The organism is Piscibacillus salipiscarius, assembly GCF_042685285.1.
Taxonomy (GTDB): domain Bacteria; phylum Bacillota; class Bacilli; order Bacillales; family Alkalibacillaceae; genus Piscibacillus; species Piscibacillus salipiscarius.
Map to the genome: position 1 here is coordinate 1 of NZ_JBHUMZ010000021.1, position 115,343 is coordinate 115,343.

Here is a 115,343-nt window from a genome sequence, read left to right on the forward strand (position 1 = left end):
GGCTAAACAGCACGCAATCAGAGGCTCAATGTCAAGTTGCGATGGTTGATCATCTCATCAAAAAAATTTTGAGTAATTGTGTCCACTTTCTTTACAGAACACCATTTTTTCGCTACTTTGTCAGTTTTATTCTCTAGTTTGATCGTTTATTCCCTACTCATGTTCTGGTAGCTCCCCAGTAAACTCTGAAATATCACAATGTGTTAAACGATGAATAATGTGTAAGGCAGCATCGTTATAAAATGTGTCTTCAGATGCCATACAGTTTTGCGGTACCCACAAAGAACACCCTTCAAGATAAGCATCTTTTGCCGTAAATAACACGCACATATCACCGGCGATCCCCGTTAAAATAAGGTGATTCACATCTAAATCTTCTAACAATAATTTAAGCTGTGTACCGTAGAAACCAGAATGTTTTGGTTTGAAAATAAAAAAGTCATCATCTTCAGGATGTAACTTCTTAATCCATTCTTGACCCATGCCTTCCAAACAATAATCAATCAACTCGTCATGGTTTTCCTTCCACATTCCGAAATTATCATTAACATAAATCACGGGCAGATCATGTTGTTTAGCTAAATGCTTAAGTTCTAACATTGGATCAATAATGTCAATTGTATTGTTATAAAGATCCTCTGCCCCTTCAAAATCCATTCGATTAATCATATCTATAATTAGAAGAGCTGTTTTCTTATGGTTTCCCATTGAACTTCACCCTTTATATGGTTTAGGACTTGGAGCAATATTCCGTTTATGCTCCGTTTGTTTGTGTAGCTGCTCAATCACATCCATTGAATCTTTAGGGATTTCTTCACCTTTTAAATACGAGTCTATATGTGCATATGAGACACCCATTTCTTGCTCGTCCGTTTGTCCTTCCCAAAGCTCGGCGCTTGGCTTTTTATTTAATATCGCATTAGGCACGCCAAGATATTCTGACATGTCAAAGACCTCACCTTTTGTTAAGTTCTTAAGAGGCTCTAAATCTGATGCGCCGTCTCCGTATTTAGTAAAATATCCAGTATACGTTTCTGCTTTATTTCCAGTACCAATTACTAAATAACCAAAATTTTGAGCTATTGCATACAGGGTGCTCATACGAATTCTTGCTTTTAAGTTCGCACTCACCATTTGTTCTGTATCTTTACTCCACTGGTCAGCTAAAGCTTCCTTAATTAAAATTAGTTGTGCATCGTATGCTTTCGTTAACTCAATACCATAATAGGTAAGGTCTTTTTTCTTAACCAGCTCTAAAGCATCTGGCTGCTCGTCAACTGGTTTTCCAATCGGCATAATCACACCCAAAGAATTTTCAGGGAAACCTCGTTTTATGAGTGCTGCAGCTAAAGCAGAGTCAATCCCGCCACTTACACCAACGATGACTCCATTAGCTCCTGCTTTATCCACGTAATCTTGCATCCAGTTCACAAGATAATTCACACGATCTTCCACGAAAACCCCTCCTTTTTTGGTCTTTATAATTATTTACCTTATAGGAATATCTATAAACATTTTCTCCTTTCTAAATATAAAGTTGAAATTCACCTTGTTTGGTTACAAATATTGGAAATTATCCAACACCAGAGAAATGAATTGACAATGAACGACTTGAATTAAAGGTAATTTAATACAAAATACATATGATACAATTAGGTGATCAAAGTTTACTGTATAAAAGTAATTTCATTATTCTAGTAATGGTGCCGTAATATTTAATATGCAACCTAACAAATGTAAGGTGGGAAATTTATGTATCGTATACAGTTTAAAATCGTATAATGTAAGGATATTTTTGGGTGTATGGACCAATACATTTTAACAAAAGGAGACATTATTATGAGAAAATTATCGTACCGTGGATTAGGAATTGTTCTTGGTGTAGCGGTTGGCACAAGCGTAGGAGTAGCTATTAATCAAGTAGCGATTAGTATTCCTGTCGGTATCGTGTTGGGTTTAGTCTTCGGTTCCATTTTAGACAATCGGAGTAATAGGTAGGAAATTGTCTTATTAGACTTAATGGGGGAATAAAAATGGAGACTATTAATGAACTGACATCACTTGAAGATTGGCGAAATGCATGGAATTATTCGATGAATTCTCCAATATTGGTCTATAAACATAGCACATCTTGTTTAATCAGTGCTAGAGCTTTTAAGCACCTAAAGTCTTTCCAAAGGGCAGAGGAAGATAAAATAGATTGCTATATGGTGAAGATTATTGAAAACAGAAGAATATCCAATGAGATTGCAGATGACACAAACATTCCTCATAAATCCCCTCAAATCCTCCTCATTGATAAACAACAAATTTTATGGAATACATCACATTGGAAGATAACAGAACATCATATACGGAAAGCAGTTGGTTAATTATCGTAATAGGGTGTGCAGGTAGGTTGTTAGAAGATTAAAAAAGACAATTTACGAAAAAGAACTCCCATACTTATGGAAGTTCTTTTTTACCTAATATCAACAATAAACATTAAGATGGAGGTTATTTGTTTATTATTTATCTTATCCTGTACATATCATGATTATATTTTCATCTGGATCACTGACTGTAAAATATGAAAAATCTTGAAATCTTATGATGCTAGATAGATTTTTAAAACCCAGGCTATTCACGTATTCATATGATTCATCAATATTATCAGTATGGAAATTAAACAACGGATACGGTGAGGGCGCTACTGTTTTTATTTCTCCTGATGGTCCTGCATCTAATGTCAAACCTGTATAATCGTTAATTCGCACATTATACACCGGCTTCGAAACTGTAGAAAGGTTATAATCTTGGTTAAGTAATTGGCAATACCATTTAACCGACCTTTCTAAATCACTTACATGGACAAAGATTGTGTTTATTTGGTTTTTAATTGGGCTAATCATTATTTTCCCACTCTCCTTTTATATGCTCCCTTTCAAAGGGTTCACTATATAAAACGAGATTGGGTTTGAAAACCTTACATGTATTTTAAAAAATATTGTAGAAATATTTTGCATTTAATTTAACTTCTAATTCATTAGCGGCCAATTTCATCAAGTCCCAAGCGAAACAATAAAACTTCCAATAAGTTACTTTCCCCTCACTGAATTCAACGTAATGAACATTGTTTAAATATAGTTGATTATCTAACTTCCTTTCTAACTCAACAATAACTGGACGACCCCATAGCATTTTATACTCGGCCACGATTGTCTCTTGGTTGTGAACAATTTCCTTCCAATCGCTTAAAGAATTTTTCTTAGTTTCTTCAATTCCAAATTCTATTCCAGAATGTGTTATATCTGTAACTATATTTTCATCTAATATTGAGGATATTAAAGTGGTATCCTTATTTCTGAAACCTTCGAGCATTATATTTATAGTGTGGTCAGGTTTAACTTTCTCAACGTGAGATCTTTGAGTAGTTATATCTGTAATTTTGGCATTATACTTTTCTAGCTTACTTCTGGTTCTACTTAAATTAGTATGTATAGCACCTTCTGTAGTACCTATAATTTCTGCCACTTCTTTCCCCTTATAACCAAACGCTTCAGTAAGAATTAGGCTGACATATTGAGTAGGAGATAAAATATTCATCAAAACTTCTAAGTTTTCAATTAAATGAAGATCATTTTCGGATGACTCATCAATTACATTCTGTTCATCTAAAGGGTTATAAGTCAGCTTATTCTTTCTTATTTGGTCAATCCATAAGTTGGTGGCGATTCTAAATAAATAAGATTTCGACTTAACAGGTTGATAAAGTTTAGCAAGTACAGAGAGGGATTTTAGTAGAGTATCTTGTACTAAGTCCTCCGCATCCCAGGGAGATTTGGTAAGGTTATAACAATATCCCCATAAATCTGAACGATGAGGTTCAATTTTCGCTTTAAACTCTCTCTCGATTTCCCTTAAATCCCGACTCAGACTACTAAGATTATCTATTGGCATTAATCCATAACCCCTTCTATTAAAGCGATAGTATTTATATTAAATATTAACATAACACCTAATCTTTTTTATTGGCTCTATATAAAAAAGACATTAAAACACCAGCCAACAAAGTTGACTGGTGCCTGTTTTAAATATTTCCCTGATAAGCTTCTTCTAATTTTTCAATATCAAATTTCTTCATCTGAAGAAACGTTTTGGTTAATCGTTCTTTTTGTTCACCTTCTGCCTTAGACAACATTTCACCCATCACTTCGGGCCATATTTGCCAAGAGACCCCGTAAGAATCCTTTAACCAACCGCATTGTTCTGCTGAAGGGTCCGTAGAAAGCTTCCCCCAATAGTAATCTATTTCTTCCTGTTGCTCACATTTAACTAAAAGTGAAATAGCTTCATTAAATTTAAAGTCATGTTCTTGTACGCTGTCCATAGCTGCAAACCATTGATTTTCAAGCATAAAATCAGTAAACATCACTGTTCCCTCTTGATCTGGTTCCATACCTTTTGGATAACGAGCGATTAATCCTCTCTTTGTATCGTTAAATACTGAAAGATAAAAGTCGCTCGCTTCTTCTGCTCTGCCAGCCATATCTTGAACAAACATCATTGATGGAATGATAAATGGACGTTCTTCACCTTCTGGATTAGTTAAAATAAATTGCCATGACAGACCATATTTATCCTGAATCCAACCATAAAGCTTACTAAATGGATATTCTTGCAATTCCATAAGTGGAGTTCCGCCTTCTGCAAGCTGATCCCATAGCCACTTTAAATTTTTTTCAGCATTAGCATCTTTAGAAGGATCAAAATTAACCATAAACGAAATGGAGGGGTTAAATTTAAAATGCGGCCCACCATTTATAGCCATAAACGAAAAACCCGCTAAATCAAAGGAAACTATACTGCTATCTCCAGATGGCGTATCGTTAACGGTAGATAAACTAGTAATTTCTGAATCCGGAAAGATATTCGTATAGAACTCTGCCGCATCGATTGCTTGGTCATCAAACCATAAGTGCGGTACAATCTTTTGATTCATCATAAATTAATGCCTCCTAAGATTTTACTTTCGCTAGGCGTTCTTCGAGACGATCCCAAGTTTGCGCGATACCTTCAAGCATACCCATATCCATGACCGTATTGAGTCCTTCTGCAGACGCATATTCTACGCGGTTAACCAGTTTCGTTTCATCCCCTAAGTCAATAAATTCCACTACGACCTCAGAAGCCGGTAATTCCTCATCGATATTCCCATCAACGTCTGAAAAATAATCTGTATATGCAATCATTTCTGGCTCTATGATGTCTTTGTAAATGGCTTTGCCGCAAGATTCCATGCCGTAATAGTCTCCTTGATTTCGATCAACACACTTCATACAATAATGCCAGGTCCCACCTGGTCGAAAATCAATCTCACAATAAGGTAACTCCCAGCCAACAGGGCCCCACCAATGCTTAAGGTGTTCAGGTTCTTTAAACATTTTAAATACAAGATCACGCGGTGCCCCAAATGTACGCTCGAGTATTAAGACTCGATCTCCTTCTACTCTTGAACTAACATCTTGAATTGACATCATAACGCCTCCATTAATAAATTAATTCAAAGGTTTTTTCCCTTGTAATACATCTAGATAATCATCCAACCGATCCATACGTGCTTCCCACATCTTACGGTAAGAGTCGAGCCATCGATCTATTTCCTGAAACGATTCTGCTTTTAATTTATAAATTCGACGATTGGCCTCAGGTTGAACTTCAACAAGCCCCGCTTCATTTAATACTTTAAGGTGCTTTGATGTCTGAGGTTGGTTGAGTTCAAGTTTCTCTGCGATTTCTCCGACTGATTGTGGCTCTTTTAGTAATAAATCAATAATATCCAATCGATTAGAATCTGCTAGTGCACTAAATGTTTGTTCGTTCATGTTGATCAGCTCCTACTCAAAGTTTTTTACATCCAAATATTCAACAATCACTCAGCACTTTATTGGCCACCTCCAAATCAAAGGATGATTAAAGTGTATTCTAGTAGTTAATTATATTATTCCTTATAAGGAATATTCTTGTCAAGGAATATTTAATAATTATATTTAAATGCCATTTTCGATACAATATTAACTAGTTCAGTTTTATTCGATAAAAAATTCTTAAAACCGTTAGAATCAATCCAAATATAAAACCTACTACCAGTAGAATCATAGCTGCTGGGAATAGTCCAAATGCATCCAGTGTAGTTGAGCTGTTGTTCTGAAGTGTCGGAACTATAAAAAGTAACCAACCTATTAACACTACTGGTAAAGCTTGAGGTATTAAGCGAAAACCATATCTCCAAATAGGGTGCTTTAACCGTTTAACAGTCCACTTTTTACTTCGAAAGATGCCTCTAATACCTAATACCAAATAAAGTATTGTTAAAAAACCGAGTGAAAAATCAGCGACCTTAGGTAAAGACGTCCCTACTTCTGGTTGGTTTCCTTCAGTTATATTAATAATGCCAGAGCTAATCTCATAAGCATGCTCGAACGTTGGAGTGAAGCTATTAAGTAAGACGGCGACAGCATAGCCACTACTTGGAACGATATCTTGTTGTGATTGAAATGTAGAGATAGAACCACTATGAGAAATTCGTGGTGGTTTTGTACCTGACGTACTTAGTGACCAACCTAATCCATAGCGATTATTTTTTGTTTGTGATGCATATGATTCTTCGAGTAAACTTTGTGATAATAATGGGTCCCCACCAGCCGCTTTGCCACTATTCGTGTGCATGGCTAACCATTTGCCCATATCATGAGCGGTTGTAAAAATACTTCCCGAACCACTAAACATTTTCTCAAGCTCTGTCCATGGCATCGCCGTACCATATAGCGTGACATAACCTTGAGGAATACTAGTTTCATGATAAATATCACCTGAGTTTACTAACGATATGGAGTCTCTCATCTCAAGTGGTGAGAAAATATTTTCAGTTAAATAATCATTAAATGACACTCCGCTAACTTGCTCGACCAAATAAGCTAAAACCCAGTAATTTGCATTACTATAAAAATAATTTTCACCAGGATCCGTTTTTAATTCCCAGTTTTGCAAACGTTCAACGCCCTCTTTAAGTGTAAAAGCCGGCCCAACAATGGTGGGATTAGGCAAACCAGATGTATGACTTAAAAGGTGCCTTACTGTCACCTGGTCCCACCGATTATCTGAAATGGTTAGATTTGATAGATAACTGGTTATAGGTTCATCTAATTCAACCTTACCTTCATCGACTAGTTGTAATACCGCGAATGCAGTAAACGGTTTCGTTCCTGAAGCCAAACCAATTTTAGTATTAGCGGTCAGTTGGTTACCTTCAGAATCATGACCATAACCTTTTTCATAAATTAACTCACCGTCTTTGACAATGACAACGGCAGCGCCAGGTAACCCATTTTGATCCAGATATTGTTTAACGTATTCGTCAACATCAGTTGTAGTAATTGAATCTGCTGCGTGAGCTAATGGTGCAGACCATAGATTGACTAATAATAAGGTGAATAAAAACCAAACACTTATTTTTTTAAACATGATTATTCCCCAAATTCTTTTGTTTAGTTTATAGACGATTATTAGACATAAATGTTACATGTTATTTTCGGCCACTGTTATAACCTTCTTCTTATATCAATTAGTTATTTAGAATGGAGGTTCAGTCTTATTAATGTGATGCTTCGACATTTCCATTTCTAAGATTGGGGCGATCTGTTTCGGGGGATTTGCTACTTTACGAAATGCTTGTAGTGCTTCTTCTGATGCCCATGATTCAAAATTGTTGATTCGTGCAGGGTCAACCAGGTCAGCAGTTATAGCTAGATCAAGACATCCAGGAGTTTGCCTTGCACGGTTCATTAAATCTTCATGCGCCTTAACAACTTCGTCACGTTTACTCGGTTCGACTGTATACCATCCAGCTATAATAATTTTTGGTGTACTCAAATAAAGACCTCCTTATTATATTGACTTTGTTGACATATAATTTTCTAACTGGGTAAAGGTTCCTGAAAACCCCTCTTTAAACATTTTTTGTGATAGTTTGAAGGTTTTAATCTCTTCTTCAGTTGCAGAAACTGGAGTTCCTGTCATCATAAGGATCGTTTTTCCATCAAGCTCCTGGAACGTATAGGTATTCTTAATTTTAAGTGGCCAGTTTTCATTAAAAGGTGCCCGAACAACATTACCTTCTTCATCAGAAAAATAACTCGTATAAATGAGTTTTTCTGGTACAATCATTTCATTGTATTCAAATTTCACCCACATTACATCACCGTCAACAGGTTTCTGACTGTAATGAAAGACACCGCCTGGACGGAAATCCGCTTTAGCAACTTGAAACACCCATCCCTCTGGTCCCCACCAATTTTGTAGATGTTCTGATTCGGTGAATGCCTTAAACACCAGTTCACGTGGAGCATTGAAAGTATGAGTTAATTCAACCTGAGTTCCCATTTTAATTCCTCCTAGATTTTTATTGAGAATCCTTAAGATAATCTTGTAGATACCACAAAAAATTTCACCTACTACGTTAAGATTAATATTTCACAAAAGGAATATACGATTATAGCAATATTCCTGCCAAGGAATACTTTATTAATATTAGGATTCTTATAAACTATAAAATAATAGTTTGAAGTTTTTAGACCTAGATTTTTTGAGGTTCTAATTTATTTGATTTCCTCAGTTAATTCTAAGATAATTCCTTCTGGCCCACGAATGTAGCAAAGTTTATAAGAGTTCTTATAATTTTGTATTTCACCTATGAGAGTTGCACCTTCACTCTCAATTTTAGAAACAATAGCTTCAATATTCTCAACTGCAAAAGCAATATGCCTGATGCCTAACGTATTGGCCAAAGGCTTCTGGATGCCATTTTCATCCTTAGGGTTATAAAATTTTACTAGTTCGATATTCGCTTCTCCATCTGGTGTCCTTAGCATAACAACTTCTTCTTTAACATCTTGAATACCGATGATTCGCTCCACCCATTCACCTTCCACTTCGCCTTCACCCATTAACTCAAGACCAAAGTTAAGGAAGAATTTTTTCATTACAGGAAGGTCATTAACAATGATACCCACATGATCAATTCGTGTTACTTTCATATTCAATGTACCTCCTTTCAAAATAATGTTGGATAATTTTATCTATTTACAACGAGTTTATAGACTATCATTCAGTTTAATTATTGAGACTTTTACTTCTACTTTATCTATTATAAGTACACATCAATAATACCTTTAAAAATAGTAGTTTTTTACGATAAATTATAGTTTTGGATTTATTTGATCATGAAAAAACCATTAATTTAATAAATTATATGATTCAGTATCACAAACAAAAAAATAGCCTAAATTCTCTATTCTATAAAGAACTTAGGCTATTCATTAGGTTTTATTTTACGCCCTCGGAGGGAATCGAACCCCCATCGTAAGAACCGGAATCTTATGTGTTATCCGTTACACCACGAGGGCAAAGTCAATTTGAAATGCATTTGTAATTATACTTCTACTTTGGTTATAATTCAAGCATACTTTCAAGTACATATAAATAAAATATGACACGTTTATTTCCTTATTTTAATGGGAAAATTGTTTGTGTATATCTACGATTTATTTTGTTTGACCTTTATTGACCAAAAGGGTAAGATAAAAGTGTAGAAATAATTAAGGTTGTAGAAGGAGGAAATGAGAATGAATTTAATTCCTACAGTTATTGAACAAACGAACCGCGGAGAACGTGCTTATGATATTTACTCTCGTTTACTTAAAGACCGCATTATTATGCTAGGTGGTCCAGTTGATGACAACGTTGCAAATTCAATTGTTGCGCAAATGTTATTCTTAGCAGCTGAAGATCCAGAGAAGGATATTTCCTTATACATTAACTCACCTGGTGGTTCTATCACCGCAGGTATGGCAATCTACGATACGATGCAGTTCATCAAGCCAAACGTATCAACTATCTGTGTAGGTATGGCAGCATCTATGGGTGCTTTCCTACTTGCAGCTGGTGAGCCTGGAAAACGTTATGGTCTGCCTAACAGTGAAGTAATGATTCACCAACCATTAGGTGGAACTCAAGGTCAAGCTGCTGATATCCAAATCCACGCAAAACGTATTGTTGAAATGCGTGAGAAACTAAACCAGATTCTTTCTGAACGTACTGGTCAGCCATTAGAAGTTGTTGAACGCGATACAGATCGTGATAACTTCATGTCAGCTGAAAAAGCTAAAGAATACGGTTTAATCGATGAAGTTATGCAAAAATAATTGATTGAAAGTCAGACCCGCGAGCGAATCGCGGGTTTTTTCATGTTCAAATGTCTCATATTTTGAGGGCAATGTCCTATAAACGGACCTCATTGTCTCATAAATGAAGCCCGATACCCCGTTTCGACAAAATTCGATTCCTAATCAAAGGCGATTATGTCCCAAAACGCATACAAAGTGTCCCAAAAAGCGAAAAACTTTTGCGTTACAACGCAAAAGTTCTCCTAATTAAATCGCATTAACTGGATTAACGCGATGTTTGGTTATTAAACTAACTAAAACGAATGCTATTAACGAAATAAAAACAGGTAGTGTCACCGTGTGAACGCCTAATAAGTTGCCATAGGCTTCATTATAAAAATGAATACCCATATACGAACTTATACCTGCGATCATTGAGGCAATTGCTCCGTACTTATTTCCCCTCTTCCAATAAAGCCCTAACACGACTGGCCAAATAAAGGCCGCTTCAAGTCCGCCAAACGCAAATAAATTTAAGAAAATAATAAAGTCAGGCGGCTGGATGGCCATTAGAAACACGATGATACCGATCACAGCTGTCACTCCAAAACTTACTTTCTCAACGTGCTTTCGAGTCGCTTCAGGTTTGACGTAATTAATATACACGTCCTTCACCACGGAAGAACTTACCAAGAGTAACAGTGAATCAACCGTCGACATAATCGCTGCGAGTGGTGCAGCTAGAACGATTCCAGCCAACCATCCAGGCAGGACCTCAAGTGCAATCAGCGGGATGACTTGATCGGCTACTTCAATCCCTGGTAGAACAGGCCTTGCGAATACACCGATTAAGTGCATGTTTAACATAATAAACCCAACAACAATCGTCCCAATTATTAACGCTCTGTGCATGGAACGCGAATCTTTATATGACATCGCACGGACAGCAACTTGCGGAAGTCCGACAACTCCAACTCCCACTAATATCCAAAATGAGGACACATAGAGAGCTGATAAATTCCCGTCATGACCATAAGGCGTCACTAAATTAGGGTTTTCCGTTCTTAAATCAGTGAATATTTGATCGAGGCCTCCGCCAGCAATCACAACACCAATTAATAACAACAACGTTCCGAAAAACATCACGATCCCTTGTAGCGTATCGGTAATGGATACGGCACGGAAGCCTCCAATAATCACGTAAATAAGTACCGCAACTGCAAATATAAATAACGCACCTATGTAGCTCAAACCGGTGATTGATTGAATTAAATAAGCCCCACCAATCCACTGCGCTGCCATAGCTGAAAACAGAAAGATCATAATACTTGCAGCAGCAAGAATCACAACTGTTTTACTTTCATATCGTCCTTTTAAAAAGTCCGTTAACGTAACGGCATTATAGCGTCTTGTGACGATAGCAAATTTTTTACCTAAAATAAGTAAAACAAAATACCCTGTTGCAACCTGCGTCATCGCAAGGAGCACCCAGCCAAGTCCAATACTATAAGCTGCCCCTGGACCTCCTAAGAAGCTCGAAGCACTTCCGTATGTAGCCACCATGGTCATGGCGAGTACGAGCCCTCCGAGTTCACGGCTTCCAATAAAGTAATCGCTTAAAAATGACTTCGACTCTTTTAACTTTCTATTCGACCAAACTCCAATAAGAAAAATAAGAACTAAGAAAGCTAATAAAGGTATTAAAACATCCCAATTCATTCTGTCTGTTCCTCCTCCCCGTCATCTAGAGGAACATCTGTTAATAAAAATTTAACCGTTAAGATGACAAGTACAACCATTACGAGAAAACCAACGATGCAACTCCAGAAGAACCATGCTGGAAATCCCAATATATATGTATATTCTTCAGGAGACTTACTACCTAATCCATATGCAAAGCCGTACCACCAGAGGATATTAATCAAGGCCAGCACGACACCTATGAGCGCTTCACGATGAGCAATCCGAAAGCGCAGGTCCTTTCTCATATCCATTCCTCCCCTTTTGTCTGACTACATTATATCACGGAAACCGAAGTAATAAAGTGTAAGATTTCGCCTGAAGCACCATTGTATAGTACAATTCGGGTAGACTGACGTACAGGAGTGAGAGAAGTCGATATGGATATTACTAAAGATTTACCACAGAACATAACAAAATTGATTGATCAATATAAGCTAACGAATGAAACGGACTTTGACCACCTGGTTGGAAATGGCGGCTATATCCCGCAAAATCAAGATGTGCTCATTGACTTAATTGTCGCCATCGCTCAAGGAAAAAACATCTTACTCAAGGGACCAACTGGATCAGGTAAAACAAAGCTTGCTGAGACCTTATCAGCCCTCTTCAACCAACCACTATTTAGCGTGAACTGCTCAGTGGATTTAGATGTTGAAAGTTTTGTCGGGTTTAAAACGATTGACTATAAAGATGGCAAACAGGTGATTGATTTTGTGCCTGGTCCCCTCGTTCAAGCGATGAAAAATGGTCACTTTTTATATATTGATGAAATTAATATGGCGAAGCCTGAGACTCTTCCCGTGATTAATGGCGTGCTCGATTACCGCCGCCAGATAACCAACCCACTCACAAACGAAGTGATTAAAGCTAAAGAAGGCTTTAATGTCATTGCCGCGATAAACGAAGGATATATCGGAACGACACGTTTAAACGAAGCTCTTAAAAACCGCTTCATTGTTATTGATGTCTCGTACCTTCAAGGTGAACAACTTAAAAGTCTCATTAAAGATCATACGAATTTAAACGACGACAAACTCATTAACCAGTTTGCTCAGTTATCACAAGATCTGATTTCGGCAACTGAGCAAGGCAAAGTTTCAGAGGATGCGGCTAGTATTCGTGCGTTACTTGATGCTTGTGATTTAAGCGAAATGATTCCACCTAAGCGCGCGATTAAACGCGCCATTACAGATAAATTAGAAGATGATCGAGAAAAAGATGTTGTTCGAAACTTAGCTGATATGTTGTTTGGATCATAGGAGGTTCTTATGAAGTTTGATAAATCGATTGTCGATGCGAAACGTTTTACTGAGCTACAGGACTTAGCCTCTGTTTTATCAAAAGTTCCTGACCTGGAGTTTGATTACCAATATGGTCACTATATTAATGTTAAAGACCGAAAGATTTCAGCAAGCCACTTTTGGGATTATTTTAGTGAGGAAGAACGACATGCGGGGTATAAAACCGACGTTTGGCTTAGAGCCCTAGGGACAATGACACAAACTAATTTGAAGGATGTTAATGAGTTTAACAAATTTATTGAAGAGTCATCCATTCCTAATTTCGCAACAGAGCTTTTTACGTTATTAGAAGATTTGAGATTAGAAGAATTTATTCGAAAAACGCGTGTTGGCACAGTTTCATTTTTCCAAACACGACATCAGGCCTACAGACGTTATTTTAAAACACAATTGCAAACAAATGTCACGCGTAATTACCCGACAGACGAATTGTTTTGTATGATTTATCTAAAGTTAACGTCAAATTCACCTTTCGAGTCGTTTCCAAATGCGAATCAAAAGCAAAGAAATACTTTAGAGCAACTACAGCCCTACCTTTTTCAGTCATTTGAAGCGAAATCGACACGTGATATTGTAAATTTAACGATGAAAATGATTACGATGATTCAAGCGGATTATCAGGATGCTGTGAACCGTTATTTTGTTATGCCAATTAAACATGAAGCCGATTTTCAAAATAATTTATTGTTTGATGAACTAACGAGAACGGATTCACTTTCAAATGATGACCAAGAGGATGTTAATGACCAAGACGAAGTCATAGATGAGAAGTTTTCTACTTGGCATCGTGAAAATGAAAATAGCGATAGGTCGCAAAGCTTCCTAAGATATGAGCTTGATCAAGGGACGAAATCGAATATATTAGGTGACGGGGCACGCGAAACTGAAGAAGGCGATCAAGCCATGGCGATTGTGCAAGGCTTCTCGTCTGAAAGCCAAGAATATGATTATTCTGATTTAGAAAACTTAGATGAAAAGAAACAGCAAAAGTCTGGAGAAACGGGGCGTTATGGAAAGGATCATCTCAAAGCCACGAAGCAAGACGTAGACCCTTCTACGCCATCCGTTGATGACGTTCATCAATACGAAGAGATTGTCAAAGAGATTCAAGCAGAAAAACTAAAGCTAAAGCGAACGATTGACCAGGCGCTTGAGCATAAGCAAAATGCAGCGAGAAACCACCTCATATCGGGCAGGTTATCTAAAAAACAATTACTGCCATTAATCATTGATGATGACCCAAGAGTTTTTTATAAGAAAGATCAGAAGTCGAAAGACATTGATGCCGTGTTCACGTTACTAATTGACTGCTCTGCCTCCATGATGAACAAAATGGCAGAAACTAAAAAAGCCACTGTTTTATTCCATGAAGTTTTAAAAGAGCTAAAAATCCCTCATAGCATTATTGGATTTTGGGAAGACGGATTTGAATCAGACGATGCACAGCAGCCTAATTATTTTCATAAAGTCATTCATCAACATGACTCTCTCAATCCTAAGTCAGGACCTGAAATATTGCAACTAGAGCCGCAAGAAGATAACCGGGATGGGTTCAGTATTAGGGTGGCAGCTGAAGAACTCATGCAGTATCAAGCAGAGCATCAAGTGCTATTAGTCTTCTCAGATGGTGAACCATCCGCTTACAACTACAGTGAGAATGGTATCATCGACACACACGATGCCGTACTTAATGCGCGCAAGAAAGGTCTCGATGTCATTGGAGTTTTCTTATCTGAAGATCCGATAACGGAAGTCGAAGAATTACTCATGAAGAATATTTATGGTCGTGAGCATTTGTTAGTCCAAGGGCTAGAAGAGTTGCCAGATGCCTTATCTTTTTTATTGAGGAAAATTTTAATTTCTGCTATTAAATAATTTAAGCACGGAACACTCGATGACGAAGTGATCCGTGCTTTTTTTGCAAACTTGACGTTAATCACTCAAAACTTGCCGTAAGCACCCTCTTACGATACATTCTGAGCAGCGTCAGTTTCCTCTTTCTCATCTGGCATAAGGTAACTGAACAAAATCCCGAATATTGCTGCAATGAAGAACGTTGTAAAACGGGATGTCATCATTTCTTCTAGTGGCGTGCTGATCCAAACAATCGTTGAAATTAGACCGGCTAAAATCGTTGCGATCACGCCTGCACTCGAGTACTTTTTCCAGAAGAAGGTCATCAATATGGCTGGTGAAAGTGTACATCCGACGCCGGCCCACGCCCAGCTAACAACAAGGTATAATAACGAATCAGAAACTAACGCAATGACCATTCCAATAATACCGAACACTAAAACTGAAAAACGTGATAGCCATAGAAGTTGTTTTTCTGTTAGCTTAAAGCCTAATGCTTTATGAATAATGTCTTCACTAACCGACCCTGTGACAACTAATAGCTGCGAGTTGGCTGTTGTGATAATGGCGGCCAAAATCCCGGCTAATAGTAACCCAGCAATCCAGTTAGGCGTTAACTGAAGAATCATAGTAGGAAGTATTGTTTCAACATCGGCAAAAGACCCTTGCTGATACATTGCGATAGCGGTAATCCCAATCATAAAGGCACCACCATAAGCGAGGATTGTCCAGACAATCGCAACGATGGTCCCCTGTCGTACTTCCTTTTCATTCTTTAGTGCCATAAAACGAGCGCTCAACTGCGGCTGCCCACCTAAAAAACCAAAGAACCAGGCAAAATTACTAAAGAATAAAACACCTAAAGAAAAGCCAGTTAATCCGCCAAACCACGAATCAAATGAGCTTCCTGCTGTTTGTAATGATTGTGAAATCGATAAATCATTGGCATTAATATAAAATAAAGCCAGAATCGGTAAAACGACTAACGTGATGACCATCATGACACTTTGAATCATATCTGTCCATACGACTGAAATGAATCCTCCACCGAAAGCAATTAAAATGATAATGACCGTTGCAATGACGATTCCAACAGTCGGAGGTAAATCAAACGTGATTAAGAACATTTTCCCGGCCCCGGCCATCTGCGCTCCTACATAGAACATTAAGAAACCTGCAATTAAGGTACCAGCTAGCCAGCGAATTAATTTTGCCTTCTGACCAAATCGTTTCGCTAAGTAATCGGGAAGCGTGAGTGCGTTATACTTGTCTGTTTCTTCCATAAATTTTTTCGCTAAAAATAACCAAGCAAAGATAATACCAAGTGCAATTCCGACAGCTACCCAGACTCCTGAAAGTCCTGAAGCAAATACGAATCCTGTAAATCCTAAAAGCAACCATGCAGACTCCCCAGTTGCACGTTCAGAAAAGGCAAGTGCCCAGCCAGGAAGTTTTTTACCACCAAGCAGGAAATCATTTTGCGTCTTACTTTGTTTACTATAGATGTAACCAATCCCCAGTATAATCAAACAATAAATAATAAACTCGGTTATTATAATCCCCATCGTATCCCTCCAATTTTATAATTCCGTACCAACGTTTAATTCTTTAGCACGCTCATATATATCTGACGCGCATACGACATCAAACAATGCCATACCAGTGGACTTAAAGATCACACTCCCTTCTTCGTAATTCAGTTGATTGGATTGAATACCGTTTTTAATAACTGCGGAAAAATTTTGGATCTGGGATTCATGAATGGTGCCATGTTTAATTGGATTAATGACATCCCCTGATTCTTTTTTTGCATCGTGAGAATCTATATAATAAGCTTGTGCTGACCTAAATAAGCTATTTGGAAACTCTTGCATCGCCGGCTGGAATGATCCTACACCTATGACCAACTTGCCATAGTACAGTGATTCATCTTCTGGTAAGACGGGTGTTTTAGAAGTTGTCGCCGTAATGATGACATCTGAGTCACGAACGGCATTTTCAACTGTCGAACAAATATGAAGTCGAGTTTCTGGATTTAAATGAGGCCTGAGTTGTTCAATGAAATCAGGGACTTTATGTAATGATCGATTATAAAAATAAATATCCGTAAAATCCCGTTCTGAGCATGCTGCTAGAGTTTGATAATATCCTTGTACACCTGTTCCAACCACAGCTAGTGTTTTAACAACTGGTTTAGCTAAGTGACGAACAGCAGAACCACCAATCGCACCCGTTCTTAGTCCAGTCAAAAAAGCCCCGTCCATCATCGCTTGTATAGACCCATTATCTTTATCATTTAAAATGACTAAACTATGAAGTGTTGGATGAGTTTGATTGTGAGGAAACGATGTCACTAATTTTGTTCCAATACTTGCACTCGAAATGCAAGGCATTAAAATCAACGTATTGTCACCATCAGGAATTTGAGATCTTGTGGGCATCTTAAAGTTCCCTTCCTCATATTGCCAATACGCTTCATCAATCGAATCAATCACATCCGTCATCGTGACGCACTTCCAAATATCCGTTTCATTTAAATACTTCATTGGACATCCTCCTTTAAACAACGGCTCCTTCAATGACCAATTCATTCGTCTTAAATCTCTCAAACTTAAGAGGTGATAGATTAATGGTTTCATATCGGCCGTTTATAATTAACTCCGCGAGCCCCTGCCCGACTGCTGGTGCTTGCTGCATCCCGTGTCCACTAAATCCGCAAGCAAGATAATAACCTTTCAATTCAGGATGCTCTCCAATAATGGCATTCTGGTCTTTAGTATTATGACTGTACATCCCAGCCCAGCCGCTTATAATTTTAGCTCGTTCAAAATTAGGAACGCGGTTTGCTAGAATCGGCCACAACGTTTCTTCGAAGAATGACCGCTTCCACGTAAAGTCGATACCAGGTTTTACTTTTTCAGAATAACCTGTAATCAAACTGTCTCCTTCATGCCTAAAGTAAACACCTGTAGGGTCTACGGTTAATGGCAATGGTTTCTCTAATGGTTCAGCAATATCATACTGAATGATTTGCCTTTTTAATGGAACGATCGGAAGTGGGTATCCACTGTTTTCACTAATGATTTGAGCCCACGCCCCAGCGCTGTTAATCACGATTGGTGCAGAGTAAATCATACCGTCTTTAGTTACGACGCCTGTTACATGGCCTTTCTCTTTGTTTACGGAATAAATCTCATCTTGTACATATTGACCACCTAATTCTTTAACTTTTTTCACATAACCCTGCATCACAGAATAAGGGTCCAGGTAGCCATCTTCAGCGCAGTATAAACCACCTGTTAGGTCATGCGTGTTCACTTCTGGAATAATGTTTTTAAGTTCCTCAGGGGTTAATAGCTCCGAAGGCACGCCGTATTTCTGCTGAAGCTTGGCTTGCTTTTCTAATTCACTAAGAGTTTCATGTTCAGCTAAAAATAAATAACCTCTTTGTTTAAAATCTATTTTGGCTTTTTCTCCACCTACTGCCATATCTTCGGGGAACGTTTTATATTTTTGTAGACTATAGCGGCTAATTTTGACATTAATCTCGGTTGTGAAAAGCTGCCTAATTCCACCTGCACTTCTTGGTGTGGCTGCGAATTCATAGACAGGATCTTTTTCAAAAATCGTGATGTCACCTTGAAAACCATCTTTTAATAAATGATAAGCAATGCTTGACCCAATAACGCCGCCACCTATAATAATAAGATCACTCTTCTGATTCATCGTAAGCCCCCTTGCGTTAAACTGAATTTTCTGATTATATTAAACTTACACGTTAATTATTTTGATTTCTATGTTGATTTTTAACAGAAAATGAGCTCGAATTTTTGCGATGACAAGTTAATAGAATGTTATAGATTGAGAAAGAGACCATATAAGTGAGGTGGTTATGATCGAAGGCTTAGTGCAGTCTGCACAAAAGATTGTGAAAGCGATTTCAAAACAATCTCCATTTCCTATTAGTCTAACGGACGAACACGGTAAAATTATCGGAGATTCAAATCAAGAACGAATTGGTACCATCCACTCACCTTCAAAGAAAGTCATTTCGCTTAAAAAACCCGTTAAATTCGATGAAGAGACGGTTAAACAGTATGACAATGTCCTGCCTGGTATTGCCGTGCCGTTAACGTTCGGCTATAAAACAGTTGGAGTATTAGGTATTATCGGTGACCCTGAAGAAGTTGAACCTTATGCTCTGTTACTCAAAAACTATGTCGAAATGCTTTGGAAAGAAATCTATCAATCACAACAAGATTCATTATACTCCCATACAATTGAACGATTTGCCCAGTATGTTCTATTAAATAATGAGCTAGACACAGAACAGACAAGGCAATACGCTAGTGATTTAAAGATTTCGATCGAGCAAAAGCGTATCGTCGTCATCATCACGCTGAATCGTCCGATTATCTATTATGCTGAACAAACTCTTACCCCAATTGAACAAAAAAAGCTCGAGATTACGTCTATCGTTAGAGATTTCTTTCATGCCAAACATGATCTTTGTACATTTATTAGTTATGAAAAGCTAGTCTTATGGAAATCAGTTGTTTCAGACAAACATATAGACCAATTTGCGAGCACCTTCCATTATCAAGCATCTAAATGTCAGCAGTGCTTAAGTGATTTACAAATTCCCACCTGTTTTTCTGCAGGAACAGTAAGTCATTCACTTTATACACTACATCAATCATACCAACGAGCTGAAAAGTTGTTTCGACTCGCTCATCGATACAACGTTTCAGGAGAAATTTATCATTACCACAACTGGGAGGTACTGTCCAAGCTTATACCAGAAGATATTAATCTAGAAACATGGGATTACTTCGAGAACTTTTTTTCAAATTTTATCAATCGAGAGGATTTTGTAGAGCTTGCGAAATGCTTCGTCCAATACTGTGACCACCAGATGAATGTGAGCCGGGCTGCTAAAAGTTTATATATTCACCGTAATACACTCACTTATAGACTTAAAAAAATTGAGCAGCTTACTTCTCTAGATATCAACGATTTTTATGATTGTTCGATTTTGTATATGTTTATAAATTTCTATTTAACATTTACAAAATATTCGGAATAATCTATAATTATATATGTAGAGGAGATCCCTTCCTCTGAACACTTTTAGCATAATTGCATCTGGCACTGACCTGCATGGTTTGATGCAACAGATGAGATGCCAGTTTTTACTCCTTTTCCCGGGTAAAGACTGGCTTTTTTAACGAAGGAGGAATGACGGATGAATTTTGATTTTACCGATGAACAAATCATGTTACGCCAAACGACGAAACAATTTGTTGACAAAGAGATTAATCCTTTTATTCAAAAATGGGACCGGGAAGGTGCTTTTGATCCAGCCATTTGGACTAGACTTTCGGAACTGGGCCTTATGGGAGTGTGCATCCCAGAAGAATATGGTGGAAGCGGAATGGACTACAATTCTCTTGCAATTGTCTGTGAAGAGTTAGAACGTGGGGACACGACCTTTAGAACAGCTGTTTCGGTACATACAGGGCTGAATAGCTTAACGCTTTTGCAATGGGGAACTGAAGAGCAGAAGCAAAAGTATTTAACGCCTCAAGCGAAAGGTGAAAAAATAGGAGCTTATGGCTTAACCGAACCAGGAGCAGGCTCGGATGTCGCATCCATGCAAACAACCGCTGTTAAAGAAGGCAGCTACTATGTTTTAAACGGACAAAAGACATGGATTTCCCTATGCGATCAGGCCGACCACTTTTTAGTGTTTGCATATACAGATAAAAGTAAAAAGCATAAAGGAATCTCAGCATTTATCGTTGAACGTACGATGCCAGGCTTTTCCTCTAAAGCCATTAAAGGCAAACACGGAATACGTGCCGGTAATACGGGTGAAATTTTCTTCGATCACTTATATGTTCCGGAAGAAAACCTACTTGGAGAAGAAGGTGAAGGCTTTAAAATTGCGATGTCTGCTCTTGATAATGGCCGTTTTACAGTGGCAGCTGGAGCGTGTGGTTTAATTGAGGCTTGTTTAGAAGCTAGCGTGAAGTATTGTCATGAACGAAAAACGTTTGGAAAAGAAATTGGACAACATCAGTTAGTTCAGCAAATGCTTGCTAAAATGGAAGCAGGCCTTCAAATGAGCCGTCTGCTTGTTTACCGAGTTGGTGAGCTTAAAAATCAAGGCAAGCGAAATACACGCGAAGTATCGCTGGCTAAATGGCAAGCCTGTGATTTTGCGAATCAAGCAGCTGATGATGCTGTACAAATTCATGGAGCTTACGGCTTTTCTGATGAGTATCCAGTTGAACGTTATTTACGTAACTCGAAGGCACCTGTTATTTATGAGGGCACACGCGAGATTCATACGGTCATGCAGGCTAATTATGTGTTAGGTGAGCGTGAGGATAAACCATTAAACAAAATGCTTCCGGCCTGGCCGTTTGAATTAGAAGAGGTTAAATAGATGACTAACAGGACTCCCATTATGGAGTTCTGTTTTTTGGGGGGGAATTTACTGTAATTTATAAAATAAAATTGATACATGGGTGAGACAAAATGTAGCTGATTGATTTTAAGATCAATTATAAGTTGATCCTAAGCAGTCAAAATGCTGAGACTCCAGCAGAAACAACACGAGCTGAAAATCACGCCAAACGAACAGGAGTGAGTTTGGTGAAGTTAAAGCCGTGTCTGCGGAAAGCGAAGCATTTTGACACAGCTAAAAAATGGAGGAACTTTGTATATAGCATCATCTTTGCACCACACTTGGCGAGTAGCCTAAACACCGCGAAATTTCTTCTGAGGCTTGCTTCATTTGTAACTTAATCCACTCAAGATTTTCACCTTCAAAATGACTTGAAAGGCCGCTTACCGTCAAGGCAGCTACCACTTCTCTTTTATGGTCATAGAGTGGATAGGACAAACCCGTTGTATCAACATCTTGTTCACCCTCACTTTGGGCATAGCCTTGCAGCCTAATGGAGGCCAGCTCCTCAATTAGGGATTTTTTATGATGATTGTTCAGCTCATTTAGCCGAGTAAGTTGTTCATCTTTACTCATAAAAGCAAGAAGCAGCTTGGGGCCTGAACCGATATAAAGCGGGGAACTTTTACCTACTTTCGTATAAAGGCGTAGTGCTCTATTGCTATCGACCTTTTCAATGTACGTCGCGTGATTACCGTGAACAACAACTAAATGAACCGCTTCGTTAATTTCTTCTGCTAAACGTTTCATGAGCGGTTTGGCAATTTGCCGTAAATCCAATTGATGTGACACTAAATGACCAAGCTCTAAAAACTTCAGCCCAAGCTGATAACGCTGGTCATAAGCTTCCGTCCGCATCACATAGCCCATGGATTCCAGTGATTGAAGCATGCGGTAGGCAGTCGGTTTAGGCAGACCTGTCCTAACCGATATCTCTTTTAAGGATAGTTCAGAAGTCGTCTCGTTAAACAAATCGATAATCTTTAAAGCTTTTACGACGCTTTGATTCATGGTCAATCCCCTCAATCATGATATGTATAGATGAGGATGAGACTATATTGCCTCACCCCCATTGCCATTACGCTTTCGTCATTAACGGTGTTTCACTTCGGCTCTCTTTAATCGTAACTCCTCTAGCTCCCATTTCATCAATATAAGCACGACCTGGGACGATGCGTTCTGGTGGATAGACGCCTCGCTTCGTAATCGTACCGTTTCCGATCATTTGTGCGACAACAGAAATCGTGTTAGCTGTTGCTTGAGCCATGGCTGTGACATTTTTAACCCGATCTTTAAATGTCGTCATTTCATATTTGTACTCAACTGGCACGCCATGTTCCGTTCCACCGACAACAACTCTTAATAGTACCGCATCATCACGATCCTTTAATTCAACAATTGGTTCAATGACTTTTAAAAAGACATCCCTCGGCTTCACCTTTTGCCCATGAACATCAACTTCAAAGTCTTGACGAGTTAAGCCTAAATCAACGAGTAATTTAAACTTCTCTGCATGACCCCGGTAACGAATCGTCTTATACTCAAGCGTTTTAACGTTCGGGAATGAGTGAGGCAACGTCGAAGTCCCGCCTGACGTATGAAATGCTTCAAGTGGTCCGAACCTCTCAATGTGAAGCGTTTCAACTTCAGATAATGCCGGAACTTCTGTCTTTTCTCCATTTCGAATGATGAGCGCTGGGTCCGTGTAATGATCCATAAGCCCTTCCATTGAAAAAACATGATTGTACTCTAGCGGTGGTTCAGGCTGCACTGGAATACCGCCAACGAAAAGGCGAATTGACTCCAACTGACCGAGCTTACTAGAACCGTAGCCAGATAAAATATTAATCATTCCCGGTGCAACACCTAAATCTGGTATCACCGTCACATTTTTTGCTTGAGCTTCTTCATTTAAATCTAAAACTTTATCTGTAATATGGCCGATGTGACCCCCTAAATCAACCACGTGAGTCCCTACTTCAATTCCTGTCTTAGCAACGATTTCATTAAAACTATAAAATAACGCATTAATCGTAACGTCGTATTGTTTCATGAAATTGCCAAGCTCATCAGGATTACTCGCATCAACTTGAAATGCTTCTAGCTTATCTGAGTTTAATGTATCACATACTTGATTGGCTCTTGCCAAATCAATATCCGCTAACCCGACTTCAAATACTCCATCACTATTCACTAAATCCCTTGCCGCTTCTTTTCCCATTAATCCAGAACCTAATACAGCTACCTTCACGTACAAACTCCCCCTTTGGCTTAATGTTTATTCCACGTCTATTTGCGCGCGTTGTAATTTTCCACTAAAGTCAACGTATACAGCTTTCCATTCTGTAAAGACATCAAGTGCAGCTTGGCCAGAGTCGCGATGACCATTACCCGTACCTTTTGTTCCACCGAATGGTAAATGGATCTCAGCTCCAGTCGTACCAGCATTGACGTAGACAATTCCAGTGTCTAAATCGCGCTGCGCTTTAAATACCTTGTTGATGTCCTGAGTAAAAATCGAACTTGATAAGCCATACGCCACATCGTTATTGACTTCAATCGCTTCGTCTAAATCCTTAACAGGTATAATCGATAGTACTGGGCCGAAGATTTCTTCCTTAGCAATGCGCATATCTGCTTTTACATCCGTAAATAGCGTTGGTGCAAAATAATAACCTTTACTTAACTCACCATCATTAAGCACCATGCCACCTGTTACCATGTTCGCTCCTTCTTCTTTACCAATTTGAATATATTTTTCGATTTTTCTTAAGCCCGCTTCATTAATAATGGGCCCGACTTTATTTTGTTCATCAAGACCATCACCAATGGTTAACTTCTGCATCTCAACTAGTAATCGCTCTTCAAGCTGATCTTTCACACTTTCATGCACGATGACCCTGCTACAAGCTGTACAGCGCTGGCCACTCGTACCATACGCACTCCAAATAATTCCTTGAACCGCTAAGTCTAAGTCAGCATCATCCATAACGATGACTGCGTTCTTACCACCCATTTCAAGCGATACTTTTTTAAGAAGCTGACCACACTTACCTGCAATCATTCGGCCAGTATCATTAGATCCAGTAAACGAAATGACGCGGATGTCTGAGTGTTCCACCATCGCATCGCCCACTTCTGAACCTGCACCAAACACGACGTTCACAACGCCTTTAGGTAGTCCTGCTTCTTCAAAAATTTTCGCCATTTCATAAGCCATCATAGGAGTTTCTGTTGCCGGCTTCCAAATGACCGCATTACCTGCCACAATAGCTGGGAATGACTTCCACGTAGCAATCGCAATCGGGAAGTTCCACGGTGTAATGATTCCGACGACTCCAACAGGGGCCCTTTGACTCATTGCAAATTTATCTTTTAGTTCTGCAGGTGTTGTATGTCCAAACAAACGTCTGCCTTCCCCTGCCATGTAAAACGCCATATCGATACCTTCCTGCACTTCCCCGCGCGCTTCTTCAATGACTTTTCCATTTTCCATCGTTAAGAGCTGAGAAAGATGCTCTTTACGCTCCTTCATCATATATCCGACTTTATATAAAACCTCTGCACGCTGAGGTGCCGGAACGAGGGCCCACTCCTTTTGAGCTTTCTTCGCCGCCTTTACAGCCTGATCTACATCCTCCTTACTCGATAACGGAACATCGATTAATTTTTCACCATTAGCTGGGTTGATAACTGGCGTAAACTGTTCTTGCTTCGACTCAACCCATTCTCCGTTAATAAAATTAGACAACTTTTTTTCTGTAACGAGTGCGTTAGACATACTTGATTCCCTCCATTTTTATTAATATTAATTGAGGTAGGACCTCAATTATTGACCACTATTATCGATGTATATTTCATACTTCCATCAATAATTCGTTCATTCGTCTGACTGCCTCTAATAATCGGTCTTTGGGATGAGAAAGGGAGATTCTAAAATACCCCTCTCCACTTGTTCCAAATACATTGCCAGGCGTTACGATCACACCTGTCTTTTCCATTAATTCTTCTGAAAAACCCATCGATGTAAAACCTTCAGGCACTTCAGCCCAAACATAAAAAGTACCTCTTGGCTTTTGGACTTTGATTCCCATATCATCTAAAGCACTAATGACATGATTCAATCGCTCTTCATAGATCGCATTATTTTCGTGAACGGCCTGTAAATCACTTCTAAGAGCTTTAGCTCCGGCCTTTTGAATCGGTAAAAATTGACTCGTGTCTGTATTGCTTTTAACAGTTGCTAGAGCATCAATCAAATCTTGATTTCCAACGACATAGCCAATACGCCAGCCTGTCATATTAAAGCTCTTTGATAATGAGCCAAATTCAACACCGACATCTTTTGCACCATTAACTTGAAGTAAACTTGGTGCCCGGTAATCTTCGAACGTCATCAAGTCATAGGCCGCATCTTGAGCAATCACAAAATCATGTTGTTTCGCAAGTGAAACCGCTTTCTTAAATGTATTTAATTCACACGTCCCCGCTGTCGGGTTGTTCGGATAGTTTAATAACATTAGTTTTATGGATTGATAATGTTCATCTGGGATTAGTTCAAAATTAGGCTGAAAATAGTTTGAAGCATCTAAGGGTAGATATAGTGACTTGCCACCAGCTAAATGGATGGCCGATTCATATACTGGATAACCTGGATCTGGAACCATAACAGTATCGGAAGGGTTGAGAACTGCTGAGATGAGATTGGCGATTCCTTCTTTGGATCCAATGAGTGTTAAAACTTCTTTGTCAGGGTCAAGCGTGACGCCGTATCGTTTCTGATAAAACTCGGCGACTGCCTCACGAAATTCCTGACATCCACCATAAGGTGAATAACGATGATTACTAGGATTTTTAGCTTCTTTGATCAATTCGTCAATGATAAACTCTGGAGTTGGAAAGTCAGGCGCACCGATTCCTAAATCGATCATGTCCATTCCTTCTTGTTGGAGTTCTTTTTTGCGTTTATTAATCCGTGAAAAAATATAAGGTGGTAACGATTGAACACGTTCCGAGCGAATGTTCAAATAATCAATCCCCCCATCATTTCAATAATTGAAATCGTGTTTCAAAATAACATCTATCTTGAGTATATGTGAGAAGTCTAATTTTTACAATACTCAGAATAAACAAAAATTACGACAAATTTCTCTGCTCATTTGATTTTAGATCATATCAGTTGACATACACTTCGCTTTCCGCGGGCGGTCTGAGAACCTCCTCGATCTCCACTTTGTTTTGATCTGCGGGGTCTCGCTAGCCTCGCTCTTCCTGCTGGAGTCTACGTGTATGTCAACTATCATTGATACTATGAAGTAGTAGATTATTTAATATTCATTTAATTCCGCACATAAAAAAACGCTTGGAATTAATCCAAGCGCCTTGTCTTACTCTTCAGTTTCAATAAAATTAATTAATGATTCCATCGCTTCTTCTTCATCAGGGCCTTCTGCTTGAATCTTAACGACCTCGTTTGATCCAATCGCAAGACTCATAACACCCATAATACTTTTCGCATTAACTCGCTTACCGTCCTTCTCTAAAAATACATCTGATGAAAAACGGTTTGCCTCTTGAACAAATTTAGCAGCCGGCCTTGCTTGTAAGCCAGTCTCTAACTGAACTGATAATTCCTTTTCAACCAAATTCAGCTACTCCTCTCTATATATAATCTGTATAAAAGCGCTTCAATGAAATTTCATATATTATAGCATGAAAAATTAGAAATAAAAAGTCAACTTACCTTAGTTTTCTAATAATTCCCCTTTACGGAGTTTTTCTGCATACTCATCAATCTTTCTAAGACGGTGATTGATCCCTGATTTACTAATTTTACCATGTTTAGATAATTCGCCAAGTTCTTTTAGCGTCACGTCTTGATGAGCAACCCTAAGTTCAGCGACTTCACGGAGTTTTTCAGGTAATGCTTCTAGCCCAACTGTTTTTTCAATATAACGGATGTTCTCGACTTGCCTGAATGCCGCACCAATCGTTTTATTAAGGTTGGCTGTTTCGCAGTTCACTAAGCGGTTTACTGAATTACGCATATCGCGCATTATCCGAACATCTTCAAATTTCAATAACGCTTGATGCGCACCGATTAATATTAAAAACTCGGTAATCTTCTCAGCCTCTTTAATATAACAAATAAAGCCTTTTTTACGCTCGTGCGTCTTCGCATTCAAATCAAAATAATTTAATAGTCTACAAAGCGTATCATTATGCTCTTCATAAAACGAATAAATTTCTAAGTGGTAAGATGACGTTTCAGGGTTATTAACCGAACCACCCGCTAAAAATGCTCCTCTTAAATAAGCTTTTTTACAACATTCCTTTTGAATAAACGAATTAGATACTTCACGATTAATTGAAAATGTGCCCTCTAATATTTCAAGGTTAGTAAGCAAGTTTTTAACTTCTTCATACATTCTTACAATGTAAATGTTGTTCTTTTTAAGACGCATTTTTTTACGTACCAATAGCTCAATTGGAACGTCGTACATATGTTTAATAAGCGAGTAAATTCGTCTTGCGATCGCAGCATTTTCAGTTTGGACATCTAAAATATACTGCCTGTTTGAGAAGGATAAGGATCCGTTCATCCGTATTAACGCAGCTAATTCTGCCCATTTACAACAGTCATCGCTCTCGATGTTGGTTAATTCTTTTTTGGTATCTGATGCGAATGACATGGTATTCCCCTCATTTCTAACTTCAACTGTTCTTAGCTTACTCTCTATTATAACAAGTTATAAAGAAGTTTTGCGATCTTTTGCTCATCATGTTTTAACGTGCCATCTTCATGGAGACTTGCAATATCTCCTTTTAGCACCTGTACGCCAAGCTCGTTAAGTGGTTTTTCGTCACAGATGACAGGTTCTGCCTTTTCTTTAGCATACCCTTCTTTTATAACAGGCGAAATGCTTTCACCGTGAACCACTACTTCATCAATAAAAGACTCACCAACATGATCGTGAAGTGCCTTAATATGATGAGAAGCCGTGTAGCCCTCTGTCTCACCAAACTGCGTCATGATGTTACATATATAATATTTCTTGGCTTTTGCTTTTAGAAGTGCCTGTTTGATTTCAGGTGCAATTAAATTAGGAATAATACTCGTATAAAGACTTCCGGGTGCAACCACAATCATCTCAGCACGCTGAATTGCCTGGACAGCTTCTGGTAAAGGTTCAATTTTGGGTGGGTCATAAAACACACGCTTAATCCGCTTTCCAGCCTTAGGAATATTAGACTCTCCGCGAATGACTGTACCATCTTCAAATTCAGCCTTCAAGTACATATTCTCATTCGCGATTGGGTAAATACGGCCTTTAACATTAAACACCCTGGAAATCTCTTTAATTCCTTTATAGAAATCACCAGTAATTGATGTCATACCTGCTAAAATTAGGTTCCCCAAAGAATGACCAGAAATACCATTTCCATTTTCAAAACGGTGTTGAAATAACTCTAACAACGTAGGTTCCACATCTGACATCGAGGCGATCACTTTACGAATATCCCCTGGAGCAGGAATCGATAAATCTTCACGCAACCTACCCGTGCTTCCGCCATCATCAAACACCGTTACAATCGCGGATAAATTGATAGGATACTTTCTTAATCCCCTTAATAATACAGGTAGTCCGGTTCCTCCACCGATGACGACCACCTTAGGTCCATTTACATTCGTCATATTACTTTTTCTTCCCCTTTTTATCTATATCTCGGTGATAGACATGCGCTGTATACTGATGATTAATAATCTCTCCAAGTTTCTCAGCGATTGCTACTGAGCGGTGTTGACCTCCAGTACAACCAATGGCAATAACAAGCTGACTTTTACCTTCCCTGTGATAATGAGGTAGCATAAACTCGAGTAAATCTTGAAGTTTTCTAACAAATTGCCTTGTCTCTTTCCATTTAAATACATACGCATTAACCTCTTGATTTAACCCAGTGAGGTCTCTCATGGATTCGACATAATGCGGGTTTGGTAAAAAGCGAACATCAAACATGATATCAGCATCAATCGGTACGCCATGCTTAAACCCAAAGGAAACAACTTGAACCGAGAAGATTTGTTGTTTTTTCTCTGAATAGTTCTTTAAAATTTTTTCACGAAGCTCGCGAGCTGATAGTCCCGTTGTATCAATGATCTTCTGCGCCCTGCCTTTGAGCTCATCTAAAATTTGCCTCTCCTGTTCAATTCCTGAAAGCGGAAGACCATCTGGCGCTAATGGATGCGATCGTCTTGACTCTTTATAACGTTTAACGAGCTGTTCATTTAAAGCATCTAAAAATAACACATGCTCTTGAATCCACGTCTCAGTCGCTAGTTGATCTAACGTTTCATACAAACTATCAAAAAATTCACGACCACGCAAATCCATAACGACAGCAAGCTTTTTGTTTTCCTCTGGATGCTCTTTCATCAGTTCTAAAAACTTAGGCAGTAATGTCGGAGGCAAATTATCGACACAGAAATACCCCATATCTTCAAAGCTTTGAATTGCGACCGTTTTTCCTGCCCCAGACATGCCTGTTATAATGACAAGCTCTACTTTACTTTGCTCTTGCATGACGCCACCCCTCTCGCTTTTTACACTAGTAAATCTTTTTGGTCATCTATAATTTGTTTTTGTAAATTAAAATCGTCTGTATAATAAAACGTACCTGTTAAAACATATTCAGGATGATTAATGGCATGCTTAATAATTGTCCGGTCACCTTCTGCCATTGGTAATCTAAGCACGTCGTTAACTGAAATCCACTCAAGCACACCCTCTGGTGTATGATCTAGCACATTACCATCGGCTTGATGAGATACATAAGTGAACATCATCCATTCCTCTTTCTCATCCATCACAAATGTAAATACGCTTGATAACCGTGGATTTAAAAGACTTAGACCCGTCTCCTCTTTATATTCACGTTTAACCGCACGTGTGATACTTTCACCTAGCTCCATCTTGCCTCCAGGAGCTACATACCAGTTACGTCTTGGCTTTTTTAACATTAGGATCTTACTATCATGAATATACACAGCATTGGTAACACGTTGCATCACGTTCACTCCCTTAAGATCTCTAAGTTTATTATACATCTTTAAGGCTTGTAAAAACAGAGAACGGAATCCAATGGCTTGTATATTTTTTGCACAAAAAAAACACACAGGCCAATTCCAACCTGTGCGCTAACTAATCTATAGTTAATAAAGGGGGTCAATTAATTAACCCTATTGTAACGTATCATTGTTTCATCCGTGTTACACATGAATTAAAAAGCTATTACGATTACTGTTCAACCTTTAATTCTTCTAATAAGTTCTCAATATAATGCTGTGCAGACTGAGCTGCGATACTGCCATCGCCTGTTGCTGTTACAATTTGGCGAAGCTCTTTATCACGAATATCTCCAGCTGCAAAAATGCCAGGAACTTCTGTTTCCATATTTTCATTCGTTTTTACATAGCCTTCTTCAGTTGTAATTCCAAGGTCGGTGAAGGCTTGATTTAAAGGAATCATACCAATATAAATGAAGACACCTTCAATATCTTCCTCATACGTCTCGTCTGATTCGTTGTTATAAAGAACTGCACTTCCGACTTTTCCGTCTTTTTCTTTAATTTCTTTAAGTTCAGTGTTCCATTTAAAATCAATTTTATCGTTGTCAAACGCACGTTGCTGTAGGATTTTCTGAGCGCGAAGTTCATCGCGGCGGTGTATAATCGTCACTTTACTTGCAAAGCGAGTTAAATAAACACCTTCTTCTACTGCAGAGTCGCCTCCACCAACAACGAATAAGTCTTTACCTCGGAAGAATGCACCGTCACATACCGCACAATAAGAAACGCCTCGGCCACTGTATTCTTCCTCACCTGGAACACCTAATTTTTTGTATTCGGCACCAGTTGCTAAAATAACCGCACGAGCTTTATATTCTTTATTTCCAGCAATCACGGTTTTATATTCTTTTCCGTCCTTAATTTCTTTAATATCACCAAAGGCATATTCAGCACCAAATTTTTGCGCATGCTCAAACATTTTATTTGATAAATCCGGGCCAAGAATATGATCATAGCCAGGATAGTTCTCGACATCTTCAGTGTTGACCATCTGTCCGCCTGGAACACCGCGCTCTAACATTAATGTATCTAAGTCGGCACGTGATGTGTAAACGGCAGCCGTTAATCCAGCAGGACCTGCGCCTGCAATGATGACATCATAAATTCGTTCTTCCGTCATGACCTCAACTCCTTTTCTACTTCTTTCTATATCATATTAAAACTGTTAGCCTTCGACAAACGTTTTGCTTATACCCTTAACCGTATTTAGCTAAAAGACTGCAAAGACGGATGTTTATTAATTCCCTCTTTCCAAATCTGTTCACTTTTCTCGCACATGCCATTAGCATCTAAAACTTTCGCATACCAATAATAATAGCTTAAATAATTTGAAACGTGATGCCTGCTCACTTGCTGAAAACGTCTTAGTGATTCTTCATTCTCATTAACACGAGCAAACGTCATAGCTACTTTTAATTTCTGCGGTTCATACGCTGGATATACGTTAAATAATGTTGGTAACAATTCATTAAATTCGCTAATTTTTCCATATTCATAATAAAAATAAACAAGATTAAGCCGGCTATGAAGATTTGAAGGATCTTGATTGAACCACGCTTCTTCTAGGGTGATTGCTTCTTCCTGATCACCTTTTCTAAAAAGAGCATAAGCATATTCATGTTTAGCCGAAAAATACTCAGGATAAACCGTCATCATTTCTTCTAAGATTTCAATCGCTTCATCCCACTCTTCATGCTCTAGGTGATAAAAAGCTGTCTCCTGGTGAATCATAATCTCGTCCATCGAATCGATATCAAAATCATCTTCCTCATACTCCTCAGCCGAAAGCTGATCAAGCATCCCTAATAAACGAACGACCTCATCTTTGAAGTCACCGTCTTCCTCGAGCTCTAAGTACTGATTTCCATACTTTTTCGCTTCATAGAACAGACCTAAATGCGCGTAATTATTAGCTAACAAATAAAAACAGTCCGGATAAGCTTGTCCATGATGATTCACCAATTCTTGAAGTAAATCATTCGCTTGATGGTACTGACCAATCTCAGTATATAGCACCGACAACTGAGATAAATAAAGTGGATGCTTTGGCTTAAGCTCTAACGCCTTCTTGAACCACTTCTCAGCCTTATCGAATCGTTTTTGCTGAAACGCTTTAACCCCATATGAAAAATAAAAATCACCTTCATGACGATAAGGTAAGACTTTCGAATCTGTAATTTGCATAAAGGCCTCCCGAACAAAGTTTGCATAACAAGTATAGCATAATTGTAGAAGTTTGACGTATTTTGCGGAATTTTCTGTAATATGATGAATAAAATCGCAGTTGAAATACACTTCGCTTTCCGCGGGCTGTCTACGAGCCTCCTCGAACTTCATTTTCATTCCGTTCTGTGCGGTCTCGTTAGCCTCGCTATTCCCACTAAAGTCTTCGTTGTATTTCAACTACTAACTATAATTACAGTCCCAAACTTATCAGGGAAGAAAAAACCCACAGGCTTATGCCTGTGGGACAGCTTTTTTAGCTTGTTGGAGTGCGGTCACCAGTTCACTTGAATACTCTTTAACTTTTTGATCTGACCAACCAAAATAAGTCTTCATGAAATTAATCACTTCTTTTTGATGTGCCTCAACCCATCCAATATTAAAAAACAGAGCTCCTGTACGACGTACGAAAAAGTCGACCGGTTTATACACTTGCTCATATTCAAGCGAGTACATGAGCTCAGCGTAAACCTCTTTAGTTAGCTTTAAATCACTAGGTGCCTGTTCGTAATAGTAAAACACCTTCTGAACATTCGAACCGTAACGGTGGACGAGCATTTTAGCATCCGCTTCATTTAGTCCTAATTTCTGCCCTTCATAAATGGAAAGTAGGGCATACGATTCAAAACCTTTAGACCCGTTCACATCACCGCCGCTAATTGGAAGATGCTTCGTTTGTGATTTTGGAGCATCTACTTCTAGTTGGTTCACCACTAAGTCAACGATCTCTTCCGCCATTTTGCGATAGCCTGTTAGTTTCCCTCCTGCAATTGACATTAATCCAGAGTCTGAGATGAATATTTCATCCTTACGCGAAATTTCAGAAGGGTTCTTGCCTTCCTCATGAATAAGCGGCCGAACACCTGACCAGGTTGATTCAATATCTTCCTCAAGTAATTTTAAATTCGGGAACATCTCGTGAATGGTTTCTAACAGGTAGATTCGGTCATCCTTATTCACAGTTGGATTGGTCAGGTCACCTTCAAAAGGTGTGTCCGTAGTTCCCACGTAGGTTTTTCCATCGCGCGGAATCGCAAAAACCATCCGGCCATCAGGTGTATCAAAATAAACCGCTTGCTGTAGTGGAAATTTGGTATGGTCAAATACTAAATGAACGCCTTTTGTATGAAATAAATATTTATCCTTTTCAACATGATCCATGGATCTGATTTGGTCAACCCATGGCCCCGTCGCGTTAACGACTTTCTTACCGTATACATGATGCACTTCGCCATCAGTTAAATCGTGCGCCTTAACGCCAATCACTTGACCATCATTGTATAAAAGCTGCTCTACTTTCATGTAATTAAAAGCTTTCGCACCTTTTTCAACCGCTTTTTTTAAAACTTCTAATGTCAAACGTGCATCGCCCGTTTTATATTCAACGTAGTAACCACTACCTTTAAGGCCCTCTCGTTTTAATAAAGGTTCGCGATCTATCGTCTCTTCGGTAGATAACATCTGGCGGCGCTCATCTTTTTTCACGCCTGCTAAAAAGTCATAGACACGAAGACCAACATTCGTCGTAAATGGTCCAAACGTTCCTTTTTCATAAAACGGGAGCATCATCCACTCTGGCGTTGTCACGTGCGGGCCATTCTCATAGACAATCTCACGTTCTTTCCCGACTTCTGCGACCATTTTCACTTCAAAGTTTTTTAAATAGCGCAGACCACCGTGTACAAGCTTCGTCGACCGGCTAGACGTACCAGCAGCGTAATCCTGCATTTCTAACACGATAACTGACAGCCCGCGGGTAATCGCATCAAGTGCAATCCCTGCACCCGTGATCCCGCCTCCAATCACGATTAGATCATATTCTTTTTGCAACGCTTCTTTGTTGTTTTGACGAAATTTATTCGACATTGAAGTCAATTTTAAACACCCTTTCTACGATGTAAATGCCTGTGTCGCTTTCACCGCTCGCTTCCAGCCATCATATTTCTCCTGCCGATCTTCTTCGCTCATCTTAGGTTCAAATACTCGGTCTGTCTTCCACTGGTTGGCAATCTCATCTTTATTTTCCCAAAAGCCAACCGCAAGTCCTGCCAAATAAGCTGCGCCTAGTGCCGTCGTTTCATTTACAACTGGGCGTTCGACATTAGCATTTAAAATGTCACTTTGAAATTGCATAAGAAAATCGTTTTGTACAGCCCCTCCGTCAACGCGTAATGTTTTCAGTTTCAGTCCCGCATCTTCAATCATCGCATTGACGACATCTTTTGTTTGATAAGCAAGAGATTCTAATGTGGCACGAATGAAGTGTTCTTTTTCCGTTCCACGAGTAAGTCCAAACACAGATCCTCGAGCATGGCTATCCCAATAAGGCGTACCTAAACCAACAAAAGCTGGCACCACATAAACACCGTCAGTGGATTCAACACGCTTCGCATACATTTCGCTATCTTTTGCCGATTTAAACATCCGAAGGCCATCACGTAGCCACTGAATAGCAGAGCCCGCAACAAAAATACTTCCTTCTAGCGCGTAGTGTATCTCACCATCGACTCCCCATGCTAATGTTGTCAGTAAGCCATGCTCTGACTTAACCGCTTCTTTACCCGTGTTCATCAGCATGAAGCAGCCAGTGCCATAAGTATTTTTAGCCATACCTTTTTCAAAACATGCTTGCCCAAATAAAGCTGACTGCTGGTCGCCACAAGCTCCCGCAATCGGCACCTCATAACCCTGAAACTGATATTCCGCTGTTTGTCCATACACTTCAGATGATGGACGTACCTCAGGCAGCATGCTTTTTGGGACACCCAAAATGTCTAACAGTTCATCATCCCATTTAAGCTCATGAATGTTATACATAAGTGTACGCGAGGCGTTTGAATAATCAGTGACGTGAACCTTTCCGCCTGTTAATTTATAAATTAACCATGTATCAATCGTGCCAAACAGAAGGTCGCCATTTTCTGCTTTCTCTCTTGCACCCTCAACATGATCTAATATCCATTTCACCTTTGTACCAGAAAAATACGGATCTAATAACAATCCTGTTTTCTCTCTAAAAAGAGCTTCGTGACCTTCTTTTTTAAGTGATTCACAAATATCTTCCGTTTGTCTTGATTGCCAGACAACCGCTTTATGTATCGGGCGTCCTGTGTGACGATCCCAAACGACGGTTGTTTCGCGCTGATTGGTAATCCCTATTCCGGCAATTTGACCAGGTTCAAGGTCTGCCTTTCTTAAAACCTCTGACATACAAAACTGAGTCGATGTCCAGATCTCGTTCGCATCATGTTCCACCCAACCTGGCTTCGGAAAATATTGTTTAAATTCCTGCTGAGCAACTTTCATCATTTCTCCATCTTTGTTAAATAAAATCGCCCTTGAACTTGTGGTTCCTTGATCAAGCGATAAAATATACTGCTCCATCCCGATTCCTCCCTTGAGCTATTAGTTATATTTTTCCCTTTTATAAATATGAAAAAACGTATACTCCAAAAGCCCTTCTTCTAGGAAGTATACGTCATCCGTCATTAAATTATTTCTGTTGTAATTGCCGCTTGTCCATCTCTTCTTTCGTATAAATGAGTTTCATTGGATTTCCGCCAACAAAACACCCTGCAGGCACGTCTTCATGAACTAAAGTGCCAGCTGACACAATAGCCCCATCACCAATCGTGACACCTGGTAAAATAGTAGAATTAGCCCCAATCATTGCTTCATCACCAATTACGACATCACCTAAGCGGTATTCTTCTATTAAATACTCATGAGCTAATATCGTCGTATTATAACCAACGATTGAATTGCGGCCAATCGAGATTTTTTCAGGAAACATGACATCAGGCATCACCATTAAAGCAAGCGCTGTCGATTCACCAATTTTCATGCGCAAGAACGTTCGATAGAGCCAGTTTTTCAGCTTAAGCGACGGCGAATAACGGCCTAGCTGAATGACGATAAAGTTTTTACAAACCTTAAAAAACGGAACCGTTTTATAGATTTGCCAAAGTGAATTACTTTCCGTTACTCTATAACGATTCGTCTTGCGCATGTATGTCACTCCTCAACAATCTTAAGTAAATCTGAAATATGGTCTAACACATAATCAGGATTCAATGATTCTATAAAATCTTTCCCCTTTGCAGACCAGGCCACACCTGCTGTTTTCGTTCCAGCGTTTTGCCCAGCATGAATGTCATGGGAATTATCACCGATCATAATAGTTGACTCTGGATTTCCTTCTAAAGCCTTCATCCCTTTTAAAACAGGTTCAGGATCAGGCTTTGCGTTTTCAACATCATCTAAGCCAATAACCACATCGAAAAATTGATCCAAATGCGTTAACTCAAGACCCTTTAACGCTGTCTCACGAATTTTCGTTGTGACAATCGCCATCTGGTATCCCTTTTCGTGTAATGCTTGTATGGTTTCAAACACACCGTCATAGCTTTTTACATACAGATCGTGGTTCGATAAATTATGTTTGCGATAGGTTGTCACCATTTCTTCCACTTCATCGGGCTTTACTTTTTCAAACGAATCACGAAGCGGTGGGCCAATAAACTGAAGAATATCCTCTCTAGAGTAATCCTTATTTAAATGCTCTTTAAATGTATGTTTAAATGATTCAACAATCAGCTCGTTCGTATCAATTAAAGTCCCATCTAAATCAAATAGAATCGTACGTATGCTCATGTGTGACTGCATCCTTTCTGGTGTCTTTTTTCTTATTCTTTTCAGCTTTGTTCCAAATATAAGCAATGGTTGCGGTTAAAATAACGGCTGTCGTTAGACGTATAATTAATAACGGTAAAACCGGTATTCCTAATGGGACAAAGACCAACGTATCTTCGACAACGGAGTGACATGTGACTAAGAAAATTAAGACTAACGTCATATCTTTTCTAGACACACCATCCTCTTTAACGGCTTGAATCATAAGCCCTGCACCATACGCAAGACCGATAGTTAGACCGGCAACGAGAGTCATGGATGCGTTTTCTTTGACGCCTAACATTTTTGTAAATGGAGCCATCTTTTGCGACATCCAGTCCATCCATTTATGTTCTCTTAAATATTGCATAACAATCATTAACGGAATGACAATAGCAGCCAACTGAACGATGGATAACGCAGCGGTTTCAAGACCGGTTAGCACAATCTCACCCCAGCCTGTCGGTTCAGGGCCTTCATTTGAGATCAGACCGTACTGAGCCATCTCCTTCCCGCCTTGCCAAAATAAATTCACAAGTACTGCTGAAACAACAGCTAGACCAACTCTGACCGCAATAATAATCCAAAATTTCACACCGACTTTAGATGCAACAGCAGATTCAATAAATAAATTATGTGAAAACGATAGCATGAGCGCTAAAATAAACACTTCTTTTACCGTAAAATCAAAACTGACGATCGCTCCAATTCCAGCATACAAGTTGAGTGCATTACCTAACACTAACGGGACGGCCGCTTCCCCTGGCAGTCCAAGTAATGTCATAAGCGGCGCAATCCAGTCAATAATCCACGGAAGAACAGGTGTGTACTGCAGGATTGTGACGATCAGAGTAATTGGAAATATGATTTTACCTAAAGTCCACGTTAATGACAGACCACTTTGAATTCCCCTTTTTAATATACCCTTCACGTTCTCGTCTCCCTTGTGTTATTTTTTCTTTTTCTTCCTATTAGAACCTTGTTTCTTTAGAGAAGTTCCATCATACAGCACGTCATCATAACCTTTTTTGTGGCGGTAATAGAGCACTGCTAAACTACCTAAGATGAGTACAATTGAAATAACCTGTGCTGTACGTAAACCAGGTACAATATATAAACTATCTGTTCTCATGGCTTCAATAAAGAAACGTCCAAATGAATACCACATCACATATGATAAGAAAATCACACCACGGCGCGGGTTCACTTTATATCTTAAAACAAGTAATAAAATGATGCCTAACATACTCCAAACCGACTCATATAAAAACGTCGGGTGATGATATACGCCATCGACACACATCTGATTCATGATGAAATCAGGCAAGTATTGATGGAAGCTTTGATAAGTTGACTCAGAAATGGGGCCTCCATAGGCTTCCTGATTCATGAAGTTCCCCCAGCGACCTAACATCTGACCAATTAAAAGGCTAGGCGCTGCAATGTCTACCACTTTCCAAAATGACACATTTTTCTTCTTCGTATAAAGATACGCAACTAATACTGATGCAATTAATGCACCATGAATCGCTAGGCCACCTTCGCGGATATCAATCATCTCTAAAAGCGAATCGTAATGCTCAAACTGAAAAATGACATAATACATTCTTGCCCCAATAATAGCAGCAGGAATCGCAAAAACTAATAAATCAATAAAGAAATCTTTATGTAAGCCTAAACGTTTAGCTTCACGCTGTGCAACAATCAGCCCGGTTAATGCACCTAACATAATTAAAAAACCATACCAGTATACAGGGAATGGGCCTAAATTAATAAATACGCGATCATATGGTTCTGCTGAACAGTACATCATTTACTCCCCTTTATTCAATTTCTTTCTTATCAACATCATCTTCAATCACAGCATTTAAACGGTTTGAAAACTCCTCAGCTGTGTTAACTCCCATCCGTTTCAATCGGAAGTTCATCGCAGCTACCTCTATAATAACCGATACATTACGTCCAGGTCTAACCGGAATCGTTGCTTTCGGTAACTCAACATCCATAATCTTGAGTTTATCCTCATCTAAACCAAGACGATCATATTGTTTATTCGCTTCCCAAGTTTCGAGATAGACCACTAACGATATGCGTTTATAATTTCGTACTGCACCTGCCCCAAATAACGTCATCACATTAATAATGCCAAGTCCACGTATTTCGAGTAAATGCTCAATTAAGTTCGGCGGATTACCGATTAACGTATCATAATCCTCCTGGCGAATTTCTACATTATCATCGGCAACTAAACGATGACCACGCTTCACTAGCTCAAGCGCTGTTTCGCTTTTACCGATACCACTTTTGCCTGTAATTAACACGCCAACACCATACACATCCACCAACACTCCATGAAGAGCTGTTGATGGTGCGAATTTTGTCTCTAAAAACGTCGTTAAACGACTAATAACACGAGTCGTTTTATAAGGTGATCGCATCACAGGAACGCCAGCTTGGTTGGCTGCTTCTATCAATGCCTTGGGCACATCAAGTCCTCGTGTAATGACAATACCTGGAGTTACATCAGTACATAAACGCTCCATTCTGTCTGCAATTTCTTCAGGTTTTAAGTCATAAAGAAATAAAAGCTCCGTTCTTCCCATTAACTGAAGCCGTTCTTTTGGATAATGCGTAAAATAACCAGCCATCTCCATACCTGGCCTTGAAATATCACTGCTGAAAATTTCTCTATGTACGCCATCTTCACCAGCGACAAGTTCTAAATCAAATCGTTCAATTAAATCCTTCGTACGGACCTTTATCATCCGTCTCTCTCCTTCTATATCACATTATTCATAACTATATCATATCGTAAAAACCTATATCATGAAAAAGGTTTAATTGATATATTTTAATAGTATATTCGCTTCGTCAAAATACTTCTTTGCAGTCTTGCACGAGGAACCTAAAAAAGCCCAATTAGAAAACGCAGGTGCAAACTATGTTGATCTTCAGCTAGTGCTGTTCCCGTCGAACAAGACGTTATAGGCGCACTTTTTGGGGTTTATCGGTCATTTTTCCGGATTTATCGACCAGTTTTTCGGATTTATCGGCCACTTTTTCGGATTTATCGGCCAGTTTTAGCCGACCTGGAGTCGCCACCTTCGCTTATCACTTTACAAAACACAGATTCGAGGTATTATTCCTCGGGTCAAGGGTTCAAGGAAGCTAATTCAAAGTAGCACCCTCGTGTCTTGCCCGCCGAAAGGGAAGGCCTAACCTGGAAAGTCAACCTTTTTTACCCTAATTAATAAAATACAGAGTCACTAAAAAATCCCCCTCATTTGAGGAGGATCAATCATCAATCTAATACTTCCTTTAAGATCTTTTGAAGTATAGTGTTTAGAATGGTAATAATTATGGCGGCGAGAATTGCGGTTCCCCAGCCATTAATAACAAAGTCCGTACCTAACAATCCTTGAGTAATCATGAGTGTAATAGCATTGATGACAAACAAGAAAAGTCCTAAAGATATAATCGTAATCGGTAGAGTGAGTACGACTAAAATCGGTTTGACGATGGCATTTAAGATTCCGAGAATGATGGCGGCGATTACTGCCGTCGTGACACCATCAATTTCTACGTCTTGAAACAATTCATTTACCGCAAGTAATGCTATTGTATTAACGACAATAGAGATGATCCAATTTTTGATCATAACCTAACTCCTTTAACTAAAACCGTTTATTTTAATACTTCCTGTTTTAGCTTCTATATCAACATCTACATAAGATTCATCTTCATCTGAGGTGTTATAAAACTGAACCGTCTTCTTAACAATCTGATCTTCTACTTTTTGAACAACGACATTCGGTATATTGACATCCACACTACCTACACTCGTATTGGCATGGCCCCTTACCTTGATAGACTTAGGTAAATATAATTGTGCTGAACCTGTCGTCGTTTTAAGGTCCACCCGTTTAACATTTGAATTTCGTAGATATGTGCGCAGGCTGCCCGTTGTAATATCTGCATCTAAATGCTCGATCTGACCATCATAATAAATTGAGCCTGTTGTGGTCTCTAATTTTGCCTTAGACAATTTCACTTGATCTAACCGAATCGACCCATGTCTTGTTTCAACGTAAACTGAATCTCCTTGATAGCCATCTAAACGCACACTACCGTTAATGGTAGATAGACGTGCGATGTGAATCGTCAAATCTCTGGATTTAATCGACCCATTAATCGTTTTAATATAAGCTTGTTCATATTCCTTTTTAGGTAAATGTATGATAATTTCGGCTGAAACATTCTTTTGACCCTGACTGATTTGTAGAGCATCATTGGTCACGCCTACTGAAAACGTCTCATCAAAGGTTTGTTCCGCTTTATACTGATCATCTTCTTTATAGACTTTACCTTTTAGTTCAACTAAGATTTGGTCTTGATCGGATGTAATGAACTCAACTGAACTATTTACTAAATCAAAATCGAACTGCTTAATACCTTCTGAAGAGAAATCAAAGCTCCGATTAACATTCACATGATTAAACGTAAATTCAAATGGACCTTCCTTAATTCTCTGAATCGTATCGTCTATAAAACTTAAGAAACCGTCCTTAAAACTTCTAAATTCTTTTTTAAACTCTTTAAATGAATCCTCATCTGTATCTGTTTTACTATTAGACTCTTTGACGTGTTGACCTTTATCAACCGCGTCTAACAGTTTTTCGGCTTCATCTGATGTAATATGACCTTCTTCTAATAGCTTTAAAATTTTATTTCGCTCTTCACTCATTTACATACTCCTCTCAAGAACATCCTACATTAATTGTATGAAATACTAAGATGTTCGCCATCAACCAGAGGACTGAAATGTTTAAACTTATTTTCAGACCTGAGTCGGAGATTAGTAGTTCACTTGATCTATATCCACTTCATAGAAGCCTTCAAAACGGAATCTCTCGAGAGCTGCCTCGTATTCATTATCTGACTCGCTATTTGCTAATAACTGACTAAGCATTCCCTCTGCTTGAGAGCGGTGGGCTTTAATTGCATCTAACTTCTGATCAAATGAATCTATGAGGTCAATAACGACGTTAGGCTTACCTAGCTTTTCGACATGGTCATTCGAAAAAGCTGTCGCCCAAACAGTCGGTCTTTGATCAGGGTCCATCATTTTAACCGCTTCAAAAGCTGCTGCACCCATCGCATTATGGTCTGGATGCACAGCGAACCCAGGATAAAATGTGATGACAAGTGTTGCCCCTAAATTCTCTAAATAATTTTTAAACCGTTCTGCCATCTCATCTCTCGGTTCAAACTCAATCGTCTTATCGCGATAACCAAGCATTTCTAAGTTCATATCGAGGACTTTACAAGCATCCTGTAATTCCTTTTTACGAATTTGAGGAAGCGTCTCACGATTAGCGAAAAATGGACTTCCCATGTTCCGTCCCATTTCCCCTAATGTTCCGCATAGATACGTTACCGGAACACCCGCTTTGCGGAATTTCGTAATGGTGCCTGCTGCCCCAAAGGATTCGTCGTCTGGGTGTGGATATATGACCACTACATGATTATGTTCTTCAAAATTCATTACGGTTCCTCCTTAGTACGAAAATGGCTCTGGACTGATTTGAAGCGCGACCATTAATCGTCCTTCTTTGTCATGTCCTGCAATAAGTAGTTGATTGTTTTCGTTAAATTCAAAATCTGTAAGGCCTTCTGCGTAAATCCAGCCAATCTCATGCTTTAATCCAACTCGATAAGAACCTTCGTGCTCAACGATTTTACCTTGACTATAAGTTAATCTCGCATTTCGAATATAAGCACCAACATTGTAGGCATTTGCATTAAAGTGACTAGCATACGCCCCGTTAGTTGTTTCAAGGTGAACATATACGGGTTGGTTGGCAAATTGATTAATATAATCTTGAACGATTTCAAGTTTAATAGCTTCCATCATGCTTCCCCTTTCATTTCGCTGTGCTTTCTAAAATTCTTTCTTCCATTCGTTTTCGGTCACGTTCTAATACTGGCCCTAAATATTGCCCTGTAAACGACTCTTTTACTTCAGAGACCTCTTCTGGCGTCCCAGTTGCGATAATTTGACCTCCACCTTCTCCGCCTTCAGGTCCTAAATCAATAATATGATCGGCCGTTTTAATGACATCTAAATTATGCTCAATAATTAATACGGTATCACCGTTTTCAACTAATCTTTGAAGCACGTTAAGCAATCTCGAAATGTCATGAACATGGAGTCCTGTAGTTGGTTCATCTAATATATAAAAAGATTTACCATTTGAACGGCGGTGTAATTCACTCGCAAGCTTGACCCGCTGAGCTTCACCACCAGATAATGTTGTTGCTGGTTGCCCAAGACGAATATATCCAAGACCAACATCTGCAACGGTTTGAATTTTTCGCTTAATTTTAGGTATGTTTTCAAAGAACTCAAGTGCTTCTTCTACTCTCATCTCTAATACATCTGCAATGTTCTTACCTTTGTATTTCACTTCAAGCGTCTCTCTATTATATCGTTTACCATGGCAAACTTCACATGGTACGTATACATCAGGTAGAAAGTGCATCTCAATTTTAATGATTCCATCACCTTTACAAGCTTCACAGCGTCCGCCTTTTACATTGAAGCTAAAACGGCCTTTATTATAGCCTCTAATTTTGGCTTCACTTGTTTGCGCAAAAACGTCACGAATATCATCGAAGACACCTGTATACGTAGCAGGATTCGACCTAGGTGTACGCCCAATTGGTGATTGGTCAATATCAATTACCTTCTCAAGCTGATCAATGCCTCTGATTTCTTTGTGTTTACCTGGTTTCTTTTTTGAACGATGGAGTTTCTGTGACAATGATTTATATAAAATTTCATTGATGAGTGTACTTTTACCTGATCCAGATACGCCGGTTACAACAGACATAACACCTAAAGGTACTGTCACATCGACATTTTTCAAGTTATTTTCTTCTGCTTTCTTAATCTTTAAAGTGCGTTTCTTAATAACTTTACGTCGTTTAATTGGAAGTGGGATAAATTGTTTCCCGCTTAAGTATTGCCCTGTTAATGATTGTTCATGCTCCATTACTTGTTGTGGTGTCCCACTAGCCACAATTTCTCCGCCTTGAGCCCCTGCTCCAGGACCAATGTCAACAAGGTAATCGGCAGCTAACATCGTATCTTCATCATGCTCAACGACAATGAGCGTATTATCTAAATCTCTCATTCGTTTTAACGTAGAGATTAACCGGTCATTATCACGTTGGTGTAAGCCAATTGAAGGCTCATCTAATACATAAAGCACGCCTGTTAAAGCTGAGCCAATTTGAGTAGCGAGCCTGATTCGCTGAGCTTCCCCACCTGATAACGTACCGGCAGAGCGAGAAAGTGTTAAATAATTTAGACCCACATTAACTAAAAAGGTTAATCGGTCATTAATTTCTTTGACAATCATTCTAGCAATTTGTTGTTCTTTTTCACTTAATTGAATCGATTCAATCCAATCCAATGCATGTGCAACTGATTTTTCAGTTAGCTGACCAATATGAATGCCGTTGACCTTAACGGATAACGCTTCTTCAGATAAGCGATAGCCTTCACACGTCGGACATTCTTTTTGTGCCATATATTTCTCCATTTGTTCACGCACATAGCTAGATACGGTTTCATGGTAACGTCTAGACACATTAGAAACGACGCCTTCAAAGTATATCTCGTTTTCACGAACCTGACCTCTTCTGCCCTCATATTTGAATAAAATACGGTCTTTTCCGCTTCCGTAAAGAATTTTATCTAACTGTTTCTTAGGTAGATTTTTTATAGGTGTATCCATATCAATCCCGTAATGATCACAAACACTCTTAAGGAGTGATGGATAATAATTGGACGACACGGGCTTCCAAGGCGCAATAGCATGTTGATTTAGTGTTAAGTCCCAATCGGGAATGACTAAATCTAAGTCAACCTCTAAGTGTGAACCAAGTCCGTCACAGGTTGGACAAGCACCAAAAGGACTATTAAACGAAAATAGTCTTGGTTCTAACTCGCCAATTGTAAATCCACACTTCGGACATGCAAAGTTTTCGTTAAATAATAGTTCATCACCATCAATAATATCAACGATCGCCTGACCATCACTTAATTTTAAAGCCGTTTCAAAGGAATCACTTAAACGGGCTTCCACACCCTCTTTGACAATAATGCGGTCCACTACAACTTCAATGGTATGTTTTTTATTTTTATCTAAGTTAATTTCTTCACTAATCTCACGCATTTCGCCATCTACGCGTAGACGAATATAACCTTCTTTTTTAAGGTCCTCTAGAACTTTCGCATGCTCACCTTTTCTTCCTGAAATAACTGGAGATAAAACTTGAAGTTTTGTACGTTCTTCAAGTTCCATCACACGATCAACCATTTGCTCAACCGTTTGAGCTGAAATTTCCTCACCATGAATTGGACAGATTGGATGACCAACCCTTGCGTACAATAGACGAAGATAATCATAAATTTCGGTAACCGTACCAACCGTTGACCTTGGATTGCGACTCGTAGTCTTCTGATCAATCGAGATTGCTGGGGATAAGCCTTCTATGGCATCGACATCAGGCTTATCCATCTGCCCTAAAAACTGACGAGCATATGCAGATAACGATTCGACATAACGGCGCTGACCTTCCGCGTATATCGTATCAAAGGCAAGGGATGATTTACCTGAACCAGAAAGACCCGTCATCACCACTAATTTATTTTTAGGAATTTCAATATCAATATCTTTTAAATTATGGGCGCGTGCCCCCTGAATCTTAATGGACTTCATTTGAATAAATCATCCTTCCACTTTTAGCTCTGTAATGATGTCTCTTAGCTCCATTGCTTTTTCAAAATCTAACTCTTTAGCGGCTTGTTTCATTTCTGCTTCTAAACGTTCAATCATTTCTGCTTTTTCATCTTTAGATAACTTACTGTATTCGGCTAGCTTATCTTCCTCATCCGAATCATAAGTTGCTTTGATTACGTCGCGAATTTCTTTATTAATCGTCTTAGGTGTTATGCCGTGTTTTTCGTTGTAAGCCTTTTGAATCTCCCGACGACGATCTGTCTCGTCCATGGCGAATTGCATAGACTTTGTAATGCGGTCGGCATACATGATGACTTCACCGTTTTCATTACGTGCAGCACGCCCAATTGTCTGAACTAGCGATCTGTCAGAACGTAAAAATCCTTCCTTGTCAGCATCTAAAATCGCAACTAATGACACTTCAGGAATATCGAGTCCCTCACGTAGTAGGTTAATCCCAACTAATACATCATAAACGCCAAGACGTAAATCACGAATAATCTCAATACGTTCTAAAGTTTTTATTTCAGAATGAAGGTAAGCAACTTTAATGCCCATTTCCTGCAAGTAATTCGTTAAGTCCTCAGCCATTTTGATCGTAAGCGTGGTTACAAGGACGCGTTCATTGTGCTCTTTTCGTTTATTTACTTCACCAATTAAATCGTCAATTTGGCCTTTGATTGGGCGAACATCAATTTTCGGATCTAACAAGCCTGTCGGACGAATAATCTGTTCAATAACCCCTGGAGAGTGCTCGAGTTCATAATCACCAGGTGTTGCCGATACATATAAAATATTATCAATATGCTTTTCAAACTCTTCAAATTTAAGCGGACGGTTGTCTAGCGCAGATGGTAATCTGAAACCGTGATCCACTAACGTCATTTTACGTGCTTGGTCTCCGTTATACATCGCACGAACCTGAGGTAGTGTGACGTGTGACTCATCAATGACAATGAGTGAGTCATCTGGAAAATAATCTAATAATGTGTAAGGAGTTGATCCAGGTTCACGAAATGATAAATGCCTTGAGTAGTTCTCAATCCCAGAACAAAAGCCCATTTCGTTCATCATTTCTAAATCATAATTTGTACGCTGCTCTAAGCGTTGTGCTTCTAACAGCTTATCTTCCTGTCTAAACTTCTCTAACTGCTCTTGAAGCTCCTGTTCGATATTTTTAATCGCGCGCTTCATTTTTTCTTCACGCGTGACGAAGTGGGATGCTGGGAAAATAGCAACGTGTTCACGGTCACCTATAATTTCTCCTGTTAAAGCATCCACTTCACGAATTCGGTCAATTTCATCTCCAAAAAACTCTATACGAATACAGTGCTCTTCCCTCGACGCCGGGATGACTTCAACTGAGTCACCTCGCACCCTAAATGTACCACGCTGAAAGTCAATATCGTTACGTGCATATTGAATATCGACAAGATCTCTTAGCACTTGATCGCGTTCTTTTTCCATTCCAACACGAAGTGATAAGACGAGCTCCTTATACTCATGAGGCGAACCTAAACCATAAATACACGACACACTTGCAACGATTAGTACATCATTACGTTCAAATAATGAAGACGTCGCGGAGTGTCTTAGCTTATCAATCTCATCATTAATACTAGCGTCTTTTTCAATATACGTATCTGTATGCGGGACATAAGCTTCAGGCTGGTAGTAATCGTAATAACTGACGAAATACTCAACCGCATTATTTGGAAAAAACTCTTTAAACTCACTATACAGCTGTCCTGCTAGCGTTTTGTTATGTGCAATCACTAACGTTGGGCGATTTATTTCCTTAACCACGTTTGAAACCGTAAACGTTTTCCCTGTACCCGTTGCACCGAGTAACGTTTGGTGTCGTTCGTTATGTTCAATGCCATTTACAATTTTTTCAATGGCTTTTGGCTGATCTCCTTGAGGCTCAAACTGAGAATGAAGTTCAAACTGATTCACAACATCATCTCCAATATATATAAACTACAAATATTATAACATAAAAACACGAACAAAAGTTCTGTTTTGATATTTTTCTCTATTTTAAGGATAAGTTTGTCGGGCCTAATTTGCAAAGAATGTGAATGAAAGGTCTACATTAAAGAAAAACGCAATCACCCTAGTGGATGATCGCGTTTGACCAATTAACTTATTTCTTCTGTTCTTAGCGTGAATTTAGGCATTTCTTTTACAAAGATTAATCCTAATTCATGGTATTCCCCTTCATATAGGGCTCTTTGAACAAATCGAACTTCTCCAGACAAATCTTGAACTGCCATTTTACAAAAAGTACGATGTTCGCTCATCACTTCATAAAATTCTTGTTCATTTGAAATAGGCTCATCGTGAATTCGTTCAATTTTTTCACCAACGACAAGTTCCATTTCTTCTGCCGGTGAATTAGGCATAACACCCACAATCACAATGCCATCTTCTTTCGGTATAAAAATAGGCGATTGTTCTCTGTCCAATACATATGAAACATAATGGATGGCTAATCTACCTAAGATGGCAGCTAACACTAAGTATATACTCAACTCAGGAAATACATAAATTCCGTATGAACCGATTAAGAGAAGAACAAGTAAAACTGATAAGGCTCTAGCAACTTTTCGTGCGCCAATATCTGAAAAGTTCCCTTTAAAACGCTGGGACACTCCAATCACAAACGGAAATAATACAAGTCCGAACTGATCGCTTAAGCCAAATGCTGGCCACCAAGTAAACAGTGATAACTCTAAAGCTCCCGATGGAACAGGAACAAAGGCAGGAATGACGCATAACCGTTTCACCAAGTGACTTCCGACAAATTTACCACGCTTGCTTTTTTGCAATTCAGGAAATGATTGATTGCGTTTAGCAGTCGCAAACAAAATAATCTCAACGATTAATAAAAACATTAACACATAACTCACTAACACGAGATTAATATTACTTAATGAACTCAACCAATCAGGCAGTTGTACATTAAAGGTATTAATTAACCACATCGTAATTGCAACGATTCCCAAGGTATAAACAGGTGATAACAGCCACACTTGGTTGATTAACAAAAGCAAAGCGACTACCACTGTAAGTAACCAAAGCCATTGCAGACTGAGCATTGATCCAGTTAAGATCATTGCCGCAGATAACAGAACTCCAAATACAACACTGGTTACCCATGTACCTGTCCATTCCGCACCTATCGGAAACACGCGATGCCGAAACATAGATCTCTCATTTTTAACCCTAATATAACCTGTCCAAAACGTAAACAATATAGCCAAATAAAACATAGGCTGAGCAAATAGCCATAAAACCCCAATTCCGAACTCTTTCAACCACTCTATCGCCATCGCTGTTCAAACCTCCGATCAAGATGTCCTACTCTAATATTTTCGTCAAAATATAGTGTTCTCCTTCATTTAATATAAATAGATGACTCAACCAAAGCTGAGTCACCTAAAACATTATTTAAAAAGTACTTCCATTGCCTTTTGTAACTGTTCATCATACTTTGCGTTATCTACAGCATCTAATATTTGTTGTTCTAATGCTGCTTCAGTTTTTTCATTTAATGTACCTGTAACGTCAAGGTCATTTTGTTTCTGGAAATTTTCTAAGGCCGTTTGTGTTTCCTGATTAAAATAACCGTCCGTTCTACCAGGTTTGTAACCGAGACCTTCTAACATCACTTGCATTTTAACGACTTCTTGCCCTGTTTGATTATACTCAAGAGGCTCTTCTGTTTGAATGAGTGACGTGTAGAAAAATTCAGGCTGTTCAGCTTTAACAGTAGGTTCTACACCAACTTCATTAATTTTATCCCCACTTGGGTCTAACCAGTTCATAACCGTTAGTTTAAGTAATCCATCTCCAACTTCCATCGTTTGCTGGACGGTACCTTTACCAAATGTTGTTTTACCTACAATTTCGTAGCCACCCACTTCTTTCATCGCCCCAGCTAAAATCTCAGAAGCCGATGCACTACCTTCGTTGGTTAATACCGAAATTGGATAATCCTTTTCACCAGATTGTTTTAGGTAATAAGGCTGTGGGTCTCCGTCTCTCATAGAAACTTGCATAAACGGTTCATCTTTCGGTAAAAAGTTCCCTAATATCTCTTGAACAGAGTTAAGTAAACCACCAGGGTTACCTCGAACATCAATAACTAAACCGTCTATATTCTCTTCATCTTCTAACTTCTTCAATTCTTTACTAAACTCTTGTGACGTTTTTTCAGAGAATGAACGGATTTCAAGAATACCTACTTTTTTCCCGTCTTGCTCTTCTACTTCAGAATATACTGTTGTAACAGGAATCGTATCTCTTGTGATAGTTACTTTAAACGGTTCACCGTCTCCAGGTCGATCAATTGTCAACGTGACGTCCGATCCTTTTTCACCGCGAATGAGTGAAACAGCTTCAAACACACTCATCCCTTCAAGACTCTTTCCGTCAACTTCTAAAATACGATCGTTAGGTCTAATTCCCGCTCGTTCCGCAGGAGTATTTTTAATTGGGGATACAATCGTTATGTAATTATCACGCTTTGTAACCTCCGCCCCAATCCCTTCAAAGGTAGACTCGATTTGACTTTGGAACTGCTCCATCGTCTCGGCATTCATATATTCACTGTAAGGGTCGCCAAGTTTATTAACGATCCCTTCTAATGCACCTTCAATTAACTTTTCGCGAGAAACTTCTTTAACATATTCATCTTCAATAATATTCATTGTGTAGCTTAAAGCATCAAGATCTGAGTAATCCTCTTGTTCCTTTTGTTCTGAGTTCTCATCTTCCTGCTCTTCTTGCTCTTGCTCATTTGTTGGGCTGGCTTGTTCATTTGGTTCATCTAACAATTCTAGTGTCGCAGCTGTAACCCCTCCGCCAACGAGTAGGGAGACAACTACAATCATCACTAACCACTTCTTCGTTAATTCCAATCGATTCACCCCAATAAAATACAATGTTTGTATTAGTTTATTATACCATGACGTGTTCTTAAAGTAATGAGTCGAGTTAAACTTTATAAAAATATCCTTTTAATATAAAAACAACCCTAATTGAATAAACAATTAGGGTTGTATAGTAAACTATTGAATTCCATAACTTGCAGGGTTAACAGCATTAGATTTACTCATATTCCAGCTTCCTTTGTGTAGTTCAAAGTGTAAATGCTGTCCATATGAACGACCTGTATTACCTTGGTGACCAACTACTTGTCCTTGACTAACTGTCTGACCTTCTGATACTAGTCGATTTCTCATGTGAGCATATACCGTTGTATATTTTTGCCCGTTAACCATATGTACGATAAATACTACATTACCGTAACTACTAGAATAATAGGAACGAGACACAACTCCCGATGCAGCTGCTTTTACGGCTACGCCAGGGCCATGACGTGAAATGTCTATACCAGCGTGTAGGTCACCCCAACGACCTCCAAATCCAGATGTTAAGACACCACTTGTTGGGCGAATAAATCCAGAGTCATTTTTAACATTCGTTGTCTGTTGGACAGTTCCACCAGATTGAGCAGCTTTTTTCTCTGCTCTCTTTTGCGCTTCAAGTTCATCGATCAGCTTATCAAAAGCGCGTTTCTGAGAAGCTAAATTCGCTCGTTCTTCATCAATACTCATTTTATGATCATGTAGTTCCTCTTCTTTTTTCTGAAGATTAGCTAATAATGTATTCTGTTCTGATAGCTTATCATTTAAGCTACTCTCTAAACCTTGTAAGTCTCTCATATCTGCAACTAACGATTCCTTTTGACCTTCTAATTGGTCTCTTTGTGCAGATAATTGATTTTTATTTTCCTCAACCTGTGCCTTTGAATCTTCTAACTCTTGCTTGTCCTTCTCAAGTTTCATCTTATCATTAAGATGCTCTCTTAAGATGGCTTGGTCTTGATCCATGATTTTACTAACGGCTTGCGTACGGCTAATAAAATCACCGAAATCAGATGCGCCCATAATTACTTGTAAGTATTTAACACTACCACCATTACGCTGAAGATTACGCAAACGATCTGTTAGTAAATCTTCACGCTGTTCAATTTTTCGTTTCGTTTCTTTAATACTTTGTTTTAACTCTTTGATTTTTTGCTTTAAACGCTCGATTTCTTCTTCTAATTCTTGAATTTCATTTTCGACTTTTTTAATTTCGTTTTGCGTACGTTCAATTTCGCCTTTCTTTTCATCAATCTGATTTTGTGCTTTGTTTATTTCTTCTTTTAAACTATTAATCTTGCTTCTCATTTCGCTTTGTTCTTCTTTGTTTTCTTCAATTAAATTCTCTAATTTTGATAATTCACCTGATAAAGCTTTTCGTTTTTCAGTAGCTTTTTCTGATTTCTCTTTTAGGTCATTAATTTCTTGATCAACATTTGCATGTGCTTCATTAACTTGAGTAAAAGCTGCTCCAAACATCGCTAACAACGTTACTGACATAATAACGGTTATTCTTTTGTACAACACACATTCCCTCCTATTATACTCTCTCACTATACGTTCAAGAATTTCCTTACGCTCATTACGCTTCCCCAAACACCGATAAAGACTCCAAGTCCAAGTAACAATAATGACAGCTGCCAAGCAAATGGATTAAATGGTAATAATTCTACGAATGGCAGTAAATTACGTCCAGCTACATTTTGATATAGATAGTAGTAGCCAACTACAACCATTGTGATTGGAATAATGGAACCAATCACTCCCATTAACATTCCTTCTATAAAGAATGGCCAGCGAATAAAGCTGTTCTTAGCCCCTACTAACTTCATAATGCCAATCTCATTTGCTCTTGCGATAATCGTCATTCTAATCGTATTAGAAATTAGGAAGATTGCTGTAAATAGCAGCGCTGTGATGAACCCAATTCCTATGTATCTAGCATATTTATTAAAAGTTAAAAGACGTTCTACGGTTGCCTGAGAGTAATCAACCTCATCAACGTAATCCATCTGTTTAACTTGTTTTGATAGATTCTTATAATAATTCGCATTGGTTGCTTTAATTACAAACACATCATTAAGTGGGTTACTGTCTTCAAACATCATGCCCCACTCATCACCAGATTCACCCATATCTTCAATCAGTTTGTTTAATTCTTCTTCTTTTGATGAATACTCAATCGACTTAACATTGGATAATTCATTCAAGTTAGATTCAAGTTCCTCAATAGCTTGTTCTTCCGCACCAAGTTCAACATATACATTCATTTGTACATCCTGTTCAATGTTTTGTGCGACTTGGTTTAAGTTCAGAATTAAAGCTAGAAAAATCCCAACGAGAATTAATGTGGTCGTTACTGCACCGACTGAAGCGACTGTCATCCAGCTATTTCTTATGATGTTTTTAGAACCTTCTCTAAAGTGTCTTCTAGCTGTACTAAGCTTCATAACCGTACTCTCCTCGATGCTCATCCCTTACAACTTGTCCATTTTCCATCGCAATAACGCGCTTTTTCATGTTATTGACAATCTCTTGACTGTGGGTCGCCATAATGACGGTAGTTCCAGATGAGTTAATATCTTCAAAAAGCCTCATGATTTCCCACGACGTCTCCGGGTCTAAGTTACCAGTTGGCTCATCAGCAATTACAACTTTCGGATTGTTGACGATTGCCCTTGCAATAGCAATCCGTTGCTGCTCCCCACCTGATAATTGTGCTGGAATAAAACGCGCTTTATGTTTTAAACCAACTTGATCGAGTACACTCATGACACGACGACGGATCTTTTTAGGGTTTTCTTCAATAACTTCTAACGCAAAAGATACGTTTTCATAAACGGACTTTCGCTGAAGCAATTTGAAGTCTTGGAAGATAACACCTATATCGCGCCTTAAAAACGGAACATCTTTCTTTTTCAATCGTCCTAACTCCACATTATTTATGTACACTTCACCTTTTGATGGGACCTCCTCACGATACATCATTTTAATAAACGATGTTTTTCCGGCGCCACTAGGTCCTACCACATATACAAAATCACCTTTTTGGATGGATACATCTATGCCATTCAAGGCAGCCACGCCATTCTTATAAACCTTGTAGACATTTTTCATTTGAATCATAGACGCCACAGTACCTCCTGTTGTAAAAGAAAAGCCATGAAATTTCTGAAAATTCATTTATTTCAACATTCATTATATCATATATCGACAATTATTCCTATTTTATATTAAACCTTTTATTCAGATATTTTATATTATAACACGTTACGACATTTTGTTTAGGGAAAATTTTGTTACATTTTTATTTCAAACGTTAAAAAGTGAGTTACAAAGACAAAAAAATAGCCCTTGGACCTAAATCCAAGGACATTTGTCATTATATTACCTATTTACTAACCAATCGGCAACTTTTTGTGCATCTTCTTCACTAACTTGATCTTGTGCTGGCATTTGCCCTTTACCATTTTTGATAATACCTACAATGTCATCAGCACTATAGTTATCACCAACATTTTTTAGAGATGGACCCATGCCACCACTTAAGTCTCCACCGTGACAACTAGCACAGTTGGTCTTATAAACTTCTTCACCAGCTTGGGCAGTTTGTTCGCCGCCACTTTCTTGACCAGATTCTTCACCAGATTGCTCTTCACCTGTGTCACCAGTATCGCCAGTATCACCATTGTTACCGCCATCATCGCCGCCACCACAAGCAGCTAGTACTAACATCACACTAAACATACCTACAAGAATCTTTTTCATAAATAGGACCTCCTCTTTTGAGATGTTATGGTAATACTCTACCCAATTCTAAATAAATTATCCTTTTACTTTTGATCTTAAAAATGCATCTATAAATGAATCTAAGTCACCATCCATAACTGCTTGAGTATTACCATTTTCTAAATTTGTACGGTGATCTTTCACCATATTATATGGATGGAAAACATAAGACCTAATTTGACTGCCCCAACCAATTTCTTTTTGCTCACCTCGAATTTCATCGAGTTCTTGCTGTTGTCTTTCAATCTCTAGTTGATATAACTTCGACTTTAACATTTTCATTGCTTGTTCTCGGTTTTTTATTTGAGAACGTTCAGATTGACATGTCACAACGACATTGGTTGGCAGGTGTGTAATTCTAACAGCCGAGTCCGTTGTATTGACATGCTGACCACCAGCACCACTAGAACGATAAGTATCAATCTTTAAGTCCTCTGTCTTAACATCAATTTCAACTTCTTCGTTGAACTCCGGCATGACATCACACGATGCAAAGGATGTGTGACGACGTCCCGAAGAATCAAACGGTGAAATTCTAACTAAACGATGCACACCTTTTTCAGCTTTTAAATAGCCAAATGCATTATGGCCTTTAATAAGTAGGGTTACACTTTTAACTCCGGCTTCATCGCCAGGTAAATAATCTAATGTTTCAACCTTAAAACCTTTTTTCTCTCCATAACGTTTATACATTCTAAGTAACATTTCAGCCCAGTCTTGAGATTCTGTCCCGCCCGCTCCTGGGTGAATTTCTAAGATGGCGTTGTTTTTATCATAAGGTTCACTAAGTAAAATCTCTAATTCAAACTCATTAAACTGTTCGGTCACTCGCTGGATTTCCCTATGAAGATCCTCAAACAGCTCTTCGTCTCCTTCTTCTTTCACTAATTCATAGGAAACTTCAAGATTTTCTAAATCCTCTTCGTTTTTATCAAAGCTTTGTACTCGTTCTTTTAGCGCATTGGCTTCATTAATAATTTTTTGCGCTCCACTTGGGTCATCCCAAAATTCGGGAGCTGTCATTTGTTGCTCTAGTTCTGCGATCTTCTCTCGGTCTTCTTCTAAGTCAAAGAGACCCCCTAAAGTCTTCAAGTCTGTTTTGTAGTTTGTTTAATTGATCTTTGATTTCTGATAAATCCATTTCATCACCTCTACTGCATCTGTATCTACTGTTAGTATACCACTTAAGGTCTTGGAAAAAACAACCTATTCTTGACAAATGTATTAAAAATCCTCAGTCTCCGAAAAGACTGAGGATTTTGGTTTAGGCATTTTTACCGTGACAGTTTTTATACTTCTTGCCACTTCCGCAAGGACATGGGTCATTACGACCAATATTCTCTTTCTTAATATAAGGTTTCTTTTTCTTCTCTTCATTTTGACGTCCGCCTGAGACAGCTTTCGTACCAGAGGCAACCTCAACACGCTGCAGGTTATCTCTGATTTGCGCCTTCATCGCATATTTCGAAACTTCTTGTTCGATTTCAGCAATCATCTCTTCGAACATTGAGAAACCTTCCATATTATACTCTTGAAGTGGATCGGTTTGACCGTAAGCACGAAGGTGAATACCTTGGCGCAGCTGATCCATCTGGTCGATGTGATCCATCCATTTAGAATCCACTGTGCGAAGTAAAATCACGCGTTCAAATTCACGCATCTGTTCTTCAGTTAATTCTTCTTCACGTTCATCATATTTTTTATTCACGAGTTCCATAATGAGATCAATAATTTCATCAGGTTCTTTACCTTTTAAATCATTGGCGTTAATCTCATCAGTCTCTAGAATGTTAGCGTGAATGAAATCAACTAATCCATCTAGCTCCCATTTTTCATCGTCTTCATCTTGAGTGTAGGCTTGAACATTACGGGTAACCGTTGAACGAATCATATTTATAATGATCTCTCGTAAATTTTCACTCGTTAACACTTGCTGACGTTGTTCATAGATAATGTCACGCTGCTGTCTTAACACGTCATCATAAGCAAGTAGCTGCTTGCGAGCATCAAAGTTATTTCCCTCAACCCGTTTTTGAGCTGATTCTACAGCACGTGAAACCATTTTACTTTCGATTGGCTGATCATCATCCATGCCAAGTCGGTCCATCATGTTGCGCATGTTATCTGACCCAAAACGGCGCATTAGCTCATCTTCCATCGCAAGATAGAACTGTGACTCACCTGGGTCACCTTGACGACCCGAACGACCACGAAGCTGATTATCAATACGGCGTGATTCATGACGCTCTGTACCAATAACCGCAAGACCGCCTAACTCACGAACACCATCTCCAAGTTTAATATCCGTACCACGACCGGCCATGTTCGTTGCAATCGTTACAGAACCTTTTTGTCCTGCCTCTTGGATAATTTCTGCTTCTCTAAAGTGGTTTTTCGCGTTTAAAACGTTGTGCTTAACGCCAGCTTGTTTTAAGAGTTTAGAGATAATCTCTGAGGTTTCAACCGCAACTGTACCAACTAGCACGGGCTGTCCTTTTTCATAACGTTCTTTAATGTCTTGAACTAACGCTTTATATTTACCTTCAACCGATTTATAAATTAGATCAGAATAATCTTGACGAATAATAGGTTTATTCGTTGGAATCGCAACAACCCTCATATTATAGATGTTACGAAATTCCTCTTCTTCTGTTTTAGCTGTACCTGTCATACCCGCTAATTTATCATACATACGGAAGAAGTTCTGGAACGTAATAGTAGCTAACGTCATACTTTCTTTCTGAATTTGAAGACCTTCTTTAGCCTCAATAGCTTGGTGTAAGCCATCGCTATAACGACGACCCTTCATTAAACGACCTGTAAATTGGTCGACAATGACAACCTCACCATCTTGAACCACATAATCCGTATCACGCTGCATCACCACATGTGCTTTTAAAGCCTGGTTAATATGGTGAGTCAAAGTCACATTATTTAAATCATATAGGTTTTCAATATTAAAATAGTTCTCAGCTTTAGTAATACCAGACTCTGTTAACTGTACATTTCTCGTTTTTTCATCGTACGTGTAATCATCCTCACCGTTTAACGTACGAACAAACGAATCAGCTTGCATGTAATTAGACTGAGAACGCTTTTGAGACCCTGAAATGATTAGCGGAGTCCGCGCCTCATCAATTAAAATTGAGTCAACTTCATCGACAATCGCATAATGTAATGGCCTTTGAACCATTTTTTCCTTATAAAGAACCATGTTGTCACGTAAATAGTCGAATCCAAATTCATTGTTCGTACCATACGTGATGTCACAAGCATACGCTTCACGTTTTTCATCTTTAGATAAATCATTCGTATTTAAACCAACTGTTAAACCTAACCATTCATATAACTGACCCATTTCTTTCGAGTCACGATCAGCTAAATAATCGTTTACCGTAATAATATGAACCCCTTTACCAGTTAAAGCGTTCAAATATGCCGGCATGGTAGATGCTAATGTTTTACCTTCACCAGTCTTCATCTCAGCAATATCACCATGATGAAGCGCAATAGCACCAATTAACTGTACTAGGTAAGGTCTAAGACCTAACACACGCACAGCCGCTTCTCTTACAACGGCATAAGCTTCAACTAATAAATCATCTAATGATTCACCATTTTGATAACGTTCTTTAAACTCATCTGTTTTACGCTGAAGTTCAGAATCAGACAAGAGCTTAATGTCAGACTCTTTTTCTTCTATTTCATTCGCAATTTTTTCAAGTTTTTTAAGCTGTTTTGAATTTCCATCACCAAAAACTTTCGTTAACAATTGCCTCATATAGTCTGCACCTCTAATTCTTCATTTACAATAATCCAAGTATAATGATAACACTAAAAAAACAGAGGTACAATAAAAGGAAATTGTCTAAAACACGCGATTTATGCGCTTATAATAGAAAAAAGAAGGTCAGAACCTTGGAAACTGACCTTCAACAAGACCCAAATAAAGGGGACTATTATGTTTGAGGGTTAATCACTATGACCGGCATTCGGAGGATTGGTTGGGTTCGGAAACAGAGTAAGCATAACTCACCTCTTTTTCCTTTTGGATACTTTGGACTGTTTTCTGCATGACAATAACTTTTTCGTGGGTATGGGCAATCATGCGCATTAACTGCGAGATCAACTCAGCTTGTTGATCCACATATTTTTTCAACTCTGAACAACTGGGGCAGCAAGTTGCTGGAGTCGTATGGTTCACTTTTCAGTCCCCCTTTTGTCTTGTTGATTAAGTTATACCATGACTAAATTATTTGTGTCACACCCCCGAAAATTCGATTTTCTACTAATAAATATTGAAGTTTTAGGTCAGATTATGATGTAGAAATTAGCGATTTGCAGACGAAAATTGAAAAATGATGTTTTTTTAACTTTTTTTAAAGTTTTTTCAGCGTGATTACTCACCAAAAATATCATCGTATGCCTTAGACCAATGATATGGCTGGATCTCCTCAAGTGTCTTAAACACTATTTGACCATCCGTGTTAGTCACTGCCGCCCTCACATCTGCACCCTAGTAGAACAATCTTTCCTGGCAAACACCACAAGGGGTTAATACTTGGAATTCATCATTTTCACTTTCTCTTGCTACACAAACGGAATGTGTCACTTTTGTATGTAATTTATGCGCTTCAAGGATGGCACCCGTTTCAATACATAATTCAGTTGAGGCATTAATCACTTCAGGAGCGACACTAGTTAAAACCTTGCCGTCTTCGGTATACATAGCCGCTGCACCGCCCCACCCAGTAGGGTATCGTTGTTTTATTAAACCAACTGCAGATTCATAGAGTTTTTGTTCAATACTCATTGTTAATTTCTCCTTTTTCATATCACAGTGTTCAGATCTCAGCTTTCTCTTTAAACTTAAGTGGTTCTGGTAATTGGTTAGTCTAATTCTTAGATAAACTAATATTCCTTATCGATATTCGTTAAGTTCTAAACTTTTGTATTCCATCAACCAACAATCTTGGTACACACCTTCATGCAATTCGTGTTCAGGAAGCACCTTCACTTTATCAAAACCACACTTTTCATAACAGCGCAAAGCTCTTGTGTTTCTAACTTGTGGATCCATTACCACCACATCAGCCCCTTTTTTATAAATTAAAAAGCTGACCATTGACGATACAAGCAATGACCCAATACCCTTGTTCCAATAAGTAGGCTCTCCAATGAACTGATCAATTCCATAAACTTTTTGACCCATATAACCATGTTCCTCTATAAATTCATTCTCCGCTTCGTAAAATTGTATGTACCCTATTCTCTTGCCTTTAAATAACACCATGCAACGAACCGTGTCACTATCTTTAATGAAAAAGTTTTCTCGAACTTGTTCTGCATCAAATGATTGGTCTCGATCTTCATAATACTCCAGGACACGATGATCTGACAGCCACTTTGCTAAAGACGGTATATCCATTTGATTTAATGGACGTACTTCTAAGTCACCGTTTTGAAAAAAGGTAGAGTCTTCACCTTTCCATGACAAAGCTCTTTGCTCCAGCCTACTTACGTAATCTTTTTTAGCTGGACTGTAATCGCTTGTGTCATCATATAGAATTGCTAGCTCTTCTTTTAATTGGTTATATGCCGCTACTTCTTCAGGGTGAGACCTTAAATAATCTCGAACGACTAAATGTCTATCTATTTCTGGATGATCATACTGGTAAAAATGAATATGGTGAGTTCTCTCATCTCCACCTTTTCTAAATAGCCTCCTACCTGTAATCCCCCACTCGCCCGCAACATCATAACCTAGTGATGCCATTTCATCATTAAAGTTATCAATATTATCTATTTCTCTCACAATACACATCATGTCAATCACAGGCTTGGCTTTCATACCTTTGACCGACGTACTGCCAAAGTGTTCAATATCGATTATTTCTTGACCAAAAATATTTTTAAGGAATTGTGCTTCATCCCTGAACATTGCTTTCCATTCATCTTTATAATCTGTTAAACGAATTCTCATTTTATCAACTCCCTGTCTCATAAAACGACTTCCACACAGCAAAGCCGCCCCAACACCTGGAGCGGCTTAATAGTCATGTATTAAGTTTCAATCAACCCGTATTTACCATCATTACGCTTATAAACCACGTTTGTTTCACCAGTTTCAGCATTTTCAAATACGAAGAAGTTGTGCCCTAACATATCCATTTGTAAGACTGCTTCCTCTTCATCCATTGGTTTCAAATCAAAACGTTTTTTCTTAACGATTTGGATATCCTCTTCTTCAGCTTCTTCATTAACAGCAACCGCAGCTTCACGCTCTAATTCAGCAAAAACGTGTTTTGGTGCTCCTGCCTGTCTAGCTTTACGATTAACCTTTGTTTTATACTTACGAATTTGTCGTTCTAACTTATCAACCACCAAATCGGTTGCGGCATATAAATCAGCGTGACCTACCTCTGCTCTCAGTAACAAATCCGTCATCGGGATTGTCACCTCGATACGCTGCCCATCATTGTGTACACTCAAGTTCACATTTACATCTGAAGTTGGTGTTGTGTCAAAATAACGTTCCAACTTCCCTATCTTTTTCTCTACATACTCTCGGATCGCATTCGTGACTTCGATGTTTTCTCCTCTGATGTTATAGTTCATATGCATATCCTCCTTTCAAGATATGTAATCTATATTCTACAATACCCGCAAATATCCCTACCTAAACAATAAAAATATTTATAATATTTAGTTAATATTCAGTGCAGATAATAAACTGTTGTATTAACAAATTGAGTTTCATACCGATATAAATATTGTTAATATAAACATAAGGAGTGAGACATTATGAAGTTAGCCGAGCAAGATCAAAATCAATTAATTAATATAGTCGATACATTAGTTGAAGCTTCTGAGCATTTTCTAGCTTTAACAAGAGACAAAAAGTATACGGAAAGCATATATATATTCAGTTCTATTATTGAAGGTTATACGGCTGTTCAAAATATGATTAATAAGGATCAAGAACTAAAACAGAGCTTAAGTACATATGAAAACAAGATTACTAATAACTTCAAAACCATATCAACCACTATCGAAAACAATGAATTGATAAAAACAACTGAAACTTTACAATTTATTTTTATTCCTACCTTAAAAAAATGGAAAAAAGAAATCTTAAGTCTTTTACCTAATGTACATGAGAAAGAATCTATAACAATTGGTGTTTATGAAAATAACATGAACCCTATTGACGCTTATCCTGAGAAACGTGTAAAAGCATTGGTTAGTGAAGCAGAAAAAGCAAATACAAATATCTTTTTCTTTACTTCAAAGGATGTAGATATTGAAAGCGAGCAAATTCACGGTGAGTTCTTTGAAGGTAATCAAAGAAACAAAATGATGTTTCCATTTCCAGATGTTATTCACAATATTTTTCCAAAAACAATCTACCAACAGACATTGATTGAACGTAAACTGAGAAAGAAAATACCTTTTACATCATTTGTGTTTGGAGATAAATTTAATTTACCTAAAAAAATTGTTAAAAACAAAAAATACGCTGAGTTATTAGCTCCATTCAAAGTAGTAGATGAAGAATATATTGTCCATGAATTTTTAAGAGAAAACGAAAAAGCAGTTATAAAACCGATTCGCGGTGCTCGAGGTGAGAACATTTACTTCGTTCAAAAAAAGGGAGATCGTTATAGAGTTACTGAAAGAAAAAACACGGTCATTATGAATAGAGAAAAATTCTCTAATTTAATTCATGAAAAAATTCTACCTAACAATTATATAGTACAAAAATATATTAATGCGCGTACAAAAAATGATGAACCTTTTGACTTTCGTGCTCATATGCAAAAGAATGGTGAAGGCAAATGGCAAATTACTAAAATCTATCCTAGAACCGGCAGCTCCAATAGTATTCAAATTGATCTAATTAAAGGTGGTAACCTTAGAGATACAGAAGAGTTTTTAATAAACGAGTTTGGTGATTCAGAAGGAAAAAAACTTGATAAGAAAATGAAGACTTTAGCTATGGATTTAGCTTTCCATATTGATAAATTACATGGTCTTGCTATTGACGAAATGGGTTTAGATATAGCTATTGATGTAAACAGACGCTTTTGGCTTCACGAGGCAAACGTTGGTCCACAGACTTTTGCACACGAAGAAGAAAGAGCTGCAAATGTGATTGCGTATAGCAGATACCTAGCCAAAAATAGAATATTCCATACAAATCATTTTAATGACAGAAGTTTGTTAAAAAATCAATTTAATGCGAACGAGTCTAATCTAGAATACTTTAAAACAGATGATAAAATAATGTTGGGGATTTTAGGAAACAAAAAACAAGCAGATGATTTCATTTTAACGACAGCATATGTTGCCAATTATGATAATTTAAATTTATTTTATTTCACACCAATTGATGTTGACTATGAAGAAATGCTGATTAGAGGAAAGTTTTTTGAAAATAATAAATGGATTGAAAAAGTCGTAAACTATCCTGACGTTATATATGATTGTCTGAACGGCACAGATAAAAACAATAATATATACGAAGAATTTCAAAGTATACCTATTATGAACGAAACCTATGAATCAGACCTAAATACACTCAATATATATGAAGTATTAGCACAATCTAATTTTCCAAACGAGTACTTATTACCATTCAAATCTGTGGATAAAGTTAAAGAAATTGTTAATTTTATTGAACAAAATAAAAAAGTAACATTACAACCGCGATTTAAGTCAAGTTCTACACAACATTATTATATAGAAAAACTTGAAGCTCTTGAGTATTTAGTTATTGAAAACGGTAATGAAAAAAGGTACAACAAGCTAACATTAGAGCACTTTCTAAAAGAAGCTCTTAAAAAGAACCAGTATTTCGTCATCAATAAATCTCTCAATAATGAGAGTAACAACTTTTTAAAGGTTCAACTAATTAATAACTCTGATAACAAATGGGAAATTGCCAATCTTAGTCCTATCAGTCAAATGGGTGACATTGAATTTGTAACAGAGCTAAACTCAAAAATAAAATCACTTATGGGGATTTCTGATAAACTTGAGAATGAAGTGATAAATACTTCCATTGAAGTGTCAGATATACTCAACGTTGTATTTGAACATTTAACTGAAGTAGAAATTTACTTCGCATTCGATATGAAAAATCAACTCAAAATTAATGACATAAATTTAAATCGTTTAAATATTAATTCTAATGAGTTACAAATCGCAAAAAAGATAATATCAAAAGTCAAATCGATTTCAAGCCAAAAAAACTTAGTCTCATTATAAAATTAACCCAAACGCTATAGCGTTTGGGTTAATTTCTTTTATCAATATAGCTTCCATCTATCCCGTATAGACTTGCATAGGGATTAATATATTTTTTATTCGAAAGCTTCTTTTTTGACATAACACTAATATCTTGCTGAATCGATCCTAGGTATTTAATAACCAAAACCTTTAACTCTTCATCTAGTTTTATAATTTCTTGACCGAGTTGTTTTTCTTCATCTGTGTAAGGTGGATCAATGTCTTTCATTAAACGATCTCTATTTTCAACAAAATTCTCAAAAACTTTAATAAGTTCTTCTCTGTCACTGTGATTTGAACGTCTAAATTTATGCACCATTTGTTGAGTTATACTAAATAATTCTTTAACTTCTGACATTTGCTAAGGCTCCTATCTAGCTTGTGTTTGAAGCTTATTGGCCTTGATTACTTGTTGCCATGTTTCACGAAAACCTTCAACCATACCTTGAACCTCTTTTAATATAGAAGGATCATTTTTAACGTTTGCTTGAGTCAATTGATGATGCATATATTCATATAGTGGCATCAATTGATGAGATATATCATAATCCATATTCAATGTTACCATTAACTCACGGATTATGTCTTGAGCTTTTTGTATATTAGTATTTTTATCTTGTATATTTTCTTCTACTATAGCTTTGTCTGCTAATTTAATGAAACGAATACACCCGCTATATAGTTTGAGTGTTAATTCTTCAGGTGTGGCAGTTGTAACTGAATTTTGTTGATAAGCTATATGAGGTTGTGTTCCATATGCCATAAATAACACTCCTTTTATTGTTGCATTCCACCAAAGGCTTGCATCATATATGATGCTTGTTGATTATACTTTTGCATCGCCTGCTCCATTGCAGTGAACTGTTCCCAATACCTATCCTCTGTTTGTTGCATACGACGTTCAAAGTCTACCATGCGCTCTGCCGTACTCTTTAATTCTCGCCCCATTGTATATTGAAAATCAGTTTGTGCAGGACTGCCTGCACGTTCTTCAATACTATTCATAGTTGTTTCAACTACATCTTCAACACGGTTAAGTATTCCTCGAGAGTTTCCTTCTTCACTATTAGAAAACAATCGGTACACAGCATCAGGGTCTTCCTGTAACTTTTCTCTCAGTTTCGCTTCATCAACTTCCAGCTTACCACCTTCGCGCCAGTTAGAAGTTGTAGTAATTCCAACGTCTATTATACTATTTAAGTCACCATTAGGGTTATCTACTGATCCGTACCATGCAGTACGCATATCAGATACTCCTCGTCTTAAAATCCCATCATTTCTAAGTTCTCCACTTTTAGAACGTTCTTCCCAAAGTTCGATTTCCCTTTCAGACATTTCTTTTTTTTGGTCTTCAGTTAAAGGTGGGTAGTCACGAAACCGCTCTTCTCCAACCTTTTCATTAACAAAATCAATCAATTCATTATACTTTTCGATAAAGCCTTTAATTTTTTCTACTGCTTGATTAGTATCTTTCTGTACAGTAACGTTTACAGGACCATTAGTAGTCTCATTAAAATGCAAAGATAATCCATTAAGTTGATACTCATTGTTATGAGATGTCATATCAATTCCATTATATTGAAAGATAGCATCCTCTCCACCTTGTTCAGTAGTAGAGACATTTAATGAATCAGTAAAGAAAGCTGATAGATTATTAAATTCATTTCCATTTGCATTATAATTACCTGTTTCTGTTCTTTCCATAAATACTCGATTGGAAGTTTGATCATAAAAGGCTCGAACGTCTTCATTTGATTCATCAGATATTCTTGATAGAACATCATTAAGTGAATCACCATCTTCAATTGTAAATGAAACAGATTGAAGTCCATCTTTATTATAATAATCAAAACTAACTTCTTGTCCCACATACTCTTGCCCTAATGCCTGTTCAGCATCATAGCCTTCTCCAAACGTAGTTCCTTCTGGATTTGAGACTCTTATAGCAGCACTAGCTAATTGATTGACATCTAAGGAATAATTTCCTTCTGATGCCTGGTTATTCGCTGAAACAGAAATTGCTTCAGTAGAACTAGAAGCTGTTTTGGACATATAAGTAGAAGACATCCTCATGTCTAAAAATTGAGTCTTAAAATCTAATAGTTTCGTATTAACCTCACGGTATGCATCTCGTTTTTGTGTCAACCATAATTGATTCTGTTCCATCTTCTGTAAGGGTAAGCGTTCTGCCTTCATCAAGTCCTTTACCATTTGATTTATGTCCATACCAGACGCAAAACCAGTCAACCTCATATTGTTATTGATCAATTCTCTCACCTCGTTTAGATTCGTTCATCGACTATAAAACCCATAAATTCTGCCATTGCTGCATAAACATCAAGTAGTTTCTTAGGAGGAATTTCCTTAACTACCTCTTTTGTCTCCTTGTCTACAACTGAGACATAATATCGATCAAGCTTATCATGAAACTCGAAATGTATTGATGTTTTCATGGGTTCGAGAAAATCATTTAATCCTTCTACTAACTCCTCAGCCTTTTCTTTCGTAATATCTTCAATAGGCTGTATTAACTCTCTATTATTTTCTTCCGCCTGCAATGCCGGCCTATAACTTAAGCTGTTAAATTTATGTAATGTCTGTTCGCCCGTGCCCCGCAGGAGTTGAGAATTAGACAAAATGCTTTCTACTTTCATCTACAAACAACTCCTCAATCTATTCTTTATATTTAATATCGGCATAACTTAGTGATTTTTTAGTCCAAAACAAAAAAAGAGACTCTAGATTTACTAGAGTCCCAGACTTATTTCTAATTATCCTAATAATTGTAGTACTGATTGTGGTTGTTGATTTGCCTGAGCTAACATTGATTGAGATGCTTGAGAAAGAATGTTTGCTCTAGTCATTTCCATCATCTCTTTGGCCATGTCAACATCACGAATACGTGATTCTGCCGCAGATAGATTTTCTGAAGAATTGTCTAGATTCGCAATAGTATGCTCTAAGCGGTTTTGAACAGCACCAAGATCTGAACGTTGACCTGAAACCGTATCAATTGCCTCTTGGATTGTTGTAATTGCTTCATCAGCACCTTCTTGCTCTGAGATATCAATCTCGTTTATAGCTAGACCTTCTGCTGACATGTCTCCTACTCCTAATTCAATGCTTTGACCTTCATTTGCACCAATATGGAAATTAACTTCTAATTCACCATCTAATAAAGTTTGAGTGTTAAATTCAGTATCTTGCGAGATACGATCGATTTCTTCTACTAATGCATCCACTTCTTTTTGAAGTTCAGCACGATCTTCATTCGTGTTAGTATCGTTAGCAGACTGAACAGCTAGTTCTCTCATACGTTGAAGGATTGAGTGAGATTCGTTTAATGCGCCTTCTGCTGTTTGAATCATTGAGATACCATCTTGAGCGTTTCGGCTAGCTTGATCTAAACCACGGATTTGTCCACGCATTTTCTCAGAAATTGCTAGACCTGCTGCGTCATCACCAGCACGGTTAATACGTAGACCTGAAGATAATTTTTCCATTGAAGATTGCATTGCGTTTTGGTTAATACCCATTTGACGGTGAGTATTCAACGCTGGAATGTTGTTATTAATAATCATTTAAAATTCCTCCTTGAGTTTTATAATTGCCACATCCTTGTGGCAAGATGAAACAGTCAGAAAGTCGGCCGACATTTGACTGATTATCTTACATGTTTAATATCGGAGGTTTTTTAAAAAGGTTTAGTCGTTTTTTGTATTTTTTAATAAATTTATTGTATCCAATGTCAATTTGCTAGCATTTCGATTTTCTTGTAAGATTTGTTGGTAGATTTCAGACCGATGAATATCAATATGTTTAGGAGCCTCAATGCCGAGTTTAATTTGATCACCATTTACTGACACAACCTTCACTTCAATATCATCACCAATTTGAATTGATTCACCGATTTTCCTTGTGAGTACTAGCATGGTTCGGCTCCCCTCCTTTGATTGGAGATTTAGTCGAATAATTGAATTCTGAAAGCAGTAATTGTTTTCCTTTTTTATGTTTTACATTAATCACGATAGGTCCTTTTAAATTTACAGTAGAACGTTCAAAAGGGTCTTGTACGGTGACAATATTCCATACTTGTACATCATTAGGTTCCTCGATATATAACTGTTGTTTTGTTGACTGATCTAATTTGAATTCATATTTTGCTTCTATCAAGAATGGATTTGTGACTATAAATGCTAGGTTTTCTTGGTTAATCGATTGTAAAACCTTAAATGCTGGATTACCCTCTAAATCTAATAGAACAAACTGCTTGTACTCCTGAAAACCTGGCAGACCATTATCAAATGTTAAAATGTCATCTTTAGTTATTACAATTTCACCGAAGTATAAAGTCGTTAATTTCATAAGTCACCACTTCCTGTCTAAATTTCCATTTCAAAACCTAGGTTCTTATATGTCAAGTTATCAAAATTTATATCAATTTGATTGTCTTGTTGTAAATAAATATCAAGTTTCGATTGTTGATAATCTATTTCAGGTTGATGAGGTGTTGCGTTAATAATTGGCTTATTAGCATTGGCTTCAATTTGAACGTCTCCAGGATCATAATCGAACTTAACAGCAAAGTTAGAGGGAATCCACTTCATTTGAATAGGTTGATAATCATTAAATGAATTATTTTCGGAGATTTGCGCGATAACACCATTTGCACCTTTTTCAATACGCATTAGTTGATCCCCTTCATTCGCTATGCGAGATACACCTTCAGCAGCTTTCTGTTTACCTTCTTGAGCTGCCTCTTTAATCGCCTCAACCGGTCCAACCATGTTTAATTCTTTAAATGCTTGTGACTGGTCTATAGTCAATTTAGATGGTCGCCTATGTATCTTCAAGTTTGCTGGCGGTTGGCTAATGTGTAATTCTGCATGAGGTTGTCGAATTGACAGTTGACCTGGTGTTTTATTCATTCCAATCATAGCCGACTGCTGAGTAATATTTAGTTTTGGTAAATTCATATTAATCACCGCATTTAAGAAAAGCTATCTGTCGTTGAACAGATAGCTTTTATCCATTATCTTAGAAAATCCATTAACGTTGGTTGTATAATTCGAGCACCAGCTGATAGTGACGAACGATAGATGCTTTCCTGCATTTTTAGGTTCATAATAACCTCTTCCATATGAGCATCTTCATTTTCTGACATAATCTTATTGGTCGATATTTCTTGTTGGCTTAATCTAGTCTCAAGTAGATCAACACGATTCATTCGTGCACCCAAATCAGCGCGTTCATTTAATAAATCATTTGTATGAGAATCAATGACATTTAAGTACTCATCAAAATTATCACCTGACATATCCGGGTTTTGTAATCCTTCAACGAGATTATTTAGCTCTGTAAATAGATCTTCACTGAAAGCATTTGATGGATTAATGTTTGCTTTTATTTGAATCCCTTCTGACACTTCTATCATAACCGCCTCATCATTTTTAGGATTTGCGATTAATTCACCGTCATCTGTAAAACGAGCTTCTAGCGTATTCGTTCCATTAAAAATGTACTTATTATTGACTTTAGTATTCGCAAGGTCAATTAAGTGATTTTTAATCTGATCAACTTCTTTAGACATGCTTTCGCGCTGCTCTTCTTCATATGTATCATTACTGGCTTGGACGATAATTTCTCTAACCCGACTTAGTGCTTGACCTGATTGATTCATCGTTTCATCCGAGGTTTCCATCCAATTGCGTAGTTCACCCATATTTCGATCAAACTGTTCTACTTTCCCAAGCTCTGACCGATAATTAATTCCACGCATTGCTACTACTGGATCGTCCGATGGGCGGTTAATTTTTTTACCTGTTGAAAGCTGTTCCATATATTTATCCATTTGTGCATAGTTATTTCTTAAATTATTTAACAGACTATTATTCATCATATTTTGTGTTATTCTCATCAGTTATCACCTACCTCCCGACAATACCCAATTGGTTAATGACGCGATCTAGCATTTCATCCACAACAGTTAGGCTACGTGCAGCTGCATTGTAAGCATGTTGAAATTTGATCATGTTTGCCATTTCTTCGTCTAATGAAACTCCACTAACGGCTTGTCGATTGCTTTCGACTGATGATTTTAACTCAGAAGTATTTGATTCCATTCTGTTAGCTTCTTCCGCTTTTATTCCAAGGTCTCCAATCATGGATTCATAATATTTCTGAACAGATTTTCCATCTAAGTCACCTAAAACTGTTTCTCTTACCTCACTTAATTCAAGAGCATGTTTACCATCACCAGGAGCACCATCTGAAGAAGCAGCAATCTTGTTCTCATCATTTTTAATTTCATCAGATACCTTAATCAAGGAAGCCGCATTAAATTCATCGGTGTTTGTCATGTCAAAGAAAGTTCCGCCCTGCTGACCATTAAGTGTAAAACCTTGTTCATGCACATTATTAAAAGTTTCTGCAAACTCGTAAGCCATTTTGTTAATTTGATTAACCATATTATAATAATCTCCAACTGGCTCACCAACAACTGTTCCATTTTCAACAGTGACTTGACCATTTGCATCCATTGTACCTTTTAGAGAGCCAGTGGAATTAAATTCTAATGCATTAAAAGATACCGAATTACCCTCTTGATCAGTTAGATTCACTTGCGAAACTAGCTCTTGACCCTCATGTTCTACAAAATTAAAGCTAAAAGCGCGAGATTCATTTTCCTCTGAAATTAATGTTAAATTTTCCCCATTTTCGTTTTTCAAAGGGTTTCCGTCTTGATCTAAAAGTGTGATTTTAGCAATTCCTTCAGCAGATGCTTTAGAATTACCACCATTACCTATCTTTTCTACCTTAATATTTACGTACTGTGACAGTTCGTCAATTAGTACATCTCGCTTATCGTATAAGTCATTAGGTAGATAACCATTTGGTTCTATTCGGTTAATTTGTTCATTATATTCTTGTATATTATTAATAATTGAATTAACCTGACTACCATTCGTATTTAATTGATTTTTAAATTCACCTTGGACATTCTTTAGTGAACGATCAATATAATGAAACGTTTCTGCTAAGGCCTCTCCACGTTGAGTTACAACCCTTCTCACGCCACCATCTTCAGGGTTAGTCGCTAGGTCCTGTAATGAATTCCAAAACTGATCCATCGCCTTAGCCAATCCTTGATCACTTGGTTCATTCATAATGTCTTCCATACGACTTAAGGCATCTGCTCTAGAGCTCCAGTAGCCATTTTTGTTATTTTCTGTGCGGTACTGAAAGTCTAAAAAAGCATCACGCACACGTTCAATTTGTCCTGCTTGTACGCCTGTCCCCAACTGACCAGGTATTTCAGGTCTGTTTCGTGCCGGTGCTGGAAATGGGCTTGTTTGTTCAAACTGTACGCGCTGTCTTGAATACCCTTCTGTATTGGCATTCGCAATATTATGACTAGTTGTATGTAATGCCGATTGTTGGGTGAAAAGGGCTCTCCTGGCCACCTCTAACCCGTGAAAAGTTGAAGGCATAATCGTCTCTCCTCTACCTGTTTAAGCTTTTGAATCAAACATCGATGTTTGTTGTCTTTGAGGTGCCTGTTTATTTGAATCATAGTTCATTTGCTTGGATTGTGGTTCATACATCTCAAGCGACAAATCAATGAATTGTAATGACTGTTCGATTAATTCCCGGTTTAACTGCTCTTGTTCTTTTAACTGAGCAAGGTTGATCACTAATTTTTCAAAAATCTCCTCAAGTTTTTGTTTAGCCTCTTCGTCGTCCGTCAGTTCGATCAACTGAGTAATGGTCTGTTCTTTTGCGTTTGGCGCATGTTCTTCAAACCACTTCTCTGTCAACTGAATCCTTTTTGATTCCACTTGGTCAATCGCCTGAGCGTGCTTCTTTTCCTTCATGAGTAGCTGGTTAAATTCGTCGATTTGGCTATTTTTAACGAATTCTGTCTTTTGTTTGGAAAGCGCAAGCAGACTTTCATTAAATTGATCAAGTTTCTCCAAGTGGCTGATAATAGTTTGGATAGTCAAAAGACCCTCTCCTATACTCGTTTATTCGTCCAAAAATCAATCATTTTTTCAGCTGTTTTTTGAGGATTCACATCATATTCGTTATTTTGAACTTGTTGTTTAAGATGCTCGACTTTCTCTTTTCTCGCCTGAGCAATTCCTTTACCTTCTTGAAGCTGTTTAGCGGCATTTGAGATTTCAATCTGGTCTTGCTTTTGTTGAGTTGATTTAGCCTGTTCTTGTTTTTGAATCTGATTTTGATAAGGGTTTAATTTTGCTCCGTTTACTCCATTAATTTTCAATCAAAACACCTCTTTTACCGTCCTATTCTTTATTATTAATATCGGCATGTTATTAAAAAAGTTTAGTGCTTTATTTATTTTTATTCACGTTATAGTATGTCATCGTATTTACGGCTTCTTGCTTCACATCGGCCTCTTCAGTCATATTCTTCCTAAGTGTATCAGTGCAGCTTGGGCATAGCTTCCCTTCTGAGATAGGGTTGCCACATTTTTCGCACGGATAATTAAAATTTGGCGCTTGTGATGGGTGAATTCGTTTTTCTTTTATCCATTTTGTAATTAATGATTCTTCAACCCCTGTTTCGCTCGCCACTTCGTACATGGTTGCTGTGCGATTTTTTCTTTTTCTAATAAATTTATAGACTTTCTCGAACTTTTTCTCTTCTTCTTGATAACATTTTTGGCATACTGAAATTGCTCCTTTCACAAATAACTCGCCGCACTGTGGGCAGTTTGCTAACTCTCCCATCGTCATTCCTCCTAAATCAATCTATCAACTATTATACCGTTTATACTGAATGTTCACAAAATAAGTTTTCTAGCTTCTAATGAGTGTAAACGACTGAATGACTTCTGCACCTGAATCAGTTAGAAGCTGTGCCGCCTGTCTCAGCGTCGTTCCCGTCGTATATAAATCATCAACCAATAAGACCTTTTTTGGCGGTAGTTGTGTTAGTTCAAATGGATTTGTTGAAAAAATTCGCTCCTGCTTCGTTTTCTTTGATTGTTTTTCTGAACTTGTTCGTTTAAGTAAATTGAGGATCTTTTCACCTGCTAAACTAGCAATTGCTTCCGCTTGGTTAAACCCTCGTTCATTAAAACGTTCCTCACTTAAAGGAATCGGAACAATCGCAAAATCTTTTAGTGATACAAACGTTTGTTTGATTTCTTCTTTAAACACATAAATGAGTTCATAATCTCCGCGGTATTTAAAGAGCGTCATGATTTCTTTCATGAATTCGTTATACGTAAAAATGGACATGTTCCTCTTAAGCGGATCACGTCCATCAAGTCGTTCCCGCCAGGCAAAACAGTCACCGCATAAGTTAAGTGATTCTTTTAAAGGACGCATGCAAATTTGACAGTGATGGTTTGAGACTTCTATTAGTCTTTCAAATTGACTCTCGCAATCTGCGCAAATTTGTTTCTCGGCTGAGGTAAATAGCGTCGACCAAGTTGTGTCAGGTTGCAAATGTTTATAACAAATGAGGCAGTGCATGTTCCTGCTCCTTCCATTTCTTTGCTTTATGGTTCATCACTAATGAATAATGTTTCGACCGGACCATCGCATTTGTTTTCACTTCTGCAAAAAACGTCACGTTTCCATTTGGATCATTAGCACTTCTTCCTGCACGTCCAGCAATTTGAACCAGTGCCGCTTCATCAAATACATCATGATCGGCTTGAATAACGGCAACATCGATCGAGGGAAATGTCACCCCTCGTTCTAAAATGGTCGTCGTAATGAGGGCCTGAAATTTGTTGTAGCGAAACTGTTTGACGAGGTCTTCCCGGTCTGGGTGCTCTGCATAGACGTAAGGAGTATGGTTTAATAATGTAGACAATTGCTTAGCCATTTCTACCGTCGGGGTGAACAACAGGTAACGACGATTACCTCTATCGTTAATCCACTTCTCAATTTGATTCGGAAGAGTTCCCTCAAGAATTTGCTTTTCAATTTTTTTATTATATTGAAACGACGGAACGGGTAAAGGGTGGCCGTGGAATCTCATTGGAATCGAAACAGTAGGGATAAGGTTAAGCTTGGACTTTAGTTTTAGGTTGGTACGCGGAGTTGCGGTTAAGTATATTAAGGTGTGTTTTTCTTTGACGGCGCGTTTAACGGCTTTTGGCAAGGCTGGGTCTTTATGGTACGGGAATGCATCCACTTCATCAACGATCATGACATCAAACGCACAATCATAACGAAGCAGCTGGTGCGTGGTTGCAATAACGAGCTGCGCCTGTTCATCAACTTCAGATGACCCGCCATAGAGAGCCGCGGACTTCACATTTGGAAAATCTTTTCTAAGTCTAGGAGCTAATTCCCTTACAACGTCAGCTCGTGGCGTCGCTATGCATAGTTTCATAGAATGGCTAGCTGCGTAAGAGATTCCTTCATATAACATCTCAGTTTTTCCTGCGCCACAAACGGCATGAATGAGCAAAGACCCGTTCAGTTTTATCTGATTCACTAGTTCATTAGAGGCATGCTCCTGAAGAGGAGTCAAATCCCCACCCCAGACACAAGGATTTTGAACCTGCTCATATACTGGTGCCGGCCCATTCCATTGGTATAACGGCTCACACTCGCTCACTCTACCCATATTAATACACTTCCGGCAATATATATGACCAGACGGCAACTTACCAAAATATTTACGTCCTTGGTTAAAGCACCTTTGGCATTGATGCTGATGAATACCTGGAATTTCAGTTAGTAAATTTTGATTGATTAAATATTGGAAGGTTGGTTCATCTAAATGAAGCTCTTGCTTAAGAAGGCGTTTTCCGTGGAATAGCGAGGCAAAATGGTCGTTCAACTATGTTTACTCCTTTCAGATGTGTGGTTGTATCGGTCAGTTTTCCGATTTTATCGATCACTTTTCAAAATTTATCGTTCAGTTTTATAAAAATATCGGTCAATTTCCACTTTTAAAAACAGGCAAGCCAACAGCCTGCCTGTCTCATTAACTAACTTTATACCAGCAAAGGCCAATACCACCTTCACCCAAATGCGTTCCGATGACAGGCCCAAAATAACTGATGACAAATTCAACGTTTGGATACTTCTGTTCAAGTTCTTCTTTCCAGTTTTGCGCAATTTCCTCGCGCTGAGCGTGGATAATGCAAGCTTTGACCTTCTCCGAACCGTCAGACGTTTCTTTTAACAGCTGCTCCATCCGTTTGAATGCTTTCTTGCTTGTACGAATCTTCTCAAATGGAACGATTTTTTTATCTTCAAAGTGAAGAAGTGGTTTAACCTGTAGCAAGCTACCGACCATCGCTTGTGCACCACTGAGTCGACCACCGCGTGCCAAATGGCTTAAGTCATCTACCATGAAGTAGGCACGCATGTTTTCTTTTATTTCATTTAATTCTTTTATAATATCTTCAGGTGCTGTGCCTTCATTTGCCATTTCAGCTGCTCTTAACGCATAGAAGCCTTGCGCCATACAGCTGATTTCAGAGTCATATGGGTACACCTTAACATTGTCAACAGATTGTCCAGCCGAAACCGCCGCTTGGTATGTCCCGCTGATCCCGCTTGATAAATGAATGGATATAATAGCATCGTACTCTTTAGATAATTCCTCGTATTTATTTAGGACATCACCGATCGACGGCTGAGATGTTTTAGGAAGCTCGTCCGAGGTACGGACCTTATCGTAAAACTCTTTTGTCGAAATGTCATATAATTCACGATAGCTTTCCTGACCGAACGTCACAGCTAAAGGCACCACATGAATGTTTAGCTCTTCTAATTGTTCTTCGGGTATGTAGGCTGTACTATCCGTTACAACAACCGTTTTCATTCCCTCTCCCCCCTCTTTTTCTTACTATAAATTTTACTATATAACAAAAATAATTGCGATACTATTTTCAGGTTAGAATCATGACATTAGCCGACCCACTCTCACAAGATATCGACCTTTCACATATAAAAAACGCCGGGGCTCCCCGGCGTTTCACCTTACTTTACTTCAACCCAGCCGTTTTTGATTGCTGTCACTACGGCTTGCGTTCGGTCGTTAACGTTCATTTTTTGCAATATGTTTGATACATGGTTTTTAACCGTTTTTTCACTGATGTATAATCTTTCTGAGATGCCTCGGTTGCTTTGTCCGTCTGTCATAAGCTGGAGCACTTCACATTCACGTCTTGTTAGTAAGTGAAGTGGCTTACGATATTCTATTGGCTGAAATGCCGTGTTCGAACCTGAACCACTCGAATTCACACCAGCTAAAGCTAACCTGTGATAATCCTTTACTAAATTATGAGTGACTTTAGGATGAACATAAGAGCCGCCGTTACTTACAATCTTGATGGCATTAACGAGCTCATCCGTATCCATTTCCTTAAGCATATATCCGAGCGCACCGGATTTAAGCGCGTGCGTCACGTAAGATTCGTCATCATGAATCGATAAAATAATCACTCGTAAATCCTCAAATTTATTAATCAATTTGCGTGTTGCTTCTACACCATTAATATTAGGCATGTTGATATCCATAATCACGATATCTGGGTTCGTATCCTCAACGATCTTCATCGCATCCGAACCATCGCCACCTTCAGCAACTACTTCAAAACTTTCTTCAAATTCTAATATACGTTTAACACCTTCACGGAATAATTTATGATCATCAATTAACGCGATTCTAGTTCCCATTTGACAACCTCCTAAATTTTCGAATCTATTCACAGTATAACGAATGCCCTATATTTATTGGTCATCGTAAACGTTTGGTAAAGAAATTTTAACTTTTGTGCCTTGACCTAATTCAGATTCAACCTTTAAGTTGCCGTCCAACATTTCAATTCTCTCTCTCATTCCAATTAAACCAAACGATTGGTTTTTATTCGCCTCTTGGTCAAATCCAATACCATCGTCAATCACGCGAATATTTAGCCTATGATCTGTTGCTTCAAATTGTACGCGAATAATTTTCGCTTGAGCGTGCTTGACCGCATTTTGAACAGCTTCCTGTACCATTCGAAAAACTGCCGCTTCAAACTTATGCCCATATCGCATTTCCTTACCTTTAAACTCAAAAATGATTTTGAGCTCGTGATATTCCTCAATTGTTGAGAGGTACCTACGTAAAGTCGGAACTAGTCCTAAGTCGTCCAGCGCCATTGGTCGTAGATCATAAATAATTCTACGCACTTCATACAGCGCACTTCTCGCCATTTCTTTCATTTCTTTTATCTCTTTTAGCGCTTCGTCCATACCACGCTGCTTAATCGTCTTGTCAATAATATCTGAACGAATTAGTACATTAGCAAGCATTTGAGCCGGTCCATCATGGATCTCCCTAGATAAATTTCGGCGTTCTTCCTCTTGGGCTTCAATAATTTTAAGCCCAAACTCATGCTTTTGCTTCGCAGACTCTAACGCGTCATTCACTTCTTTAAAATCTTCTTGAAGATAAGTTAAAATCACATTGATTTTACTCATCAACTTTTCGGCTCTTTGAACACTATTTGCTAATGTTTTAATTCGTTGTTCCAAATCGTCACGCCGTTTTATTAACGCAACTTCCTTTTGTCTTTGAACAACTAACTGAGTTTGTAGTTCGTGTGTATTGTTATACACCTGGCGAACCTCTTCTTCAGAATATTGTTCAAAGTTTTTACTTACCTCGGATAACCGCACTCTAGAAGCTTTAAGTCGTCTCTCTAATTCGTCGCTCTCACTAATTATATTCTCTACCTCACGCTTAATTTCCTTCACTTCTTTATTAAGTGTATCTTGTTGTTTCCGTGATTCTTCACCAATCTCAAAGACTTCTTGTTTGCTATTGGTGACAACAGAAATCATTTCATCAATTACGGAATCTAGTGCTTTTTCATGATCTTTGACAACTGACATGACTAATTCCTCCATTGTAAGTATAACATTTCGAAAGATTTTAAATATTCGTGAGGGTGTAGTCACATTTTATCATTAAATATCCTATAGCACACCTTTTGCTCGAAATTTGTAATAACATTATAATATAAGAAGAGAGGGGTACGTGTTATGTTAGAAAAATATTTAACGATTAAAGAAACAGGCTCTCACGAAATCGTGATCCAAAAGTCTAGATTTATTGGCCATGTTAAACGAACGGAAACCGAAGAAGAAGCTCAAGAATTTATAAATTCAATTAAAAAACAACATAAAGACGCCACACATAATTGCTCTGCTTATATGATTGGCGAACAAAACTTAACCCAAAAAGCCCAGGACGACGGTGAACCTAGTGGAACTGCTGGTGTACCAATGCTTGAAGTCCTTAAAAAGATGGACTTAAAAGATACGACTGTTGTCGTAACGAGATATTTCGGTGGAATTAAACTAGGTGCAGGCGGACTCATCCGTGCTTATTCAAATGCAACATCTGAAGCTATCAAACATATTGGTGTTGTCGAGCGCACTTTAATGAAAGAAATACTCATTAAAGTAGATTACGGCCTAATTGGTAAATTAGAAAATGAATTACGTAATAGTGAATATTTAATGGGCGATACGGAGTATTTGGATCAAGTCACCTTTCATGTCTTTGTTCCTATTTCAGACGTTGACACATTTAAAACCTGGATGATTGACCTGACGTCAGATCAAGCTCATCTATCTGAAGGTGATGAGCGTTATGTAGAAAAGGATATTTCATTAGCTTAAGATGCTTGCCTATGACGGCGAGCATCTTTTTTAATAAAAAAATTCCCCCAAAAATAATTTTGGGGGCAAAATAAAAAGATAGCGTCTAAATAACCCTTTATGATCGAGGTCAATTATCATTTTATTATTTTTATATAACGACTGCAATACTTTGTGAGTTGATAAATAAATTTGTTTTTAGCATAAAAAAATGAACTTTTTATTAAAATTTTTTCATAAAATTGTAACTAATTTTACTTAATAATTATTACAAATAAACTAGTCCTTTATTCTTATTTTTTCAAAATATGAAGGATAATCAGAATTTACTAAGAAAATAGTTATAGTGTTTCACCAAAAAATTGGGGGAGGAATTATTTATATGAAAAAAGTACTAACATTGATTGCAGCTATTGCAATCGCGTTATTTTCTTTCTCGGCTCTAGGAGTTGGAGCTGATGAAGAAGAAAATTATTACTCGGTTGTGCTAAAGAACAATGCACAAGTTGAGAAGTTTAAAGGCGATCTTTCATTAACAGATGCCGAGATCGTATATGAAGTACCTGAAATTGGTTACTACCAAGTTAAAGGTACGGCTGGTGATTTAAACCAAATTAAGGGATTCAAAGGTGTACAAGCTGCAAGTCTTTCATTATCTTGGGACTTACCTGAATCTCAAAAAATTGAGTTTAGCGGAGATTTAGATCTTTCAGGTGACTTAAATGGTGATTTATATGGTGATCTATACGGAGATTTAAATGGAGATCTTTTAGGCGACCTTAACGGAGACCTATTAGAAGAAGCTGGCATGGAGATGCCTGGCTTTTGGCCAATCCAGTGGGACATTCAGCGCATTACTGAAAATGGTGCAAGCTATGCTGAGCACACTGGTTCTCACGATACAGTAGTAGCGGTTATTGATACTGGAATCAACCCGTATCATATCGACTTAGCACCGAACTTAATGCCTGGTTCTAAAAACTTTGTACCTGCTGGTGGTTTCCAAGGTACTGAACCAAGTGAAACTGGTGACCCTAATGACTTTGTAGACAAACACGGTCATGGTAGTCACGTTTCTGGTTCAATCGCAGGTGCTGGTAACGGTATGTTAGGTGTAGCTCCAGACTTAGGTCTACGTGCTTACCGCGTATTCGGTACTAGCTCAGCTGAATCGGCTTGGATTTATAAAGCGATGATCGCAGCTGCTGATGATGGTTCCGATGTATTATCGATGAGCCTTGGTGGATGGGATCTATTCGGTCAAACATTTGTTAAAAATGAAGATGGAAAATGGGAAAACGCTGGTAATGATGTAGCAGACTATGTTGCTTACAAGCGTGCTGCAAATTACGCTGAAGAAAAAGGCGCGGTTGTGGTCGTTGCAGCAGGTAATGATGGCCTTGACCTAAGCAACAACAATCAGGTGATGAACTACTTACAATCAGCATATGGTAGTGAAAACGTTGAGTTCCGTGGAACAGCTAAAACAGTTCCAGCTCAGTTATCAAACGTTGTGAACGTTTCTGCTACTGGTCCAGAAGATGTTTTAGCAGAGTATTCTAACTATGGTGCAGGTCAAATTGACATTGCAACTGTAGGTGGAGACACACGTCTATATAACTGGTATGCATCGCAAGGACGTTTAGATGAGTATCTTGCAAATAATATGCACTACTTCGAATTCAACTTAAGTGCAGACAGTGCTTCAAATGATGGTTACTACTTCAGTGTTGGTACATCAATGGCTACGCCTAAAGTATCTGCTGTAGCTGGTCTAATTATTGACCAAAACAATGGTGACTTATCTCCTGCACAAGTGAAGCGTGAATTACTAAATGGTGCAGTTGAAGAAGTCAATGGCCAAGATAAGAAAAAATTCGGTAACGGTCACTTAAACGCATTAAATGCAGTACAATAATTAACACTAAAACGAACTCGCTACTCTTAGCGAGTTCGTTTTTTTTATGTCATAGGTTACACGAACACTTCCCCTCAGAATACGGACAATTCACCCGATCACGCGAACACTTCACCTCTGGATACAGACAGTTCCTACGGTCACGTGAACACTTCTCCCCGGAATGCGGACAATTCACCCGATTTCACGAAAACTTCACCTCTAGATACGGACAGTTCCTACGGCCACGCGAAACAGTTTTTGCTCACTGCGGGCGGATTTTCCCTAACGAGGAGTTAAACTCTCCTCACGGCGGGTTGGTTCCCTCCTTAACATCATTTCCATAAAAAAAGCTGCCCTAAATCTCATTTAGAGCAGCCCCACATATTAATCTTCTTTATCTGTTAATTTAAATTTCTCTTTTCCTAAAATTAAATAAGCTAAATCTTCACGATCATAACTCTGTAAATCTTTTCGCTTAACTAAGTAGAAAATAAAGCCTAGCACAATCCAAATCACTAATGCCCATAACGACTCAGAACCTAGTGCAGCCGGCGAATTCGGATATAGTAATAATATTAAGAAACCAACACTTGATACCATTCCTAAAATAGCGATAAATTTTTTACCTGGTGAAACGATGTGAAGTGTTTCATCAAACTCACTTCCTTGATCATTCCACTTAAGTAAGCTATATGCTGTATAACAAGTATAGAAATAAGCAATGGATACACCTAGAGAAGACATATTAACAATCCAACCTAGTACTTCACGACCAAACCATGGAGCAAGGATTGCAACAATGGCAGCGAAAATAATCGCAAAGTATGGTGTATTATGCTTAGAATGCAATTTAGAAAAGGCGTTCGGTAGCACTTTACCTCTTGCCATAGCGAATAATACACGGCTTGCTGAAATTAAAAATCCGTTTAAGCCTGTGAAGATCCCCATAGATAAAGCGACTACTAAAATAACTAATCCGCCAGTTCCTAATACGTCTTGAACGACAGTACCTGTTCCCCACTGAAGACCTGCAGATGACGTATCCTGCCAAGGAGCTGCGACAGCTGTTGTGATGATCATAAATGAATAGATAATCGCAGCAAATAATAATGCCATCATAATTAACGTTAACGCTTTTCGTGCTGAGAATTTGAACTCTTCTGCAGCTTGTGGTACGTTATCAAACCCGACATAAGCAAATGGTGCAATCGCAACAATGGTTAAGATTGCTGCTAGCGGTGATACTTCTGGGCTAAATACAGGATTCATGTTACTAAATGACGCCCCGCTATTCGTCGTCATAAAGCCTGTTAATGAAAATACTCCCAAGATTAAAATCATAACAAATATAAATTGCATGCGACCAGATAATCCTGATCCTTTAATATTTAGATAAGTGAAAAATGCAACTAATAAAGTAACTATAATAATTTCAGTAAAATAAACATCCCAGCCTGCAACAGTATAAATCTTCATATTTTGAATGAAATCAGGGAAAACGAATTTAAGCATCAATGCAAAAGCTGTCGCGTTTAACGCCACAATACATATGTACCCTAACGTTAAGAACCAACCACTAATATAAGCGTGTACACGGTTTAAGCTTAAAAATGCATAAGCAAATTCCCCGCCTGAAACCGGGTAATTCCTGATCAGCACTCCATAACTGATTGCAATAATAGCCATTAATACAGCGCCAATACTCAATCCTAAAATAACGCCTAATGGCCCAGCACCAGCCATCCAATCAGCAGGTAGTACAAATGACCCCCAACCAATTGATGAACCTAATGCTATGGCCCATACCCAATGTGGTTTGAGTGTCTTACTTAGTTTCTTTCTCTCCAGTCCATTTCCAGAACTCAATTTTAAAACCCCTTTATATTTAGTTTTTTCACAACTATAACCGCTATTTTACCACTACGGTTCATCATATAAAAAACAGGTTTGGACAACTAAAACGCACCATGAAATAGCATTTACGCTCTAATAAGGTCCTCAGTTATTGAGAGGTTACCATAAAACGGTTTTTGCTTCATTTTGTCCAAATCTGTCACATCATTGTTTATTTTCCCCGAAATGTACCGTATAAATCATATTTTTTTTGACGAAGATGAAATAAGAACAAAGGAATTATTGTACAGAGAAAGGCTGACGGCATGACATGCGTAAATTTCTCCTGATTTTAAGTATCTTAATCATTTATTTTGTTATTAATGGTGTCAACACGGTGGATCGTATATTAGACTATAATTTCACTTCTGAGAAACAATCTGAGACGAATCAAGATAAAGAGTCCTATACTTGGACAGACGATGTGTTACCTAGAACCCCAACAAACCAGACAACCCAACCCGATGAAGATGACATTATTAACAAGTATGAAACGAGCTATGAAGAATTAAAACAAGAAACCATAACCGAAGTTGAGCAAATTAAAGAAAACGTACTATCTGAACTTGAAGAAGACCCAAACCCACTCAAGCTTGGAGCAATGGCTATTAAATATGAACAAAAAGCAACGGAACTGGAAAATGATATCGATCAGAAGTTTGAGGAATTATTTGAGGCGTTTGAGCAAGAGCTAGATCGTTATGGGTATTCCAAAGCATCAGTTGTAAAGCTGGAGCGAAAATATAAAAGTACAAAAACAGACCTTAAAAATGAACTTGTAAAAGAAGCAAGTGCTTGGATGGAAGGCAGAAAATTTTAATTTTCGACAAGAAAATACTTTAACATTAAAATTAATTGAAAATTTAGTAAAAAAGTCTCGGAATTTTTAGATGAAAAAGGGGTAACATTTTCCTAGTAAAGCTTATACAATTAAATTAAGATAAAGTCGATGCAGTTTAAAGGCAAACCTTTTGAAAAAAAGGGACGCAAAGCGAGTGGTCTAAGGGGAAACCTAAGACAGCACAGCTGCCTCATCTGTTGGGGGAGGAAAATGGTCACTATGACGCATTACCAAAAAGCTACAGAAAAACAACTGGATCGAGAATGGGTACTACTAATGAAAAAAGCAAAAGAAATGGGTATTAGTAAAAGAGAAATAAGAAAATTCATTGATGTTGAACGACCAAGTATATAACTTACAAACGGCCGTGGACAGTGAGTTCACGGTATCTTTATGTTTAGAGACTATTATTTTGGAAATACTAGAACCATAAATAAGTAGACTAGCAAATTTTACTATATTACAATATGACTATACATTTTAGAGAGTTGGTGAAATACGTGCCTAATGGAAAATGGTTCCGAATCGGTTATGCTGTCATCATCATTATGGTAATCATCTTTCTATCGACAAAGATACAGTTTATCTTCTCCCCCCTATTCGTTTTAGCTCAAACAATTTTTACACCATTAATTATTGCAGGGATTTTATATTATTTAACAAGACCCATTGTCGATGTACTAGATAATAAAATGCCGCGGCCGGTTGCGGTGTTAATTGTATTTTTAACAGGGATTGGTTTATTAGTTGGCTTAGTCATGTTAGTTTATCCTGAACTTCAAAAACAAATTGAAAATTTTGCTGAACAGGTGCCCACATTTATTGATGAAGCCAATCAATTTTTACTATCTGTGCAAAACAGTGAATGGTTTAATCGAATTTCTCCTGACCAACAAGCCATCACCGAATGGTTAAGGAGTTTAGAAACCAACTTAACAGATATTGCTTCTAATTTAGCTGGAAACATCACGACCTATTTAGGTGTCGTTGCTAGTGCCATTATTGTTCTAATTGTTGTACCTTTTGTATTGTTTTATTTACTTAAAGACGGTGAGCGTTTACCAAAGAGAATCATCAGCTTTTTACCGAAGAAATATAAGTATGAAGTAGGCGAGATTCTAGATGAGATGGATGATGCGTTAAGTAATTACATTCAGGGCCAGATTATTGTTAGTTTCTGTGTTGGGATACTGATCTATATTGGCTACTTGATTATCGATTTAAAATTCGCGTTAATTCTAGCATTTATTGCCTTATTTACAAACTTTATTCCATTTATCGGTCCATGGATTGGAACAGCACCAGGCGTTATTGTCGGTTTATTTGAATCACCACTTCAAGCACTGTTAGTAGTCATCGTAGCCGTTGTCGTTCAGCAAATTGAAAGTAATTTAATATCACCACAAGTCATGGGTAAAAAATTAAACGTCCACCCTATTACGATTATTTTCTTACTATTATTTGCTGGTAAATTCGGCGGAGTTGTAGCAATGATTATCGCGGTACCAACTTATGCAGTCGGTAAAGTTATTGTCAGTCACATTTACCGCATTATTAAACTACGAAATAAAGAGATGTTTGATTAAGGTTGTCTCAATTGAGGCAGCCTTTTTTACTGACTTGTCTGATATAATAGCTTTAAAGACTGATTAAAGGAGAACGTTTGATGGATTTTCAAAAATTAGTAGAGTTGTTTCCTAATTTAAAACGAGTTCATTCTGAGCCTAAACATTCTTTTACCTTTCGTATACAGGGGCAGCTTTATGCTATACCGGAAAAAGACTTAACTTATGATTATAAACAGATTATAAAAGCCTTTGCGGATCATGAACTTATACATACTAATGAAGAAAAAAACTGGCTGGACTTTCTTAATGGACTTAGCTCTGAGCGACCTATCCAGGGACAAAACATTCGCCTAACCATCATGCAAATACAAAATAATTCTGAACAGCAGGACACACTCAAAGAGTCCATTTCTTTACTCTTAAATAAGTCAGTTTTATTTCTGTGGGAGAAACCTAATTTGCTTGTGTTGCTTGAATCATTATGTGGTGATTATGAGCCAATTCCCTTTGAAGAAATTATCGACGTGATGAGTGACGATTTAGATTTGAATTTGAGGTTAATGATAAGTAACCCACTTAAAGTAGATGAAAAAACGCCTGAATTTTATAAGTGGTTTATTGATACGGCTGATAAGGTATTTACTAAAACGTCTAAACGATTAGTCAAACAAGGAGATGCTCTAATCCTTCTTCTTCCTGAAAAATACACATTTGGGGAACGTGAATATTTTGGCCAGTCGATTTTACAAAACAGTTCGGATGACGAAGACTTAATTAAAACCATCAAAACCGTCATTGAACATCAAGGGAATGTGACCGCTGCAGCGAAAACATTATATATGCACCGAAACAGTGTTCAGTACCGATTGGATAAATTTCAAGAACTGACGGGGCATGATATCAAAAACTTTAACGACATGCTAAACGTTTACTTAGCGATTCAGTTAATAGAATGATAGATATGCACAAAAAATTCTGAGTTTTTTGTGCAATCTTTCTATATGAAAGCGATTTCGCCTAAGGTACACTTAAATTAACACTTTTATATTGGGGGAATTGACATGGCAGAGTTACGTTTAGAAAACATTAATAAAATCTATGAAAAAGATGTACATGCGGTACAAGATTTTAATTTACATATTCAAGATAAGGAGTTTATCGTTTTTGTCGGTCCTTCGGGCTGTGGTAAATCGACGACTCTACGAATGATCGCAGGACTTGAGGAAATTACATCAGGAGAATTTTATATTGGTGATGACAAAATGAACGATGTGGCACCGAAAAACCGTGATATTGCGATGGTTTTCCAGAACTATGCACTGTACCCGCATATGAACGTTTATGATAACATGGCGTTCAGTTTAAAACTTCGTAAGGTTAATAAAAAGGAAATTAAAGAACGCGTTCAGAGAGCAGCTGAAATTCTAGGACTTGAAGACTTGCTTGACCGTAAACCTAAAGCCTTATCTGGTGGTCAGCGTCAGCGTGTAGCATTAGGCCGCGCGATCGTCCGTGATGCTAAAGTATTCTTAATGGATGAGCCATTATCAAACTTAGATGCGAAATTACGTGTCCAAATGCGTGCTGAGATTCAAAAGCTTCACAAACGCCTACAGACGACAACGATTTATGTCACGCACGACCAAACAGAGGCCATGACCATGGCAACTCGTCTGGTTGTTATGAAAGACGGCGTAATCCAGCAAGTCGGTTCACCTAAAGAAGTTTACGATAAGCCGAATAATGTGTTCGTTGGCGGATTTATCGGATCACCTGCCATGAACTTCTTAAAAGGAACATTAAATGAAAATTCAATTACGGTTGAAGATCACGATATCGCTGTACCTGAAGGTCGCATGAAGGTGTTACGCGATTTAGATTATGTTGGTAAAGAAGTCATTCTCGGCATTCGTCCTGAAGACCTTCATGATGAACCAGCATTTTTACAAACGGCAGAAGGTGCTTCGTTCAAAGCTGATGTAGAAGTGGCTGAGTTAATGGGCTCAGAGTCTTATCTCTATTCTAAAATTGGCGACCAAGAATTCACAGCCCGCGTGGATGCTCGCTCAAACGTCGATGCTGGCCAAGCGATTACACTAGCCGTTGACATGAACAAAGCTCACTTCTTTGATGCTGATTCTGAAGAACGCATTGACTATCAACGACAAGAACAAGAAGAAACTCAAGAAGCATAAACAGGAAAGGAGTTCGTCTGAGGTGACGAACTCCTTTTTTATTGGTCTTCATGTGCTCCCTAATTCGTTTGGATGCTTCTTTATTTAGGTTCAAGGTTCCCCTATCGACACTCGCGCTCTCCCAAATAGCGCTATAGCGCTCACCAGGTCCCTAACTCAATTTACGCAAATTCAACTGTCCTTCTCTCCATAAATCACTTTTACACGATCGTGCTGCAAAAGAGCGCTCGCTGGGAAGTCCTCGTATACCTCACCTTCCATCAACTGCTTGATAGCTGGTTGTTTATGTTCACCGAAGGCAAGCAATATAATTTCTCGGCTTTCCATTATGTTACCGATCCCCATGGTAATCGCTTGTTTTGGAACTTCCTCCTTCGTATCGAAAAATTTCGCATTTGCTTCACGGGTCGAATCAGTCAAATTAACAACATGAGTTCTTGCATCAAAGGCTGTTCCAGGTTCATTGAAACCAATATGGCCGTTAATACCTAGCCCTAAAATTTGAAGATCAATAGGACCTTCTTTAGCTAATAACCTCTCGTATCGCTGACATTCCTCTTCCAAGTCTCCCGTTTCACCGTCTGGTATGTGAACATGATCGTCTTTAAGATTAATAAATTGAAACAGATGTTTTTGCATATACTGATGATAACTTTGTGGGTGGTCTTGATGAATCCCGACATACTCATCTAAATTAAATGTTTTAACTTTATGAAAATCAACCTGTCCATGTTGATACGCCTGGACTAAGTTTTCATATAATCCAACTGGCGTGCTACCTGTTGCTAGACCTAACGCGGCATGTGGATTTTCTTGAATCACCTTCACAACTTTATCAGCAGCCTTTTGACTCAACTCTTTATAACTATTAACTTTTAAAAACTCCATCTCATTCACCTTATTCATACAAAACACCCTTGCAGAAGTTTTTTTGCACATTAAAATTAGAATCTACCAGAACCAAATCGGCCTCTTTACCGATGGTGATACTCCCTTTTCGGTCAAAAACTCCTAACTGCTTAGCGGGATTAACCGATGCCATTTGTATGCATTCTTCAAAACTCGCACCTGCAACCTTCATCATATTCCGGCAAGCTTGATCCATCGTTAAAACACTCCCAGCAAGCGTTCCGTCATCAAGTGTAGCTTTCCCGTTTTCAACTGTCACATCCTGACCTCCAAGTGAATAGGTGCCGTCGGGCATTCCTTTTGCCCGCATCGCATCAGTAATGAGGATTAACCGATCAGGTCCAATCGTTTTATAAATTAACTGAAGCATATCATCACCTACGTGGATGCGGTCGGCAATAAGTTCACTCTTTAGCTCATCTAAAAGCATCGCCGTTCCCACAGCACCAACATCTCGGTGATGAATGCCGTTCATCGCGTTACATAGGTGCGTCATTTGATGAACGCCACGCGAAACAGCTTTTCTAATCTCACTCGAATTGGCATCCGTATGACCAGCGGAAACGTTAACGTCCTGCTCTACCAAATAACGAATCAGCTCACCTTCATCATCAAGTTCCGGCGCTAAGGTTACAGTTTTTATACGGTGGTTTGCTAACGCCACCCATTTTTTCATAAGTTCCACATCAGGTTTCACGATATATTCCTTTGGCTGAGCACCTGCTTTTTTCTTTTCAACAAAAGGGCCTTCAATATGGAGACCAAGTATCTCTGCTCTGCCCTGATACTGATCGTTAGCGGCTGTTTTAAGCACTCGTTCTATGTCTTCATGTTTGCTAGTGATCGTCGTTGGAACAAATGATGTAACACCTTCTTTGACAATCGTGCGTGAAATTTCCTCGATCGCATCAACGGTTCCATCCATCACATCCGCTCCACCAGCTCCGTGAATATGACCATCGATGAACCCGGGAATCAAATGATGCCCTTCCCCATCTACAGATTCATCGGCTTCAATTAGTTCATTACTAATGTGCTTAATCACTCCGTCTTCTATTAAAACGTGGTGATTATTCAAGATGCCTTTCTCTGTATAAACCTGGACATCTTTAATTAGTTTATTCATACAATCACCTTTGAACTTTAATTTTATTAAATACTATTAATTTTTGTAATATTATTTCATTACCTTCACATTCATATTATAATAAAAAGTAAGATTAATAAAGGGAGAGATAGTATGATCCCAAATTCTTTTATTCAAAAAATCACAGACATTGTTGGTGAGTCGCATGTAGAGCATAGCGAAAGCGCAAGAATGGCTTACTCCTATGATGCAACTCCTAATTTCCAAAGTAAGCCTGACCTTGTTGTCAGCCCTAAAAATACGGAAGAAATATCTCAAATTGTAAAAGCATGCGGTGAACATCAAGTACCGATTGTTCCGCGCGGCTCGGGGACAAATTTGGCAGCAGGAACAACACCCACTCAAGGTGGCGTTGTGCTTTTATTTAATCGGCTCGATGAAATTCTCGAAATTGATGAGGAGAATTTAACCATAACAGTTCAACCAGGTGTGATTACTAAAACGATTTGCGACACGGTTGAAGAGAAGGGCCTTTTTTACCCACCTGATCCTAGCTCTATGAAAATATCTACAATCGGTGGGAACATTAACGAAAATTCAGGTGGCCTTCGTGGGTTAAAGTATGGCGTGACGAAAGATTACATACTAGCACTCGAAGTCGTGCTGCCGAATGGTGAAATTATACGCACAGGTGGTAAGCTTGCTAAAGATGTCGCAGGTTACGACTTAACGAAACTACTCGTTGGATCTGAAGGTACACTTGGAATCATCACAGAAGCAACATTAAAATTAATTCCAAAACCAGAAGCGAAACAGACTCTACTAGCCATTTATAAATCTATTGATCAAGCCTCGCAAACCGTCTCTAGAATCATAGCTAATAAAATGACGCCAGCGACCCTTGAGTTTATGGATCAGAAAACGATTAAAGCCGTTGAGGAGTTTTCGCATTTAGGTCTCCCAACTGATGCAGAGGCTGTTTTACTTATAGAACAAGACGGACCACCTCTGGTTGTTGAACGAGATATTGAGAGGATTGCAGCACTTTGTAAGCAAGAAGGTGCCATTGATGTACAAACGGCTCAATCAGAAACAGAAGCTGATAGGTTGCGTGAGGGGCGCAGAGCTGCATTGTCAGCCATTGCCCGGCTTAGTCCAACAACAATTTTAGAAGATGCAACTGTTCCAAGGTCTGAAATAGCACCAATGGTTCAGGAGATTAATAGAATTGCAGAAAAGCATAACGTAAACATTGCGACATTTGGTCACGCTGGAGATGGTAATCTTCACCCGACTTGTATGACGGATGCGCGGAATCAAGACGAAATGGAGCGAGTTGAGAAAGCTTTTGAAGAAATCTTTGCCTATGCGATTCATTTTGGCGGAACAATTACAGGCGAGCACGGTGTTGGTGAAATGAAGTCGCCTTATTTAGCTTGGAAAGTCGGCAATGCAGGGCTTGATGTGATGAAAAATATCAAAGCTGCATTTGATCCGCTTAATATTATGAATCCTGGAAAAATGTTCGCTAAAGAAACACGAAAACGAATCATACTTTAAGGTGGTGAACCGATGAATACCATTAGGGAAGATTTTGAAGAACGGATTGAAGAGAATGAACTTCTCAATTGTATGCGATGCGGTTTCTGCTTGCCGGCTTGTCCAACTTATGTTGAGACTAAAAGCGAAGTTCACTCGCCTAGAGGGCGAATTGCATTAATGAAGGCCGTACGTGATGGAGAAATCAAAGAATATGAAGAAGTTGAGCATTCTCTTAACGTGTGTCTAGGATGCAGAGCATGTGAGCCAGCATGCCCTGCCGGGGTTAATTATGGTCATATGCTGGAAGAAGCACGTGCCATTTTTGAAGAACATAAAAACCATTCTTTTAAAGAAAAAACTGTTAGAAAAACCGTGTTTCATAAGTTATTTCCTAATCAAAAACGAATGGAGCAAGCGACAAGTCTACTTAGCTTTTATCAAAAATCAGGACTTCAAAAAACGACTCGAAAACTTGGTTTTATGAAAATACTTCCGAAACATATGCAGCAAATGGAACGTGCCCTGCCCAAGGTCAGTCAGTCAAAACAACCGGAGGAGGCGATCTTTAAAGCTGAAGGAGAAACAAAAGCAACGGTTGCCATGTTTCGCGGCTGCTTAATGGATACCATGTTCCGCGAGACGAATCAATCGACTATTAAACTATTGAACAAGGCCGGTTGTGACGTTGTTGTACCCGATACGCAAAATTGCTGCGGGGCTCTACATGGTCATAGTGGTGAAAAGCAAGGTGCACTTGAGTTAGCCAAACAAAATATTGAGGCTTTTGAACAGGTGGACTGTGATTATATTATCACCAATGCTGGAGGATGCGGTGCTTTTCTACATGATTATGATTACTTGCTAAAAAACGATGCTAAATGGTCTGAGCGGGCTGAATCGTTCGTTAGCAAGATTATCGACTTCTCCAGCATTTTAGTAGAGCTAGGTTTTATGGATCATCATCTTGACGTCCCTTCACAAGTCGTCACTTATCAAGACTCCTGTCATTTGAGAAACGTCTTAGGGGTATCTGAAGAACCACGTCGGTTAATTCAGGCCATTAATGGCGCAGATTATGTGGAAATGGAAAAAGCGGATTCATGCTGCGGGTCTGCAGGGATTTATAATATCACCCAGCCAGAGATGTCCATGCAGATTTTAGACCACAAGATGGAACATGCAAGGGCAACTCAGGCACGTACAATTATTACTTCTAACCCTGGATGTTTAATCCAAATGAAACTCGGAATCGAGCGTGAAGGTCAATCTGATGTCATACGAGCCATTCATTTAGCAGACTTTTTGCTTGAGGCATTATAATGAAAACAAGGCTGTTCCTAAAGTTATAAAAACTTATAGGAACAGCCTTAATTTTTAATCATACAAATGACATGCTACCCAATGATCTTCTTCTATCTGCTTAAATTCTGGCTTTTCTTCAGCACATCGTTCATGAGCCATCGGACATCTCAATCGGAATGGGCATCCTGATGGAGGATCACTCGGATCGGGCACATCCCCTTGCAAAATTACTCGTTCTTTCTTTTCTTTTGGGTCAATACTTGGTATAGCCGATAATAAAGCTTTTGTATAAGGGTGTAATGGATTTTCATATAACTTATCTGTTGAAGCAAGCTCCATCATCTGTCCTAAATACATGACTCCGACCCGGTCACTCAAATGCTTAACAACATTTAAATCGTGCGAAATAAAAATATAAGTCAGGTTAAATTCTTTCTGTAACTTAATTAATAAATTAAGTATTTGAGATTGAATCGACACATCTAGTGCTGATACCGCTTCATCTAAAATAATTAATTTAGGGTTTAGTACTAATGCTCTTGCAATACTAATTCGTTGCCTTTGACCACCACTAAACTCATGTGGATAACGATCAAGTTGGTCCTTTGATAAACCAACTTTCTCGATCATATCAGCTGCTTTTTGCTCAGCTTCTTTCTTAGTAGCCATTTTGTGGGTTAACAACGGTTCCATCAATAATTTCTTCACGGTCATTCTAGGGTTTAATGAACTATAAGGATCTTGGAAAATTAATTGCATATTCTTCCGCATCTGTCTAAAAGAGCGCTTATTCACATCTAACAAATTATCCCCATAGAATAATACTTCTCCTTCTGTTGGTTCATGTAATCGGAGTATGGCACGCCCTGTAGTAGATTTCCCGCATCCACTTTCTCCAACTAAAGAAAATGTTTCATTTTCCTTCACATCAAAGCTGATGCCATCCACTGCTTTAACATAGCCATAGGTGCGTTTTAAAACACCGCCTTTAATCGGAAAATGTTTTTTTAAATTTTTAATTTCTAACACTTGTTGTGTATCGGTCATGGGCTTCTTCCTCCTCTTCATGTAACCAACATTTACTCGAATGGTCATCCTGAATTTGATAGAGTGGAGGCTCTTGTTCAAAACACCGCTCCATCGCATAAGGACATCTCGTCGCAAACCTGCAGCCCAAATCTTGATAATGATCAGGTGTCGGTACATTTCCTGGGATCGAATATAACTCTTCAGATTTATTTCCTAACGAGCGTATAGATGACAATAAACCTTTCGTATAAGGATGAGCTGCTTCCTCGAATATTTTTTCGACAGTCGATTCTTCTACAATTTGACCAGCATACATGACCGCTACCCTTTCACACGTTTCTAATATGACCCCTAAGTCATGCGTGATCATAAGGATAGCCGTATTGTGCAGATCAGAAAGTTCGTTCATTAAATCTAAAATTTGGGCTTGTATAGTTACGTCTAAAGCAGTAGTGGGTTCGTCAGCAATTAATAACTTAGGTTGACATATCAACGCCATCGCAATCATCACACGTTGTCTCATACCACCCGACAACTGATGTGGATATTCCTTCATGATTTGTTTAGGGCGCGAGATTCCTACTCTTTCCAACATGTCAACGCCCATTTGATACATTTCTTCTTTACTATAGTTGTTATGAATCTTTAATACTTCAAGTAGTTGATATTGAATGGTATATAAAGGATCAAGTGCAGTCATCGGCTCTTGAAAAATCATAGAGATTTCACTACCACGAACGTTACGCATCTCGCTTTTTGATAAAGTAGTTAAATCCTTTTTAGTGTTAGTATTGAGTTCAATCGAGCCTTCATTAATGTCTAGTACGTCTGGTAATAAGTTCATGATCGCGAGCGATGTTAAACTTTTACCACTTCCAGACTCCCCTACGATTCCATACTTCATTTTTTCATCTATTTTAATATTAATATCTTTAATAATATTAAATTCTTTCTTTTTAGTCTTATAATTAATAGATAAATTTTCTATATTCAACAAAGGGTTCATCTTAAACCTCCTCGGTTTGTGGCTATACTTAAAATGACGATCTTATTGTCTTAATTTAGGGTCTAATAAGTCCCTCAAACTATCACCCAATAAATTAAAACAAAAAATCGTAATCACAATTGCACCTGCCGGGAATAAAATCGTCCATGGCGCAAATTCCATATAAGTTCTAGCATCATTCAGCATAACGCCCCAAGATGGATCTGGTGGTTGTACCCCTAACCCAAGGAAGCTTAACGCTGCTTCAGTTAAAATCGCGCCTGATAACGCCAAGGTAATTTGAACAATAAACGGCGCCATGATATTCGGTGTAATATGTCTAATGATAATTAGTGAGGGCTTTACTCCAATAGCCTGGGCATTTGTAATATATTCGTTTTCTTTAACTGTCATTACTGCTGATCGAACTAGTCTAGTAAAGACAGGCATAAACACAATACCAATCGCAATCATCGTATTAGTCAAATTCGGACCCAATACCGCTATAATGGTAAGGGCAAGTAGTATATCTGGAAATGCAAAGAAGACATCCATAATTCTCATGATGATTTGGTCAGCCTTACCTTGAAAATAGCCACTGATTAATCCAAATATTAAACCACCTATCGCTCCTATGCCTACCGCAATTAGACCAACTTGCAAGGACACTTGTGCTCCATATATAATGCGAGAGAAAATATCTCGACCAAATTCATCGGTTCCAAATAAAAATTGACTACTCGGCCCTTCAAGAGTATGATTTGTAAACATTTGATCCGGTTTATATGGAGCAATTAAAGGCGCTAATAGAGCTAATATGACAACTAGCACGATACCAATTAATCCAACTAATCCCACTTTGTCATCTGTTAATTTTTGAAGAAACTCTTTCATGAAGCATCACACACTTCCTTCGCGTATTGTTTTATTTATAAGTGATTCTTGGATCTAAATAGGAATAAAGTAAATCTACTAGTAAATTAACCAATACGAACACAAAAGCAATAAACAAAATCGCACCTTGAATCACTGTAAAATCTCTTTGATTGATACTGGTTAATACGAGTTGTCCTAAGCCCGGTAATGAAAAGATTTGCTCAATAATGACAGTACCGCCCAGTAAAACACCAATTTGCATACCTATTATGGTTAGAATAGGAATCATGGCATTTCTAAGAGCATGATTAAAAATAACTAAGCGTTCCTTTGCCCCTTTGGCTCTAATCGTTCTAATAAAATCTTGCCTCAATATTTCTAAAATAGAAGAACGAGTCATCCTCATAACAGCCCCAGCCATAGCAGTTCCTAAAACGATGGAAGGTAATAATAGAATTTGAAGATTTTTAATAGGATCTTCAAAGAATCCAACATATCCAACAGGCGGACTATATGAGAAGGTTAAAGCCAATACAAGTATAAGTACGGTTGCTAAAGCAAAGTTTGGAATCGATACACCTAATAACGAAATAATTCTCACTGTGAAATCTGTTTTCGTATTTCTCTTGATTCCTGCAATAATTCCTAGTGGAATTGCAATAATCCAGGAAAGAATGGCAGACAGCATAGTTAGTTCAAAGGTAATTTTAAAACGGCTAAGAATGTCCGGTAATACTTCTCTTCCAGTACGCATGGATTCACCAAAATCACCGACTAACACACCACTCATCCATGTTATGTATTGTTCTAAGACTGGACGGTCTAATCCGAAGTCTTTTCTTAATTGAGCTAATGCTTCTTCTGTTGCGTCCGTACCTAAAATGGTCTGAGCTACATCCCCAGGGATGATACGAAGTGTAAAGAAAATAACCACTGACACACCAAATAGTACAGGTATTAACATTAATAAACGTCTTAAAATATATGCATACATGTCGCTCACCCTTAATAATGAGAGGCTGCTTAAATTAAGCAGCCTCTTTTTAATTTATTGTTTTGATACTTCAACAATGTCTTCCCCATCATGAGGATAAGGAGTAAAATTAACTACTGAATCTCTGACTGCTACATATTTCATTGGAGACACAAGAAATAAGTTTGGTGATAATTCTAGTAGGCGTTCTTGAGCTTTGTTGTAAATTTCCTTACGTTGTTCTTGGTCAACTGTAACCTTACCTTCTTCAACTAGAGAGTCAAACTCAGAATCAGAGAATCCCCAAACATTAGCTGAACCTTCTGTATTAAAGAAATAATTTAACGATCTGTCCGGATCAGTACCAGAACCATTTCTTCCAATAAGAACATCAGCTGATGTGTTAGACCAAGTATCTATATACTCGCCCCACTCAATTTGATTAATCTCGGCATTAACACCAATTTCTTTCCACTGTTGCTGTAATAATTGTGCCGTATCTACCATGTCAGCGTAAGTTGAAGCTGTGGTGATTGTAATGTCAAAACCGTCGGCATAACCCGCTTCTTCTAACAGAGATTTAGCTTTTTCAATATCATGCTGGTAAAGTTCGTGACTTTCAACGTCTATTGCCCAATCACCCATAGACGGTGCTACAGGTCCTGAAACAACTGCATCACCACTCCATACAATATCGGTAATGGCTTGACGGTTTGTCGCTAAACTTAGAGCCTGCCTTACTTTCGGATCATCTAGTGGTTCTGCATTTACATTAAATCCTACATAGCTATACTCTAAAGATTGATAGTCTTTCACTTCAATGTTCTCTTCATTACTGATTAGTTCAGCTGATTGCGCCGTTAAAGTGGTTAAATCAACTTCACCTGTACGAATGGCAGATAGTCTTGCTGATTCCTCTTTCATCGTATAATAAATAACTTCATCTAACTTCGGCTGCCCATCAATAAAATAATTTTCATTTTTTACTAGATTAACTCTACTATCAGCAACCCACTCTTCAAATTTAAATGGACCTGTACCAACTGCCACCTGCTGCAAGTCCCCGTTCTCTTCAATCACTTCCTGGTCAACAATAGCGGCACTTGCATTCGTTAAGTTAGATAAGAAAGTTGCATCAGGATTACTTAGATTGAACTGCACTTCATAATCCCCTACAACTTCTATACTTTCTACATTTGAAAAATAAGATGCAATATGCGATGCTGTTTCTTCTGCTAAAATTCTTTCGAAACTGTATTTAACATCTTCAGCTGTGACTTCATTTCCGTTATGGAATTGAACACCTTCACGCAATGTAAACACATAAGTCGTATCATTTGGTTGATTCCACTCTTTTGCTAAGTCAGGCACAACCTCCATGTTCTCATCAAACGAGACTAATCCACTATAAACTTGAGAGTAGATTCTAACAGATGAATGTGCAGGTGTTTTATGAGGGTCTAACCCCGCAGGCTCTTGATCATTAGCAATTTTCAGCACCTGTTCTGCATCGGTTTCTTTTGCCTCTTCTCCCTCTGTGCCTTCATTTTGCGAATCTGAATCATCATTTCCTCCCACGTTCGTACAAGCAGCTAGTACTAACACGAATAAAAGCAACACACTTACTAGTAACCCTTTACGATTAAACATCATTTTCTCCCCTTTTAATTATATAAATTCATCCATAATCGCCTTAAAGACTTCTTCACGAAAACCTTGTAAATTTTGAGGCTGTTTCGTATTTAAACGATTAGTCAGTAAAACAACATTCAATTGATGTTCTGGTACTATCCAAATTGCAGTTCCCGTAAATCCTGTATGGCCCATCCCCGCTGGAAACGGTCTACCTGAATGCCAGCCTAATCCCCTTTGACCTACTTGATTTTCTAAAGACTGATTGATCAGTTCTTCGTTTAGGAAGACTTCATGGTTATAAACTCCTCCTTTCAAATATAAATCATTCAATTTAATAAGGTCCTTTACTGAACCAAACAACCCGGCATGTCCTGCTTGACCGTTAAAAAAGTAATATGTATTGCCATCGTTTACTTCGCCAATGATCGGTTGATCTGTTTGACGCCATTGATTAAAGTCTAAACCCCGATTTTTGCACATGCCCATCTCTGTACGATTACCGAATTCAGTAGCGGCTATATTACTAGCGTTCAAAGGACCATAAGAAAAGTCACTACTTAGTCGTTTATTAAGATTTTGGTTCACTATTTGGTTAAGATCGGTAGAATACTCATGCTCCAACACTTTACCAAGTAACATATAGTTCAAATCACTGTACTCAACTTTTTCTCGTCCATCATGCTTGATCTCAATATCATCTAATAGTTTAAAAAAGTTTCTTTCAGGTAAATGAGTATAAAAAGGATGCCATGCTTTTATCCCTGAAGAATGAGTTAATAACTGATGAATAGTAATAGACGATAATTCCTTTTGTTGAATAGGTAAGCAATCACCTAATTGTGTTTTTAGCGATAACTTCTGATTTGTAATTAATCTAAGTATTAAGGTAGACGTGACAATTTTAGTTAAACTCGCTAAATCAAAAACCGTCTCACTAGTAACTTTTTGTGATTGATTTATATTCGTATAGCCAAGTGATTGTTCAAATACTAAATCATCATCCTTAATAACTGTACAAACGGCACCTGAGAAATACTCCCTCTCTAAATATTGATCTAGGATCGATTTCAACAATTGCATAATAACTCCCCAATTGAGCATTTGTTTTTCTACTTTTCTAAAAATTTTATTTAAAAAATAATGTGAATATACCTATCTACTATTTCCAATCGCTTCTCTTACAAAGCCTTGAGATTGTTCTAACAGTAATTTAGCCTGACTATAATCCACATTTGCGAGGATCATGACAATAGCTGGTTTTACTTTGAACCCTGTTTTTAACAGAACCTCTTCAGCCTCTTCATAGCTAACATTTGTCGCTTCATGCACGATCTTTTTACAACGTTCCTTCAACTTATAATTAGTAGCATTAACGTCTACCATTAAATTCTGGTAAACCTTCCCGTATTTAACCATGGAAGCTGTAGAAACCATGTTTAAAATCATTTTATGGGCAGTAGCAGCCTTCAGTCTTGTTGATCCAGTAAGAATCTCAGGTCCCGTTATAACTTCAATAGCAATATCGGCATACTCGCTGATTTCTGAGCCCTCATTACTGGAAAGACTGATTGCTTTAGCTCCAATCTTCTGCGCATATGACAAAGCACCCTTCACATATGGAGTTCTACCACTTGCCGCAATACCAATGACGACATCGTTTTCAGTTATGCCATGTTCTTTAAGATCATGAACTCCTAGATCAAAATCATCCTCTGCCCCTTCTACTGCTACCATTAAGGCATCCATTCCACCAGCAATAATCGCCTGAACTTTTTCAGGTAACGTACTGAACGTTGGAGGACATTCAACGGCATCCAATAATCCAATTCGACCACTCGTACCTGCTCCAACATAAAACAACCTACCCTCATTAATAAAAGAATGATAGACTGCCTCAACTGTTTCCTCAATTTCAGGTAGGACTTTATTAATCGCTTTCGGAATTAATAAATCTTCTTCATTCATCAGTTGCAGGATACTATCTGTTGACATTTGATCCAATTGCTTTGATTTAGGATTATGCGTTTCTGTTGTTAATTTAGTTAGTTTTTTCATCAATAAACCTTCCTAATTAAAAATTTATTACCAAGAGATTTTTCCCATTACCACTTGCTTCTCGGCACCAGTAGCAGCTGGTAAATTATTCGGCTTTTTATTAAAGCCTAAATACCCTAGCAATGCAAAAACAATCGCTTCCTTAGCATCCATATTCATCCCAAGCTCTTGTGTAGAATGTACCGTGACATGATTCGATAATTGTTTCTCTAAATTAACTATAAGGTGCCTGTTATTCCAACCTCCACCACTAATATAAATGGATTCAATGTGATCCGTCTCTACATGATAGCGAAGCGACCTAGCTAAAGTTTGAACCGTTAACTCAGTTATAGTCGATATTCGATCTAGTTCACTAATACGTTTATCATCCGCTTCTTTCCATAACTTTTCAGCATATTCAATACCGAATTGTTCTCTTCCAGTACTCTTTGGTGGAAGTTTTGAATAATATGGGTGATTCAATAATTCATTTAACCATTCTGTATGAACTTTCCCACGGCTTGCATACTTACCATCGGGGTCAAATGATTCCTTTCCGTTTGTATACCAATTCACAAAGGCATCTATTAACATATTACCTGGTCCTGTATCGTACGCTATGACGTCTTCAGGTTTACAAGCTTTTTTTAAAACGGTTAAGTTTGAAATACCACCGATATTAACTAGTATTCTTCCACTGTGTTCTGAACGAAGTAAAGTGTAATCTACAAACGGAACTAATGGGGCACCCTGACCGCCCACCGCAATATCCCTTGTTCTAAAGTCCCCAATGGTAGGGATACCGGTTTTCTCCGCAATAACACTAATATCCCCGATTTGTAAGGTGCTCGGTTGATGTAGAGAATCGTCTTCGTGAATGATTGGGTCATGGTAGATCGTTTGGCCATGTGAACTAATTAAATCAATGTCTTCATGACTTAACCCGGACTTTTGAATCGTGGTATTGACTGCGTTTGCAAATACATCACCTAACAACATATTCATTGATGAAATATCAGGTGATTGACTGCTCGGTTGTACGATTGACCGTAATCGCTCACTTAATTGATGACTATAAGGCACTGTAGAAAAATGTACGAGGTTAAAATCTATGTTCCCATTTTGTTCTTCAAAATCCACAATGGCTACATCAACTCCATCAAGAGATGTACCAGACATGATTCCACAGACTCTCATCCGAGTATTAGTCTCCATTAAACAGATTCCCCTTTTATGTAAGCGCTATAATTATAATATTAATTGAATTAAAATAAAAAATCAATATTATCAGTAAATTAATAAAATAATATTTCATGATTCTACAAAAATAAAAACACTCAAAATCAGGATGGCCCCGTTATCGAGTGTTTTGATATTTTTATTTCTTCTTTTTCACTTTATTTTGTAAATCTCTAATAGCTGTACGTGTTGAGTCTAAATAATCGACTGTTTGTTCATAAGATTTAGAAGCTAAGCACATAAACAAAATATCTATAACGTGGAGCTGAGCTAATCGAGATGATGTTGCTCCACTTCTAAATGAAGCTTCCTTTGTTGCTGAAGTATATAAATTAATGTCCGCTTGATCCGCAACCATTGAGCGTCCATATTTAGTTAAACTGATGGTCTTGGCTCCTTGAGAATTAGCAATCTCAAGAATTTTAGCTACTTCATGTGTCTCACCGGAGAAAGAAATTCCAAATACAATATCTCTCTCATCCGTATTCGCCACTGCAGTTGCGGCCATATGTAAATCTGTTAAAACAAATGCTGCACGGTTAATCCTTATTAACTTTTGATAAGCATCAATGGCAGGAATACTTGAAGCCCCAACGCCAAAAATGTAAATTCGATTGCCTTCTAACAAAGCATTTACCGCCTGATTTAAGCTATCTGTGTCTATTAAATCAGCTGTCTCTTGAATCGTTTGTACACTATTTAATGTAACCTTTTCTATCGTAGTCGTGTGAGGCTCATTAGGTTCAATGTCTCTAAATTCCATCACGTCATTACGCTGAAGGTCTCCTGCTACGCGTAATTTTAACTCCTGAAAACCTTTTAATTTTAGTGATTTACACAATCGAATGACAGCCGCACTACTTGTTTCGCTTTCTTTTCCGAGCTCAGTTGCTGTCATATTAATGGCTTTCTCAGGATAATCTAGAATAAATTGAGCAATTTTCCGTTCAGAAGGAGGAAGTTTACTTTTCATTTCATTTAACATAAAGATTCCTGCATTGGTACGTCCCATATTCAAATTTCCTTTCTACGTTTTATATGATCATTAATTTTACTATCCACAATTATGCCATATCATGTTTAGTATTGTTCATTAATTCGATTAACAAACTCGTCATCTCTTTTAACACCTAATTCGTTTAATGCTGCTATGACCGCTCCAAACACTGGTTCAACCTTGATGGTTTCTAAACTAACAGGATACTTTATATGTTCCTTTAATTTCGGAATCATGATATCGGCACGTTTAAAAATCCCACCTGATAATATAACAGTAATGGTTTCAGCTTCTTTATTACGAGACTTAATAAGTGTATTAATTGAATGCGCAATATCTTTAGAAATTGAATGTATGATTTCGTTAGCAATAGAATCACCATCAGCGGCGCATTCAAATGTTAAGGGACTAATTTCTGCAACCTTCACCCTATGATTCGGCGCATTGTAAATAACTTTAACTAATTCTGGCACTTCTTCACAATTAAAATGCTTAAGCAGTCGAGGGGTTAAAGATGTTACAGAACCTCTTCCATCAAAACTTTGAAAAACAGCTGCTAGTGATGCTTCACCAATGGCAAAACCACTTCCTAAATCATCAAATAAATAGCCCCATCCACCCACACGATCAATTTTATTATTAAATAAAGACAATGTGATGGAACCTGTCCCAGAAATATGTACAATACCGTCTTCTCCAAGTGTCCCCGCATATAGAGCGTTAATGGCATCGTTATTCATAACCACTTGCATTTGAGAATTTTCACATTGACAGGCAAAAAGACCTTTTAATAAGTTATAATTTTTGGTCTCACCGATCCCAGACATACCGGCAAAGCATAACTTACAGGCATTAAATTGTTTTAGAGCTTGTTTTTCTAATTCGTTAAAAATATAGTTTATGGTTTCGGCCAATTCTTCTTTCATCATTGCATTGGGGTTACTTGGGCCTGTTGTTACTGAAGCATATACGTTACCAAACTCATCGGCTAATATCGCTTTTGTTTTTGTTCCTCCACCGTCAATTCCAATCACATACGTCATTAATCTCACACTTTCTGAAGTATTAACTCTATTATAATTACTTGACATAATAATTTAAATACTTTTATTTTTTATTAAAAATTAATTTCAATTAACCTATCTCAAAAGCTATATTATTTTAGCACTACGTTAATAGTATAAATTTGTAAATCTATCATTCTAAACTATTATTTTATGATTGATAGTTTAATTTTGAAAGGTTTTTTCAGTCTTTAATCAAATATTGTAGAAGAAAATACTTTTTTGTAAAAGGAGTGATTGCTTTGAATCGCTTGCTAAAGGTTATCATGTTTTCACTAGTTCTAAGCGCTTTAATATCAGTAAGTATATTGACCATAACAGCAGAAGAGCAAGATCCTGATATTCGGATTGGTGTTGTTCCTAATGCCGAACAACTGACAATTGGTGGTGAAGGAAATTTTTCTGTGATTAATAAGGAAACAGGTGAGGTCATCTTCTCTGGAACAGATGACCATGTCCTAGCAGAACTGGATTCGACTGGCACCATCCAATCAAATTACCGTCTACAAGTATCTTGGACAACTTCTGAATCATCTAAGAATAACTGGGTAGAAGCAGCTCAGGCTGAGGGTTATGCTACCTACGTTGAAGATTACAATGGTGGATGGAGACTTTTTATCGGTGAATTTGCACCTGATGCCCCGTGGAGTGACCGTAATGATTTTCGAAACGAAGTCATTGACAAAGGACTAGCCGGCACAGACTCATTCTGGAAGGTTGTAACTATAAATGAAGGAAATTCATCTGTTAAATTAACCTTTCAAAATGAAACTGTGAACTTGGAAAATGCCGTTGTTTTACAATCTGATGATGGAATTGTTTCAATTAATGGTACACGTTACCGCGGTCTAGCTGAAGTAGGGTTTAACTCATCAGGTACATTGGCTGGAATTAACGAATTACCAGTTGAGGAATACTTAAAAGGTGTTGTTCCTAGAGAACTCCCTCCAGTTCCATATGGAGAGTTAGAAGCACAAAAATCACAAGCTATTGCAGCACGCACTTACACATTTGCTAACTTAGGTAAACGTAGTTCTGATGGATATGATCTATTGCCAACAACCTCTGACCAAGTTTACGGAGGCTATGATGCAGAGCACCCAATCTCATCACAGGCCATTGAAGAGACTAAAGGGGTCGTTGCAACCTATAATGACAATCTTATTACGGCCGTTTATCATTCAACAAGTGGTGGGTTTACGGCTAATAATGAAGATGTTTGGAGCTCAGGAGCTGTAGAATATTTAAGAGGAGTGCCAGATTCTGAGCGTGGTGAAGCACCCGAAAATGTTCCAGATCTATCTGTATTCAAAAATGCCGCAAATTCAACTTCTCTTCGCGCAGTTAAGAATGGAGATTTTGAATCTGATTGGTCTAAATATCACCGTTGGAACTTTGAGTGGTCGTCTGAAGAAATCTCTCAAGTATTAAGTGGTTACTATAATACCGATGTTGGAGAAGTTTACGAGATTAATGTACTCGAACGCTCAGACTCAGGTCGTGTGTTAGAAATAGAATATGTGACTGAAAACGGCACTTTCTATGAATATAAAGATCGTGTTCGTTGGTCGTTACCTTATATCACTGCAGATGGTATCGAACGTATTTTATTAAGTACGTTATTTTATATCGAACCTGTTCAACATGATGATGGCACTGTCGGGTTTAAAGCTTACGGTGGCGGCTGGGGCCATGGAGTTGGCTTATCGCAAACCGGCGCTGTCGGTATGGCTGAAAAAGGTTCTTCCTATGAAGATATATTAAAACATTACTATCAAGGCATTGAGCTTGATACACTATATTAATTCAAAAAGCTCGGGAGTGAACGCCCGAGCTTCTATAATCTTTCTTTTTTAAAATATAAAAAAAATAATGCAACAAATATTCCTACCAATCCACCAAATGCATCAATAGCGACGTCACCATAATAGGGCGTACGTCCAGGTGAAAAGCTTTGACTCAGTTCATCAGAAATCGCAAAATGAATCAGCAAGAAGTATGTCATGGCAATCTGGATAAACCTCTTAGAATCTAGTATTTTTAAAACCGCTACGTAGATTAAAAGGGCCAAAATAAAATACACGCCAAAATGAGCGAGTTTTCGAATTAGAAATTCTACGAATGGCTCGAGACCCATAACTTCCACGCTTCTAGTTGAATGATAATAAGTGAATTCAATTTTCTCTAAAAAAGGTCTTAAAGTTTCTAGAGGGAGATATTGAGATAGAAAAGGCTCCATCTCCTGCTCGTCCGCTGACTGGCTAGAAAACCCGAAGATCACCCCCACCCATACTAGAGGTAGCCCCCACCATTTAAGTTCCTTCATGTTTGATCATCCTAACTTTTTTCCTAGAACCTATTATAAAAGATTGAAACGGCTTTTGCAGTGTGCTAATCTTTTTAAAAATCAGATTATATTTTTAAAGGAGATGTTCACCATGATTTCCATTCAGGACGTTTTCAATCACTTACATACTCATGCTGAAATTAGCTGGGAAGAGTACGAAACAACTAACTATATTAAAAAACTGCTAGAATCTGAAGGGGTGCAGCAGGTGAGGACATTTCCTGATATCCCTGGCTTAGTCGCTGAGATTGGTTCAGGTAAACCCGTTGTTGCTGTCAGAGCAGATATGGATGCGTTATGGCAAGAAGTGGATGGTGAATTTAAGGCGAATCACTCATGCGGACACGATGCGCATATGACGATTACAATTGGTACTTTACTATCGCTGAAGGATCAGCCTTTACACGGAACTGTGCGTTTTCTGTTCCAGCCTGCTGAAGAAAAAGGTAATGGGGCTTTAACGTTCGTGAGTCAAGGTCTAGTCGATGATGTTGACTACTTATATGGCATGCACTTAAGACCAGCAGAGGAGTTAACGTGCGGCGAGTTTTCGCCTGTGATTAAACACGGTGCGGCTCGGTTTATTTTTGGTGAAATTAATGGTGATGACGCTCACGGCGCAAGACCACATTTAAATTCTAATGCGATCAACGTGGCAACCGAATTAAACAATCATATCTGTGGTATAGGCATTAACCCGATGGTTCCTCATTCAATCAAAATGACTCAGTTAATGGCTGGCGGAAAAAATGCCAATATTATTCCTGGAAATGCAAAGTTTTCGGTTGATTTAAGAGCTCAAACAAATGAGGGAATGGAAGCCCTTGATTTGCAGCTTAGAAAAGCATGCAATACGTTAGCGAATTTTTACGACGTCGAAATTAACCTGTCAATCGGGGCTGATGTCGCCGCATCCGTGACAAACGATGATGCGACCGAAAAGATGAGCGAAGGAATTATTGCTGCAGCTGGCAAGGAAAAATTAAAAGAACCGATCGTCACAACAGGCGGAGACGATTTTCACTTTTATACGATTAAACGACCTCATTTAAAAGCTACCATGCTCGGAATAGGTTGCGATTTGAAGCCTGGATTACACCACCCGGATATGACGTTTGATTTTGATGTCATTCCGAAGTCGGTTGAGGTTATGACTCAGACGGTCTTAAACACATTAAACCCCTAAGGCGAGTACCTTAGGGGGTTGGATTACTTTTTAAAACAAGCATCAATTGCTTTAATGACGGAACCTCTGAAACCATCTTCTTCTAAGGATGCCAAAGCACGAATAGTCGTGCCGTTTGGCGTTGTGACATGATCTTTCAGTTCACCAGGATGAAGTCCGGTTTCCATGACCATTTTAGCAGCGCCGTACACTGCTTGTGTCGCAAGTTCGTAGGCTAATTCACGCGGAATGCCCTGCCTAACTGCCCCATCTGCCATCGCCTCGATAAAGACATAAACGTAAGCAGGAGATGATCCACTAACTGCCGTAACAGCATTCATGAGGTCTTCTTTAACCATTTCGGCTTTTCCGTAACTAGAGAACAGTTCCTGCAGTTCTTCTAGATCTTGATTCGTGACGTTATCATTTGGACAATACGCGGTCATACCTTCTCCAACGAAAGATGGCGTGTTGGGCATTGTTCGCACCACTTTCGTGTATTTTGAGAACAAGTTTTCCATTTCATTAAGTGTTACACCGACCGCAATAGTTACAATAATTGTGTCCTTATTAACATGAGTACGGACTTCTTCAATCACATCTGGATAAGCATACGGTTTTACAGCTAAATAGAGCACATCACTTTCAGCCGCTACTTTCTTATTATCGCTACCCATTTCGATACCGAACCGATCGGTTACATAGTTGATCGTTTTGTCGGTAACAGCCGTCGCTTGGATCTGTTCGGGCGAATAACCACCGTAAGTAATCATGCCATTAATAATTGATTGTGCCATTTTCCCACACCCGATAAATCCTATGGTACGGATTGCCATGCCACACACCCCTTTCGTAAAATGAATTTTAATTTAATTGATATCATACCTTTATTGTACCCAAATGCCAAGTGTTACTAATAAGTTCAAACTTGAAAAATTATTTTGTCTTATAAGTTAGTTTGTCTTCTTAGGATCCCTGTTCGTATCTCGGAGACTTTTGTTCGCATTCCAATGGCTTATGTTCGCATTAGGCCGACTTTTGTCCGTATTCCGCCGAATTCTGTTCGCATTTCTCTGACTTCGGTCCGTATTCCAGTTACTTCTGTCCGTATGCCGCTAATTTCTGCTCATATATTCGAAAAAAAGCTGAATGGATCACCTAATCCATTCAGCTTACACTAATTTAAACAACTTGCTTAGATTCTTTTTTAGATAAAAATTGATCGACCTGCTCTGCGACTTCGCGTCCTTCTCGGATAGCCCATACGACTAGGCTTTGCCCGCGACGTGCGTCACCAGCAGCATAAATGCCTTCTTCCGACGTGCGGTAATCATTCATACCGTCTACCGTCCAAATACGGCCACGCTCATCTGTCTTAAGTCCAAAGTGCTCAAGTACTTCTTGCTCTGGTCCTAAAAATCCGATGGCAATGAGTACTAGGTCTGCTTCCCAAACTTGTTCCGTTCCTGGGATTTCTTTTGTGACTAACTTACCATCTTCATAGACCTTCTCGACATTAAGTGTATGAAGAGCCGTAACTTGACCATCGTCGTTCTGTTCAAACTTCTGAGTTAAAATTTCATATTTACGAGGGTCTTCTCCAAGTGCTTCTAATCCTTCCTTGTACCCGTAATCCAATTTAAATGTCATTGGAAACTCTGGCCAAGGATTGTCATCCGTACGGTCTTCAGGGCTTGCAGGGTGCTTACCGAACTGAACAACACGATTAGCGTTCTGGCGCAAGGCCGTCGCCACACAGTCAGCACCTGTATCACCTCCACCAATTACGATAACATTTTTACCTTCTGCTGTAATTGGTGTATCTTTTGGATCTGTTTCTAAAGCTTCTGTGGCAGCAGTTAAATATTCCATCGCAAAATGGATGCCTTGGCTGTCACGATTCTCAATAGGTGTATCGCGTGGGTCTTGTGCACCCGTGCACATAATCACTGCATCGTACTCACGGTTTAGTTCTTCTCGCGTAATATCTACGCCAACCTCAGTATTACAAGTGAATTCAATTCCTGATTTCTTCATCACATCTATGCGTCGGTCAACCGTTTCTTTATCCAATTTCATATTCGGAATACCGTACATTAGTAAGCCACCTGGGCGATCATCACGTTCAAAAATGGTTACGCGATGGCCCATTTCATTAAGCTGATCAGCTGCCGCTAAACCTGCAGGGCCTGATCCTACGACCGCTACATGCTGACCTGTACGGTTTTCAGGCACTTTCGCCTCAACCCAGTTGTTATCAAAACCACGCTCGATAATCTCATTTTCAATCGATTTAATCGTAACGGGGTCATCGTTAATTGCAAGAGTACAAGACCCTTCACAAGGTGCGGGGCAAACTCGGCCGGTAAACTCTGGGAAGTTATTCGTCTCTTCTAAACGACGTAAGGCCTCTTCCCAGTTTTCTTCACTGACAAGCTCATTCCATTCAGGAATAAAATTGTTCACAGGACAGCCGACATATGCACCGTCCCACTCAGCTCCTGTATGGCAAAAAGGCGTCCCGCAATCCATACAGCGTGAGCTTTGTTCCTTTAGATCTTGGTCACTAAATCGAATGACGTATTCTTCCCAGCTCTTTATACGTTCAATGGGATCACGGACGTCTTGGTCTTTACGGTTGAAGTCCATAAAACCTTTTAAATAACCCATATGCCTTCTCCCTCCTTTGGTGTTAATTTACTGAACTACTTTCTCTTGTTCTTTTTCCTTTGTGAGCATCGCTTTATATTCTTCTGGGATGACTTTCACAAACTGCTTAACCGATGCTTCCCAGTTGTTTAAAATATGCTTCGCTCGCTTACTACCTGTATATTTCACATGTTTCGTCAGCATCTCTTTTAATTCATTAATTTCATCGTGATCGTCTAATCGTTCAAATAACACTAGTTCACGGTTACACTTTTTCTTAATTTCTTTTTCATCACTGGCCCAAATATATGCAATACCACCTGACATACCAGCAGCAAAGTTCTTACCAATGCCGCCGAGGACAGCTACACGTCCACCAGTCATATACTCACAGCCGTTATCCCCAACACCTTCTACGACAGCGTGAACGCCACTGTTACGAACCGCAAAACGCTCACCAGCTCCACCATTAATATAAGCTTCACCGCTAGTGGCACCAAATAAAGCAACGTTACCAATAATAACTTCTTCCATTCGGTGAAGTGCGGATGGTAAATTAGGCTGAAAAATAATCTTACCGCCTGATAAGCCTTTACCGACGTAATCATTTCCGTCACCTTTAACGCGCATTGTCACACCTTGCGGAACAAAAGCGCCAAAGCTTTGACCAGCTGAACCTGTAAAACGTAAATCAATCGTATCCTCAGGCAATCCTTCTTCACCAAAACGTTTCGATACTTCAAAGCCTAACGTCGTTCCAACTGTACGATTCGTATTTTCGATTGGTAAATCAAGTTCAACCTTCTCACCACGCTCTAATGCCGTTTCAACCTTTGGAATAATGACAGTCTTATCTAAATGGCCGTCATTATACTCATTAATATGAACACGTTCACGGCTTAACCATGCCGCATCCGTATGATGTAAAATTGGTTCAAGGTTTAACTGGCGGGCTTTTGGATGAGCTTCTTTCTTGTGACTAACTTTAAGAAGCTCAGTGCGTCCTATAAGTTCATCTAGCGTACGAACGCCTAATTTTGCCATAATCTCACGCATTTCTTCTGCGACAAAACGCATGTAATTCACCACGTGATCAGCATTACCTTCAAACTTTTTACGAAGTTCTGGATTCTGCGTTGCAATTCCAACAGGGCACGTATCTAAATGACAGGCACGCATTAAAATACAGCCTAAAATAACCATTGGCGCTGTCGAAAAGCCGTATTCCTCAGCTCCGAGTAATGCTGCTTTAACCACGTCCCTACCTGTCATCATTTTACCGTCTGTCTCAAGGCGCACACGTTCTCTTAGTCCATTTAAAACGAGCGTTTGGTGAGCTTCAGATAAACCTAGCTCCCACGGCAGTCCAGCGTGACGGATACTCGTTTTTGGTGATGCACCTGTACCACCTTCATAACCACTAATTAAAATGACATCTGCTTTACCTTTTGCAACACCTGCTGCAATCGTGCCTACACCTGATTTCGCAACGAGTTTAACGTTTAGTCTCGCTTCAGGGTTGGCGTGTTTTAAGTCATAAATAAGCTGTGCTAAATCTTCAATTGAATAAATGTCATGGTGTGGCGGTGGTGAAATTAACCCTACACCAGGCGTCGATTTACGAACTTTCGCAATCCAAGGGTGTACCTTTTTACCTGGCAAGTGACCACCTTCACCTGGCTTAGCCCCTTGCGCCATTTTAATTTGAACTTCATCGGCATTCGTTAAATAATAACTCGTTACACCGAAACGACCTGATGCCACCTGTTTAATCGCACTACGTCTAAAGTCTCCGTTTTCATCTGGTGTAAAACGGTCCGGGTCTTCTCCGCCTTCACCGCTATTACTTTTACCACCAATTCGGTTCATCGCGATTGCTAACGTCTCATGCGCTTCTTTACTTAAGGCACCATATGACATCGCACCTGTTTTAAACCTTTTCCAAATGTCTTCGGCTGATTCTACTTCTTCAATTGGAATCGAATTTGTTTCATCATAATCAAAATCTAATAAATCACGTAAAAACGTTACTTTTTCGTTTTCAACTAGATCTGAGAACTTCTCATACATTGTTTTACTGTTCATTCTTGCAGCGTGCTGAAGTGTATGAATGGTTCTCGGATTAAATGAGTGATGTTCCCCATCATGACGCCACTGCATGTCACCACCTGATGGTAAGGTCTTGCGATGACTGTTGTAGGCAAGTTCATGACGAGTGAGTGATTCTTCTGCAATCGTCTCTAAACCAATTCCACCAATTTTAGATGACGACCCGTAAAAATATTTATTCATCAATTCTTCATCAATACCGATGGCTTCAAATGTTTGTGCTCCGCGGTAGCTTTGAATCGTTGAGATCCCCATCTTAGACATAACTTTAACAATACCAGACGTTGCCGCTTCACGATAACGCTCGATTGCCTGTTCATAAGTGAAGTTCTCAGCAAACTGATCGTCAACTAGCTTCTCAATCGTACGATAAGCCAAGTATGGGTAAATCATATCTGCCCCGAACCCTATTAAGGTCGAGAATTGGTGCACATCTCTCGCTTCAGCCGTCTCAACAATAATACTTGCTTTCGTTCGCAACCCTTTACGTACTAAATAATGGTGAAGCCCACTCGTCACAAGTAAGGACGGTATGGCTACCCTCTCTTCAGAGGTGTCACGATCGTTCAGCACAATCATTGAAACACCCTGATTAATTGCCGTTTCAACCTGCTTAAATAATGATTCAAGCGCTGATTCTAACCCGTGCGTACCACGTGATACGGGGTAAGTAATCGAAAACCTTTCAAAGCGAAAGTCACTACGACTGTTATGCACAACTGCGTCAAACTCTTGTTTTTTCAAAATCGGTGTATAAAGACGAATTCTTCGGCAATGCTCTGGTCCATCGTCTAAGAAATTATGTCTCGGCCCTAGATAAGATGTCGTCGATGTGACTCCTTTCTCACGAATCGCATCAATCGGCGGGTTCGTGACCTGCGCAAACAGCTGTTTAAAATAGTTGAACAAAAGCTGAGGCTGTTCCGATAACACTGCAAGCGGCGTATCGTTACCCATCGACCCGATTGGATCTTTTTGTTCTGTCACCATCGGCAGGATATTTTTCATCGTTTCTTCTTTTGTGTAACCATTCGCAAGCTGAAATTTGAGTAAGGTCTCTTCATCTAATTCTTCGCTCGATTCTGTAAAAACAGGACCTTTTAACTGAACTAAGGAATCATTTAACCATTCACGATAAGGAAACTTGTTTGCAATGTTCCTTTTTATATCTTCATTAAATAATACTTGGTGTTTTTCTAAATCAACATAGATCATCTCACCTGGAGCAAGGCGACCTTTTCGAACAATCTTTTCAGGTTCAATGTCAACCACGCCCACTTCAGAAGATAAAACGATCCGGTTATCCTCTGTCATGTAAAAACGTGCTGGACGCAAACCGTTACGGTCAAGTGATGCGCCGATTTGCTTACCATTCGTATAAGCAATCGCTGTTGGTCCATCCCAAGGTTCCATAATCGTACTTAAATACTCAAAGCAAGCACGCTCCGGGTCTTTCATTTGTTCATTTAAATCCCAAGCTTCAGGGACCATCATCATTGCGGTTTGTGACATGCTGCGTCCATTCATCACTAAATATTCAAATGCCTGGTCTAACATACCAGAGTCACTTGATGATTCATCGATGATAGGTAAAAGGTCTTTATGACGTTCTCCATAAACCGTTGAAATCGCAGCTGTTTCACGCGCTTTCATCCAGTTAACGTTACCTGTAATCGTATTGATCTCACCATTGTGCATCACCATACGGTTCGGGTGAGCACGTTCCCAAGATGGGAATGTGTTGGTACTATAACGAGAGTGAACCATACCAAATGACGTTTTAGCTAATGGATCTTTTAAGTCTAAATAAAACTCATCCATCTGTTCTGGCACTAGCATACCTTTGTAAACCACAATTTCTGGAGAAAGACTTGCAAAATAAAATGGTCCTTCTTTGAACCCCTGTAAGCTTGAAATGCGGCGTTCAATTATGCGGCGAATTAAATATAACGATTGATTAAATTTCTCTGTTGAATAAGTCGATTCTGGCTTTTTAATAAACACCTGTTTAATATAAGGCATCGTAGATTTTGCCGTGTCTGATAACATCGATTCATCAACCGGCACATCACGCCAACCAATTAAGTCATGATTCTCCTCTTCAATAACCTCATTAACAATCTCTTCTGCCTTGTTTCTTAAACGTTCATTTTGAGGAAGAAAAAGCATTCCTACAGCATACTCGCCTTGCTTAGGCAATAATTCGTTCCACGTTTTTCGATATAATTCATCTGGAATTTGCATCATAATCCCTGCACCGTCACCTGTGCTAGGGTCAGACCCACGTCCTCCGCGGTGTTCAAGTCGACAAAGGATCGTAATGGCATCTTCAATCATCTGATGTGATGGTTTATTATCTATATTGGCAATAAAACCAATACCACATGCGTCACTTTCGTGTTTCGGATCATATAATCCCTGCTTTTCAGGAAGTCCTGTGCGTATCATACATCTTCATCCTTTCTTTCTGATTGTGGCTATGTTAAACCCCGTTTTACGAGAAAATTATGTTTTGACTTAATTAACAACTTAAGTGGATTAAAATAATGAGGTCATTTCAGTGGATTCAGGAACAGTTCGAAAAAGTTATAAAAATGCGACAAATAGCTATTCTAATCGTATAATTTTTCTGTTATGCTATCAATATATATATTCGATAGAATCAATCTCATTTTGAGATATAGCGCTTACAAGGACTGATATAATGGAACTTAGACAAATTAAATATTTCATAAAAGTTGCAGAATTAGAACACGTTAGTGAAGCAGCAGCTGAACTGCACGTTGCTCAATCGGCAGTTAGTAGACAAATTGCCAACTTAGAAGATGAGTTAGGGGTTAAGTTATTTTTAAGAGGTGGCAGGCGAATACGCTTAACACCTGTTGGAGAAATCTTTCTTGAACGAGTGAAAAGTGCCATGAATGAATTCGACAAAGCTGAGCGTGAAATATATGAATACTTAAACCCTGAGGCCGGTACGATTCGTCTTGGATTTCCAACAAGTTTGGCTGCTAAAACATTACCAAATGTCATCTCAGCTTTTAGAAAAGAACATCCACAAATCGGGTTCCAGCTTCAACAAGGGACAGTTAAGGAACTTTCTGAAGCCGTGGTTCAAGGACATATCGATATTGCATTCGTCTCCCCTGTCCCCTCAAGTGACCCGCAGCTTGATGGGCATATCTTTTTTACTGAAAAAATGATGGCCTTATTATCAAAACAGCACGAGCTAGCAACAGAGCCTTACTTAAGGCTTGATCAGCTTAGGCATGAACAGTTCGTCTTGTTTAGACAAGGGTACATTATTCGCGATATTGTCATGAAAGCTTGCGCTCAGGTTGGATTTCAGCCGAGAATTGCGTTTGAAGGAGAGGATGTCGATACACTCAAAGGTTTAGTATCAGCAGGGTTAGGGGTGAGCGTTTTACCTGAGATCACGCTAACGGATATGCCGATGCGTGATACGAAGGCAATTGAGATTGTGGAGCCTGATGTATCAAGAACAGTTGGGATTGTGCTTCCGACCAACCGTACCCTCGCCCCATCAGAGAAAGTTTTCTTTGAATTTCTCGAAACCTATTATAATAAGTTAAACCAATTTGGGTATTAGATTACTTCGATGACCTTCTTTCAAATAATAGCCCAACGATTAAACCTAATAATATATTCGTAATAATGATCGGATTAATAGGGTCATAAGCCATTAAGAAAATCCATGATAATACGCCAGATACGAGACCCATTAATAATGTAAGATAAGACATGTTTAAATACTCCTTCTTGATGTTTAAGATGATTATATTTTACCATTTCTCAAGAGATTGGCCATAGACATGGTTTCACCGCTTGCGATTTTTGTATTAGATAATAAAACTAAAAATTAGATAATAAACTCATAGTCATTGTACAATAACTATAACCTCTTAACCAAAA

At 38.4% G+C, this 115,343-nt stretch carries 107 protein-coding genes, 1 tRNA gene, 3 pseudogenes and 1 riboswitch; of the genes and pseudogenes, 21 read left to right on the forward strand and 90 right to left on the reverse strand.

Annotated features, from left to right (window positions below):
* Nucleotides 1–153: 153 nt before the first annotated feature.
* Both ACFSW4_RS08675 and nadE read right to left on the reverse strand, forming a co-directional pair.
* On the reverse strand, nt 154–708 hold the full coding sequence (locus ACFSW4_RS08675; RefSeq protein ID WP_054751640.1) for a cysteine hydrolase family protein: 555 nt from the start codon (nt 706–708) through the stop codon (nt 154–156).
* 6 nt (nt 709–714) lie between these two features.
* Nucleotides 715–1,455, reverse strand: coding sequence for an NAD(+) synthase (nadE, locus tag ACFSW4_RS08680; RefSeq protein ID WP_377328714.1), 741 nt, complete (start codon nt 1,453–1,455; stop codon nt 715–717).
* Between the two features lie 90 nt (nt 1,456–1,545).
* On the opposite strand from nadE, the pseudogene ACFSW4_RS08685 reads away from it, so the two are divergent.
* The 3 genes and pseudogenes from ACFSW4_RS08685 to ytxJ all read left to right on the forward strand — a co-directional run.
* A pseudogene (locus tag ACFSW4_RS08685) lies at nt 1,546–1,660 on the forward strand (IS1595 family transposase); the annotation flags it as partial.
* 179 nt (nt 1,661–1,839) lie between these two features.
* A complete protein-coding gene (locus ACFSW4_RS08690; RefSeq protein ID WP_279401232.1) occupies nt 1,840–1,998 on the forward strand; it encodes a hypothetical protein in 159 nt (52 codons plus the stop codon).
* Nucleotides 1,999–2,033: 35 nt separating this feature from the next.
* Nucleotides 2,034–2,372 (forward strand): bacillithiol system redox-active protein YtxJ, encoded by a 339-nt coding sequence (gene ytxJ / locus ACFSW4_RS08695; protein WP_279401233.1) that lies wholly within the window; start codon nt 2,034–2,036, stop codon nt 2,370–2,372.
* Between the two features lie 144 nt (nt 2,373–2,516).
* On the opposite strand, the gene ACFSW4_RS08700 is transcribed toward ytxJ, so the two are convergent.
* The 10 genes from ACFSW4_RS08700 to ACFSW4_RS08745 form a co-directional block, all read right to left on the reverse strand.
* Nucleotides 2,517–2,891 carry a VOC family protein gene (locus tag ACFSW4_RS08700; protein WP_054751646.1) on the reverse strand — a complete coding sequence of 125 codons (375 nt, stop codon included), beginning with the start codon at nt 2,889–2,891 and terminating at the stop codon, nt 2,517–2,519.
* Nucleotides 2,892–2,976: 85 nt separating this feature from the next.
* On the reverse strand, nt 2,977–3,939 hold the full coding sequence (locus ACFSW4_RS08705) for an RNA polymerase sigma factor (protein ID WP_054751647.1): 963 nt from the start codon (nt 3,937–3,939) through the stop codon (nt 2,977–2,979).
* Between the two features lie 130 nt (nt 3,940–4,069).
* Complete coding sequence (locus ACFSW4_RS08710) at nt 4,070–4,984, reverse strand: VOC family protein (RefSeq protein WP_377328716.1); 915 nt, start codon at nt 4,982–4,984, stop codon at nt 4,070–4,072.
* Between the two features lie 13 nt (nt 4,985–4,997).
* Entirely contained in the window at nt 4,998–5,516 is a 519-nt protein-coding gene (locus tag ACFSW4_RS08715; RefSeq protein WP_054751649.1) for an SRPBCC family protein, read from the reverse strand.
* Nucleotides 5,517–5,537: 21 nt separating this feature from the next.
* Entirely contained in the window at nt 5,538–5,864 is a 327-nt protein-coding gene (locus tag ACFSW4_RS08720) for an ArsR/SmtB family transcription factor (RefSeq protein ID WP_054751651.1), read from the reverse strand.
* 193 nt (nt 5,865–6,057) lie between these two features.
* Entirely contained in the window at nt 6,058–7,503 is a 1,446-nt protein-coding gene (locus tag ACFSW4_RS08725; protein ID WP_377328718.1) for a serine hydrolase domain-containing protein, read from the reverse strand.
* Nucleotides 7,504–7,611: 108 nt separating this feature from the next.
* On the reverse strand, nt 7,612–7,911 hold the full coding sequence (locus ACFSW4_RS08730; RefSeq protein WP_377328720.1) for a putative quinol monooxygenase: 300 nt from the start codon (nt 7,909–7,911) through the stop codon (nt 7,612–7,614).
* Between the two features lie 15 nt (nt 7,912–7,926).
* Entirely contained in the window at nt 7,927–8,421 is a 495-nt protein-coding gene (locus tag ACFSW4_RS08735; RefSeq protein ID WP_377328722.1) for an SRPBCC family protein, read from the reverse strand.
* Nucleotides 8,422–8,636: 215 nt separating this feature from the next.
* Entirely contained in the window at nt 8,637–9,074 is a 438-nt protein-coding gene (locus tag ACFSW4_RS08740; protein ID WP_377328724.1) for a VOC family protein, read from the reverse strand.
* 297 nt (nt 9,075–9,371) lie between these two features.
* Nucleotides 9,372–9,443 (reverse strand) — tRNA-Arg (locus tag ACFSW4_RS08745).
* Between the two features lie 219 nt (nt 9,444–9,662).
* Here ACFSW4_RS08745 and clpP point away from each other — a divergent pair.
* Nucleotides 9,663–10,241, forward strand: coding sequence for an ATP-dependent Clp endopeptidase proteolytic subunit ClpP (gene clpP, locus ACFSW4_RS08750; protein ID WP_377328726.1), 579 nt, complete (start codon nt 9,663–9,665; stop codon nt 10,239–10,241).
* Nucleotides 10,242–10,469: 228 nt separating this feature from the next.
* On the opposite strand, the gene panF is transcribed toward clpP, so the two are convergent.
* Nucleotides 10,470–11,921 (reverse strand): sodium/pantothenate symporter, encoded by a 1,452-nt coding sequence (gene panF / locus ACFSW4_RS08755; protein ID WP_377328728.1) that lies wholly within the window; start codon nt 11,919–11,921, stop codon nt 10,470–10,472.
* Nucleotides 11,918–12,196 (reverse strand): YhdT family protein, encoded by a 279-nt coding sequence (locus ACFSW4_RS08760; protein WP_054751656.1) that lies wholly within the window; start codon nt 12,194–12,196, stop codon nt 11,918–11,920. Before ACFSW4_RS08760 ends, panF begins: the two co-directional genes overlap by 4 nt.
* A gap of 126 nt (nt 12,197–12,322) precedes the next feature.
* Between ACFSW4_RS08760 and ACFSW4_RS08765 the strand changes: the two genes are divergently transcribed.
* Nucleotides 12,323–13,204, forward strand: a complete 882-nt coding sequence (locus ACFSW4_RS08765; protein ID WP_054751658.1) for an ATP-binding protein — start codon at nt 12,323–12,325, stop codon at nt 13,202–13,204.
* A gap of 9 nt (nt 13,205–13,213) precedes the next feature.
* The gene (locus tag ACFSW4_RS08770) at nt 13,214–15,121 is read left to right on the forward strand and encodes a nitric oxide reductase activation protein NorD (RefSeq protein WP_054751660.1); all 1,908 of its coding nucleotides are present in this window, start codon (nt 13,214–13,216) and stop codon (nt 15,119–15,121) included.
* Nucleotides 15,122–15,210: 89 nt separating this feature from the next.
* Here the strand turns inward: ACFSW4_RS08770 and ACFSW4_RS08775 are convergent, their stop codons facing one another.
* From ACFSW4_RS08775 to ACFSW4_RS08785, 3 genes are read right to left on the reverse strand one after another with little or no spacing between them, the layout of a single operon-like run.
* Nucleotides 15,211–16,665 (reverse strand): sodium/proline symporter, encoded by a 1,455-nt coding sequence (locus tag ACFSW4_RS08775; protein WP_377328730.1) that lies wholly within the window; start codon nt 16,663–16,665, stop codon nt 15,211–15,213.
* A 15-nt stretch (nt 16,666–16,680) separates the two neighbouring features.
* Nucleotides 16,681–17,646, reverse strand: coding sequence for an ornithine cyclodeaminase family protein (locus ACFSW4_RS08780; RefSeq protein ID WP_377328732.1), 966 nt, complete (start codon nt 17,644–17,646; stop codon nt 16,681–16,683).
* Between the two features lie 13 nt (nt 17,647–17,659).
* The gene (locus ACFSW4_RS08785) at nt 17,660–18,826 is read right to left on the reverse strand and encodes an NAD(P)/FAD-dependent oxidoreductase (protein ID WP_054751665.1); all 1,167 of its coding nucleotides are present in this window, start codon (nt 18,824–18,826) and stop codon (nt 17,660–17,662) included.
* Nucleotides 18,827–18,992: 166 nt separating this feature from the next.
* Here ACFSW4_RS08785 and ACFSW4_RS08790 point away from each other — a divergent pair, with 166 nt between their 5' ends.
* Both ACFSW4_RS08790 and ACFSW4_RS08795 read left to right on the forward strand, forming a co-directional pair.
* Nucleotides 18,993–20,186, forward strand: coding sequence for a CdaR family transcriptional regulator (locus ACFSW4_RS08790; protein ID WP_377328734.1), 1,194 nt, complete (start codon nt 18,993–18,995; stop codon nt 20,184–20,186).
* 159 nt (nt 20,187–20,345) lie between these two features.
* Nucleotides 20,346–21,551, forward strand: coding sequence for an acyl-CoA dehydrogenase family protein (locus tag ACFSW4_RS08795; RefSeq protein ID WP_377328736.1), 1,206 nt, complete (start codon nt 20,346–20,348; stop codon nt 21,549–21,551).
* A gap of 285 nt (nt 21,552–21,836) precedes the next feature.
* Here the strand turns inward: ACFSW4_RS08795 and ACFSW4_RS08800 are convergent, their stop codons facing one another.
* The 37 genes and pseudogenes from ACFSW4_RS08800 to hpf form a co-directional block, all read right to left on the reverse strand.
* Nucleotides 21,837–22,583, reverse strand: coding sequence for an IclR family transcriptional regulator (locus ACFSW4_RS08800; protein ID WP_377328738.1), 747 nt, complete (start codon nt 22,581–22,583; stop codon nt 21,837–21,839).
* A gap of 67 nt (nt 22,584–22,650) precedes the next feature.
* Nucleotides 22,651–23,823 carry a saccharopine dehydrogenase family protein gene (locus ACFSW4_RS08805; protein ID WP_054751669.1) on the reverse strand — a complete coding sequence of 391 codons (1,173 nt, stop codon included), beginning with the start codon at nt 23,821–23,823 and terminating at the stop codon, nt 22,651–22,653.
* A gap of 27 nt (nt 23,824–23,850) precedes the next feature.
* Nucleotides 23,851–25,353 (reverse strand): aldehyde dehydrogenase family protein, encoded by a 1,503-nt coding sequence (locus tag ACFSW4_RS08810; RefSeq protein WP_054751671.1) that lies wholly within the window; start codon nt 25,351–25,353, stop codon nt 23,851–23,853.
* 76 nt (nt 25,354–25,429) lie between these two features.
* Nucleotides 25,430–26,599, reverse strand: coding sequence for an LL-diaminopimelate aminotransferase (locus ACFSW4_RS08815; protein WP_377328740.1), 1,170 nt, complete (start codon nt 26,597–26,599; stop codon nt 25,430–25,432).
* 360 nt (nt 26,600–26,959) lie between these two features.
* Entirely contained in the window at nt 26,960–27,217 is a 258-nt protein-coding gene (locus ACFSW4_RS08820; protein WP_054751673.1) for an HPr family phosphocarrier protein, read from the reverse strand.
* 99 nt (nt 27,218–27,316) lie between these two features.
* Complete coding sequence (whiA, locus tag ACFSW4_RS08825) at nt 27,317–28,264, reverse strand: DNA-binding protein WhiA (protein WP_377328742.1); 948 nt, start codon at nt 28,262–28,264, stop codon at nt 27,317–27,319.
* A gap of 47 nt (nt 28,265–28,311) precedes the next feature.
* A complete protein-coding gene (locus ACFSW4_RS08830; protein ID WP_054751675.1) occupies nt 28,312–29,268 on the reverse strand; it encodes a gluconeogenesis factor YvcK family protein in 957 nt (318 codons plus the stop codon).
* Nucleotide 29,269: 1 nt separating this feature from the next.
* On the reverse strand, nt 29,270–30,154 hold the full coding sequence (gene rapZ / locus ACFSW4_RS08835; RefSeq protein ID WP_377328744.1) for an RNase adapter RapZ: 885 nt from the start codon (nt 30,152–30,154) through the stop codon (nt 29,270–29,272).
* Between the two features lie 20 nt (nt 30,155–30,174).
* Nucleotides 30,175–30,639: an NUDIX hydrolase gene (locus ACFSW4_RS08840; RefSeq protein WP_054751677.1), complete on the reverse strand. Its 465-nt coding sequence runs from the start codon at nt 30,637–30,639 to the stop codon at nt 30,175–30,177.
* A gap of 229 nt (nt 30,640–30,868) precedes the next feature.
* Entirely contained in the window at nt 30,869–31,819 is a 951-nt protein-coding gene (trxB, locus tag ACFSW4_RS08845; RefSeq protein WP_377328746.1) for a thioredoxin-disulfide reductase, read from the reverse strand.
* A gap of 86 nt (nt 31,820–31,905) precedes the next feature.
* Nucleotides 31,906–32,883 (reverse strand): tetratricopeptide repeat protein, encoded by a 978-nt coding sequence (locus ACFSW4_RS08850; protein WP_377328748.1) that lies wholly within the window; start codon nt 32,881–32,883, stop codon nt 31,906–31,908.
* Nucleotides 32,884–33,156: 273 nt separating this feature from the next.
* Entirely contained in the window at nt 33,157–34,788 is a 1,632-nt protein-coding gene (locus ACFSW4_RS08855; RefSeq protein WP_377329008.1) for a glycerol-3-phosphate dehydrogenase/oxidase, read from the reverse strand.
* Between the two features lie 24 nt (nt 34,789–34,812).
* A complete protein-coding gene (glpK, locus tag ACFSW4_RS08860) occupies nt 34,813–36,306 on the reverse strand; it encodes a glycerol kinase GlpK (RefSeq protein WP_054751683.1) in 1,494 nt (497 codons plus the stop codon).
* A 109-nt stretch (nt 36,307–36,415) separates the two neighbouring features.
* Nucleotides 36,416–36,931, reverse strand: coding sequence for an acyltransferase (locus tag ACFSW4_RS08865; protein ID WP_054751685.1), 516 nt, complete (start codon nt 36,929–36,931; stop codon nt 36,416–36,418).
* Nucleotides 36,932–36,936: 5 nt separating this feature from the next.
* On the reverse strand, nt 36,937–37,575 hold the full coding sequence (gene ppaX, locus ACFSW4_RS08870; protein ID WP_054751687.1) for a pyrophosphatase PpaX: 639 nt from the start codon (nt 37,573–37,575) through the stop codon (nt 36,937–36,939).
* Nucleotides 37,550–38,524 (reverse strand): nucleoside recognition domain-containing protein, encoded by a 975-nt coding sequence (locus tag ACFSW4_RS08875; RefSeq protein WP_054751689.1) that lies wholly within the window; start codon nt 38,522–38,524, stop codon nt 37,550–37,552. The genes ppaX and ACFSW4_RS08875 overlap by 26 nt, the downstream gene beginning before the upstream one ends.
* 18 nt (nt 38,525–38,542) lie before the next feature.
* The gene (gene lgt / locus ACFSW4_RS08880) at nt 38,543–39,403 is read right to left on the reverse strand and encodes a prolipoprotein diacylglyceryl transferase (protein ID WP_377328751.1); all 861 of its coding nucleotides are present in this window, start codon (nt 39,401–39,403) and stop codon (nt 38,543–38,545) included.
* A gap of 13 nt (nt 39,404–39,416) precedes the next feature.
* A complete protein-coding gene (hprK, locus tag ACFSW4_RS08885) occupies nt 39,417–40,358 on the reverse strand; it encodes an HPr(Ser) kinase/phosphatase (protein WP_377328753.1) in 942 nt (313 codons plus the stop codon).
* Between the two features lie 536 nt (nt 40,359–40,894).
* Nucleotides 40,895–41,251: a phage holin family protein gene (locus tag ACFSW4_RS08890; protein ID WP_054751692.1), complete on the reverse strand. Its 357-nt coding sequence runs from the start codon at nt 41,249–41,251 to the stop codon at nt 40,895–40,897.
* 12 nt (nt 41,252–41,263) lie between these two features.
* On the reverse strand, nt 41,264–42,337 hold the full coding sequence (locus ACFSW4_RS08895; RefSeq protein WP_377328755.1) for a DUF4097 family beta strand repeat-containing protein: 1,074 nt from the start codon (nt 42,335–42,337) through the stop codon (nt 41,264–41,266).
* Between the two features lie 111 nt (nt 42,338–42,448).
* Nucleotides 42,449–43,138 (reverse strand): bacillithiol biosynthesis deacetylase BshB2, encoded by a 690-nt coding sequence (bshB2, locus tag ACFSW4_RS08900; RefSeq protein WP_054751699.1) that lies wholly within the window; start codon nt 43,136–43,138, stop codon nt 42,449–42,451.
* A 12-nt stretch (nt 43,139–43,150) separates the two neighbouring features.
* On the reverse strand, nt 43,151–43,504 hold the full coding sequence (locus ACFSW4_RS08905; protein WP_054751701.1) for a YojF family protein: 354 nt from the start codon (nt 43,502–43,504) through the stop codon (nt 43,151–43,153).
* Between the two features lie 13 nt (nt 43,505–43,517).
* Entirely contained in the window at nt 43,518–46,382 is a 2,865-nt protein-coding gene (uvrA, locus tag ACFSW4_RS08910) for an excinuclease ABC subunit UvrA (RefSeq protein ID WP_377328757.1), read from the reverse strand.
* Nucleotides 46,383–46,391: 9 nt separating this feature from the next.
* Nucleotides 46,392–48,359 (reverse strand): excinuclease ABC subunit UvrB, encoded by a 1,968-nt coding sequence (gene uvrB / locus ACFSW4_RS08915; protein WP_377328759.1) that lies wholly within the window; start codon nt 48,357–48,359, stop codon nt 46,392–46,394.
* Nucleotides 48,360–48,544: 185 nt separating this feature from the next.
* Complete coding sequence (locus ACFSW4_RS08920) at nt 48,545–49,738, reverse strand: hypothetical protein (protein WP_377328761.1); 1,194 nt, start codon at nt 49,736–49,738, stop codon at nt 48,545–48,547.
* A gap of 114 nt (nt 49,739–49,852) precedes the next feature.
* The gene (locus ACFSW4_RS08925) at nt 49,853–51,328 is read right to left on the reverse strand and encodes a S41 family peptidase (protein ID WP_054751707.1); all 1,476 of its coding nucleotides are present in this window, start codon (nt 51,326–51,328) and stop codon (nt 49,853–49,855) included.
* 150 nt (nt 51,329–51,478) lie between these two features.
* On the reverse strand, nt 51,479–52,861 hold the full coding sequence (locus ACFSW4_RS08930; RefSeq protein ID WP_377328763.1) for a murein hydrolase activator EnvC family protein: 1,383 nt from the start codon (nt 52,859–52,861) through the stop codon (nt 51,479–51,481).
* Nucleotides 52,862–52,890: 29 nt separating this feature from the next.
* Nucleotides 52,891–53,787 carry a permease-like cell division protein FtsX gene (gene ftsX, locus ACFSW4_RS08935; protein WP_054751713.1) on the reverse strand — a complete coding sequence of 299 codons (897 nt, stop codon included), beginning with the start codon at nt 53,785–53,787 and terminating at the stop codon, nt 52,891–52,893.
* On the reverse strand, nt 53,777–54,463 hold the full coding sequence (ftsE, locus tag ACFSW4_RS08940) for a cell division ATP-binding protein FtsE (RefSeq protein WP_377328765.1): 687 nt from the start codon (nt 54,461–54,463) through the stop codon (nt 53,777–53,779). Before ftsE ends, ftsX begins: the two co-directional genes overlap by 11 nt.
* Nucleotides 54,464–54,724: 261 nt before the next feature.
* Complete coding sequence (locus ACFSW4_RS08945) at nt 54,725–55,105, reverse strand: c-type cytochrome (RefSeq protein ID WP_377328767.1); 381 nt, start codon at nt 55,103–55,105, stop codon at nt 54,725–54,727.
* A gap of 57 nt (nt 55,106–55,162) precedes the next feature.
* Nucleotides 55,163–56,267, reverse strand: a protein-coding gene (gene prfB / locus ACFSW4_RS08950) for a peptide chain release factor 2 (RefSeq protein WP_377328769.1) whose coding sequence is annotated in 2 segments (ribosomal slippage) — nt 55,163–56,194 and nt 56,196–56,267 — 1,104 coding nt in all. Because the reading frame shifts where the segments join, the coding sequence is not laid out codon by codon here.
* A 123-nt stretch (nt 56,268–56,390) separates the two neighbouring features.
* A complete protein-coding gene (gene secA / locus ACFSW4_RS08955) occupies nt 56,391–58,907 on the reverse strand; it encodes a preprotein translocase subunit SecA (protein ID WP_377328771.1) in 2,517 nt (838 codons plus the stop codon).
* Nucleotides 58,908–59,105: 198 nt separating this feature from the next.
* Nucleotides 59,106–59,330 carry a hypothetical protein gene (locus ACFSW4_RS08960; RefSeq protein ID WP_377328773.1) on the reverse strand — a complete coding sequence of 75 codons (225 nt, stop codon included), beginning with the start codon at nt 59,328–59,330 and terminating at the stop codon, nt 59,106–59,108.
* A gap of 195 nt (nt 59,331–59,525) precedes the next feature.
* Nucleotides 59,526–59,939, reverse strand: a pseudogene (locus ACFSW4_RS08965) (cytidine deaminase).
* Nucleotides 59,940–60,047: 108 nt separating this feature from the next.
* Complete coding sequence (locus ACFSW4_RS08970; protein WP_279401277.1) at nt 60,048–60,623, reverse strand: GNAT family N-acetyltransferase; 576 nt, start codon at nt 60,621–60,623, stop codon at nt 60,048–60,050.
* Nucleotides 60,606–61,109, reverse strand: a pseudogene (locus ACFSW4_RS08975) (GrpB family protein); the annotation flags it as partial. The pseudogene ACFSW4_RS08975 and the gene ACFSW4_RS08970, both read right to left, overlap by 18 nt.
* A gap of 80 nt (nt 61,110–61,189) precedes the next feature.
* Complete coding sequence (hpf, locus tag ACFSW4_RS08980; RefSeq protein ID WP_377328775.1) at nt 61,190–61,744, reverse strand: ribosome hibernation-promoting factor, HPF/YfiA family; 555 nt, start codon at nt 61,742–61,744, stop codon at nt 61,190–61,192.
* A gap of 186 nt (nt 61,745–61,930) precedes the next feature.
* Here hpf and ACFSW4_RS08985 point away from each other — a divergent pair, with 186 nt between their 5' ends.
* Nucleotides 61,931–64,396 carry a YheC/YheD family protein gene (locus ACFSW4_RS08985; RefSeq protein ID WP_377328777.1) on the forward strand — a complete coding sequence of 822 codons (2,466 nt, stop codon included), beginning with the start codon at nt 61,931–61,933 and terminating at the stop codon, nt 64,394–64,396.
* Nucleotides 64,397–64,424: 28 nt separating this feature from the next.
* Here the strand turns inward: ACFSW4_RS08985 and ACFSW4_RS08990 are convergent, their stop codons facing one another.
* The 18 genes from ACFSW4_RS08990 to ACFSW4_RS09075 all read right to left on the reverse strand — a co-directional run bounded on the left by ACFSW4_RS08990 (nt 64,425) and on the right by ACFSW4_RS09075 (nt 78,297).
* Complete coding sequence (locus ACFSW4_RS08990; RefSeq protein WP_377328779.1) at nt 64,425–64,775, reverse strand: flagellar protein FliT; 351 nt, start codon at nt 64,773–64,775, stop codon at nt 64,425–64,427.
* 12 nt (nt 64,776–64,787) lie between these two features.
* Nucleotides 64,788–65,180, reverse strand: coding sequence for a flagellar export chaperone FliS (gene fliS / locus ACFSW4_RS08995; protein WP_377328781.1), 393 nt, complete (start codon nt 65,178–65,180; stop codon nt 64,788–64,790).
* Between the two features lie 14 nt (nt 65,181–65,194).
* On the reverse strand, nt 65,195–66,685 hold the full coding sequence (locus tag ACFSW4_RS09000; RefSeq protein ID WP_377328783.1) for a flagellar hook-associated protein 2: 1,491 nt from the start codon (nt 66,683–66,685) through the stop codon (nt 65,195–65,197).
* A gap of 14 nt (nt 66,686–66,699) precedes the next feature.
* Complete coding sequence (gene flaG, locus ACFSW4_RS09005) at nt 66,700–67,071, reverse strand: flagellar protein FlaG (protein WP_054751734.1); 372 nt, start codon at nt 67,069–67,071, stop codon at nt 66,700–66,702.
* Nucleotides 67,072–67,188: 117 nt separating this feature from the next.
* Nucleotides 67,189–67,998 carry a flagellin N-terminal helical domain-containing protein gene (locus ACFSW4_RS09010; protein ID WP_054751736.1) on the reverse strand — a complete coding sequence of 270 codons (810 nt, stop codon included), beginning with the start codon at nt 67,996–67,998 and terminating at the stop codon, nt 67,189–67,191.
* 123 nt (nt 67,999–68,121) lie between these two features.
* Complete coding sequence (gene csrA, locus ACFSW4_RS09015; RefSeq protein WP_377328785.1) at nt 68,122–68,349, reverse strand: carbon storage regulator CsrA; 228 nt, start codon at nt 68,347–68,349, stop codon at nt 68,122–68,124.
* Nucleotides 68,321–68,782: a flagellar assembly protein FliW gene (gene fliW, locus ACFSW4_RS09020; protein ID WP_054751739.1), complete on the reverse strand. Its 462-nt coding sequence runs from the start codon at nt 68,780–68,782 to the stop codon at nt 68,321–68,323. The genes csrA and fliW overlap by 29 nt, the downstream gene beginning before the upstream one ends.
* Nucleotides 68,783–68,799: 17 nt before the next feature.
* Nucleotides 68,800–69,393: a DUF6470 family protein gene (locus tag ACFSW4_RS09025; protein WP_054751741.1), complete on the reverse strand. Its 594-nt coding sequence runs from the start codon at nt 69,391–69,393 to the stop codon at nt 68,800–68,802.
* Between the two features lie 56 nt (nt 69,394–69,449).
* Nucleotides 69,450–70,334 (reverse strand): flagellar hook-associated protein FlgL, encoded by an 885-nt coding sequence (gene flgL / locus ACFSW4_RS09030; RefSeq protein ID WP_377328787.1) that lies wholly within the window; start codon nt 70,332–70,334, stop codon nt 69,450–69,452.
* Nucleotides 70,335–70,344: 10 nt separating this feature from the next.
* Entirely contained in the window at nt 70,345–71,907 is a 1,563-nt protein-coding gene (gene flgK, locus ACFSW4_RS09035; protein WP_377328789.1) for a flagellar hook-associated protein FlgK, read from the reverse strand.
* A 21-nt stretch (nt 71,908–71,928) separates the two neighbouring features.
* Entirely contained in the window at nt 71,929–72,420 is a 492-nt protein-coding gene (locus ACFSW4_RS09040) for a flagellar protein FlgN (protein WP_377328791.1), read from the reverse strand.
* Between the two features lie 11 nt (nt 72,421–72,431).
* Entirely contained in the window at nt 72,432–72,701 is a 270-nt protein-coding gene (gene flgM / locus ACFSW4_RS09045; RefSeq protein ID WP_054751751.1) for a flagellar biosynthesis anti-sigma factor FlgM, read from the reverse strand.
* Nucleotides 72,702–72,771: 70 nt separating this feature from the next.
* Nucleotides 72,772–73,170, reverse strand: coding sequence for a TIGR03826 family flagellar region protein (locus ACFSW4_RS09050; RefSeq protein ID WP_054751753.1), 399 nt, complete (start codon nt 73,168–73,170; stop codon nt 72,772–72,774).
* Between the two features lie 69 nt (nt 73,171–73,239).
* Nucleotides 73,240–73,920: a ComF family protein gene (locus tag ACFSW4_RS09055; RefSeq protein WP_377328793.1), complete on the reverse strand. Its 681-nt coding sequence runs from the start codon at nt 73,918–73,920 to the stop codon at nt 73,240–73,242.
* Nucleotides 73,898–75,244, reverse strand: a complete 1,347-nt coding sequence (locus ACFSW4_RS09060) for a DEAD/DEAH box helicase (RefSeq protein ID WP_377328795.1) — start codon at nt 75,242–75,244, stop codon at nt 73,898–73,900. Before ACFSW4_RS09060 ends, ACFSW4_RS09055 begins: the two co-directional genes overlap by 23 nt.
* 147 nt (nt 75,245–75,391) lie before the next feature.
* Nucleotides 75,392–76,237, reverse strand: a complete 846-nt coding sequence (locus ACFSW4_RS09065; protein WP_054751757.1) for a DegV family protein — start codon at nt 76,235–76,237, stop codon at nt 75,392–75,394.
* Nucleotides 76,238–76,395: 158 nt separating this feature from the next.
* Nucleotides 76,396–77,094, reverse strand: a complete 699-nt coding sequence (locus tag ACFSW4_RS09070; protein WP_054751759.1) for a response regulator — start codon at nt 77,092–77,094, stop codon at nt 76,396–76,398.
* Between the two features lie 54 nt (nt 77,095–77,148).
* Nucleotides 77,149–78,297 carry a sensor histidine kinase gene (locus ACFSW4_RS09075; RefSeq protein ID WP_377328797.1) on the reverse strand — a complete coding sequence of 383 codons (1,149 nt, stop codon included), beginning with the start codon at nt 78,295–78,297 and terminating at the stop codon, nt 77,149–77,151.
* A 150-nt stretch (nt 78,298–78,447) separates the two neighbouring features.
* Between ACFSW4_RS09075 and ACFSW4_RS09080 the strand changes: the two genes are divergently transcribed.
* On the forward strand, nt 78,448–79,089 hold the full coding sequence (locus ACFSW4_RS09080; protein ID WP_377328799.1) for a YigZ family protein: 642 nt from the start codon (nt 78,448–78,450) through the stop codon (nt 79,087–79,089).
* Nucleotides 79,090–79,450: 361 nt separating this feature from the next.
* Nucleotides 79,451–80,986, forward strand: coding sequence for a S8 family peptidase (locus ACFSW4_RS09085; protein WP_377328801.1), 1,536 nt, complete (start codon nt 79,451–79,453; stop codon nt 80,984–80,986).
* Between the two features lie 366 nt (nt 80,987–81,352).
* Here the strand turns inward: ACFSW4_RS09085 and ACFSW4_RS09090 are convergent, their stop codons facing one another.
* On the reverse strand, nt 81,353–82,834 hold the full coding sequence (locus tag ACFSW4_RS09090) for an APC family permease (RefSeq protein ID WP_279401245.1): 1,482 nt from the start codon (nt 82,832–82,834) through the stop codon (nt 81,353–81,355).
* 364 nt (nt 82,835–83,198) lie between these two features.
* On the opposite strand from ACFSW4_RS09090, the gene ACFSW4_RS09095 reads away from it, so the two are divergent.
* The 5 genes from ACFSW4_RS09095 (at nt 83,199) to ACFSW4_RS09115 (ending at nt 87,465) form a co-directional block, all read left to right on the forward strand.
* Nucleotides 83,199–83,681, forward strand: a complete 483-nt coding sequence (locus ACFSW4_RS09095) for a hypothetical protein (RefSeq protein WP_377328803.1) — start codon at nt 83,199–83,201, stop codon at nt 83,679–83,681.
* Between the two features lie 131 nt (nt 83,682–83,812).
* A riboswitch (cyclic di-GMP riboswitch) is annotated at nt 83,813–83,895 on the forward strand.
* Between the two features lie 17 nt (nt 83,896–83,912).
* Nucleotides 83,913–84,056 carry an anti-repressor SinI family protein gene (locus ACFSW4_RS09100; RefSeq protein ID WP_279401247.1) on the forward strand — a complete coding sequence of 48 codons (144 nt, stop codon included), beginning with the start codon at nt 83,913–83,915 and terminating at the stop codon, nt 84,054–84,056.
* A gap of 146 nt (nt 84,057–84,202) precedes the next feature.
* Nucleotides 84,203–85,288 carry an AI-2E family transporter gene (locus ACFSW4_RS09105; RefSeq protein ID WP_377328805.1) on the forward strand — a complete coding sequence of 362 codons (1,086 nt, stop codon included), beginning with the start codon at nt 84,203–84,205 and terminating at the stop codon, nt 85,286–85,288.
* Between the two features lie 80 nt (nt 85,289–85,368).
* Nucleotides 85,369–86,226 carry a PucR family transcriptional regulator gene (locus tag ACFSW4_RS09110; protein WP_054751771.1) on the forward strand — a complete coding sequence of 286 codons (858 nt, stop codon included), beginning with the start codon at nt 85,369–85,371 and terminating at the stop codon, nt 86,224–86,226.
* Nucleotides 86,227–86,331: 105 nt separating this feature from the next.
* Nucleotides 86,332–87,465, forward strand: coding sequence for an ABC transporter ATP-binding protein (locus ACFSW4_RS09115; protein WP_377328807.1), 1,134 nt, complete (start codon nt 86,332–86,334; stop codon nt 87,463–87,465).
* Between the two features lie 171 nt (nt 87,466–87,636).
* On the opposite strand, the gene nagB is transcribed toward ACFSW4_RS09115, so the two are convergent.
* Together nagB and nagA are read right to left on the reverse strand one after the other, a co-directional pair.
* A complete protein-coding gene (gene nagB / locus ACFSW4_RS09120; RefSeq protein WP_377329010.1) occupies nt 87,637–88,353 on the reverse strand; it encodes a glucosamine-6-phosphate deaminase in 717 nt (238 codons plus the stop codon).
* A 10-nt stretch (nt 88,354–88,363) separates the two neighbouring features.
* Complete coding sequence (nagA, locus tag ACFSW4_RS09125) at nt 88,364–89,500, reverse strand: N-acetylglucosamine-6-phosphate deacetylase (protein WP_377328809.1); 1,137 nt, start codon at nt 89,498–89,500, stop codon at nt 88,364–88,366.
* 114 nt (nt 89,501–89,614) lie between these two features.
* Here nagA and glcD point away from each other — a divergent pair, with 114 nt between their 5' ends.
* Nucleotides 89,615–91,021, forward strand: coding sequence for a glycolate oxidase subunit GlcD (gene glcD, locus ACFSW4_RS09130; protein ID WP_377328811.1), 1,407 nt, complete (start codon nt 89,615–89,617; stop codon nt 91,019–91,021).
* Nucleotides 91,022–91,033: 12 nt separating this feature from the next.
* Nucleotides 91,034–92,323: a (Fe-S)-binding protein gene (locus tag ACFSW4_RS09135; protein ID WP_377328813.1), complete on the forward strand. Its 1,290-nt coding sequence runs from the start codon at nt 91,034–91,036 to the stop codon at nt 92,321–92,323.
* Between the two features lie 54 nt (nt 92,324–92,377).
* Here ACFSW4_RS09135 and ACFSW4_RS09140 read toward each other — a convergent pair whose 3' ends face one another.
* From ACFSW4_RS09140 to ACFSW4_RS09185, 10 genes are all read right to left on the reverse strand, one after another.
* Entirely contained in the window at nt 92,378–93,352 is a 975-nt protein-coding gene (locus tag ACFSW4_RS09140; protein WP_377328815.1) for an ABC transporter ATP-binding protein, read from the reverse strand.
* Nucleotides 93,321–94,340 (reverse strand): ABC transporter ATP-binding protein, encoded by a 1,020-nt coding sequence (locus tag ACFSW4_RS09145; protein WP_377328817.1) that lies wholly within the window; start codon nt 94,338–94,340, stop codon nt 93,321–93,323. Before ACFSW4_RS09145 ends, ACFSW4_RS09140 begins: the two co-directional genes overlap by 32 nt.
* A gap of 42 nt (nt 94,341–94,382) precedes the next feature.
* Nucleotides 94,383–95,213, reverse strand: coding sequence for an ABC transporter permease (locus tag ACFSW4_RS09150; RefSeq protein ID WP_377328819.1), 831 nt, complete (start codon nt 95,211–95,213; stop codon nt 94,383–94,385).
* A 31-nt stretch (nt 95,214–95,244) separates the two neighbouring features.
* On the reverse strand, nt 95,245–96,189 hold the full coding sequence (locus tag ACFSW4_RS09155) for an ABC transporter permease (protein ID WP_054751775.1): 945 nt from the start codon (nt 96,187–96,189) through the stop codon (nt 95,245–95,247).
* A 54-nt stretch (nt 96,190–96,243) separates the two neighbouring features.
* Nucleotides 96,244–97,818, reverse strand: a complete 1,575-nt coding sequence (locus ACFSW4_RS09160) for an ABC transporter substrate-binding protein (RefSeq protein ID WP_377328821.1) — start codon at nt 97,816–97,818, stop codon at nt 96,244–96,246.
* Nucleotides 97,819–97,836: 18 nt separating this feature from the next.
* Complete coding sequence (locus ACFSW4_RS09165) at nt 97,837–98,883, reverse strand: serine hydrolase domain-containing protein (protein ID WP_377328823.1); 1,047 nt, start codon at nt 98,881–98,883, stop codon at nt 97,837–97,839.
* A gap of 72 nt (nt 98,884–98,955) precedes the next feature.
* Nucleotides 98,956–99,858, reverse strand: a complete 903-nt coding sequence (gene murQ / locus ACFSW4_RS09170; RefSeq protein ID WP_377328825.1) for an N-acetylmuramic acid 6-phosphate etherase — start codon at nt 99,856–99,858, stop codon at nt 98,956–98,958.
* Nucleotides 99,859–99,885: 27 nt separating this feature from the next.
* Entirely contained in the window at nt 99,886–101,055 is a 1,170-nt protein-coding gene (locus ACFSW4_RS09175) for an anhydro-N-acetylmuramic acid kinase (RefSeq protein ID WP_377328827.1), read from the reverse strand.
* A gap of 163 nt (nt 101,056–101,218) precedes the next feature.
* Nucleotides 101,219–102,091: a MurR/RpiR family transcriptional regulator gene (locus ACFSW4_RS09180; RefSeq protein ID WP_054751786.1), complete on the reverse strand. Its 873-nt coding sequence runs from the start codon at nt 102,089–102,091 to the stop codon at nt 101,219–101,221.
* A 68-nt stretch (nt 102,092–102,159) separates the two neighbouring features.
* On the reverse strand, nt 102,160–103,119 hold the full coding sequence (locus ACFSW4_RS09185; RefSeq protein WP_054751788.1) for an N-acetylglucosamine kinase: 960 nt from the start codon (nt 103,117–103,119) through the stop codon (nt 102,160–102,162).
* 263 nt (nt 103,120–103,382) lie between these two features.
* Between ACFSW4_RS09185 and ACFSW4_RS09190 the strand changes: the two genes are divergently transcribed.
* The gene (locus ACFSW4_RS09190; protein WP_054751790.1) at nt 103,383–104,945 is read left to right on the forward strand and encodes a SpoIID/LytB domain-containing protein; all 1,563 of its coding nucleotides are present in this window, start codon (nt 103,383–103,385) and stop codon (nt 104,943–104,945) included.
* 32 nt (nt 104,946–104,977) lie between these two features.
* On the opposite strand, the gene ACFSW4_RS09195 is transcribed toward ACFSW4_RS09190, so the two are convergent.
* Nucleotides 104,978–105,466 (reverse strand): VanZ family protein, encoded by a 489-nt coding sequence (locus ACFSW4_RS09195; RefSeq protein ID WP_377328829.1) that lies wholly within the window; start codon nt 105,464–105,466, stop codon nt 104,978–104,980.
* Nucleotides 105,467–105,578: 112 nt separating this feature from the next.
* Here ACFSW4_RS09195 and ACFSW4_RS09200 point away from each other — a divergent pair, with 112 nt between their 5' ends.
* The gene (locus ACFSW4_RS09200; protein WP_377328831.1) at nt 105,579–106,673 is read left to right on the forward strand and encodes a M20 peptidase aminoacylase family protein; all 1,095 of its coding nucleotides are present in this window, start codon (nt 105,579–105,581) and stop codon (nt 106,671–106,673) included.
* Between the two features lie 23 nt (nt 106,674–106,696).
* Here ACFSW4_RS09200 and proC read toward each other — a convergent pair whose 3' ends face one another.
* The 3 genes from proC to gltB form a co-directional block, all read right to left on the reverse strand.
* Nucleotides 106,697–107,488, reverse strand: a complete 792-nt coding sequence (proC, locus tag ACFSW4_RS09205; protein WP_054751793.1) for a pyrroline-5-carboxylate reductase — start codon at nt 107,486–107,488, stop codon at nt 106,697–106,699.
* A gap of 346 nt (nt 107,489–107,834) precedes the next feature.
* Nucleotides 107,835–109,322: a glutamate synthase subunit beta gene (locus tag ACFSW4_RS09210; protein ID WP_377328833.1), complete on the reverse strand. Its 1,488-nt coding sequence runs from the start codon at nt 109,320–109,322 to the stop codon at nt 107,835–107,837.
* A gap of 27 nt (nt 109,323–109,349) precedes the next feature.
* The gene (gene gltB / locus ACFSW4_RS09215; RefSeq protein ID WP_377328835.1) at nt 109,350–113,858 is read right to left on the reverse strand and encodes a glutamate synthase large subunit; all 4,509 of its coding nucleotides are present in this window, start codon (nt 113,856–113,858) and stop codon (nt 109,350–109,352) included.
* 256 nt (nt 113,859–114,114) lie between these two features.
* On the opposite strand from gltB, the gene ACFSW4_RS09220 reads away from it, so the two are divergent.
* Entirely contained in the window at nt 114,115–115,020 is a 906-nt protein-coding gene (locus ACFSW4_RS09220) for a LysR family transcriptional regulator (RefSeq protein WP_054751795.1), read from the forward strand.
* Nucleotide 115,021: 1 nt separating this feature from the next.
* Here the strand turns inward: ACFSW4_RS09220 and ACFSW4_RS09225 are convergent, their stop codons facing one another.
* Nucleotides 115,022–115,174: a hypothetical protein gene (locus ACFSW4_RS09225; protein WP_279401255.1), complete on the reverse strand. Its 153-nt coding sequence runs from the start codon at nt 115,172–115,174 to the stop codon at nt 115,022–115,024.
* Nucleotides 115,175–115,343 lie beyond the last annotated feature (169 nt).

Coding starts and splice junctions, on each gene's coding strand:
- ACFSW4_RS09025 (WP_054751741.1), bottom strand. CDS start 69,393: ATGAATTTACCAAAACTAAATATTACTCAGCAGTCGGCTATGATTGGA.
- ACFSW4_RS08800 (WP_377328738.1), bottom strand. CDS start 22,583: ATGAATCAAAGCGTCGTAAAAGCTTTAAAGATTATCGATTTGTTTAAC.
- ACFSW4_RS09165 (WP_377328823.1), bottom strand. CDS start 98,883: ATGCAATTGTTGAAATCGATCCTAGATCAATATTTAGAGAGGGAGTAT.
- ACFSW4_RS09010 (WP_054751736.1), bottom strand. CDS start 67,998: ATGATTATTAATAACAACATTCCAGCGTTGAATACTCACCGTCAAATG.
- hpf (WP_377328775.1), bottom strand. CDS start 61,744: ATGAACTATAACATCAGAGGAGAAAACATCGAAGTCACGAATGCGATC.
- flgK (WP_377328789.1), bottom strand. CDS start 71,907: ATGCCTTCAACTTTTCACGGGTTAGAGGTGGCCAGGAGAGCCCTTTTC.
- ACFSW4_RS08920 (WP_377328761.1), bottom strand. CDS start 49,738: ATGGCGATAGAGTGGTTGAAAGAGTTCGGAATTGGGGTTTTATGGCTA.
- ACFSW4_RS09185 (WP_054751788.1), bottom strand. CDS start 103,119: ATGACGTATGTGATTGGAATTGACGGTGGAGGAACAAAAACAAAAGCG.
- ACFSW4_RS08780 (WP_377328732.1), bottom strand. CDS start 17,646: ATGAAGTATTTAAATGAAACGGATATTTGGAAGTGCGTCACGATGACG.
- ACFSW4_RS09080 (WP_377328799.1), top strand. CDS start 78,448: ATGTTAGAAAAATATTTAACGATTAAAGAAACAGGCTCTCACGAAATC.
- secA (WP_377328771.1), bottom strand. CDS start 58,907: ATGAGGCAATTGTTAACGAAAGTTTTTGGTGATGGAAATTCAAAACAG.
- proC (WP_054751793.1), bottom strand. CDS start 107,488: ATGGCAATCCGTACCATAGGATTTATCGGGTGTGGGAAAATGGCACAA.
- ACFSW4_RS08810 (WP_054751671.1), bottom strand. CDS start 25,353: ATGTCTAACGCACTCGTTACAGAAAAAAAGTTGTCTAATTTTATTAAC.
- ACFSW4_RS09160 (WP_377328821.1), bottom strand. CDS start 97,818: ATGTTTAATCGTAAAGGGTTACTAGTAAGTGTGTTGCTTTTATTCGTG.
- hprK (WP_377328753.1), bottom strand. CDS start 40,358: ATGATAAAGGTCCGTACGAAGGATTTAATTGAACGATTTGATTTAGAA.
- ACFSW4_RS08985 (WP_377328777.1), top strand. CDS start 61,931: ATGAAGTTAGCCGAGCAAGATCAAAATCAATTAATTAATATAGTCGAT.
- fliW (WP_054751739.1), bottom strand. CDS start 68,782: ATGAAATTAACGACTTTATACTTCGGTGAAATTGTAATAACTAAAGAT.
- murQ (WP_377328825.1), bottom strand. CDS start 99,858: ATGAAAAAACTAACTAAATTAACAACAGAAACGCATAATCCTAAATCA.
- trxB (WP_377328746.1), bottom strand. CDS start 31,819: ATGACGGAAGAACGAATTTATGATGTCATCATTGCAGGCGCAGGTCCT.
- ACFSW4_RS08765 (WP_054751658.1), top strand. CDS start 12,323: ATGGATATTACTAAAGATTTACCACAGAACATAACAAAATTGATTGAT.
- ACFSW4_RS09140 (WP_377328815.1), bottom strand. CDS start 93,352: ATGACCGATACACAACAAGTGTTAGAAATTAAAAATTTAAAAAAACAT.
- ACFSW4_RS08905 (WP_054751701.1), bottom strand. CDS start 43,504: ATGGAAGCTATTAAACTTGAAATCGTTCAAGATTATATTAATCAATTT.
- ACFSW4_RS08735 (WP_377328722.1), bottom strand. CDS start 8,421: ATGGGAACTCAGGTTGAATTAACTCATACTTTCAATGCTCCACGTGAA.
- ACFSW4_RS09075 (WP_377328797.1), bottom strand. CDS start 78,297: ATGTCAGTTGTCAAAGATCATGAAAAAGCACTAGATTCCGTAATTGAT.
- fliS (WP_377328781.1), bottom strand. CDS start 65,180: ATGGCATATGGAACACAACCTCATATAGCTTATCAACAAAATTCAGTT.
- ACFSW4_RS09100 (WP_279401247.1), top strand. CDS start 83,913: ATGGTCACTATGACGCATTACCAAAAAGCTACAGAAAAACAACTGGAT.
- ACFSW4_RS09210 (WP_377328833.1), bottom strand. CDS start 109,322: ATGGGTTATTTAAAAGGTTTTATGGACTTCAACCGTAAAGACCAAGAC.
- glpK (WP_054751683.1), bottom strand. CDS start 36,306: ATGGAGCAGTATATTTTATCGCTTGATCAAGGAACCACAAGTTCAAGG.
- nagB (WP_377329010.1), bottom strand. CDS start 88,353: ATGGAGTTTTTAAAAGTTAATAGTTATAAAGAGTTGAGTCAAAAGGCT.
- ACFSW4_RS08990 (WP_377328779.1), bottom strand. CDS start 64,775: ATGTCAGAAGTTAAAGAATTATTTAGTATAACTCAACAAATGGTGCAT.
- gltB (WP_377328835.1), bottom strand. CDS start 113,858: ATGATACGCACAGGACTTCCTGAAAAGCAGGGATTATATGATCCGAAA.
- flaG (WP_054751734.1), bottom strand. CDS start 67,071: ATGAAAGTAGAAAGCATTTTGTCTAATTCTCAACTCCTGCGGGGCACG.
- ftsX (WP_054751713.1), bottom strand. CDS start 53,787: ATGAAGCTTAGTACAGCTAGAAGACACTTTAGAGAAGGTTCTAAAAAC.
- ytxJ (WP_279401233.1), top strand. CDS start 2,034: ATGGAGACTATTAATGAACTGACATCACTTGAAGATTGGCGAAATGCA.
- ppaX (WP_054751687.1), bottom strand. CDS start 37,575: ATGAGCATACGTACGATTCTATTTGATTTAGATGGGACTTTAATTGAT.
- ACFSW4_RS09200 (WP_377328831.1), top strand. CDS start 105,579: ATGATTTCCATTCAGGACGTTTTCAATCACTTACATACTCATGCTGAA.
- panF (WP_377328728.1), bottom strand. CDS start 11,921: ATGAATTGGGATGTTTTAATACCTTTATTAGCTTTCTTAGTTCTTATT.
- ACFSW4_RS08760 (WP_054751656.1), bottom strand. CDS start 12,196: ATGGATATGAGAAAGGACCTGCGCTTTCGGATTGCTCATCGTGAAGCG.
- ACFSW4_RS08850 (WP_377328748.1), bottom strand. CDS start 32,883: ATGCAAATTACAGATTCGAAAGTCTTACCTTATCGTCATGAAGGTGAT.
- glcD (WP_377328811.1), top strand. CDS start 89,615: ATGATCCCAAATTCTTTTATTCAAAAAATCACAGACATTGTTGGTGAG.
- ACFSW4_RS08720 (WP_054751651.1), bottom strand. CDS start 5,864: ATGAACGAACAAACATTTAGTGCACTAGCAGATTCTAATCGATTGGAT.
- ftsE (WP_377328765.1), bottom strand. CDS start 54,463: ATGATTCAAATGAAAAATGTCTACAAGGTTTATAAGAATGGCGTGGCT.
- ACFSW4_RS08675 (WP_054751640.1), bottom strand. CDS start 708: ATGGGAAACCATAAGAAAACAGCTCTTCTAATTATAGATATGATTAAT.
- ACFSW4_RS09050 (WP_054751753.1), bottom strand. CDS start 73,170: ATGGGAGAGTTAGCAAACTGCCCACAGTGCGGCGAGTTATTTGTGAAA.
- ACFSW4_RS09150 (WP_377328819.1), bottom strand. CDS start 95,213: ATGAAAGAGTTTCTTCAAAAATTAACAGATGACAAAGTGGGATTAGTT.
- ACFSW4_RS08785 (WP_054751665.1), bottom strand. CDS start 18,826: ATGAATCAGAAGAGTGATCTTATTATTATAGGTGGCGGCGTTATTGGG.
- ACFSW4_RS09155 (WP_054751775.1), bottom strand. CDS start 96,189: ATGTATGCATATATTTTAAGACGTTTATTAATGTTAATACCTGTACTA.
- ACFSW4_RS09175 (WP_377328827.1), bottom strand. CDS start 101,055: ATGGAGACTAATACTCGGATGAGAGTCTGTGGAATCATGTCTGGTACA.
- ACFSW4_RS09135 (WP_377328813.1), top strand. CDS start 91,034: ATGAATACCATTAGGGAAGATTTTGAAGAACGGATTGAAGAGAATGAA.
- whiA (WP_377328742.1), bottom strand. CDS start 28,264: ATGTCATTCGCATCAGATACCAAAAAAGAATTAACCAACATCGAGAGC.
- nagA (WP_377328809.1), bottom strand. CDS start 89,500: ATGAATAAACTAATTAAAGATGTCCAGGTTTATACAGAGAAAGGCATC.
- ACFSW4_RS08740 (WP_377328724.1), bottom strand. CDS start 9,074: ATGAAAGTAACACGAATTGATCATGTGGGTATCATTGTTAATGACCTT.
- ACFSW4_RS08705 (WP_054751647.1), bottom strand. CDS start 3,939: ATGCCAATAGATAATCTTAGTAGTCTGAGTCGGGATTTAAGGGAAATC.
- ACFSW4_RS08700 (WP_054751646.1), bottom strand. CDS start 2,891: ATGATTAGCCCAATTAAAAACCAAATAAACACAATCTTTGTCCATGTA.
- ACFSW4_RS09225 (WP_279401255.1), bottom strand. CDS start 115,174: ATGTCTTATCTTACATTATTAATGGGTCTCGTATCTGGCGTATTATCA.
- uvrA (WP_377328757.1), bottom strand. CDS start 46,382: ATGAAGTCCATTAAGATTCAGGGGGCACGCGCCCATAATTTAAAAGAT.
- clpP (WP_377328726.1), top strand. CDS start 9,663: ATGAATTTAATTCCTACAGTTATTGAACAAACGAACCGCGGAGAACGT.
- rapZ (WP_377328744.1), bottom strand. CDS start 30,154: ATGCAAGAGCAAAGTAAAGTAGAGCTTGTCATTATAACAGGCATGTCT.
- ACFSW4_RS08775 (WP_377328730.1), bottom strand. CDS start 16,665: ATGGGGATTATAATAACCGAGTTTATTATTTATTGTTTGATTATACTG.
- ACFSW4_RS08790 (WP_377328734.1), top strand. CDS start 18,993: ATGATCGAAGGCTTAGTGCAGTCTGCACAAAAGATTGTGAAAGCGATT.
- ACFSW4_RS08895 (WP_377328755.1), bottom strand. CDS start 42,337: ATGAGTGAAGAGCGAAATAAAATTTTAAAGCTATTAGAAGAAGGTCAT.
- ACFSW4_RS09180 (WP_054751786.1), bottom strand. CDS start 102,091: ATGGGACGTACCAATGCAGGAATCTTTATGTTAAATGAAATGAAAAGT.
- ACFSW4_RS08710 (WP_377328716.1), bottom strand. CDS start 4,984: ATGATGAATCAAAAGATTGTACCGCACTTATGGTTTGATGACCAAGCA.
- ACFSW4_RS08690 (WP_279401232.1), top strand. CDS start 1,840: ATGAGAAAATTATCGTACCGTGGATTAGGAATTGTTCTTGGTGTAGCG.
- ACFSW4_RS09220 (WP_054751795.1), top strand. CDS start 114,115: ATGGAACTTAGACAAATTAAATATTTCATAAAAGTTGCAGAATTAGAA.
- ACFSW4_RS09065 (WP_054751757.1), bottom strand. CDS start 76,237: ATGAAAACGGTTGTTGTAACGGATAGTACAGCCTACATACCCGAAGAA.
- flgL (WP_377328787.1), bottom strand. CDS start 70,334: ATGAGAATAACACAAAATATGATGAATAATAGTCTGTTAAATAATTTA.
- ACFSW4_RS09195 (WP_377328829.1), bottom strand. CDS start 105,466: ATGAAGGAACTTAAATGGTGGGGGCTACCTCTAGTATGGGTGGGGGTG.
- ACFSW4_RS08945 (WP_377328767.1), bottom strand. CDS start 55,105: ATGAAAAAGATTCTTGTAGGTATGTTTAGTGTGATGTTAGTACTAGCT.
- csrA (WP_377328785.1), bottom strand. CDS start 68,349: ATGCTAGTACTCACAAGGAAAATCGGTGAATCAATTCAAATTGGTGAT.
- ACFSW4_RS09055 (WP_377328793.1), bottom strand. CDS start 73,920: ATGCACTGCCTCATTTGTTATAAACATTTGCAACCTGACACAACTTGG.
- ACFSW4_RS09085 (WP_377328801.1), top strand. CDS start 79,451: ATGAAAAAAGTACTAACATTGATTGCAGCTATTGCAATCGCGTTATTT.
- lgt (WP_377328751.1), bottom strand. CDS start 39,403: ATGTACTGTTCAGCAGAACCATATGATCGCGTATTTATTAATTTAGGC.
- ACFSW4_RS08795 (WP_377328736.1), top strand. CDS start 20,346: ATGAATTTTGATTTTACCGATGAACAAATCATGTTACGCCAAACGACG.
- ACFSW4_RS08890 (WP_054751692.1), bottom strand. CDS start 41,251: ATGATCAAAAATTGGATCATCTCTATTGTCGTTAATACAATAGCATTA.
- ACFSW4_RS08715 (WP_054751649.1), bottom strand. CDS start 5,516: ATGTCAATTCAAGATGTTAGTTCAAGAGTAGAAGGAGATCGAGTCTTA.
- ACFSW4_RS09110 (WP_054751771.1), top strand. CDS start 85,369: ATGGATTTTCAAAAATTAGTAGAGTTGTTTCCTAATTTAAAACGAGTT.
- bshB2 (WP_054751699.1), bottom strand. CDS start 43,138: ATGAATTTTGAAGAACATAATCATGTAGTGGTCATATATCCACACCCA.
- ACFSW4_RS08855 (WP_377329008.1), bottom strand. CDS start 34,788: ATGTCGAATAAATTTCGTCAAAACAACAAAGAAGCGTTGCAAAAAGAA.
- ACFSW4_RS08840 (WP_054751677.1), bottom strand. CDS start 30,639: ATGCAACGTGTTACCAATGCTGTGTATATTCATGATAGTAAGATCCTA.
- ACFSW4_RS09115 (WP_377328807.1), top strand. CDS start 86,332: ATGGCAGAGTTACGTTTAGAAAACATTAATAAAATCTATGAAAAAGAT.
- ACFSW4_RS08770 (WP_054751660.1), top strand. CDS start 13,214: ATGAAGTTTGATAAATCGATTGTCGATGCGAAACGTTTTACTGAGCTA.
- ACFSW4_RS08830 (WP_054751675.1), bottom strand. CDS start 29,268: ATGACGAATGTAAATGGACCTAAGGTGGTCGTCATCGGTGGAGGAACC.
- ACFSW4_RS09070 (WP_054751759.1), bottom strand. CDS start 77,094: ATGGGAACTAGAATCGCGTTAATTGATGATCATAAATTATTCCGTGAA.
- ACFSW4_RS09145 (WP_377328817.1), bottom strand. CDS start 94,340: ATGAACCCTTTGTTGAATATAGAAAATTTATCTATTAATTATAAGACT.
- ACFSW4_RS08865 (WP_054751685.1), bottom strand. CDS start 36,931: ATGCGCAAGACGAATCGTTATAGAGTAACGGAAAGTAATTCACTTTGG.
- ACFSW4_RS08725 (WP_377328718.1), bottom strand. CDS start 7,503: ATGTTTAAAAAAATAAGTGTTTGGTTTTTATTCACCTTATTATTAGTC.